The following is a 115,343-nucleotide window of genomic DNA, read 5'->3' on the forward strand; positions in this document are numbered from 1 at the left end:
AATAAATTTATCACCTACTTCTTTACGAATGGCTTTTACAATTTCTACAGCAAAGCGCATACGATTTTCTATTGCACCACCCCATTGGTCTTCGCGCTGGTTTACATGTCGACTAAGAAATTGATTCAGTAAATAGCCTTCTGAACCCATAATTTCCACACCATCGTAACCTGCTTTTTTAGCTAGACTTGCTGAATTTGCATAATCTTTGATTGTGCTAAGAATCGTTCTTTCACTCATTTTGCGTGGCTTAAATGGTGAAATTGGTGATTTTATTGCACTTGATGACACTACAAAGGGTTGATAGCCATAGCGTCCTGCATGCAGTATTTGTAATAATATTTTTGCACCATGCTTATGTACGGCACGTGTGACAAGTCTATGGGGTACAACATCACCCAAGGTATTCATAGTACCGCCCGCAGGAAGTAACCAACCTTGTCTATTGGGTGAAATTCCACCTGTAATAATTAAGCCTACACCGCCTTTTGCACGTTCACCAAAGTATGCTGCTAGTTTTGGATAGTTATAAAATCGATCTTCCAAGCCCGAGTGCATTGAACCCATGACAACTCGGTTTTTAATGGTGGTAAAACCTAAATCTAGTGGTTTTAAAATGTTTGCATAGCTAGTTGTCATGTGGCGTTCCTTTTTAATTTTTGGCTTTGCAACTTGTTGCATAATACTTTAGCTGATTTTTCTTTTTTGTTTATGACATTTTGATGCAAATCTGTGAATGTTCGGTCAATATCAGTATTATCTTAAATTAATATAAAAACTATAAATCAAGCATATGTGAACAGCTTTTTTTATAGTTTACAATGAAATATTGAGACATCATAAATACAATATGTATGAAAATAATAGACCTGTATCGCATTCTTTATCCAATGGTATCTTATTATCCAAATAGTGATTCTTTCATTAGCTTCGGGCTTTGCTCTGATCTGATTTTGATATTATCTAAAACCAATGCTAGTCAGCATTGGTGTTTATATTTAATAGAAAGAGGGATTGAACATGAGAACGTTTTATATTTTGAAGATGAGTATATTGCTTGCTTAGAGTTCTTAAAAGAGGCTAATAAAATTATTTCTAATATACCAAATGAAATGAAAGTATTAGATTATCGTGAAGGTTTATGGTTTTTATTAGAGCAACAGCAAGAATTCTACTTAGACGTGAATTGCACCTTAGGTCACGGTAGCTACTCTTGGGCAATTAAATTAGATTCAGAAAATTTGGATGACTATAGAGCTAAAGGGAAAAAGAGTCTCGATAACCTCGCTAATGCAATTGATTCATCTCGACCACTTTCTACTAATGAGTCTATTTTTCATTCCAGACAAATAAATGAAAATATTTTAACTGAAATAAATGTAGCAATTATTAGCTTCAATCAACACAGAGAAGAACACTATAAAACTTTTAAGGACGCGAAAATACCGCCTCAATCTTCCAAGCTTAATATTATCAAGAAATCTATATTTATTCTCAGCCTTATATTTGTACTAGCAATAATTCTTAAATTGAGTCCATAGTCTAAATAAAAAAAGCGTAGCTTTCGCTACGCCAGAGATAGGGCTTTACCATTTTATCGTTATTATAACTTTTACATTATTTCCAATTTTTCACTTTAGAAGTATGACCAATCCCCACATTAAAACTGTTTGTAGGGTCAAGTTTTTGGTAATGCATTTTTAAAGCAGGCTTCGCCACATATAAATGTCCTACATTATGCTCAGCAGGATATTCCGCACCACGATCATCCAACAACTTCCACATTTCATGTTCCATTACTAAAGGATCAACACCTTTTTTCACAATATAATCTTGATGGAATACATGGCATAAGAAATGACCGTAATACAGTTTATGAAGGATTTTCTCATCCATCTCTTTTGGCAAAGTTTCAACCCATTGGCGATCATTACGGCGTAACGCAATATCAAGCGCGACAATATCTTCAACTTCTCTCAAATGCGTATCACGGTAACGAATTGCCGCACCTGCCACCGCAAAACGGTGTAAAAATGCTTTACGACCTTCATCCGCATCACACAAAAAGAAGTTACCTGTTGTATTTATTTTGAAGTAATTTTCAAAGTACTTCTGTACAAGTTCAACATCCTGATTCTCAATACGAAGTACCAAATGATGCTCGTATAAATCACGGAATTCATTCATGCGTTTTGGCAAATGTGATGGTAAAAACTTCGTCACCAATTGCAAAATTTTATCGCTTAAACCACGTAAACCGAATTTCTGTAAATGACCATCTACCTTATCTTTCATTGCAAATGCAGCAGGCACTTTTGCCGTACCAAATTTCTCAATGAACATAAAGGTATCTTTGCCGTATTCAGCACCAATATCGTATGCAACACGATGAATATATTCGCCTGCAATAGGTACATGCGGTAAATCTTTCAATAAAAAACGACGGATTTCAGTCAAATCATCATGTGAATTTGTACCGACATAAAAGACTTGGCTCGGAATTTTCTCGAAAGTGTCTAAACGAACTGCGAATACACACACTTTCCCTGCCGAACCCGAAGCCTCAAATAAACGTGTTGGATCTGCATTAAAACGTGCAGGTGTGTCTTCATCTACCTGACGCACATCATGTGAATAATGCTGATCCGATGCACAGCGATGTTCTTCTTGTTTCACATCTGTTGATGTGTATTTTTGATGCTGTAGATTTTTTAAAATTTCTTCAGGCGTATCCCCTAAATGAATACCCAAATGGTTGATGAGTTCTAATTTTCCATCATCATTCACGCGTGCATATAAAGCGAGTTCTGTATAAGCAGGACCTCGACGCACCAAAGCACCACCTGAGTTGTTACACACACCGCCTAGCACCGATGCACCAATACATGATGAGCCAATTACTGAGTGTGGCTCACGGTTATAGGTTGCAAGTTCTTTTTCTAAAGCATCTAACGTCGCACCCGGTAAACAAACCACTTGCTTACCGTCTTGAATCACTTGAATTCCAGCTAAACGACGTGTACTTAAAAGCAATACAGGACGATCATATTCACCAAATGGCGTTGACCCCCCTGTTAAACCTGTATTTGCCGCCTGCATAATCACAATAAAATCGGCTTCAACAGCAATTTGAAGCACTTTCCATTGTTCTACCAATGAGCCCGGTGCAACAACAGCAAAGACCTCACCCGAACCGTAACGTCGCCCCTGACGATATAAACGTGTATCGCTATCATCCGTTAATACGTGTTGTTTACCTACAACATCAATTAATTTTTGTAGGGATTGTTGCTGGCTTTGAATTACAGACATATTCGGGTTCCTTGCAAGCGATTTGCAGTGCAATAGGCTTTTATGGGATATGTTTTAAATCATTCAATCATCTTTAAGATGCATACAATGAATGAAAAATGCAGCGCTGCTTTTACCGAAATAAAAGCAACGATTATCTAGTTCGTAGAAAGTAAGGTCTTAACCTGCTAACTCACGATCCAACTTCACTAAACAGTCAGATGTAATATCAGCAATCGTTTTTGCACCTGTGAGTGTCATTGCAACACGCATTTCTTTATCCATCAGTTCTAGTAAGTTACTTACGCCTTCACCGCCTGCTGCACCTAAAGCATAAACAAATGCACGACCTAACATACAAGTATCCGCACCCATCGCAAGCATACGCACAACGTCTAAACCGTTACGAATGCCTGAATCTGCAAGAATTTTAATATCGCCTTTTACAGCATCGGCAATTGGAGGTAATGCACGTGCAGAAGATAAAACACCATCCAGCTGACGACCACCATGGTTTGAAACCACAATACCATCGGCACCAAAACGTACAGCATCTTTGGCATCTTCAGGGTCTAAAATCCCTTTAATGACCATTGGACCATCCCAAAATTCACGAATCCATTCTAGGTCTTTCCATGAAATTGATGGGTCAAAGTTATTGCCCAACCAACCAATATAGTCTTCCAAACCTGTTGGTTTACCTAAGTATTTTGAAATATTACCTAGATCATGCGGACGCCCCATCATCCCTACATTCCATGCCCAATGTGGGTGAAAACAAGATTGCATATAACGACGCATTGCTGCATTTGGACCACTCATACCTGAATGTGCATCGCGGTAGCGTGCACCTGGTACTGGCATATCCACCGTAAATACCAATGTAGAACAACCTGCTGCTTTTGCACGTTCCAAGGCATTTTTCATAAACCCGCGATCACGCAGTACATAAAGTTGGAACCACATTGGACGGTTAATTGCAGGTGCAACTTCTTCAATTGGACACACAGATACAGTAGATAAAGTAAATGGAATACCTTTTTTATCTGCTGCTACCGCTGCTTGAACCTCACCACGACGCGCATACATTCCTGTTAAACCCACAGGCGATAATGCAACTGGCATTGATAAATTTTCATCAAACAATTGTGTTTCAAGACTTAGCTCTGACATGTCATTAAGTACACGCTGTCTAAGTGCAATTTTTGATAAATCTTCTACATTACGCTTTAGAGTATATTCCGCGTATGCACCGCCATCGATGTAATGGAATAAAAATGGTGGCAAACGACGTCTTGCGGCTTCACGATAATCGTTCGCAGAAGAAATAATCATAATCTTATGTCCTATTTAATCGACTGGCACGCTGACGACGAGCTTCTTCTTCATCAATCATACGTACCCGTTGAACTACAAATTCGATGTGTCCACAAACTGCTTTACGAGCAGCCTCTGGATCTTGGCGTTCAATTGCATCCATCACCTGAAAGTGTTGGTCATACAAAAGCTCAAAATGGCGTGGCGTGCTATAAACTTTACGTCGACCTAGCATCACGTTGTATTGCAATAAGTCAAAAATTCCACGCATCATTTGAATGAGCACTAAATTATGTGAAGCTTCTGCAATAGCTAAATGAAAGTTCGCATCAGCAATAGCAGATTGAGCATCATCACCCAAGGTTTGAAAATGATGAATTTGCTCAAAACAATGACGAATATTTGCAAGATCTTCTGGTGTCGCACGTTGTGCAGCATACCAAGCCGTCCCACCTTCAAGCACCATTCTGGCTTCCTGCACATCTGTTCGATATTCAGGATCTTGATTCATTAAAGTTGTGAGTGGCTCAACAATTAAATTGTGTGACCAATTCACAGGGAGCTGTTGTAAATAATTACCTGCCCCAACTTTACTGACCAATACGCCAGATGCCACCAATTGCTGAATTGCTTCGCGTAGCGAACTGCGAGAAACACCAAGCTTCTCGCATAACTTACGTTCAGCAGGTAAACGCTCTCCAACCTGCATGTTGTTTTCTTCTATTAACAAACGCAGACTTTGCATAACTTTGTTGGAGACTTTCATTTACGATCCTCAATTACCTATCATGGAATCATCCATGGGAACACATAAGCTTGTAGAGTGATAATAATACCGATCATCACAGTGAACGTTATACTGTGTTTCACTGTAAAACGGAATAAATCAGACTCTTTACCAACAAGACCTACAGCCGCACATGCAATTGCGATAGATTGAGGAGAAATCATTTTTCCTGTTACGCCACCACTCGTATTGGCAGCAACAAGTAATACTTCAGGTACACCAATTTGTTGAGCTGTCGTTGCTTGAAGTGCAGAGAACAAGGCATTTGCAGATGTATCTGAACCTGTTAAGAACACGCCAATCCAACCTAAGAATGGTGAGAAGAATGTAAATGCTTGACCTGTATGTGCAAGTGCCAATGCAAGCGTTGCAGACATTCCTGAATAGTTCGCAATAAATGCAAATGACAACACCATACCAATTGAATAAATAGGTGTTTTAAGTTCACCGACAGTTTCACCAAAAGTTTTTACAGCATCACTCGGCTTCATTTTTAAATAAATAATAGTGATGATTGCAGCAATCATAATTGCTGTACCTGTTGCAGATAACCAATCAAATTTATAAATAGCATCGTAATCAGTTACATCTGCAACAACAGGTGGCATTTTTTGAATCATTTGATGTAAAAATGGCACTTTAATAGAGATAACAAAATCATTTAAAGGACCACCTTTTACAAATAAATCCTTAAATGGTTTGATACTCCACACAGTAACCATTGCAGTAAGCACAGCAAATGGAGACCATGCTTTTACAATTTGACCTACTGAATATGTTTTACGTGCAGCTTCAGCAACCGCCACATCTATCTGAGAATCGTGATCTTCAAAACGGAAGATATGCTTAGGTTTCCAACACTTAAGAAGTATCGTTAAACTTACTAATGATGCAATTGCCGCTGTAATATCTGGAAGTTCTGGACCAACAAAGTTAGACGTTAAATATTGAGCAAGTGCAAACGACCCACCACCCACAAAAATTGCAGGCCATGTTTCTTTAACACCGCGCCATCCATCCATAATTGCCATGATCCAAATCAATACAATTGGCACCATGAATGGTAATTGACGACCCACCATTTGGCTGATTTCCATTGTATCTACACCAGAAACCTGACCCGCAACAATAATTGGAATACCCATTGCGCCAAATGCAACAGGAGCTGTATTCACAATCAAGCACAATCCTGCGGCATATAACGGTTTAAATCCTAAACCCACTAAAAGAGCGGCTGTAATTGCAACTGGCGCACCAAAGCCTGCTGCACCTTCTAAGAAAGTACCAAATGCAAAACCGACCAATAGCATCTGTAAACGCTGATCTTCCGTGATCGATAAAATAGAAGAACGAATAATATCGAACTGCCCTGTTTTCACCGAAATTTTATAAAGAAACAATGCACCGATAATAATCCATGCAATTGGCCATAAACCGTATAAAAAACCATAAACAAGTGAAGCGAAAGCCATTTGCGAAGGCATGCCATACGCAAATAAAGAAACAAGTAAAGCTAAAACCACTGTAATTGTTCCAGCAACGCTACCCTTCATACGAAAAACAGCAAGTGCCAAAAAGAAAAATACAATTGGAATTAATGCGACAATACTTGAAATCCAAATATTGCCCATCGGGTCATAAATCTGTTGCCAATTTTGAAGCATTGTCATCTCCTTGAAATGCTTTTGCGTGTTTGCAATCAAAATGGACGTCGTTCAATCGATGCCATTGGTCTGACCAATAATAGTTTACCTAAGAATTATTACTGGATATTTTTGCCACAATGGTAATTTCCGTTTCTTTTAAGATCAATATTAAATTTAAATTATATTATTGGTCATACCAATATTGGCACTATTTTTATTTTTATAGCAGCTTTCATCAAACAGCATAAAAAATCAAATTATTGTTTTTATTAATTTTATTTCAAATAGTAATTATTCTCACTACATGTCATAAACTTTAGTCTAACCCATATAAAAAGAACAAAAACTCAGTAAAATATTAGTACTAGTTTCAACCTTTTGTTGAGCAATGCTTACTAAAATACGCTCTTTAATAAAACCCTCTCATAATAAATATCCTCAATAAACAACATCATAAAAATAAAAGTCACCACTCATAAAAAATCTTTAGATTTTTTTAAAAATTCCTTTTTTTTGCGAATCCAAGCTGTTTTAAAGGTGCTACAATATGTAGATAAAGATTCTCCTTGGCCACCAAATATGGTGCCTGTTTTAGAAAGTTAGGATTAACAATGACTGACAATGCAACTATCTTGCAGAATGTACCAGTAGGCAAAAAAGTTGGTATCGCCTTTTCTGGTGGTCTAGATACTTCAGCAGCTCTTTTGTGGATGAAACAAAAAGGTGCAGAACCTTATGCTTATACAGCAAACTTAGGTCAACCAGATGAAGATGACTACGATGCCATCCCTAAGAAAGCAGAAGCTTATGGCGCTGTAAAAGCACGCTTAGTTGATTGCCGCTTACAACTTGCATTAGAAGGTATTGCTGCAATTCAATGTGGCGCGTTCCATATTTCTACAGGTGGCGTTCCATACTTCAACACAACACCTTTAGGTCGTGCAGTAACAGGTACTATGCTTGTTACAGCAATGAAAGAAGATGACGTAAACATCTGGGGCGATGGCTCAACTTATAAAGGTAACGACATTGAGCGTTTCTACCGTTATGGTCTTTTAACTAACCCTGCGCTTAAAATTTACAAGCCTTGGTTAGATCAAACCTTTATTGATGAGCTTGGCGGCCGTGCAGAAATGTCACAGTTCCTCATCGACAACGGTTTTGACTACAAAATGTCAAAAGAGAAAGCATACTCAACAGATTCAAACATGTTAGGTGCAACTCACGAAGCAAAAGATCTGGAATACCTAAATGCGGGTATCAAAATCGTAGATCCAATCATGGGCGTTGCGTTCTGGAACGACGAAGTTGAAATCAAACCTGAAGAAGTATCTATTACTTTTGAAGAAGGTTTCCCTGTTGCAATCAACGGTCAACGTATCGAAGATCCAGTAGAGTTTATTCTTGAAGCGAACCGTATCGGTGGTCGTCATGGTTTAGGTATGTCTGACCAAATCGAAAACCGTATTATCGAAGCTAAATCTCGTGGTATTTACGAAGCTCCGGGTATGGCACTTCTTCACATCGCTTACGAGCGTCTTGTGACAGGTATTCATAACGAAGATACAATCGAACAATACCGTATTAATGGTTTACGTTTAGGTCGTCTTCTTTACCAAGGTCGTTGGTTCGATTCTCAAGCGCTTATGCTTCGTGAAACTGCTCAACGCTGGGTAGCTAAAGCTGTAACAGGTACAGTTACTTTAGAACTTCGTCGTGGTAATGATTACACAATCATGAACACTGAATCTGAAAACCTCACATACGAAGCTGAACGCTTAACTATGGAAAAAGGCGATTCAATGTTCTCTCCGATGGATCGTATTGGTCAATTGACTATGCGCAACTTGGATATTACAGATACTCGCGCTAAATTAGGTATTTATACAAATACTGGTTTATTGGCTGTAGGTACAGGTTCTGCTGTTCCTCAACTAAAAGACAAAAACAAATAAGTTTGTTTAATGTCAAAAAAACCGCTCCTATGAGCGGTTTTTTTATGTGTGATTTACTATTAATCCACTAAAAATAAATCCAATATACACATCTCAAAACCATCAACTTCTCTTTTAAAATAAAAAAATTATCACAAACACAAAAGAAATTTTAATTGCTTAAATTACACTCAAAAAATTAGCAAATATTTACTTAAATCTATCTCTTTATTCATTTTTGCGGTTACCAATTTAACCCTATTTCGATTATCATTTATTTTATTTTTTAGTAAGAATTATTTTGAATACGATAACCTTGCTTCAGCCTGATGATTGGCATGCTCATTTACGTGATGGACTCGCTTTAGAACGTACAGTACCCGATCTTGCAAAACAATTTTCTCGTGCAATCTGCATGCCCAACTTAGTTCCACCCGTTAAAACAGTGGAGGAAGCTGAAGCATATCGTAGTCGTATTATGGCACATGTGCCTGAAGGGATTGAATTTGACCCTCGTATGGTGCTGTACTTTACAGATCAAACATCACCAAAAGAAATCTTAAAAATTAAGAAATCTGAACATGTAAATGCCATCAAACTCTATCCTGCTGGTGCAACCACCAATTCAGATAACGGTGTAAGCGACATTAGCAAAGTTTATTCGGTTATTGAACAACTTGAAAAACATCAAGTTCCATTGCTATTGCATGGCGAAGTAACACACAATCATGTTGATATTTTTGATCGTGAAAAACGCTTCTTAGATGAAGTACTTTCACCACTCATGAAACAATTTCCTGGTTTAAAACTTGTTTTAGAACACATTACAACAAGTGAGGCTGCAAACTTTGTTTTAGAGCACGACCGTAATGTTGCTGCCACTATTACACCTCAGCACTTATTGTTTAATCGTAATGACATGCTTGTTGGCGGTGTTAAACCACATTTTTATTGCTTGCCAATTTTAAAGCGCCAAACACATCAGCAAACACTATTAGAAGTGGCAACAAGTGGAAATCCTAAGTTTTTCTTAGGAACGGACAGTGCCCCTCACTCTAAAAATGCTAAAGAGAATGCATGTGGTTGTGCAGGATGTTATAGTGCGCCTACTGCTATTGAACTTTATGCTCAAGCCTTCGATCAAGTTGGTAAAATTGATCGATTAGAAGGTTTTGCTAGCCATTTCGGTGCAGACTTCTATGGTCTTCCACGCAATGCCAACACCATTACATTGGTAAAAGAAGACCAAATTATCCCTGAAAGTTTAGACTATTTGGATGGTGAAAAAATTGTCCCTCTTTATGCGGGCAAAACGATCCAATGGAGAAAATTGTGACAGACGAAACTCTACCAATCATTGGTCAGCGTTTCCGTGGCTTTCTACCTGTTGTTGTCGATGTAGAAACAGCAGGTTTCAATTCACAGACCGATGCATTATTAGAAATCGCAGCTATTCCCATTATTTACAATGCGGAAGGTCAATTTGTTCCGGGTGAAGCGTATCACGCACACATTAACCCATTTGAAGGTGCAAATTTAGACCGTAGATCTTTAGACTTTATTGGTATAGATCCATTCAACCCTATGCGCGTTGCAATGGCTGAAGATGAAAAGTCTGCATTAAAGCGTATTTTTAAAGCTGTAAATGAAGTACGTCGCCAACAGAACTGCACGCATGCTGTTTTAGTTGGACATAATGCACATTTCGATTTAGGTTTTGTACAAGCAGCTATTGCACGTACAGGAACAAAAAACCAAAACCCATTCCACAGTTTTTCTGTGTTTGATACAGTTACTTTAAGTGCTGTAATGTTTGGTCAAACCGTTCTTGCAAAATCTTGCATTCAAGCGGGTATTGAATTTGATGGTAAAGAAGCACACTCTGCTCTTTATGACACTCAAAAAACGGCTGAACTTTTCTGCTTTATTTTGAATAAACTTGCTCCACATTTAGCAGATACGCTTTTTACAGAGCAATAGTCCATCCAAATTTAAAAACCTCCCAACTATTAATATGTTTTTTATCTAAAAAATATTGATCGTTTGGGAGGTTTTTTATATGTACTAATTATATACGTCTAACAACAAAATCAAGCTCCACATAAAAAAACAATAAATAAAATCGGTTTTTCATATTGTAAATAATTCTCATTTGTATTGATTTTGTTTACTTATTTAATGATAATCACTCTCATTGTTATTTTAATTATTTCTCCCCTATGTCATTTTCTCGTAACCCGCTTAGCTTTGCTATATTTTCTATTCTTAGCACTTCAATTTACGCTGAATCTATAACAGACACATTAGATAAAAACACTCCCCAAACATCAGTTACCTTAAATACTATTTCATTAAAAGCAGAAAATGAAAATGAAGTGGGAAAAACCATATATACAAAAGAACAGTTACAAAATATGCCCAATGGCAAAAAAACAATTGCCGAGTTTTTAAAAACAAATACCAATGTACAATTTCAAAGAGATGCTTTAAGTAGTGCAGATCAAGCATCTCTTTCGCCCGAAAAAATATCTATTAATGGTGCAAAATTTTACGACAATAAATTTATTGTCAATGGTGTGAATACTAGCAACACTCTAGATCCCGTTGGTCGTGCAGACAATTATCTATATGGTGCACCTAGCCAAGCACAAACAGCCAATATCAATACTGATCTACTTTGTGAATTAGAAGTTATTGACAGCAATGCCAGTGCTGAACATGGTGATTTTATGGGAGGAGTTATTTCCGCAAAAACATGTGCCCCAAAATCAGAAATTGGTAAAGTTCATGGTACTTTGAGTTATGACTATACAACTGATGCTTGGTCACGTTTCAATTATGTAGATCAACAAGAGTATGATGATTCAGAAGAAATCCCGACAACAATATCAACTAATAAATACCATAAAGAATATGTAACACAAGGAATTAGCGCTAACTTATACACGCGGCTCAATGAGCAATTTGGCATAAATGCTATTTTTAGCCGCCGTACTTCCGACTTACCATTAACTAGTTTATTTAACCCTAAAAAAGAACTCGATACTCAACAAAAGAATGAGAATATTGGTTTTACACTTTATTACACCCCATCAAAAAACCATAACTTCCAATTTGGTATTGAAAATTATCAATATGATAAAAATGGATTTATGACTCGTAGTATAAATTCAGATTACAATCTTGTTACAAAAACCAATACCTTTAGAATTGGAGCTACACACAAACTAGATCGAGCAACAATAGAACAAAATTTAAACTACAGAAATTCCGAATATCAACGTCAACAAGCACAAGATTATTATGTTCTATGGACACGTTTAGATGGTTCAAAAGACTGGTTAGATAATTCAACATCACAATTTGATGGTAATGTTGGTGGCGACATTAAAACCATGCAGAGCAGTTTAAATTACGATATCAAAGCAAGTTTTTTACCATTACAATGGGGAGAAACACAACACACATTTAAAACAGGTATTAACTATCAACATAATAAAGCCTCTTTAGAACGTGAAAGCAGTTATGCGCAATTTACTGGTCGAAAGATGCAAAATGGCTTAGTTTGTGCTACCGGTGATATTTTATGTACATCAGTACTTAACAATAATAACATTGACGGACAATACATCACCTCTGGCCAGTATTATCAAGCTGGAAAGTATGATGTACGCCAAGACAAAGGTGCTATTTTTCTAGAAGACAAAATAAATTGGAAAAATTTTACAGGTATTCTTGGTGTTCGAGCTGATTATGAAAGCTTAACTTCTAATTTAAATATTGCTCCTCGCAGTTATTTTGAATACAAACCCTTTTCAAATGAATTACTAAAAATCGGTACAGGTTTTAATCGCTATTATGGTGTAACCTATTTAAATACAGAACTTGATTATACTGGTTATGAAGGTCGAGGGAATTTAACTCGCTCAGCAACCAATTATAATACTAATTGGGATTCTGAGAATAATTATGGCTGGGTTTACAAAGCTAATAGTAATGTTGGTGGTGTCGCACCAACTGACCTTAATACACCTTATAGTGATGAAAAATTATTTGCAGTTGGAACACAATTTAATAATATTGCCTTAGGTTTTAAATGGGTCAATCGCGAATTCAATGACCAAATTCGCACTAGTGCAACAACACCACGTATCTTTACCAATCAATATGGTGGTACAGCAGATACATATACTATCAGCTTGTCAAATATCACACCGTTTCGATTTGGAAATACTCGACATAAATTAAATCTAGGACTTAGCTTTGTAAAGCAAGATACATATACACCAAGTTATAGCTCAACCGATACAGATAATGATAAATATGTCTACCTAAATGGCAAGGTTTATGTTTTCGGAGAACTACCAACTAAAGATGCTCCATTTACAGCAAGGTTGAATTGGTTAATTGAAGGAACTAATCTTCCATGGAAACTAGACAACTTTTTCTACTATCGTTCACCAACAACATACAACATGAAAACAACTGAAAAAATTACAGTAGGTGAACATAAAGATATTGCCATTTATACAGCAGAAAAATTTTCGAGCAAATTTAACTGGGACGCACGATTAACTTACGATTGGGCTATAAAAAAAGACCAGCAACTAAGTTTTGGTATCACGGTAAATAATATTTTAAACAAGCATAACAAAGCGACCGACAGTGATGGTATATTATATTCAGAAGAAGGGCGTCGCTTCATTGCCGATATTACCTTTAAGTTTTAATCTGAATTAAAGAGCCTTATTAGGCTCTTTTCTTTTTTATCATTCATTCAAATCACCTATTCATTCATCATCAGAAAAACCTGATTTACGTGATTATTAACGTTTCTTATACTCAAATAACACCCTTCACCCCTCTCCTCAATTATGCAATCTCCCTCTCGATCGTCTCAGCACAAGCCTGCTGACGATAGCTACCCTATGCTTAAACGCGCTATGACCTCACGTCACCTAATCATGTTGTCATTAGGCGGTGCAATTGGTACTGGCTTATTTATGGGTTCAGGACAAGTTATTTCCCAGGCTGGACCTCTCGGTGCTGTGCTTGCCTATATTATTGGTGGCTTAATTGCCTATATGGTGATGCTCTGCCTAGGTGAACTTGCAGTTCATCTCCCTGTATCTGGATCTTTTGGTGCATTTGCAACTAACTATATTGGTCCTGGTACAGGTTATATGGTCTCTTGGATGTACTGGCTAGGTTGGTCGGCAACCCTCGGAACAGAATTCACAGCAGCAGCAATCCTCATGCAAGAATGGTTTCCTCAAACATCCGTCTGGTTATGGACACTCATTTTTGCAACTGGCGTACTCATTTCAAACTTAAGCTCAACACGTACATTTGCAGAATCTGAATTTTGGTTATCATTTATTAAAGTAGCAACCGTACTTTTATTTATTATTCTTGGTTTTGCTTGTATTTTTGGTGTTATTCCATTTCAAGGATATGAATCAGCACCACTTTTTAGCAACTTAACCGAACATAGTTGGCTACCTAATGGTCTAATTCCTCTTTTCACAACACTATTAATTGTAAACTTTGCATTTAATGGTACAGAGATGATTGGTATTGCCGCAGGTGAAACTGAAAATCCAGAAAAAAATGTTCCTAAAGCTATCCATGCTGCAGTTTGGCGTTTAATTATTTTCTTTGTAGGTACCATTATTGTTATTAGTTCACTACTGACCTACACCAATACAGGATTACAAGTCGGTGGTCATGGTGGTTTAAGCAGTAGTCCTTTCGTTTCTGTATTCACTCAAATGGGAATTCCATACGCTGAAGACTTTATTCGTTTTGTGATTATTACTGCATTATTATCGACTGCAAACTCAGGTTTATATGCCGCATCACGTATGATGTGGGCACTTTCCGCTCAAAAACAATTACCTCAAGTTTTCTCAAAATTATCTAAATCTGGCATTCCTGTTTTAGCTGTTTTAGTCACAATGATTGGTGGCTTACCTGGCTTATTATCTGAACAATTTGGTGCAGATGTCATCTTTAAAAACCTCATGGGAGTTGCCGCATTTACCATGGTTATTGTGTGGATGAGTATTTGCTGGAGTCAATTTAATTTCCGTCGCCAATGGTTAAAGCAAGGTCACAGTATTACTGAATTAAAATTCCGTACTCCTTTGTTTCCACTTGTACCGATTGTAGGTTTTGCATGTTGCACATTAACAGGCTTAAGTATGGCTGCAGATCCTGAAATGCTTTCAGGCTTTATTGGTTGCCTAATTTTTATGAGTCTATGCTATGTCGCATATTATGGGCTATATCATAAGAAAGTTTAAAATATTAAGCGCAATTTTCGAATTGCGCTTTTTTCAAAAAAAAACTAAAAAAACTGCTTATCTACTAGTCTAAATAAACATATAAATTAATTCACTTTTAAAATATTTACCAAAAATTATACAAACAGATTATTTTTAGCCAAATAACGAGGTTTGTCGTTTGACACTCTGTTTAAAACCCCATAATATAGCCATCACCTCAAAACGTCCCTATCGTCTAGAGGCCTAGGACATCGCCCTTTCACGGCGGTAACCGGGGTTCGAATCCCCGTAGGGACGCCATATATCGCATCATGCGATCACTCGTTATACAAAATTCTTATAATTTAATTGCAGATTTGTAGTTTTTCACTACAATGGATCGCTTCTTTTATCTACTTTCTAAAATCCTATGCACTCATCTCCGAATGATGCTTCGCATCAGGGCAATTCTGCGCCTTTAAAACGCGCTATGAGTACTCGACATCTTGTTATGATTTCACTTGGCGGTGCAATCGGAACAGGCCTATTTTTAGGGTCGGGTGAAGTCATTGCACAAACGGGGCCAGTAGGTGCCATTATTGCTTATTTCCTAGGTGGTATTATCGCATATATGGTAATGCTATGCTTAGGAGAGCTTGCCGTACACATGCCTGAATCAGGTTCTTTTGGCGCTTATGCAAAACGCTATATTGGACCAGGCACAGGCTATACCATCACATGGTTATATTGGCTAACATGGTCAGTAACCCTTGGAACTGAATTTACCGCTGCTGCACTTTTAATGCAGGAATGGTTCCCTGACAGTTCAATGTGGATGTGGACACTTATTTTTGGTGTTTTCGTGTTTACTCTCAACATGATTTCAACCAAATGGTTTGCTGAATCTGAATTTTGGCTAGCTCTAATTAAAGTTATTACCGTTGTTGCTTTTATTCTTTTAGGTTTACTCGCAATTTTTGGTCTACTTGATTATCGCGGTTTTGAATCAGCTCCTCTTTTCACAAACTTAACCGCTCAAGGCTTTTTCCCTGAAGGTCTATTCCCTATTTTCACAACAATGCTTATTGTTAACTTTGCCTTTTCAGGTACAGAGTTAATTGGTGTTGCTGCAGGTGAAACTAAAGACCCTGCGAAAAATGTGCCTAAAGCAATTAATACTGCTATTTTCCGCTTATTAATTTTCTTTGTAGGTACAATTATTGTTGTAACCTCACTACTACCTCATCAAGAAGCGGGTTTAAATGCGGAAGGTGTAAGTAGCAGTCCATTCGTAACAGTATTCCAGCACATTGGTATTCCTTATGCAGAAGATATTATTCGTTTCGTAATTATTACGGCACTATTATCTGCTGCAAACTCTGGTTTATTTGCAGCATCTCGTATGATGTGGTCACTTTCATATAAAAAACAGCTTCCTGCTGTATTTTCAAAAGTGAATAAACGAGGTATTCCATATGTGGCTGTTATTGTGACCATGATTGGTGGTTTACCAGGTTTACTTTCTGAACAATTTGCGCCTGAAACAATTTTCACAAATTTACTTGGTATTGCAGCATTTACAATGGTAGTCGTTTGGATGAGCATTTGCTTAAGCCAATTCAATTTCCGACGTGAATGGTATAAATCAGGACGCACAAAAGAAGAATTAGGCTTTGCTGCCCCATTTTTCCCAATAGTGCCAATTTTAGGTTTTATATTCTGCTTTATTACCTGTGTAAGCATGGTCTTTGATCCATCATTGCAAATCAGTTTCTTTGGCTGTTTAGCATTTATTGGTCTTTGTTACGTAAGTTACTATACGCTTTACCACAATAAGTCTGAATAACAGTGAAAAAGAGCAACGTCAGTTGCTCTTTTTTATAACACTCAAAATAATATTAAAAACTTTTTAAAGCTTAAATTTCTTTCTTTTTTTCAATTTTTAGCCTTTTTGGTATATTTAAACTCAATAATGCCGATAAATTATCCATTCGATTACATTACACATTTATTTTATAGAAAAGCGTTTGACACCCTACTCATTTCACCCTAATATACGCCCACCTCTGAAACGTCCCTATCGTCTAGAGGCCTAGGACATCGCCCTTTCACGGCGGTAACCGGGGTTCGAATCCCCGTAGGGACGCCAATTTTCAGAAGTACATTTTATTAAGTCCCTATCGTCTAGAGGCCTAGGACATCGCCCTTTCACGGCGGTAACCGGGGTTCGAATCCCCGTAGGGACGCCATTACTTAAAGTACAAAGTAACGGTTTTAAAATTTATCTTCTGTACTGTCCCTATCGTCTAGAGGCCTAGGACATCGCCCTTTCACGGCGGTAACCGGGGTTCGAATCCCCGTAGGGACGCCACATTCAAGATGGAAACATCTTATAAAAAAGCCCAAGCATTTAAGACTTGGGCTTTTTTTTGCCTATATTTTTATTTACATGGTATGCACTATTTTTGAATAATAAATAAAACAGAGATTTATCATTATGCACATTCAATTATTTCATTTACCCAACTCTAGATCTCAACGAATAATATGGTTATTAGAAGAACTTAAATTAGAATATGAAATTACCCTGTGTACTACACACGTAAATGATTTGGGATTCGAACAACTCAAAAAATTAGATATAACAGCAAAATTTCCAACTGTTCAAATTACAAATCAACAAGAAAAATTTATTTTGAAAGAATCCACAGCAATTATGGAATATTTAATTTTTTATTCACAAAACACGAATAACAACATGCAACTGCATAATCACAATCATCATTATTACTATTGGAAAAATTTCTCTGAAGCGACATTACTACCTGATTTAGTTTTAAAGCAAGTATTTCATCAAATTATGATTCAATCGCCTTTCTTATTCAGACTTGTTCCTAAAATAATAAAATATGCTTTTGATCAAGCTTATTTGAATCCCGTACTCAAACAACATATACAAGCGATTGATCTTCATTTAGCAAAACATCACTGGTTTGCAGGAGATCAATTCACCATCGCAGATATATTACTGTGGTTTCCTGTTCTTACTTATGTCACTACCTTAGAGTCTTGTAATAGTTTCCCTCATATTGAGGCTTATCTTGAAAACATTAATCAACGTCCTGCTTTTCAAAGAAGCCTAAAAAAAGGTCAATGGTCTCAAAAGGTGTTTAATGATTATTGGAAATCATCTTGGTGATTATTTAATACTGACTTGCAGCAATTAACTCACGTGTATATTCAGTTTTAGGCTGACTAAATAATTGTTCTGTTTCTTGAAACTCCATCACTTGAGCATGATGTAAAACAAGCACTTTCTGACATAATGCACGCACAACTTTTAAATCATGGCTAATAAAGATATAGCTCATACCTTCTTCACGCTGTAAGCGTCGTAGAAGCTCCACTACAGCTTTTTGAGTGGTTCTATCTAATGCAGATGTAGGCTCATCCAAAATAAGCAATTTAGGCCTTAAAACCAAAGCTCGCGCCAATGCAATACGCTGTCTTTGCCCACCAGATAGCTCATGTGGATAACGGGACTTAAAAGAAACAGGCAATTCAACTTTTTCTAAAGCCTGATCAACACGCTGTAAAATGTCTGTAGCGGACATTTTTTTTAGATATAACCCTTCAGATATAATTTGCTCTACATTTAAACGTGGATTTAAACTACTGAAAGGATCTTGAAAAACGATCTGAAAATATTCACGCAAAGGGCGTAATTGTTTTTCTTTAAGTACATTTAAATCATGTCCAAGTAAATGTATTTGCCCTTCACTTTCAATTAGGCGAGCCACTGCCAAGGCTAATGAACTTTTACCTGAACCACTTTCCCCAACTACTCCAATCGACTCACCTTGTAAAACCGTTAAATCCAAAGCCTCTACAGCAGTTACATAATCTTTCACACGATTAAGTAAGCCTTGTTTAATCGGAAACTTGACCTCCAAACGGTTTAACAGCAGTAACTCATTCTGTGCTTCAACTTTTAGAGCTTGACCAAAATTTTGTTCGAGTAGTGTCTGGGTATACCATGTTTGTGGAAAGTTAAATATTTGTTCTACCGAGTTTTGCTCTTCTACTTGACCTTGATTCATCACCACAACATCATCAGCATATCGATGTACTAGATTTAAATCATGACTAATTAAAATCATCGCCATATTGCGTGATTGTTGTAACGATTTTAGTAAATTTAAAATCTGGGCTTGTAAACTAACATCTAAAGCAGTCGTGGGCTCATCGGCAATTAAAATTTCAGGATCTTGAGCCAATGCCATCGCAATCATGACACGTTGCCTTTGACCACCTGAAAGCTCATGTGGGTAGCGTTTTAGCTTTTCTATAGGCTTAGGTATACCAACATCGTCTAATAGCTCTAAAACACGTGATTTAACCTGTTCTTTACCTAATCCATTCAGAAGCAGAGTTTCACCAATGATCTTTTCCACTGTGTGTAATGGATTCAAGGCAGTCATCGGTTCTTGAAAAATCATCGCAATTTTTTTGCCACGAATATTTCTAAATTGCGTATCCGATAACTCTAAAAGATTCTGCTTTTCAAAAATGACCTTTCCAGAAACATCTAAACTTGAAGATAACAATCCTAAAAGAGCTAAACTACTAATCGACTTGCCTGAACCGCTTTCCCCCACTATGGCTAAAGTTTTTCCTGCATGAAGCTTAAAGTTCAGATCTTCAACCAAAATATGCTCTTGACGTTGAATCTTTAAATGTTCAACTTGTAACAAGCATGGAGAATTATTGACGTCTTGGATCAAATGCATCGCGAGTCGCCTCTCCAATATAAATTAAAAGTGATAACACAATAGCCAGGGTAAAAAAGCCCGAAAGTGCAAGCCAAGGTGCTGTTAAATTATTTTTACCTTGTAGTAATAACTCGCCCAAAGATGCTGTTCCTGGTGGCAAACCATAACCTAGAAAATCCAATGCAGTTAAAGCCGTAATATTTGCAGTGAGCATAAGCGGTAATTGAGACAAACTTGAGCTCATAGCATTGGGTAAAATATGTCTAAACATAATCGTTCGATCATTTACCCCTAAGCTTCGTGCAGAACGTACATAATCAAAATTTCGGGCACGTAAAAACTCTGCCCGAACAAGTCCTACTAAAGCAGTCCATCCAAATAGCAACATAATGACAAAGAGCCAATAAATACTTGGGCTAAACATACTGACTAAAATCATCACCATGAATAGCATAGGTAAACCGCCCCACACTTCTAAAATGCGCTGACCGATTAAGTCGATCCATCCACCGTAATAGCCTTGAATTGCCCCCACAATAATACCCAAAATTGCAGAAGCAAAGGTCAAAGCAAAACCAAATAATAGCGATACTCTTAAACCATACAAAATACGGGCAAGTACATCACGACCTTGATCATCTGTGCCCAACCAATTTTGTGCCGTAGGTGGAGATGGTACAGGTACTGCCAAATCCAAATTAGGTGACTGATAAGAAAACTTAATAATGGGCCATATAGCCCAGCCGTTTTCAGCAATTAACTCTTTTACTACAGGATCTTTATATTCTGTCTCTGTCTCAAATATCCCACCAAATGTAGTTTCAGGATAATCTTTAAATACAGGGAAATAATAGGATTCATCATATTTCACAAGTAATGGCTTATCATTTGCGATGAACTCGGCACAAAGTGAAAAGAGGAAAATCACTAAGAACATTATAAGGCAGCTAAAACCCAACTTATTGGCTTTAAATTTAGCAATACGTTCACACATTAAAGGAGACATTAACGATCTCCTCTAGATTCAAAATTAATTCTCGGATCAATCACTTGATAAAGTACATCACTCAACAAGCGCAACAATAACCCTAATAAGGTAAATAAAAACAGCGTACCAAAAATAACAGGATAATCTCGCTGAACAATTGCCTCAAATCCCAACAACCCCAAACCGTCTAGATTGAAAATAATTTCAATAAATAGGTTACCCACAAAAAAGATACCAATGAGTGCTTCAGGTAAGCCTGCAATAACAATAAGCATAGCATTGCGAAATACATGCCCATACAACACACGGCGTTCAGTTAATCCTTTCGAACGAGCAGCGAGTACATATTGCTTACTTAACTCTTCCATAAAAGAATATTTCGTTAAGTAAGTTAAGCCTACAAAACCACCAATCACCATTGCCAATAAAGGCAAAGTCATATGCCAAAAATAATCGGTAATTTTTTCAAAGAAACCTAATTGTTGAAAGTTTTCAGACACTAAACCTTGCAAAGGAAACCATTGCAAATATGTTCCACCTGCAAAAAATACAATAAGCAATAAAGCAAAAGCAAAAGCAGGAATGGCATAACCAATTGCCAATAACATAGAGGTCGATTTATCGAATAGCATCCCGTGTTGTTTGGCTTTTTTAATACCTAGAGGAATGGAAATTAAATAAATGAGCAAAGTACTCCACAAGCCCAAAGACAACGATACTGGTAGCTTTTCCCACAACAGTTGAGTGACAGGTTTATCTTTAAAAAAACTCGTGCCAAAATCAAACTGCATATAACTTTTTAACATCATCCAAAAGCGCTCAGGTGCAGGCTTATCGAAACCATATTGTGCTTCGATTTTTTTCACCATTTCATCGCTTAGCCCTTTTGTTCCTTGATATGTACTCGACTGTGAAGCAGTTTCACCTGTAGATGTATTTCCCATACCTTGAAATGACTCTGCTTTTTGAATAGCTTGCTCAACAGGGCCACCAGGCGCGATTTGAATAACCACAAAATTAATCAATAAAATAAAAAAAAGCGTCGGAATAATCAGTAACAGTCGTTTTAAAATATAGCTACCCATATATGCTCCCCAATTCGACTTTTACTGCTTACGCAAATACTGTGTCACTTTCTTGGCTTTTTCAGGATTACTCCACCAATAATCGAAACCTATATTTAATTTTGGTTTTATTTTAGGTTGTTCGTACATATTCCAATATGCCAACCAGTTTTCACCTTTACCATAAGTCAAAATTTGATAATAACCAGAACGCAATAAACGGTCTAAAACTTTGGTGCGAATAATCAATTGCTCTCGATTTGGCGCATTAATCACAAGTTGAATCGCTTCATCAATCACAGGATTTCTAATACCAGCATAATTATAGTTTCCAGTCTCATTGGCGGCTTTACTCCCCCAAAATTGTGCTTGTTCATTGCCTGGATTTAATGACTGTGGCATAGCATTTGTAGTCATATCAAAGTCAAAACGACGCATACGCTCAATATATTGAGGCACATCAATTTGTCGAACATTCACAGTAATTCCCAAGCGTTTTAAGTTACGCACATAAGGCATCAATGTCCGTTGTAAACTGTCTTGGAATATTAAAAACTCAAATTGGATCGGCTGACCTGAATGGCCTAATAGCACCCCATTTTTATAGCGATAACCTGCTTTTAAAAGTAATTCACGTGCTTTTAATAAATTATTTCGATTAAAGCCACTTGCATCGGAAACGGGAGCTTTCCAAACATTCAAAACACCCTGCTTTTGAATTGGATCCAATTTTGCAAGCATTGGTTTTAAGATATTCATTTCCGCAGGTGATGGCACACCCTTCGCTTCAAGCTCACTATTAGAAAAATAGCTCGGTAAACGCTTATATTGCCCATAAAACAAAGCTTTGTTTTGCCATTCAAAATCATAGGCGTAACTTAATGCTTGGCGAAAACGTATATCATTAAATGGTTTTTTTCGCGTATTAAATACAAAACTCTGCGTGGTAATGGGATTTTGATGCTTAAATACTTTTTGTATCACCATACCTGCTTTTACCGCAGGAAATTGATAACCGGTTACCCATTTACGTGCCATGTATTCTTCATGGTATGTGTATTGCCCCGATTTAAATCCCTCAAACGCCACATCTAAATTGCGGTAATAGACATATTTAATATGGTCAAAATTATATCGACCTTTATTTACAGCAATATCTTTTGCCCAATAGTTCGGATTCCGCTTATAACGAATACTTCGCCCTGCATCAATATGATCAATAATATAAGGCCCTGAACCCAAAATAGGTTGCATCGTGAGCTTCGTAAAATCTCGTTTCTGCCAATCATTTTTAGAGTAAATAGGAAGCGATGCCAAAATTAGAGGCATTTCTGAATTACTTGCAGATTTAAAGGTCATCTTCACTTGATGTTTCGACAACACTTCTGTTTTTGCCAAATCTGCAATATACATTTGCAAACCCGGATTCGACTTTGTTTGATAAGTATCAAAAGTAAATTTCACATCTACAGCTGTAAGCGGACTACCATCACTAAATTTTGCTTTAGGGTTTAAATGATAAATCACATATTGAGTCTGCTTAGGATCAAAAGTCACTTTTTCCGCAAGTAATGGATACATCACTCCCGGCTCATCCATTGAACTTTTCATCAATGAATCGAAAACATAATCGATTCCCTCTACAGCGCTCCCCTTACCATTCATAGCATTTAAGTTATCGAAGGTTTCTTTCCCCGAGAGGCTAATATACCCCCCTTTAGGTGCATGAGGATTTGCATAAGGCATTGCCGATAAGCCTGCATATTTTGGCTGATTATGTATGGCAATATAAGAAGTGGTCTGCAATGCAGACCACCCATATTGAGTCAAAATCATCAGACTCGTAGCAAAACATAAATGTTTTAGCCAATGTTGTGCCATATAGATGGACTTCCTTTACATATTTGGAACTTTAATCACCTGTCCAATACGAAGTGCAGCACTTGGTTGCATATCATTCATTTCAGCCAGCGTTTTTGTATCCGTACTATAACGATTTGCAAGCCCAATTAAAGTATCACCACGTTTTACCGTATAAGACACTACTAATTTAGGAATATTAATTGACTGTCCTACACGCAACCCTGCTTTTGGACTTAAATCATTTAAAGCTGCAAGCTCAGAAACACTCATCCCCACACGATTTGCAATCGCATTTAAAGACTCACCTGACTTCACTGTATATTTTTCGGTGTTCTTAGATGATGCTGAGTTTTTCTTAGCTGACTCTGCACTTGACGTATCGACTTTCGATATTGCACGCTCACCGTCAAGCTTTAAGCGTTGACCAACACGTAAACCTGCATTTGCACTTAAGTCGTTAAAATCGGCTAATTCAGCAATTTGTAAATCAAACTTACGTGCAACACTACTTAAGGTATCACCTGATTGAACCACATAGGTTTCAGGCTTCTTCGAAGATGCAGTTTCAACTTTACTTGATGCTTTCGTTGTTGACTTCGGCTCATCACCTGTCAATTTCAACTTTTGACCAACACGTAAATTGGTATTACGGTTAATACCATTCACATTAGCAATATAATCAATTTCTAAATCATACTTATTTGAAATTGCAGATAAAGAATCCCCTGATTGCACGGTATAAGTATCAGGAACATTGCTACCCGCTGGAACTTTTAATGTTTGCCCTGCTTGTAAGCCTTTATTTAGCGCAATGTTATTTAAACCTGCCAACTCAGCAAGACTAATTTTGGACTGCGAAGCAATGCTATACAAAGTATCACCACGCTGAACGGTATAATTCTCAACTTTATAGCTTGGCGTAGATGTTACAGATTCACCCTTAACATTTGTTGATTTATCATCCGCTTTATCATTAGAAGCAACTTCATTGATTGGGACATTAATTTTTTGTCCTACCATTAAGTTACTGCTCGATGTTAAACCCGTCGTTAAATCTGCTAATTCCTGATTCGACAATGCATAACGATCTGCAATCAGTTTTAAATACTCACCACGTTTAACTGTATATGTTTTTGTCTTAATTTTTGCTGTTGCACGTTTAGCACCATCATCTTTTAAAGATAGTTTTTGACCAACACGCAAGTTACTTGTCGTCGTTAAATCATTAAAATCTGCAAGTTGTTTTACGCTTAAACCAAACTGGGCTGCAACCGAAGTTAAAGAATCATTGGCTTGAACCGTATAGACCTCTGGCTGTTTCGGTTTCGCTTCTTCAACAGGTTTAGCATCGTACAAATAAATTGTTGTACCCGCATATAAAGTTGCGTTTGGATCAATTTGGTTCCATTTTGCAACATCACGCCAATTCACACCATTTTTTAATGCAATTGTCGCTAATGTGTCACCCGAAATCACATTATATGTGCTGCGTTTACCTTTAGGTGCTACAACAACAACTTCAGAATCCGTTTTAATATAATTTTTACCAGCATTACGTTTTGCATCTTCTGAATCTGGTTTTGTATTATCCGCTACTGCTTTTGGATATGAGAAACCTTTCGTTAACTCTTTCCCTTCTTGCTCTGCAACAGATAAACTCGTCTGAATTGCTGTTAACTTAATTTTTCCATCATACGGATCTACAATTTCTGTTCCCGCAGGTGCAAGGCGTTTAAGTTCCGCGATCACTTGATCTTGCTCAGCTTGTGATGCAACAGGTTTAAGAACATCATCAATTTTTTGAGTCGATTCTTCAGCTTTTAATGCTGCTGTGATTTTTTCACGCTCAGCTGCTGAAATTGGTGGCTCAAGATTCACTTGCTTTACATTCACCGCAGGTGTAACAGCAACAGGAATACGTGGTGCACTTGGAATATCTGCATTATTAGCAAATGATGCCAAGGCATTTGATCCTCTTGGTGTAACGGCTAAAGGCGTTGAAACTTTGCTACTTGCTGTTAATACTGGTGCTGTTGCCACAGGCGTTGCAACTTTTGCCACCGAAGTTTTGGATGCAACTGAAGTTTGTAAAGCTGGTGGGGTTGGCTTAGTAGGAGAAACAGTAGTAGATGTATTCTTATTTGACGATGCTAACCACGTACTTGAAGATGAACTCGTGCCACTTAGTTTTTTTAATTTCGCATCGACTGATGGACTCACGTCCGCTGGAATTAAAATACGCATTGGGCTTTCACTATCAATACGCTCACCACGATGCCCTGGATTCAGTGCATATAGCTCTGCTCTACTTAATCCTGTTAATGCAGAGATATCATTTAAATTTGCAGTACCTACACTCACTTCTCTAAAGTGTGGACGGTTTGCAATTGGCGGTAAACTCACACCATATTTATGTGGATTTTTAACAATTTGTGCCACAGCCATAAAACGAGGCACGTAATACATTGTTTCTTGTGGTAGTTTCAATGACCAATAATCTGTAGGTAAGCCTGCAGCTTTATTACGATTAATAGCTTGCTGAACACGTCCAGGGCCTGCATTGTAAGCGGCTAAAGCAAGCTCCCATGAACCAAACTGATTATATAAACCACTTAAAAATTCGTATGCTGCACGTGTAGATTCAACAACATCACGTCGACCATCATACATACTTGTTTGTTTTAAACCATAAATACGACCCGTGCTTGGAATAAACTGCCACAAGCCTGCTGCAGCTGCACTACTTGTTGCTGCTGGATCATATGAACTTTCAATAATTGGAAGTAAAGCAAGCTCTGTAGGAATCCCACGACGTTCAGCTTCTTTAACTGTATGATATAAATAACGTGAAGCACGTGCGCTCAAGCGATCAATATACGGCTGACGCGACATAAACCAACTACGCTGTGCATCGATTCGTGGATTCCATTGGTCTGTATCCATTTTATAACCAACGCTCATGCGCTTCCAAACATCACCATGTTTTAAAATAAGTAAGCGGTCACCTTCTACTGCACGCATATCTGTTGCAGATAACAAATCTTCTAATGAATCTAAACTATTTGCATCTAAATAACCGCCACCTAATTGTTTTGATTTAGATGACCCACTTGCACTTTGAGAGGATGCACATCCTGTCATTAATCCTAAAGCAACAAGTGCAGATCCAACTGCTGTAATTTTAAATATTGATGGTACTGTCGGTTGCCACATGAGTGTGGTTGGTTTATACATAAGAAATCCAAACATCGTATAAATTATTTTTAATATAGACATTGTAGTGAAGCATCTCTGCGACACAAGGCTATAATTTAATGCTATTTATGCATAAATGTTACAAGAAATTAAAAAATTAAGATTTAAAAGACTTAATCGGTCAATTTGCGATATACAATAGCACTGTTTTTGTTTCACTCAAATTTTTTGGAAATGACTTATGTCTCAATCAATCACACTTTATGTAGATGGTGCATGTCGTGGCAATCCTGGCTTAGGTGGTTGGGGAGCATATATTATTGATGGTCAAGAAGAACGTAAAATTTGTGGTGGCGAAGACCATACAACAAACAACCGTATGGAATTAACTGCTGCCATCGAAGGTATTCTTGCATGCCCTTCTGATGCTAAATTAATTATTTGGACCGATTCTAATTATGTCAAACAAGGCATTACAGAGTGGATTCACGGTTGGAAAAAAAAGAACTGGAAAGACGTAAAAAACCCCGATCTTTGGAAAAAACTCGATGCAACCTGTCAGGGTCGTGAAATTGAGTGGAATTGGATTAAAGGTCACGCTGGTCATGCAGGAAATGAAATGGCAGATCAACTTGCAAACCAAGGTGCAGATGAAACTGCAAAAAAGTTAAACACCCCAGATTCAGATAAAAAAAAAGCTGAAAATGACTGGCTTCTAGATGACCCTTTTGGCTTTGATTTAGCCGAAGATGAAATTGATGAGTCTGAAGAACTTCTTGAAGAACCAAATCTTGTAGTTGAAGCAGAGGCTATAGATGAGTCAAATGAAGTCTTTATGGAAAATAAAGTCAACTCGAAAACTCATCCACAAATTGTCATTACACCTGCAACATTAGAAGCTCACGGTCCTCGTCAACTTATTCTAGATACAGAAACAACTGGTTTCTATTTCCAAGATACCGACCGTATTATTGAAGTAGGCGCAATTGAAATGATTAACCGTAAACTTACGGGAAGTTCAATTCACATCTACATCAACCCAGAAAAAGAAGTCGGTGAATCTGAGAATATTCACGGTATTTCTGATGATTTTTTAAAAGATAAACCTAAGTATGCCGAAATTGCGGATGTCTTATACGACTATCTAAAAGGTGCAGAAATTATTGCCCATAACGCAACATTCGATATGAACTTCTTAAATATGGAGTTCGAACGTGTTGGTTTAGGTAAGCTTTCTGATGTCTGTGAAGTCACAGATACTTTGGCAATGGCAAAGAATAAACATCCAGGTCAAAAAAACTCCCTCGATGCTTTAGTTCGTCGTTATGAAATTCCAGCACGTGATCGTACTTTCCACGGTGCCTTACTCGATGCTGAAATTCTGTCTGATGTCTATTTAGCAATGACTGGTGGGCAGGTATCTTTTGATATTGATGCTCTTTCTAGTACAGAGATTCTAGATGGTGAATCTGCTCGCCGTGAAGTCGAAATTCAACTTTCTGCCATATTACCATCTGAAGATGAACTAGCAGCACATGAGAATTGGGTCAAAGAATATGAGAAAAAACATGGCGAGCCTTGCCTTTTTGCAAAATAATATTTAAACGGATGTTTGTTTTTTTATTTAAAACTTGAATACTTAAGTTATAGTAAGTAATAAATATTTTGCTCATTTTGAGCATCCGAAATACAGCTATAACTTAGGATAGGTGCAGATAGATGTCTTACCAAACCTCAATACACTTTGACCCAACTGCATTACTTATAATTAAAAATGAAGTGGACAACTATATTTCACAAGTTGAAACTGCAGTAAGCACTTTAGTGGAAGATGAAACTTTACCTTTTGGTATTGATGATGCTTTATTACAGCTAGAACAATGTGCTCAAGTATTAAACCTCATTGGCATGAACAATCTTGCAAAAACAGCGAAATACTCTGCTGAATTAATGCGTAAGATTATGGCAAATCCAAGCGCAATTAACACTCAAGAAATTGTTGCCTTAAGTGAAGGCACAAACATGTTGAAGCGCTATATTGAATTTATCTGCCTACGTGAAGTTGAAATTCCACAATTTTTACTGAGCACATTAAACCGTTTAGAAATTGCTTTAGGCAAAACAGTCACTCAAGAAGGTTATCAAGTTGATAAATTCTTAGGTGACATTACACCTGATTTTGAGTTGCCTCAAGCACCTTCTCTAGAGAAATCTCAATACGTACATCGCCTATACAAATTTGCTTTAAATAGACTACTTAAACGAGAAGAAACTCTTTTAGATTTACAAGCAATTAAAATAGTGGGTGCTTATTTAGCAAATCTTTCTCACGAGCTTCCAAGTAAACAATATTGGAGTTTGGTTCATTACGTTTTTGAAAATATTGATCAACTCATTATTAACGAACCGCGTCTACGTACCTTCATTGAAATAGAAACTAACATTCGTCAATTCTTTGACACTCCTGAACGGTTTAAAGCAAATTTAAGTCATTTATCTAATATTTTAAGTTTAGCGATTAGCCAAGAAAATGCGACATCACAGCACATTCGTGATCAACTAAATATTGGCGACCAACTTTTAACAGACTTACAACTTCAAGTCTTTAGTCGTCATTTATATGGTCCAGACTACGATACTATTCATACGATTACTCAATTAGTATCTACTGAAATGGCGCAGTTACGTATTGATATTGAATATAACTATCAATCAATGAGCCCTGAAAAAACATTGGAGTTGCAAACTAAAATTCAAGACATTGCAAATATCTTCCATGTCTTAAATCTTGATGATGCGTACACATCTTTAAGCATTCAAGCAAAAGAATTAAAGAATACAGAGCTGTTAAAAGATGAAAGTTTTGCTCAAAAACTGATGAATGAGCTGCTTTCTGCAATGAATGCCATTGGTATTTTGGAGCGTCATCACACTTCTAGCCGTTTACAGCTTCGTGTAAACAACAAAAATATTGCGCTTGATCGTTTGGATGATGCACATGCAACATTACTCAATGAAGCAAAATTAACAATTGATTTAATCACCTTATGCTTAGAACAGCATCTTAAAGATCAAGAATTAGAACCTCTTGCTATTATTCCTTCAAAATTGGAAGAAGTTGCAGGTGCTCTTCTGTTCTTAAATGTTGTGACAGGTCAAACAGCTTTAAAAAATGCTGCTCATTTTGTTGCAGCACAAATTAATGCTCAAAAGCCACTTTCTCCAGAAGATACGCACTCAATTTTTGATACCTTAGCAAGTGCTGACATACTTATCGAAAATTTAAAAAACAAACAACCTGTTTTACAGTCAATGTTTGATGTAGCATTAGCAAGTAGCGAAAAACTTAAATCTGTAGCCTAATGACTCAATTATCACTTGCATATATTTTCCATCAACAACAACTTCTTGTAGATGAAAATTTTCAACTCCCTAAAGTTGAAAAGCTTGCAAGTGATTTAAGTTTTAGCACGGGTGATCAAGTGATTGCCCGTGACCTTCAAGACAATGAAGCTATTCCAAATGGCTTACAACTTGTTCCAATTCGTCAACTCCTTCAGTTTTGGAATACTCAACAATTCGAGCAAGCCAGTCGAGCAATTCAACTTTTAGAGTGGCGTCGAAATCATAAATTTTGTAGTCATTGTGGTGAAAAAACCGAAGTCCACTCGACTGAATTCGCAATGATTTGCCCTGCTTGTCGTTACCATCAATACCCGCGCGTTCAACCTTGTGTAATTACAGTCATTACACGTGGAGAAAATGAAATTTTGCTTGCCAAAAATGCAAAAAACAAAAGCAACATGTATGGTTTAATTGCAGGATTTGTTGAAGTGGGTGAAACTCTTGAAGATGCAGTTCGTCGTGAAACTGAAGAAGAAGTCGGCTTAAAGCTTAAAAATATCCAATATTTAGCAAGCCAACCTTGGCCATTTCCAAGCAATTTAATGATTGCCTTTAAAGCAGAATATGCAGATGGCAATCTGCTCTTACAAGAAGAAGAAATTAGCGATGCTCAATTTTTTAAATTTGATGCACTGCCTGAAATTCCATTTAAAGGTAGCATTGCACATGCCATGATTATGCATGTGACTCAAGGTTTAAAAGTTGCTGATGACACCAAAGACTGGCTTTAAGCCCCTCTTCACTCGAGCTTTAAGATTCAATTAAAGCTCGATCCAACACATTCATAATTTCAGATTTTGTTTTATAAAAACGACTAAAAATACTAGAAATAGATCCCATTAAAGTAACATGACCTGTTTTGGGAATAATCACCATTTCACTATGATTACCCAACTCTTTGAGTCTCTGATCAAAATCAGTTGCATTACTTAAATGTACAATTGTGTCATTTTCGGCAATAAATAAATAATGCTGAATATCATTCGACTCTACAAAATAATATGGCATGACATTTTGATAAGGCTCTTCCTGATCAAAGGCATCTGCACATAATGGATCACCCTTATAATCGAAATGATATGGCCCAGCCAACCCAACCAAAGCCTTGATATTCATTTTGCAACGAATATCATAAGTTTGTGGATGATAAACAGCCGACATAACATTAAATGCGCCTGCTGAATGCCCCATCAATACAACACTTTGTGTTGAAATATTTAACTTTTCTTGATGTAAATCCAAATAATTTAACGCAAGACTTAAATCATCAATATAAATAGGGAAAATATGTTGTGGTGCTAAATTGTAATTAATAATAACAACATCAAAGCCTTCTTTTGCAAAAGCCTCTCCTACAAAGCGATAATCTTTTTTATCCCCATGCGACCACGCACCACCATGAACAAATACAAGAAGTGGTCTATTTTTTCTAGGTGATGCTGTTTGATATAAATCTAAGCGATGACGAGCTGCTAAACCATAAGCAATATTTTCACGTATTGAATAACCTTTTTTAGGCGTAAGCCGATTTAAAGCATAGCTACCAACATCATAAATTCGAAACTCTTCATAGATATATTTCAAATTTGTTGTTTGTACTTTTAGCTTTTTTAGCAAAGGTTCAACATTATTGAGCATTTGGATCAATCGCAACAGGTGTTTGTACTGCAGGTTGAATTAACATATTAGCATTTGAGGAAGCTTTGTCTGTAGTATCAATGAGTGTCACAATTTTCGTTACATTCCCCACTTGTTGAAGCACTTGATTTAAATCCGTTGCTTCAGCCGTACTCAAACGCCCCATAACATAAAGAACACCATCTTCGGTATGAATACGTACTTTACTGTCAGATACCACCGGTGCTTTCATAATTAGCCCACGTGTGTTTGCAGTAACTGTTGTATCTTGCATAATTGTTGAATAACCAATTTGATTACCCACCGTAATATAGTTATGCACAGTTTTTACATCACTCATTGCTCGAACATTATCTTCAGCAAGTTGTTTTAAGTTCTGATCTGGCACCTGCCCCGTTAAAAGAACATTGCTATGAAAACTTTCAATATTCACACGAGATTGTTTAAAGCGAGAATCAAGTTTATATAAATTAATTTTTGCAGTACGCTCAATTGAATTATCAATAAAGACTTGTCCTAGTGATCTTGCACCACTTTCAGTGCCTACAGGTGCTGTACCTGTACCACCAGAAATAAAACTTGCACAGCCAGATAAGCTTGCAACACAGAGCATGGTTATTGCAATACGATTCAACACTCGGCAAGACTCCTTATTCAATATTCTATCTTTATTTAGCATTCAAACATTTAACAATGTCTTAACTTGTGTTCAAAGATTAATAAACTCTGAATCAAAAGTAAAAGCATTTTCTATCCAATTCAGATCATACGTGAAATGTGAAAAGTCATGCTGTACAGTTTTTGCAAATTGTTGTTTAAAATCAAAACAAATTACATCAAATCTACAATACAAGTCACTCATTTCAGGATATTTATCTAAGTATACAAGTGCTGTTTTTATAATTTTCATTTGTTTAGCGATAGACACAACTTCTAAAGACTGACCATATTGTGTTTTTGAACGAGCCTTCACTTCAACAAATATCAAGTCTTGAGCATTCCTAATGATTAAATCGATTTCTCCAAATCTAGAATGATAATTTTGATGAAGAATTTGAAACCCTTGATCTATTAAGAATAAAGCAGCCTGACGCTCCGCCCAATCACCTAATTTTGATTTATCTTTATTTATATTTTTCATTTTATTGATGTTGTTTTTAAATGTTTATGATTCAAGCAATAAGGAAGAAGATCTAGTTTGCTTCGCCATTGATACTCTAATTTCGGGTAGAATAGCGGATTCTTCGTTACGATGATACAAAATTATCGCGACATCAGCACACCCATTGGAGATTGAATATGAGTGCTCAGTTATACGTTGTAGCCACACCAATTGGGCATTTAGATGACATTACTTATCGTGCTATTGAAGTTCTAAAATCGGTAAAGCTCATTGCAGCCGAAGACACACGTACATCTGCTAAATTACTTAAACACTTTGGTATTAACACGCCATTAACCGCATGCCATGACCACAATGAAAGTGAAAAAGTAAATCACCTTGTTGATCGTTTATTAGCGGGTGAAAATATGGCGCTCATTAGTGATGCAGGTACACCTCTCATTAGTGACCCTGGTTTTAAATTTGTTCGTGCGGCTCAAGCCAAAGGCGTTCAAGTTATTCCTGTACCTGGCGCATGTGCTGCTATTGCTGCTTTAAGTGCCGTAGGCTTACCAAGCGATCGTTTCAGTTTTGAAGGTTTCTTACCCTCTAAACAATCTCAGCGTTTACTTCATCTAAATCGATTAAAAGATGAAACTCAAACCATGATCATTTATGAAGCGCCTCACCGTATTTTAGAATGTGTGAAAGATATGGCTGATGTTTTTGGTGCAGATCGCCCTGTTGGTTTTGCTCGTGAAATTACAAAAACATTTGAAACCATCAAAAAAATGACTTTAGGTGAATTGGTTGAGTTTATTTCAAGTGATTCAAACCAACAAAAAGGTGAAATTGTTTTAGTTATTGGTGGTGCAAGTGAAGAAAAAGATATGGAGCAAGAGAAGCTTGATCAACTTCTAACTCGCTTACTACAGGATTTATCTGTAAAAGCTGCTTCTCAACTTGCTGCAGATTTAACAGGCATTAAGAAGAAAGTTGCTTACCAACGTGCTTTAGAACTTACAAACAAAGTCGAATAATTTTTTGGCAAAGCTAAAAAAACCCATGAACTTTAATTTCATGGGTTTTTTTATTTAATCTTTTGCAGACTCATCTGGTGGAACTTCTGTAATTTTCCCACCACGCGCAAGAAATGCAGCAACTTCATCTTCCAAAGACTGACGCTGTTTTAACTTCGCTGTAATAGTCAATGTTTCCGCTTCAGTTACATCTGTATCTGTTGCTTTTTCATCACCATCTGTTGCTTTTTCATCACCATCTGTTGCACCTTTTTCGGCAGCATCAGCTTCATCATCATCGACAGTAGAGTCTTCTACATCATCATAATCATTCATATCAGTCATTTTCATATCCCCACATTTCGTGCATTCAACAACCAAATTTATTGGTGATGATTTACGAAGAAATTTAGCAATCTCTTCGCATTTCGCATAGAGTCAAATATCGGAAATGGTCTATTTTTTGATCAAATTGGTAATTTTTTATTAACGACCGATTAAAAAATAGCTAATTAATGTTAGACACTGTAACGCGTGTTCTTAAGTAACTGTAAACCATTGGCTTGTGCCATAAATGCATCTTTTAAGGCAACTTGATTCTCAACTTGTTTTAAGCCGAAATTACGAGCCCAAACAATTGGAGAAAATGTTGTTGTTTCCAACCACCCAATAGCAGACATGCTATGCATCATTGCATCATTTTGACCTTTACGTAGATGTTCGTAACGCTTCAGTGTTTGTTCATGCGCCCAAACACCACGTTGATGATCATGTAAAAGTACATCACATAGCACCGCTGCATCTAAACAACCAATGTTTACACCCTGACCTGCAAGTGGATGAATCACATGAGCAGCATCACCAATAATTGCTAAACCATCTTTTACATAACGCTTAGCGGCACGAGCTTTCAGTGGAAATTTGGCGCGTGGTGTTGCTTCTAAAACTTCACCCAACATGTGATGGCTTTCGCGCGTTAATAACGCTTTAAAATCATCATCATTTAATGCTGAATATTCATCTGCATAATCGTCTGGTAATGTCCAAACAATCGACTGCCAATAACCATCTTGTTCGACGTTTAAACTTGCCATTGGCAAAAATGCCAAAGGACCCGTTTCTAAGAAAATTTGTCGAGCAACATGTTGATGTGGCTTCGCTGTGCGAATAGCACATGTCACGCCTGCTTGTTTGTAATCTAAAATATCTAAATCAATAAATGCTTGATCACGTACAAATGAATTTGCACCATCGGCACCAATTAACAATTTGGTTTTTAGCGTTGTACCATCTGAAAGTTCAACATACCAAACACCCACACCCTGCTCAATACGTGCAACTTTTACTTGCGTTCTGTAATCAGTCACTTGTTCTAGCATTTTTTGCTGAATGGCTAAATTTAAAATACTTGGTTCAACCATTGAACCTAAAGCATGATCTATACTTGGCGTATTCTCAGATTGTTCGCCAAAATTAATTTCACCATAACCATTTTTATTCCACACTTGCATACCACTGTATGGCATTTGACGTGCAAGTTGATCCCATACACCTGCTGTTTTAAGCAAATGAATAGTCGCTTGGCTTAAAGCTAAAACACGTGGATTTGCGACAGCTAACGTTTTTTCAGCATCTAAAATGGGTGCTGCATCTAAAACAGTGGCTTGCACGCCACCTTTAGCAAGAAGTAATGCAGTTAAACCACCAACTAAACCACCACCAATAATAACAACATCTAAAACTTTGTCTGTTTGGCTCATGCTTTTAACCCCATTGCATAGTTTGCAACTAAGGGCTTAATGCCTGGAATAAGGTCAAATGCAAGTAATCCTGTATTACGAATAAGCTTTAAGAATGGGTTTTGATTACTAAAACCACGTACAACCGAATCACAGAATTTAATTACACGTTGCTGATCGGTTAAACGTGACTTTTCATAATCTAAGAGCATAGACGGCTCACCAAGATCTTCCGATTTAGCCAATTGCTCTGTTAAATAACGCACCAATACATAAGCATCACGCATGCAAAGATTAAAACCTTGTCCTGCAACAGGATGAATGGTGTGAGCAGCATTACCCATTAACACAACACGCCCTACCGCCTGTTTCTCTGCTAAAACTTGAGATAATGGGAAACAGAAACGCTTACCTGTTTTTTCAAATTTACCTGCACGGTCGCCATAAGTTTCTTGCAAGGCATCTAGGAAGTGTTGATCATTATCATCGCCCAACCATTCACCTTCTGTGCCTTTTTTCACTGGCCAAACCACTGAACGGCGATATTCTCCAGGTAAAGGTAGTAATGCTAAAGGTCCTAAATGACTAAAACGCTCGAAGCCTACATGATCATGAGGTTTTGATGTTTGAACAGTGGTTACAATCGCAACTTGGTCATAATCATGCACAGATGCTCCGACACCTAAAGCTTTACGGCAAAATGAATCTCGACCATCGGCAGCAATGACTAGTTTCGCTGTAAGTGATAATTTTTCGCCCGAACGCTCTGCCTCTATATGTGCTTCATCTTCATTTTGAGTTAATGATGTTACTTGTACACCATCAATAAGTTCAATCAGTGGCTCTTTTTGGACTTCTGTAAGTAACACACGACCAAGCCATGCATTTTCAATCACTTGCCCAAAACTTTCTACTTTTTCTTGTTCTGCTTTTAAACGCGCCTTACCAAAACTGCCTTGTTCTGTAATATGAACTTGTAAAATAGGTGTTGCATGTTCTTGTAAAGATTCCCATAAACCCAGTTCTTGATAAATTTGTACACTACGGCGTGAGAGAGCGCTGTTTCGTGCATCAAAACTTGAGTGATATGGGGCAAGATTTGCATCTTCATAATTTGGATATTTAATGGCTTCAAGCAGTTTTACTGCAATGTTTTGTTTCGCCAACATGAGGGATAAACTTAGCCCCACCATACCACCACCAACAATAATAATTTCTTGTTGCATGCTTGTACCCTTCTTATGTAGTTTTCGAGCTTTCAACCCGAAAGACCTAAAATCTTTAATGGATTTTATATTACCTGAAAGATGAGGTTTTTTATAATGATTCCTGCAAAGAAGATTCCTTTATTCTTTAAGAAACTGTACTTATTTCCTTATACAATCATTATGAGACATCAAAACGTCAAAAAAACAAAGCTCTGTTGCTTTTTTCTTCTTATTGCCGATAAAATAATATTTCAGTAAAATTAACAAATCTAGCCTAGCATTTTTTATTCTGTTCGTTTAAAAATATATCTTTTATAAAACCCATAAACTCATAAAATTAAAATATAATATTATTAATTAACTTAACTAACTATAAAGCATGCATTATTTCATTTTAGTATTCACAATAATTTTAATGACTGGTTTTATTACACATCTTCTAATCAATAAACTAACACCTTATGAGCTATCAATAAAAAGGGAACTTAATTTAGATGGATTACGATATATTTTAGCAAGCATGGTCGCATTCCATCATTACTTCTTCTCTACTAACTTTTTCAATACTGGCAATTGGTCATCAACATCTAATTTTATTAATTATATAGGACAATTCGGGGTAGCAATTTTTTTTATAATTTCTGGATATTTATTTGCAAAAACTCCATTTAATGAACAAAATTGGAAAAATTTCTTTATCAAACGCTTTTTTAGAATAGCTCCTACTCCTATAAGTTTTCTATCTTCCTTCATTTGTGTCCTAATATCCATTATTTTATTCGGGTTAAATGATATTTCTAAAATTTTATACTGGTTTGATTTTGGACTTTTAAATATTAGACCAAACTTTAACTCATATAATTTTTCTTACTTAATTAATGCTGGAGTTACTTGGACACTTGTCTGGGAGTGGATGTTTTACTTTACACTACCAATAATTTCTATATTATTCTTAAAAAAGAAAATACATCAAACACTACCATTTATAATTTCATTAACTTTAATTTTATATATAACACAGCCTCCAATATTTAAAATATTATTATATGGTTTTTATTTTTCAGTAGGATTATTTTATAAATTATGTCTCAACAATATAGAGCTTAATATTTCAAAAAACAGACTAAATATCCTCTCAATTTCTTCACTAATCGCTTGCATTATAATTGGTTCTCATACAACAAACATCAGCCCTCTTAGATATATCCACCCATTTTTGCATGCATTTTTATTTTTCACTATTATCAAAGGCGCTAATTGGTTTGGAATATTAACAATGAGGGGCTTTATAATTCTAGGGGATGCTAGCTATAGTATTTATTTGCTACATGGAATATTTTGGTTTTTATTGAACTATTTTTCTCATTATTATTTCATTGGCTTTAATACACCTATATATTATATACTATTTATTATCACATGGACTTTAATATGTATAATATCATTATTTACATATACCAACATAGAGTTAAAATTCATACAACTTAGTAAAAAATATACAAAAAACAAGTAATAATAGATACACTATTTATTAAAAAAATAAAAAAGCCGATCATTATTAGATCGGCTTTTATTTAATTAAAACAATACTATTACGACATCAAAGCTTCAATTTCTTCTACAGTCTTCACCACATTCTTAGTTAAAACGAGTGGACCATTTTTCGTAGCAACAACATCATCTTCAATACGTATGCCTATACCACGCCATTTTTCATCAACAGTTTCATCATCAGGTGCAATATACAAACCTGGCTCAACAGTAACCACCATACCTTCTTCATAAGTACGCCAATCACCATCTAACTTATATGCACCTACATCATGTACATCCATACCTAGCCAATGCCCTGTTCCATGCATATAAAACTGACGATAACCTTCACTTGCAATAATTTGATCTAAATCACCTTTCATAATGCCTAAATCAAGTAAACCCTGAACTAAAATTCTCACAGCAATAAAATGAGGCTCTTTATATGAATGACCAATACGTACAGCATCAATAGCTGCAATTTGCGACTCTAAAACAATATTATATAAAGCTTTCTGTTCAGGACTAAACTTACCATTCACAGGAAAAGTACGGGTAATGTCAGATGCATAAAGTTGATATTCACATGCTGCATCTATCAGCACTAAGTCACCATCTTTTAGTTCTTGATCATTTTCTACATAATGCAAAATGCAGGCATTTTCACCACCACCCACAATGCTGTTATACGATGGTACACAGCCATTTTGGCCAAACACATAATTGAGTTCAGCTTCTAACGCATATTCCATCATACCTGGTTTAACGGCTTGCATAGCACGTGTATGTGCTTCAGCACTAATATCAGATGCAATTTGCATAAGCTCAATTTCATCTGCCGATTTATGCAAACGCATTTCATCTACAATACGATCTAGTTGAATAATACGTGCAGGTGCATCTAAACCACCACGTTGTTGTTCTTCTGCTTTTTTCATCCATTGGGCTACACGCACATCGAAATCAGATTGATGCCCAATACGATAAAAAACTTTATCTTTATTAATTAACTTATCAATAATTTCTGAATCTAGCAGATCTATTGCAAAGGCTTCATCTGCTTCATATTCATCTATAGCACCATCAATACCTGCACGGTAACCGTTCCAAATTTCCATTTCACGATTACGTTCACGACAGAATAAGCTATATGTATAACCTTCCTCTTCTGTGTCGAAGGTTTCAATGACCGCAACCGCTTCATGTTCAGCAAAACCTGTTAAATAAAAGAAACTACTGTCTGCACGAAACTTATAATCGGCATCACGATTTCTCATAACAGCAGGACTCGTTGCAATAATGGCAATACTGCGTAATCCCATTTCACCCGCTAAGATATCACGACGATCTTGAAAGTGTGCTTGTGTCAATTTCTTCATTTACAATAACTTCTTTTTAATTTTTGATATATTTTGTTGCAATTAAATTCACATTTAAATTTGTGGTAAAAATATGAAAAATCATGCAACAAAATACCTTAAAACATGTTGAATTAACTTGGACGATTTGGCGTAAACATTTCCACTACGTTCGTAGCATCTAATGTTTTTGTCTGTCCATTTTTAGTTGGAAAATGTTGTAACAATGGTGTTTCTTCAATGGCTACTTTTTTACGACCCATTGCTAAACTAACAGGAATTAAACGCACAAACTCATATAACTCTTGATAGCTTTCTTCACCTTCATCGTCATCATCTGAATCTTCAAACTCAACAGCAGCAACATCTTGAAGGTTTTCAATAAGTTCTTGCTCATCTGCACGAATATGTCCAGATGCTAAGCCAAAACCTAATACAACGCCTGCACACCAATCTGCTAAGGCTTGTACACGCTCAGATAATGCGTGTTCATCATCCGGTAACATAGGTAAATAGTCGAGTTCATCTTCAGATAAAGCATGTGCTACATCTTCACCTTCCGTTTCAAGAACTTCTAAAGCCTCTGGACTAAGCTCTGGAACTTCTAAAGTTTCAAGAATTTTAGTCCACTCTTCACGTGTCGGTGCCTGTGTAATACACACAATTCCTGTCAATAAACCATGTAATTCACTTGGGCTAGAAATCTCTTCAATACCCTTAAAATTAAGGTCCCAATCTGACCAACCTGAAATATCGTCTTGCATTCGTTTATCCAATCTCTATACTTCTTATATATTACCTTTGTTTGCAATACTGTGCGACTACGATATGTTAGAAGAATTACAGCGTCTACAAACGCATGTTCGTGTTCTTAAAACACGACTCGCTGAATTTGAATCTGAGAATCAGGCTTTATCTAATGCTCAGCTACTTTCAAATCAACAGCATAATGCTCAAATTGAGCAAAAGAATGGGGCTTTAGAGAGTAAAGAAGAAGAGGTTAAAAACCTGACTCATCAACTAAACTCGTCTCAAACACAATTAAAACAACTCAATGATGATGCAACAACGCTTGCAGATCGTTATAGCCGTTTAGAAAAAAGCTGTACAGATTTAAAAAATCGTTTTCAAGAAATTCTTGCTGAGCGCAATGAATTACGTGTTGTGAAAGAGAAATTGCAAAATGAGCAACGTCATTCACACCAAGAAATTCAAGCTTTGAAAAATGAGCGTGATCGTTTATTACAAAAAAATGAGCATGCAAAAGCAAAAGTAGAAGCGATTATTCAACGTCTTTCTATTTTAGGTACAGCGCAAGATCAACACGCACAAGAGATTCAGCAACTTGCCCATCCATCCGATGCAAGTGAGGAAGCATAAATGAGCGAACAAATACCTATAGATCTTAAAGTTTTAGGTCATAGCTTTCGTTTAGCAACTACAGTTGATAAACAAGGAGAGTTAGAACGTGCAGCAGATTTACTGAATGAAAAATACAATGATTTTCGTCGTAAAGCTCCACGTATGGAACCAAGTAAACTCACCATCATGGTTGCCTTGGAACTCATGCAAGAAGTATTGGCAATGAATAAAACCATTCAAGAATATGAACATTGCGAACGCTTACTTTCTACTATTTTAGAAGATGTGAAAGAATTTTCTGAATAATATGAAATGTTGCATAAAGACTATGCAATTGAAACGTATGTTTACATCAATAAAGCCCGTTTAGTTTAACCAACGGGCTTTATTCGTTATAATGAACTTACTCTGAGATGTTCGCCAGTAAGTCTATATCCCTGCCGATACTTATATCTCCGGATGCGTTCTGCATATTTAGAGTGTATGCCTGTCTTCGTACAGGAAACCCAGCAAGTATGCGTCGTGTCCACCTTGAACTCATCGGGTTCAGGGTAACGACATGCAGCGGCATTTTCGGAGCCTTATTCAATAATTATTATTTCGCAATTTAAAAGAACCTCTTAAACTTTTAGCCCAATCTCTCTTTATCTATTTCAACTTTCTACTCAATCACATTGAAACATGCATTAAAGAATGCAATAAACTTGAAAAATTAATTGCTGTTTGACTGTGATAATCTTTGGTATGTGCTAAGCCAATACTTGTACTGGTACGATTATCTTTTAAATATCGATATTTAATTCCATTTATTTTAAGTTGTTGTGTAGATGATGGAACCAAAGAAACCCCTAAACCCGCGGCAATTAAAGATAAAATGGAAACAATTTGAGGTGCATTGTATTTCAAATTAGGGGTAAAACCACTCAAATGACACGCTCGTAAAATAGAATCATGTAAACCCGGACTAATTTGATCGGGTGATGTTATAAATATTTCATTTTTTAACGTACTTAACTCAATTGTATCCTCAGCACATGGATAATCTTCAGGTAAAACTGCCACCAAATTTTCATCAAGTAAATGCTGAATCACTAAATTAGCTGTAGGCTTTTCAGGAATACGTACAATTGCTAAATCAATTTCATTTTTAAGTAAACTTTCAAATAATAATAGGCTATTTGCTTCTTTTAAACTTAAAGATACATGCGGATATTGTTCTTGAAACAAATAAATGGCTTGTGGAATAAGAGAATTTAAAATACACGTTCCTGTATAGCCAAGTCGTAGCTCTCCAATATTTCCACTTCCTGTAAGTTTTGTCTGCTGTATAGCCTGTTGTAATAATTGCTCAATAGGTAAAATTTCTTTTAAAAATGTGTGCCCTGCTTCCGTTAATTCTGCACCATGAATACTTCTATAAAATAATTCTATCCCTATTTCTTGTTCTAAATTTTTAATTTGCATACTCAGCGGAGGCTGATTAATACCTAGCTTTTTCGCAGCCTTAGTAAAACTTTTTTCTTCAGCAACTGCTTTAAAATAACGTAGATGACGGATATCCATATCTTTAATATATGCTTAATGTGTATCTCATATATTATACATATACAAATATCATTGGTAACCTGTGCGAATAGACCATCGAGTTGTAGGTTATTTAAAAAGCTCCAATGTTACAAAGATTTATGCTTCAGCTACAGGAAAAAACAATCTTCCCAATTTCCTTATACTCTATTTTTTTTATTGGTCTTGCTCAAATTTTTATCTGGGGTGGCTCCTTTTTTCTTTTAGCTGTTTTTTCTCGGCCCATCATGCAAGAAATGGGATGGGGACGAGAAATCATTTATGGGGGTTTATCTACAGGATTATTAGTTTCCGCTCTCGTTTTAACTTACTTAGGTCATTTATTTAGATATTTTCAAGCCAAAAACATTTTAGCTTTTAGTGGCTTTGCCATAGCTATAGGCCTAGTAACTTTGGCATATAGCTCAACACTTTGGAGCTTTTATTCTGCATGGATAATCATTGGTGTAGGAATGGCGTTAGGCTTATATGACACCTTATTTGCTGTATTTGGTCACTATTTTGGACTTAATGCAAAAAAACTTATTGTCGCACTGACTTTAATTTCAGGTTTTTGTACCACCATTGTTTGGCCACTTCAGGTCTATTTGATCTCTTTAATTGGATGGCGAGATGCTCTACTTGTTTGGGCTGTTTTACTCTTTATTTTTATTGCTCCCATCTATTACTTCTGTTTACCAACCACACCAATATCTGCTCTACAAAATACTAAAAAACCAATAAAAAATAAGCTTAGTTTAAACCCTAAAGTCTATTATTTAATGTCCACAATTTTTATGTTTTCCTCAATTATTATGACCATTGTGTCCATTCAATTAATTGATATTTTACAAGAAATAGGAATGACTTTAGTTGCAGCTATTGCTGTCTGTGCACTACTTGGACCAAGTCAAATTGTCTCTAGAATTTTTGATATTATGATGAAAGTAAATCATCCTATTCATTCATTACTAGTATCGGTATGTTTAGTAAGCCTTGGACTTCTGCTTTTAACTATTGATTCAAAATATGCAGCGATTGGTATTATGATTTATGGCGCAGGTAATGGATTAAGATCAATTATTCGTGGAACCCTGCCCCTCGTTTTAGTACCTAAAGATCAATACCCTTTACTCATGGGGAAACTAGCAGCCCCATCTGTGTTAGCGCAAGCATTTACGCCTTTTATTGCAGGATATATTATGGATAAATATCACGTAACTTGGTTATTAACTATTACTGTGATGCTTGCTATGTTAAATATAATATTCTCAGCCTTATTAATGAGAAAAATAAAATATTCTTAAAATTTTTCCTATCGACTTTATATAATATTCCTCTTATAGATCACGGCTTAAAGCATATAAAAAAGCTCACAATTTGTGAGCTTTAGACTATCTAATACAATAAATACAACTTACAAAGAGTAATTTAAACCACTTCGACTTGACCTACATGATGATAAGCACGATCAAAATAAACTAAACTTTCATTCTGTTGACTCTTTTTAATAGCAACAACACGGCACATGAACACACTATGTGTGCCTACTTCTTGAATCTGATCAATCTCACAGTCAAAACTCACCAAGGCATCTTCTAAAATAGGTGAACCCGTTTCTAATGTTGTCCAAGCCCCTAATTTAAAGCGCTCCTCTGAATTCAATTTACTTGATGCAAATGCACTTGAAATTTTTTCATGCTGTGCACCCAATACATTGACGCTTAATCTTTTATTTTCAACAAAATGTGAATGTGAACGAGAAGCTTGATTCATACAAACTAATAATGTCGGTGGTGTGTCTGTCACACTGCATACAGCAGAAGCAGTAAATCCATGAAGACCTGATGCACCCTCTGTTGTGATTACATTTACTGCTGTTGTTAACAAAGACATTGCATTTCTATAGTCTGTTGCTTCAATCATCTCTTTAATCCTAAATCGAGCTTTCGATTTTCATTCATATAAAGGGAGACAACATCCCCCTTTATTCATACCTAAACCAATGGTTACTGTGCCGATAATTCTTTACGAATAATTTCTGCACCCGCACTTAAAGCATTCAACTTGCCACGTGCAACATCACGAGATAAAGGAGCCATACCACAGTTTGTAGATGGATAAAGCTTATCTGCATCTACAAATTGAAGTGCTTTACGTAAAGTATTTGCAACTTCTTCTGCTGTTTCAATTTGATTTGTAGCTACATCAATAGCACCAACCATCACTTTCTTACCACGAATTAATTCAATTAACTCCATGGGTACATGTGAATTCTGACATTCTAAAGAAACGATATCAATTTTCGATTTCTGAAGCTTAGGAAAGGCTTCTTCATATTGACGCCATTCTGAGCCTAAGGTCTTTTTCCAATCTGTATTGGCTTTAATACCATAACCATAACAAATATGAACTGCAGTTTCGCATTTTAAACCTTCAAGCGCACGTTCTAAAGTCGCAACACCCCAATCATTAACTTCATCAAAAAACACATTAAATGCAGGTTCATCGAACTGAATAATATCTACACCTGCTGCTTCTAACTCCAGTGCTTCTTGATTTAAAATTTTAGCAAATTCCCAAGCCAGTTTTTCACGGCTTTTGTAATGACCATCGTATAGCGTATCAATCATGGTCATTGGACCTGGGAGCGCCCATTTAATTGGCTGATTGGTTTGACTACGCAAAAATTTAGCATCATCAACAAATACAGGTTTTTTACGAGATACTGCCCCGATCACGCTCGGAACGCTTGCATCATAACGATTTCGAATTCGGACTGTTTCACGATTTTCAAAATCTACACCTTCTAGATGTTCAATGAATGTCGTTACAAAATGCTGACGAGTTTGTTCGCCATCACTCACAATGTTAATGCCTGCATGTACTTGTTCTTGCAAAGATAAACGTAGCGCATCTTGCTTTGCTTCAAGTAGTTGTTCTCCGTCTAGCTTCCAAGGAGACCAAAGTTTTTCAGGTTCAGCAAGCCATGAAGGCTTTGGCAAACTACCTGCTGTTGATGTTGGAAGTAAAATTTGGGGTTGTACAAGTGCCATGTCTAATCTTCTTTCTTTAAATCCGTGAATATTCGTGATGTATTAAGCAGCGTTGTCTACTGTAAAGTTTGCAGCCCATTCATTTAGAATGTCTTTATATGGGTTTATGAAGTTTTCTTCTGTCCATTTGCCCTGTTTTACAGCCAATTGACCACGTTCAACACGATCATAAACAACACGCGTTAAAGAATAATCTCCATAACTGAGGCTTGGCTGATACACCACACCTGCTGGTGAATTCGTATTGTAAATTTCAGGACGATAAATTCTTTGGAAGCTTTCCATCGTACTAATTGCACTAATTAATTCAAAATCTGTGTAATCTCTTAATAGATCACCTGCAAAATAAAAAGCTAAAGGTGCATTACCATTTTCAGGTTTGAAATAACGAACTTTTAAGCCCATTTTTGCAAAGTAGTCATCTGTGCGTGAATAGTCGTCATTGGTATATTCCACACCTAAAATAGGATGCACATTCGCAGTGCGATAATACGTTTTGGTTGTTGAAACACTCAGGCAAATTACAGGTTGTTTGCTAAACTCAGCTTTAAAGACTTCTGAATTCACAAGATGTTGATATAGCTTGCCGTGTAAATCACCAAAATCTTCAGGCTTTTCATTAAATTTACAACCCAATGATGGCAATACCACACTGAAATCATAATCACGAACATAAGAAGAGAAACTATTACCAATCATGCCTTCAATGCGTTCATTGGTTTGATGATCTGTAATCGTACTTTTTAACGTTTCAATAAATGGAAAAGTTTGACCATTACCTTCAATATCAATTTCCGCAGAAATAATATCAATTTCAAGTGAATAACGATCACCCTTTGGATTATCGACAGTTGCTAAACTATTGAAACGGTTATTAATCATTGCAAGTGTGCGGCGTAAATTTTCCTGACGACTTTCACCACGTGCCAAATTGGCAAAATTTGTGGTTAAACGTGTATTGTTTGCTGGCTCATAATTTTCATCAAAACGAATACGTTTAATTGAACACTCAAATTTATGACTCATGAAGATTCACCCTAAATTTTTATAAAAAGCTAAATTTCTGTATGCACTTATTTAAGCCTGAATCAAAAGATGAGTAAAACGATATAAATTCAATAAAAAGTGAATTTAATTCATGTTGTGATTTTTTAGACATTCTTCTAATGTTATGAATCAATCAGGATCATGCAAAAAAAGCTCCATTCATAAAAATAGAGCTTTATAAAAAATGGATTTTTTCAACACAATCAATTCGTAATCGTTTTAATCCAAGCACTAGGATGTTGATCAAAACCAATTTTGGCGTAATACGTTGTTGCCTGAGGTGCAGCTAAAAGAATAATTTTACAGTTTGGCTCTAACTGCTCCGATGTTAATTCAATCAATCTTTTACCAATTCCATATTTTTGAAATTCTTCAGAAACTGCCAAATCGGATAAATAGCAACAAAAATGAAAATCTGTAACAGATCTTGAAATACCAACCAATCTCTTTTCAGCCCATGCAGACACTATTAAATTAGAGTGTTTCAACATACCTTTTATACACTCAACATCATGAACGGGACGCCTTTCACCCAATGAGGTTTGATTTAATAAATCGATATATTCCTTTGCTGTAATTTCCGTATTTACTTTATAAATAATACTATTCTGAGTGGTATTCATAGATCTTTAAAACTTTAAGAACTTAATATCAATATAACCTAAAACACAAATATCTGATGATTTTAAACTGAATCATCATGACTTAAATATTGAACAGCTTCGCCTTATATTGCTTGCATCATGAATCTATTTCATCTCAAGATTAAAAGAAATTATCTTATTTCCTCATTTTTAACAATTTAAATATCTAAAATAGACCGTTCAGATTTAAATAGCCTCACATCAATTATGTCTAACAAACTTGAACGACAAAAATTAATGCTCCCGCAAGGTCATCAAAAGTTACTCCTTCACTCTTGCTGTGCCCCCTGCTCTGGTGAGGTCATGGAAACACTCATTGAATCTGGTATCGACTTTTCTATATTTTTTTATAATCCGAATATCCATCCTGTTAAAGAATATGAAATTCGAAAAGAAGAAAATATTCGATTTGCAGAAAAGCATAATATTCCATTTATAGATTGCGACTATGACACAGACAACTGGTTTGATCGTGCCAAAGGCATGGAAAATGAACCCGAAAAAGGGATTCGCTGCACTATGTGCTTCGATATGCGTTTTGAACGTACTGCGTTATATGCTGCTGAAAATGGTTTTAGCTTAATAAGTAGCTCTTTAGGTATTTCTCGTTGGAAGAATATGCAACAGATTAATGATTGTGGTCATCGCTCTGCTTCACATTATGATGGTATTACCTATTGGGATTACAACTGGCGTAAACATGGTGGTGCTGTGCGTATGCTTGAAATTAGTAAAAAAGAACAATTTTATCAGCAAGAATATTGTGGTTGTGTGTATTCACTTCGAGATACCAACCGCTGGCGCAAAAGCCAAGGGCGTGACCGTATAAAACTTGGCGTTAAATTTTATTCAAATGCTATGGATGATGAATAGAAAACATCCTAAGGTTTTCATCATAGTTTCTCTGTGCTAGAATTCGCGCCCTTTATATAGCTTATCTTTTAAGCTTATTGGAACTTTTTTGAATGAAATAATCTTTAAATGATTCTTTTCTCATTTTGTCTATTTCATATTTTCCAATTTTAATTCATCTCCCTCTGTTTTTTAACGAGAATACTTTTAGTTATCTCGTTAAAAGGCATATAAGTTACGTAGAAAATAATGTCTCAACCTCAAATATCCAAACTTACTTGGACTGCTTTGTTATTCCCTTTTGCTTTAGTTTTATTCGAATTTGCTGTTTATCTTGGCAATGACTTAGTACAGCCTGCAATGCTTGGCGTTACCCGCGATTTTGGTGTAAGTAGCAGTTGGGCTCCTTCATCCATGTCTTATTATTTATTGGGTGGCGGTTGTTTAGCTTGGCTCATGGGTCCTTTATCTGACCGCATTGGACGTAAAAAAGTATTACTTGCAGGTGCACTTTTCTTTAGTGTCATGTGCTTACTTATTTTATTAACTCAAAATATTCAGAGCTTTTTAGGTTTACGCTTTTTACAAGGTATTGGTTTAACCGTTATTAGTGCCGTTGGTTATGCTGCTATTCAAGAAAATTTTGAAGAACGTAGCGCCATTAAAGTTATGGCACTTATGGGAAATATGACGCTATTTGCACCATTACTTGGTCCTATTATTGGCGCATTCTTAATTGAACATGTGTCTTGGCATTGGGGCTTTGTGGGCATTTCAATTCTATCTTTATTGGGATGGCTTGGTCTTAAAATTGCGATGCCAAATGATCAAAAAAGCAATTTAACACAGCAACCCTTAAGCCATATTTGGAGTGACTTTAAGAAAGTTTATAAGAATAAACAATTCCTAATTATGACGCTTTCTTTACCTTTAGCCTCATTACCTATCATGATGTGGATTGCACTATCTCCCGTTATGCTTGTTGAAAAATTTGGCTTTAGTGGTTTTCAATATGGGCTTGCACAAATTCCTGTACTAGGTGCATTAATTCTAGGCAGTGTAATTTTAATGAAAGTGGTAGATCGCTATCGTTTAGGTCAAACAGTTCTTATCGGTTTACCTATTATGCTCATTGGTGCACTTATTATTTTAGTTGGCTTATTTATTCCGCAACTGACCATTTGGACTTTAATTATTGGTATGACATTAATGAGCTTTGGTGAAGGTATTTGTTTTTCTGTTTTATACCGCCTAGCAATGATGTCTTCTGATGTATCTAAAGGAACAGTTGCTTCTGCAATGTCTATGATGATGATGTTTACTTATTTCACAGTGCTTGAAGTCTCTCGACACTTATATGAAACGTACAATATCTTAGCATTCAGCTTATGTAGCCTTGCTTTAATCTTGATTTGGTTTACTTTCCCTCGTGCTATGTTGAAAAAAATTATGCAGACACGCGCAGAAAAAGGTGAATTTTAAATAATAGATAGATTCAAAATAAAGTGATCCTATCTATTTAATTTACCTAAAAACTAAACATACCAATTTTTCCAAGAACTGGTTCCACGTACATCAAGAGGTACCGTTGGAATCAGTTTTTCTTTTAGAATTTGAGTTTGGTCTACTGCTTTAGCAAGTCGTGCTTTCACCGAATGAATACATTCACGATCTCCAAACTCACATAAATCTAAACTTGTACCTCCACAAGGTCCATTGGCTAATCCTTTTGGACAAGTTTCAGGACAAATATATAAAGTTTCACCTAAACGACATTGTCCGCAACTTTCACACCCAACCACACTATGTTTTGTAAGATGTTCCGTTTTCATTAAAACTTTGGTGGCTGTTTTACTCCCCCAAAATGGCGCATTAAATACAAACTTACCAAGCCCTTTTCCAGCTTTAGATTCAAATAAGGCGGCATGCATTAAGTGTAATTGTTGATATTTAATTTTTTCAGCAGCACTTACTGATCGAGAAAAATATTTCACCTCAGGCTTAAACTCTTCGCCTGATTTTATCTGCCAAAATTCATTCCAAAGTAATTCAAGTTCCTCTAATGCTAAACAACGATATTGATCTATATAGCTTTCTAATAACTTTTGCTCTTCTGGTTTATGACATGCAGATAAATGTACACCAGCCAAACCTAATTGCTCACAGATCAAAATTTGTAAAGCACAACGTATATAAGCATTATTCGTCTGCCCTATTTGCTTTTCACGTTCTAAAACTTTGAGCATATGTGAACTAATCACAATGCCTGCAACCTTATTTCTAATCATAAACTTAGCACGTGCCAAAGTAAGCGGCATGACACAAGCCAGTAATTTTTGTGAATAGTGATGTTGCTTTAAAAATGCTTGTGCCTGTTGTAAAGCTGTTATGTCATAACCAAGTTGAGTAATGACATAATCTGCACCTGCTTTTAATTTTTTATGTAATTTTAAATATTGTGCATCACGCTCAGCTTCAGCATATTTAAATGGATTAAAAGCTACACCAATATTTAATCCACTTTGTTTTTTTGCAGCCATGACTGCATTTACAGACTCTAAGTACCGACTCCGAACAGTTCCATTTCCACCCGTTTTATGCTCTTTTAACTTATCACCTGAAAGCAATAATAGGTTTTTAATATTTTTCTCTTTAACCTGTTGTAAAAAGCATTCAAAGTCTTTTATATCACGATCTTTTCCCGAAAAATGAATGACCTTTTCAATCTCATTTGAATAGTTTTTGCTTGCTTCTAATGGCGAAACATCATGATCTGAATGCACTCGATCTGCCAATGTCATAACAATAGGATATCCTGAAAATATTGTTTTAGTTGGATACGTCTCTGTTAATGTGGTGAGATATTCTACAAGTACACAAAATTGGTTTTTCTGAAAATAGGAAGAAAGTTGTGACATAAAAAACGCAGTATCACTATCAAAATATATATACTGGGAATTATAAATCAATTTAATTTAAGCACCACTTAAAACATGCTAAATGAACAATTTGAAAAACAAAATCTTTACATTGAAGCAATCCATATTCCAAACCAACAGTATGAATAAAAATATTAAACCTCTTTCATAAACATAAAGAGTACGTTTCCTTTTCATATCAAAAAATTATGTTCATTCAAGCATAAAAAAAGCCCCCAAATACGGAGGCTTTTCTAGATCAATTTTAACCTGGGTAAATACCACGTTCTTTACGTGCACGTAAAATACGCTCACACGCCAAGATATAAGCTGCTGTACGCATAGTGCATTTGTTATCCGCTGCACAGTTCCAAACATCTGCAACCGCTTGAATCATGAGCTTATCAAGACGTTCATTAATTTCAGCCTCGCTCCAGAAGAAGCTCGCCATGTCTTGAACCCACTCGAAGTAACTTACCGTTACACCACCAGCATTACAAATTACATCAGGCACAACAACAATGTTACGGCTAACTAAAATATCATCAGCTTCTGGATAAGTTGGACCATTTGCACCTTCTAGAATCATTTTAGCTTTTAAACGCTGTGCACGTTCAACCGTAATTTGACCTTCTAATGCAGCAGGAATAATGATATCTGCATCAACATCCCAGAAATCTTCATTATCAATTTGCTTAGCACCTTCAAAGCCTAATACACCTTGAGTTGCAGCAACGTGAGCATGCAAGCTTGGTAAATCAATACCATCAGCATTAAAAATGGTACCCGTATGATCTTGAATACATACGATTTTAGATTTGTATTCGCTAAATAAGTTAGCAGCTTCACTACCTACGTTACCAAAACCTTGAACAGATACCTTGGCACCATCCAAGTTTAAGCCAATTTTTTTCGCAATTTCGTAACCTGTAATAAATACACCACGACCTGTCGCTTTAACACGCCCCAGTGAACCACCAAGGTGAACAGGTTTACCTGTAACAACACCCGTTACAGTATGACCTTGACCAGATGAATACGTATCCATGATCCAACCCATTACATTTGGGTTTGTGCCTACATCTGGAGCGGGAATATCTTTTTGAGGTCCAATAATATGGCTAATTTCACTTGTATAACGACGTGTTAAACGCTCTAATTCACGTGGAGATAATGTACGTGGATCGACACGGATACCACCTTTAGCACCACCAAATGGTAAGTTTACTACAGCAGTTTTAATGGTCATCCACGCTGAAAGTGCCATAACTTCATTAATTTCTACGTCTGGATGATAACGAATACCACCTTTACCAGGACCACGTGAAAGGTTATGTTGAACACGGTAACCTTCGAAATGACGGATAGAACCATCATCCATAATAATTGGTACATCAACAATTAAAGCACGCTTAGGACGCTTTAATGTATCAACATATTTTGCAAGATCTTCACTTAAATATGGCGCAACACGATCAACTTGTTCTAAAAATGTTTTCCAAGGACCATGTTCTGCATTTGCGTACGAGAGATTAGACATTTATATTCCTTTTATGAATTTATTGAGTTCCTTATTAGACACTCTTTAAATTTCTTAACATTAGTTTTAATCAAAAATTATTTTTGTATTCAATTATGCAACAGAGTATGCAATTTTTTGATTGTAACAAAACTCGATCATATACTGTGCAAAATTTGATAATTGTTTTTTCAAGTCAAAGCTTGAATGTTACAACTATTTAAAAATACTTAATAATTTTAACTTAAAACTACTGCGCTTACAGTTGCGCGAAGTATAACAAAAGCTTCTAAATATTGAGTAATTGAGTACAATTCAACAATTATCTTAACAATTTGTTACTTTCGTTTTTTAATTAGAATTGATAAATCACCCTCTATTTTCTTCGTTTTTTATTTAACAGTATGAACAATCAATCAATTAATTTTACTTTAGATTCATAGAAATGCTTGCTATCTTGCAACACAATTTAAATGATTGAGATTTACTATGCATATTAGTGAGCAAATTGTTCTGGTTACAGGTGGTGCCCGTGGACTAGGTTTAGCAATTACCGAAACATTAATTGCTGAAGGTGCCCGCGTTGTTGTTAACTATTATACAAGCAAAACCAAAGCAGAATTTTTAGCAGAAAAATACCCTCAACAAGTTTTCATATATCAAGCAGATATTACTCAAAAAGATCAAGTTCAAAATTTATTCACTGCTGCCAAAACACATTTTGGAACAGCAATTACGTCTATTATAAATAATGCCTTAGTTCACTTTGAATTTAATGGCGATCTCCGACCTCAAGTAGAAGATCTCACAGCAGATCTCATGACGCTACAATTTAATGGTGCTGTACTTGCAGCATTAAATACGACTCAAGCGGCATTGACCGATATGAAACAAGCTAATTTTGGACGTATTATTAATATTGGGACAAATCTCGTGCAAAACCCAGTTGTTCCCTATCATGATTATACTGTTGCAAAATCGGCTTTACTTGCATTCACAAGAACCGCTGCACAAGATTTAGGTCAATATGGTATTAACGTAAATATGCTTTCAGGTGGGTTATTACAAAAAACTGATGCAAGTCAATCTACACCAGACTTTGTATTTGACTTAATTGCTTCATCAACACCTTTAAAAAGAGTGATTACACCTCAAGAATTTGCTTCTGCAATTATGATGTTTTTATCACCCTATTCACGTGCAATTACAGGTCAGAACTTAATTGTAGATGGTGGATTAGTGAAAGGATAAAATTTGTATTTACATTCATTTTTTAAACAAACAGTAAATATCAAATAATTTAGGGTGAAAAAACAAATATAATAAACTCACCCTATCTTTCATTAATGATTCAAAAAATGCGACTTTTGAGCTTTGTCTGTATCACCTTTATTCTGACAGGCTGTATGGGAACATCAAAAGAGATTAAAAATGCGGAATCTCTTTTAATACAGTTTCGATGCACAAATATTGAAAGTGCTCAAATTCCACATAATTCAATAAATTCTTATTATGAACAGTCGCTTTATTCATCTAAACAAAAAGCTCAAACCTATATAGAGAGCTACAAACATGGTGATAAGCTATTTAATATTTCATTAAATGAAGTTGTAGAACAACAATATATTCTTTATAAAGAAGCCTGCCAAAGCCTAGGCGGTGTAACAAAAAAAATAATTGAGCAAGAATAATATTTCAAGCAAGTTAATACGAATATATAACCTGCTCAAAGTATTTTTCTATCCATTATTATTCAGAAATATAACGCTGATCGACACTAAAATCTTCTGGAAACTTAGCGTGAATATTTGAATAAAAATCCATAATCTCTCTCATATCTTTATCCATATCACCCGATGGATAGACAATTTTACCAACGCCTGTTTTCTTATTTTTATAATCCATATATGCCAAAGCAATTGGCACATTGGCATTTAAAGCAACATGATAAAAACCTGTTTTCCATTTTTCTTGTTTAGCACGAGTTGCTTCAGGCGTAACTAACATTACAAGTTTAGGATGCGTCTTAAAGAGGTCTGTCATAACCTGAACCATACTTAAGCGCTCTTGCCCTGCCTCTTTTGGACGACGATCAATTCCAATTCCACCCATTGCTCGAACAAAAGGACCAAATGGAAGTTTCATATAACTGTCTTTAATTGTTAAACGAACATTCACACCCAACGCTTTCAATGCTAATCGCGCATAAAGTGCATCCCAATTACTTGTATGTGGTGCTGCAATCATGACACATTGATCTAAATCTAAAGGCCAATGGTTATCAATTTTCCATCCCAAAGTATGAAGACTTCTTTCAGCTAACTTCTCAAACATAAATAAAATACAGATGTAAAAAATTTGGAAGATTGTATCAGTTTAATTAGAAAATAATATTTAATAAAAAGTAATTATTTATAACAATCTTCGCTACATCCTTATCAGTTTTTATAAACTAAATTTAATAAAGTGAATATAAAATATATATTGAATATCATCATAATTTAATCATAATGATATGGAATATAATGGAAAAATACACCAATATTAATTATTTTCAAACACAACACTAAATAGATTCTTCACCAAGTTAAAACATCACACTATATTCACGCAACTAAAGCATATTCGCTTTAATTTTTATCTTCACAACATTAGGTGGTTATATGAAAAAAACAGCCCTTGTTCTTTCAATCCTCAGCATGTCACTTATGGCTTGTAGCAAACCAAACACTGAAACGACTACTGAAACAACCGCAGTAAGTGAAACTACAGTCGTTCAATCTGTTGAAGCCTCAGCTCCTGCAAGTTCTGAACCCGTAAGCGAATCAGCTGAAATCTCACTCGACTGGGATGGTGACTATAAAGGCTCACTTCCATGTGCCGATTGCGATGGAATTAAAACCAAACTCGAATTAAACAAAGATAAAACCTTTGAAATTTCTCGTGAATATTTAGGTCTTAAAAACACCGAGCAAAAATCAAAAGCCAAAGGTTCTTTTACTTTTGATGCTAAAAATCCATCTATTATTGTATTAGGTGCGCCTGAAAACAAAAAAGTTTTCATTGCTGAAAACTATGTTCAATTCTTAGATGAAGATGGCAATAAAATTACAGGTCCTATGGCTGACCTGTATATTTTGAAAAAAGATTAATTTTTACCTAAAAAAACCCTGCATAAGCAGGGTTTTTTTTAGAATCATTTGGGTAGATTAACCACCAAATTGGTTCATTGTGTTTTTAGCATCATCATGTGCTTTAAGTGCGTTGTCACCAGAGAAGATTTCTTTGTGATCATCACCGATGTCTGAACCTGCCATTGCTTGGTGTTTAACACAAGCGATACCACCGCGGATTTCTTTACGCTGTACACCAGCAACATAAGCCAACATACCTTCAGTACCGAAGTAACCTTGAGCAAGCTCATGAGTAGAAAGTGCAGCTGTGTGGTAAGTTGGAAGTGTGATCAAGTGATGGAACACACCCGCTTCACGAGAAGCATCTGCTTGGAATGTACGTACTTTTTCATCAGCATCAGCAGCTAATTCAGTTGCATCGTACTCAGCGCTCATTAATTTAGCACGGTCGTAAGCAGAAACGTCTTTACCTTCAGCAACCCAACGGTCGTAAGCTTGTTGACGGAAGTTTAACGTCCAGTTGAATGATGGAGAGTTGTTATAAACAAGTTTCGCATTTGGAACTGTTTCTTTAACACGGTTTACCATGTGAGCAATTTCATCAACGTTTGGAGTCGCAGTTTCGATCCAAAGAAGGTCAGCACCGTTTTGTAAGCTAGACACACAGTCAAGTACAACGCGGTCAATTTGAGTGCCTTCACGGAATTGGTACAAGCCAGAAGCTAAACGCTTAGGACGATGTAATTTACCGTTACGTTTGATAAGAATTTCGTCTTCTTGAGCATCAGCAATGTCAATTTCAACTGTGTCTAAGTAGCTGATGTATTGAGAAGCAATGTCACCTGGCTCTTTAACTACTGGGATTTTTTGAGTTAAATCAGCGCCTTCAGAGTCAGTACGTGCAACGATAATACCGTCATCAAGACCCATTTCTAAGAATGCATAACGTAATGCATGGATTTTAGCGATGAAGTCTTCGTGTGGAACAGTTACTTTACCAGCTTGGTGACCACATTGTTTCGCGTCAGATACTTGGTTTTCGATTTGAAGTGCACAAGCACCCGCTTCGATCATTTTTTTAGCAAGTAAGTAAGTTGCTTCTTCGTTACCGAAACCAGCATCGATATCTGCAATAATTGGCACAACGTGAGTTTGGAAACCATCGATTTGTGCAGTGATTTCAGCAGCTTTAGCAGTATCACCAGCTTCTTGCGCTTTTTTAAGCGAACGGAAAAGATCGTTTAATTCTTTAGCGTCAGCTTGACGTAAGAATGTGTAGATTTCTTCGATTAGAGCAGGAACTGAAGTTTTTTCGTGCATAGATTGGTCTGGTAAAGGACCGAATTCAGAGCGAAGTGCAGCAACCATCCAGCCAGAAAGGTAGATATAACGGCGTTCAGTTGTACCGAAGTATTTTTTGTTCGCAATCATTTTTTGTTGTGCAATGAAACCATGCCAGCAACCTAATGATTGAGTGTATTTGCTAGAGTCAGCATCATAAGCAGCCATATCACGACGCATAATTGCAGCTGTGTATTTCGCGATATCTAAACCAGTTTTAAAACGGTTTTGTAATTGCATACGCGCAGCATCTTCAGGAGAGATGTCTGCCCAAGTGTTACCGAATTTTGCTTTTAATTCGCGGATTGCATCAATCGCTGTTTGATATGTAGTCATGATATTTTACCCTGTATATAATTTTAGGATTTTTCAACTGAAATCTAAACTCGCTTTTAAGCTGTTTATTTTTCAATCGCTTTATTGCTATGAATACAGATTAGATTGACTGAAAAAATTAATCCAATATTATCCGAGAATCTTCGCTATTTATTTAAAAAATACATAGATTAAAGTCTAAATATAATCACACCAAAAACACATAAATATATGTATTTATTAAACATTTATTATTCCACAATTGCCTTTATTTTAAACAAATTGCCTATTTTTTAATTATTCGACTTAAGTCTGCCCTCTATATTAAATGTGAAAAATTGACTTTTTTGACAACACAATTTGCATTAAATGCCATTTTTAGATGCTGATTATTATTTCTTGTTTTAAGACATTCATTTTCAAAATAAATACTTCTTCAATTTTTATATTTAATCGTTCTCTATTATTTGATTCTGCCTTTTTACAATAAAATGTATCTAAAAAATATGGCTTCAATATTCTATAAAACAAATACAAATCTCTATTTATAGATCATTAATCCGTTGTTTTTTCCATCATATTTTCTACACAAGCCTTGCTCCTTATGGCATAATCATAATAATTTCTTGATTTTATCTTCGGTATTTCTTGTATGAATCTAGAGCGGGTAGATCTTAATCTTCTTATTTATCTTGATGTACTATTACGCGAAAAAAATGTAACTCGTGCTGCAGAACAATTGGGTGTTACTCAACCTGCTATGAGTAATATTTTACGTAGATTACGCAATTTATTTAACGATCCTCTACTCATTCGCTCATCTGAAGGAATGACGCCAACCGAACGTGCGTTAGAACTTCAGCCACGTATTCGTGATGCCTTGTCTGACTTATCGATGATTTTGGAACCTCGTACGGAGTTCCGTCCTTATACATCGAATCGTGTTTTTCGCATCATGACTTCAGATTATGCCGAAGCAACACTAGTTCCCCGCCTAGTAAAAGCTTTACGTTCTGAAGCTCCCAATGTCGTGCTCGACTTTTTAACACCAAGTGATGTGTCTTATCGTGACATGGAACAAGGCAAAGTCGATTTAGCCATTAATAGATTTAATGAAATTCCTCAAAGTTTCCATCAAGTTTTAGTTTGGCGTGATAGCTTCTCTTGCTTATTAAATCAAAAGCACCCTGCTGCAACCAATCTAAACTTAAAAAGCTATTTAGATGCACAACATATTTGGGTGTCTAAAACAGGTATGGGCGTTGGCTTTGGTGTGAATCCTGAAAAACAAGCTGGCTTAGGCTGGATTGATCAAGCCTTAGAGCGTATTGGTCAAAAGCGTAAAATTTCAGTATTTACACGTCATTATCAAATGCCTGCTCTTTTAGCTTCAAATGTAGACTTAATTGCAACTTTGCCTACTCGTATTGCAAGCTTACAATCGAATAGTCAAAACTTATTAATTAAAGATCCTCCTTTTTATATTCCCGAATTTGAATTAAAAATGGCATGGTGTCCTTTACTTCATCATCATCCTGCACATCGTTGGTTACGCCAGCTGATATTATATGTTGCTCGCCAAATGATCGAAGAAGAGAATCGTGAGTTTTTATTAAATAACACTCAAAATTCTACATATTAATTTTTTATTTATAAGTTCTTATTTATTAAGATTATCCTTTATGAACCTGAGTTAATATTTTTATATGAGCTCAGGTTAAATTATGTTAAAAATATTCATAATAATGATGATCCACAGGTGGATTCGTGAACCTTTTTCAGAATATCGTAATCATCGTCATACTTATTACAGGTGCTGGCTTTCTTGCCTTGACTGAAATCGCACTTGCTGGTGCGCGAAAAGTTAAACTAAAAATTCTAGCTGAAGCTGGAGATTCTCGTGCTCAACGAGTACTTGATCTACAAGCAAACTCAGCCGATTTTTTTGCAGCCTCTCAAATTGGTTTAAATGCTGTCGCAATTCTTGGTGGTATTCTAGGTGAAGGGGCATTTCGTCCTTATATTTTAGAATTTGTTACTCGCTTCTATTCTGGCCCTTGGGCTGAAAGTATCAGCTTTACGCTTTCTTTCACTTTAGTGACATCATTATTTATTTTATTTGCAGATTTAATGCCAAAACGCTTAGCAATGATTGCACCTGAAAAAATTGCTGTTGCGGTTATTGATCCAATTCAAATCTTTATTAAAGTTTGCAAACCCCTTGCTTGGTTAATCAATATGATTGCCAATATGCTATTCCGCTTATTTAAAGTGAATACCACACGTGATGACAACATTACTTTTGATGATATTTCAGCAGTAATGGACGCAGGTGCTCAAGCAGGCGTATTACAAAAACAAGAACATCACTTCATTGAAAACGTATTTGAACTTGAAGAGCGTAACGTCCCTTCAAGTATGACTACACGTGAAAACGTCGTTTTCTTTACATTAAAAGAATCTGAAGAAAGTATTCGTCAAAAACTTGCTGAATTTCCCTATTCTAAATTTTTAGTATGTAGTGAAAACATTGATGATGTGATTGGTTATGTAGATGCAAAAGATATTCTTGTTCGTATCCTCAATAATCAATCTTTATTACAACTGAACGAAAATACCATTCGTAATGTTCTCACTATTCCAGACACTTTAACGCTATCAGAATTACTTGACCGTTTCCGCTCAAGTAAAGAAAAGTTTGCTGTAGTGATTAATGAATATGCGCTTGTTGTAGGTGTTATTACACTTTCCGACATTATGATTACCGTAATGGGCGATTGGGTTACACCTATTGAAGCCGAACAGCAAATTATTAAACGTGATGAAAATTCATGGTTAATTGATGGGAGCACACCCATTGAAGACATTAAACATGCACTTGAAATCGATGAAATGCCAGATGATGAAAACTATGAAACGCTTGCTGGCTTTATGATGTATAGCTTACGAAAAATTCCTCGCCCTGCCGATTTTGTATCTTATGCAGGTTTCAAATTTGAAGTTGTAGATGTAGATCACTTTAAAATTGACCAACTATTGGTAACGCGTTTAAACGAAAATCCAGAGCCAACTTTAGAAGAATCAGATTAATCTGATTCTTCTTTTTTCAGAATTAAACAATTTAAACTTTATCTTTGCAAATACATTCTGAAAATTAAATTCAGCAATAAATACTGTATATCACTTTTTAAATTACATTCTATTACTTTTATTTACACCTACTCACACTTTATATTCTAATTTACTCCATCTTTTCTTTTTAATGACCCTCAACTCTTTGCCCTATAAGCAACACACCAAAAAATACCAAAAAAATCACATTACAAAAAGTAAATATAAAACCAATCACCATTTTACTTATGCTTTATGACGAACAAATAACAAAATTTTTACCAACAATATAATTCAAAGGATTGAAAATAATGCTAACCATACTTGGGTTAAGTATGATTATGTGCTTCATGTACTTAATCATGTCTAGACGCCTAACTCCACTTGTTGCCCTTACATTAATTCCCGTTTTATTTGCACTAATTGCATACGGTCTAAGCTTTTTTGTTGATGGACTAGATAATATCCAAATCAATGAAATTGGTGAAATGATGCTAGAAGGCGTCAAAAAACTTGCACCAACAGGTGTCATGTTACTTTTCGCGATTCTATATTTTGCAATCATGATTGACACAGGTTTATTTGACCCTTCTGTAAAATGGATTTTACGCCTTGTAAAAGGTGATCCATTAAAAGTGGTCATGGGTACCATTACATTAACCTTAATAGTGTCTTTAGATGGTGATGGTTCTACCACCTACATGATCTGTGTCGCTGCCATGCTACCTTTATATAAGCGCTTAGGTATGAGTCCACTTATCATGGCATGTTTAATGATGCTTGCCAGCGGTATTATGAATTTAACACCTTGGGGTGGCCCTACTGCTCGTGCAGCAAGTGCACTACATGTAGACCCAAGTGATGTCTTTGTTCCAATGATTCTGCCAATGATTTGTTCAATTTTCTGGCTATATTTCGTTGGCTTCATGTATGGTCGTATGGAGCGTAAACGCTTAGGTATTGTGGAATTAGATGTTAGTCATGGTGACTCTATTCGTATTTCAACTAACCCTGAAGCAAACCGTGCACATTTACGTTGGTTCAATACTCTATTAACTGTTGCACTAATGGCATCATTAATTTATGGCATTTTACCAATGTCTATTCTGTTCATGATTGCACTCAGTATTGCACTTGTTGTGAACTATAAAGACATCGACATGCAAAAAGCTCTCATTGCTAACCATGCAGGTAGTGCATTAAATGTTGTAGGTATTATTTTTGCTGCAGGTATTTTTACTGGTATTTTGGCAGGCACAGGTATGGTCGATGCCATGTCTAAAGAGTTGGTCTCAATTATTCCAGATAGCATGGGACCATTCCTAGCTCCAATTACTGCCATTATTAGTATGCCATTAACCTTCTTTATGTCGAATGATGCGTTTTACTATGGCGTACTCCCTGTTCTTTCAGAAGCAGCTATTCATTATGGTATTAGTCCTGTAGAAATGGCTCGTGCTTCTATTGTAGGGCAACCCGTACACCTATTATCGCCTCTTGTTCCATCTACTTACTTACTTGTTGGCTTAGCAGGAATTGAGTTTGGTGCACATCAAAAGTTCACCATTAAATGGGCAATTATTACTTGTTTAGTTATGCTTGCTGCTGCACTTATATTTGGTGTATTCCCACTATATTCAACACTTGGTTAATACATTGAACATAAAAAAAGCACCCTCAGGTGCTTTTTTTATTGCTATTCAACGCAGCAAAATTATTTACTTAACAAAGCATCTAAAACTGCTTGATAGTGAATTGTAATATCATCTTCTAAAATTGTATAAGCATTGTCAAACTGAACCATTGGCCAGCCTTCTTTCCAAAATGGGAAAATATTGTGCAAATCGTGAGTCACAATTGCATCTTCACGCACAATAGCTTGAGCAACTTGCGACAACACTTGTGCTGTTTCCGCACCATCAATTGCTAAATAGTCAATTCCACGTACTTTCAAAATACGAATACGGTCTTTTTTATAACGAATTTTTTTCGCCTGACCTTCGTTTAAACCTAAAGCCAAAGTTACCGCTTCAACAAAACGTTCTTCAAATGCTGTATGTAATGCTACAAGCGCTTGTTTATGTGCTTCTTGACGACCTACTTTACCGCCATTACGAATAATCTCTTTTGCTTCTGTATTGAGCTCATCGTTTTTCATGGATTGTAAAATATCTACAATTTCGATATCGCTTAAAGATTCAGGAGATTGGTCAGTCATGAAATGCCTTTGGACTAATAAATAGATAAAGTCGTATTTTCGCATAAATCATCATGGAAATATATCTTCAAACCTATACCGCATCTTTTCATTTAATTTTACCAATAAAAAACCACCGCAAATACGGTGGTTTTTTTGATTGAAGATTAAAATAATTTGAAATCTAAAATTTATAGAACTTCGACAACCACTTTACCAATATGCTCACCAGTATCCATACATGCATGTGCATCTTGAATTTGATCGAACTTAAATGTTTTATAAATCATAGGTAAACATTCACCTTTTGCCCAAAGTGGTGCAACATGTTGCTTTAAACCTTGAGCAATTTCAGCTTTTTCTTCGGTATTACGTGCACGCATTGTTGAACCTGTAATGGTCAAGCGCTTCATCATAATTTGCCCAAGCTTCACATCTTTAGCTTTTGCACCGCCTAAAAATGCAATATAAACCAAACGACCATCACGGCGTAAAAGGTTTAAATTTTGTGCTAAATATGGTGCACCTACAATATCTAAAATAACATCAACACCATGCTCATTATTTGCTTCATTAATCACTTGCTCAAAATCTTGAGTTTTGTAGTTAATGGCTGTAGTGATTTCTGAAAGTGCTTTTACTTTTTCGTCTGAACCCACAGTTGCAAATGTTTTCATACCTAAGGCATTACATAGCATAAGTGCCGTTGTACCAATACCACTTGTACCGCCATGAATAAGCACAGTCTCACCTGCTTTGGCTTTACCCATTTGGAATACATTTGCCCAAACTGTAAAAAAGGTTTCAGGAATGGCAGTTGCTTGAACATAACTTATATTGTCGGGAATGTTTAAAGTTTGGCTTTCAGGTACAACACAATATTCTGCATAACCACCACCATTTGTCAGACCACAAACTTTATCACCCACTTTAAATAAAGTGACATCAGCACCAACGGCAACAATTTCACCAGCCACTTCTAACCCAGGTACAGGTGTAACGCCTTTCGGCATTGGATATAAACCTTGGCGTTGTAAAATATCAGGACGATTAATACCAAAAGCATGAACTTTAACAAGTACTTCATCTGCTTTAGCTGTTGGAATTGCTACAGTTTCATAGGCAAGTTTATCTACACCGCCTGGTTCTGTAATAATGACTTGTTGCATGCTTGCTTGAGACATATTCTTTCCCTAATTCACTTATTTCATTCGTTCATCTAACGCTATTTGAACATAGATATATATTCAAATGAAGTCTATTCTCACTATGGTCTAGCACTTATTATTTTGACCAATTTAAACATTGCACAGCACTTTAAAATTAATGAGATATCTTTTGTGAATTTTCACAAGAAGCTTTCATTTTTTCATGTTCATTTGGCGGCATGGGTGCTGTCATCATCGACCTATATTGCATACATTCTAGTGTTTCTACATTTTGTTCTTTCTGTACTACGGTGGCGCATGAAGCTAAGCCTATACAACTTCCAACAATTAAATATTTCATTCGTATATCACGTTCAGAATAGTTTTAACCCCATTATGAACCACCATGAATAGATCATTTGTTGCTTAAATTTTACAACTTACTTTTATCAATAAAATTAAATAAAAACTTTCGAACCAAAGGTAAAACCACCAAAATGAGTGGAAATGCCAATAACCATGACATGACCCAAGCATGCATCCATATTGATAAAAAATTATCTGGCAAGCCAATGTTTCGAATCATGTTGTAGCATGAAATTGCGCCACTCATAATACATGAAAGTATTAATGGCATAAGCCATGTCATGTGTTTGGGGTGAAATTTTGGGAGATTATTTGTCATATTTAACCTATTCAGTGGGTTTATTCAGCAGTCTTAATGGTTTGCTTCATACTTTGCATAAATTCAATAAATTGCGGTAAAAATGCTTTAAACAGTGGATGTTGTTTATTTTCCAATAGCGTTTCACCAAATAGCTTTAGCCCTAGCGCAAATGCTTTGGCTTTTTCATCTTCTAGCAAATTACCTTTTTGAATATGTTCTAAAACTTTAAACAAATCGTCATGGTTATAGGCTGTAAATTGCAATGCTTCTGTATAGGTAGATGGATTACCTTGTGCATCTTCAATGTGTTTTACGGTAATTTCATATTTGTGCTGTTTCATCGTTCCTCCTATAAATCTGCAATATCTTTTGCTGATTTTTCAATAATTTTTGCTATTTTTGCTATTTGATTAGCATTCAAATCTGTGTGCAAAATTTTGGTTTTTAATGATGCTTTTATTTGATCCATTGCATTTTTAATAGCAATGAATTGCTCATTATTTTGAATTTGGTTTCGGGTATTTAAACGCAACAGTATTTTTTCTATTTTTGGTTTTTGCGCTTGTAGGTGTTCTATACCTTTTGAGTTGATGTGATATTGCTTTCGATCATCTTCACTTAAATGAACTTCTGTATAGCCTTGTTCTTCTAAGTAGTTAATGGTTGGGCAAATTGTGCCTGTGCTTGGTTTGTAGTTTCCACCGACTAAGTTTGCAACGTCTTTGATGATGTCGTAGCTGAATTTGGGTTGCTGTGAAATAAAATAAAGTACCAATAGTTTCATTTCACCTGTTTCAAACAAGCGCTTTCTTGGCTTTGAAGTGCTATCAATATCTGCAATAATTTCTGATTTAGACATAGTAAAGATATATCTTAAAATTAATCAAGATATATCTTATCACACCAAAGAATGCATGTATTATAAATTTTAGAATTTAGTAATTACTTCTTTGGGTTAAAAGTTAAATTCACCCAAAAATGTCTTATTAAATAAGAATTTCCATTAGTTTCATGCTCATGATTGGTATCAAAATATAGACACCTTTCCGGTATTTCCATACAATTAATAACTATTCTTTCTATACCAGATAACAAATAATCTCGCCATGCTTTTAAGGCAGTTTTAGCATTTTTACCTTTATTCTGATGATAAACAATCACTCCACCATGGTAGCCATACTTATTACAACGGCTATATCTTGTAGTTAATTGTTGAAATCCACCATAAGTATTTACATTACCTTTTTGGAGTTTAGCTTCACCAAACCATGTAAAAGGTAAATCACTGACATTAATATCTACATGTCCATTTGCATTTCCATCATGAGTAACTGTATACCCTCTATTTTGTAGTCCATTTACAATAAAAGTCGTAATTAAATCTTCTCCTTGTTCATGTAATATAGCTGCTTGATACTCCAAAGAATGTAATTGTTCTTCTAAATCCTCATAAAATTGAGCTATATATAATTCATAATTTCTATCCATTCGCGCTCTTTTTCGCATTAAAATACTTTTTTCCAATGGATTTGATGGATCAAATTTTTCAACAAGATCTAGCATATAAATCCCCTACCAACTCATCGGATAAGCAAAAAAAAGTAGTTATCATAGCCCAATATTCTTTGCTCGAAATTTCGTATCCAGTAAAAGGATTTATAAATTTTTCATTAATTATACAATTAGTAACTTCCTCAAAGTCGATTAAAATAGAATCTTCACTTTCAAAATCATGAGCTTCAAACTTCTCTAACAGTACATTGACTCTTTCATCAATCATTAATCCCAGAAACAATTTGAATTTTTCATCAGACATATCTTCACAAGAAATTTTCTTTAAACGTGAATAAGTTAGGTAAATAAGGTTTTCTGGCTTTTTTTTATTTAAAATAAAATTAATAAGATTATTATAATAAGCACAGAAAACTCGATTAGATTCTTTATCCGAAGTTTCTAATCGAGAATCCAACCTCTGTATGTATTTATCTCTAATTTCTTGATTACCCATTATTTTATCTTCTTAAATAACTAATTTAATTATTTTTATTAGTATCTCATTAAAAGATTTCAAAGTGTTTTCATGAATTGTAAGGTTAGTTAATATTGGCGTAGGCAATGATAGAATATACCAACTTCCTTTTAAAATAACTTCTTTATAATCCTCTTCAGTTTTCGTTCCATAAGATTTCTTTATATCATATGGTTCAATATCTGTAGATGCACTACCAGCTGTATGATATTCTCCTTCTCTTACATCTTTACCAGCCTTCGCTATCTCTCGATGTGAAACCCCTTCATCAGTCTTAAAGGCAAGCTCTTTAACAAATCCATGTTTTTCATCATAAAGTTTATGAATACAAGGAAATAAATTTATCCCCGTATCTTCTATTGTATGGCCTAATTTTGTTTCAGTTCTAATTAAATTAACCAAACCTGCTATTTTTTGACATAATTGATCAATTTGAAAATGATTCGCTAAATCAGCAGATAAAATTATATTACGATTTTTTTATCGATAATTATTGAATTAAAACTTGAAATTTCTATCTCTTTAAATGCAAATACTTTTTGATATCCACCATCCTTTAATTCATCTTTTAATGCACTTAAACCTAGATCAATTTTTGATGTTAATGTACTTATATCTTTAGAAATATAAAAATGTAAATCATCGAACTGAATCTTTTTAAATCCAAATTTAATTTCATTATTTATAATTGAATGATAATTATCATCAAATTTTTTATACTTCTTTTCGAGAGCCTCAAAAATACGATCAAAATTCTTTGGGTCAATATGAATTGACAAACACTTTTCTCTAAAAAGAATTGTTTTGATTAAATCTTTTTCAAATTCTGCAATAACATCATCAACTATTTTAGAGCCTACTTCTGAAGCACTAATAAAATTTATTTCTTTTTGTGTTTCCTCCCACATAGTTTTTGTTGAAAACATCCCTCCACTTCTCAATAAAGTATTTATACTTCCTTTTAAAGTATAGCCTCTATCCCTATAAAATATAATGCAACTTCTTATAAATTCCTTTTTTCATCAAAATTCATGTGTTTTTTCCAGTAATATCCCTAAAAATATATTATATGAACTTACATTAAAAAAAACCCACCTCACGGTGGGTTTTTTTTAAATCAATTCAGTCTTATAGACGAACCAACTCAACAATCTTTTCAGCAAGTTCTTCAACTGCATCAACAGCAAATGCCACATCTGTACCTTCAGCTACAGTTGTAATTACCGCAATACCCGTTTCACGTAAAAGCGCAACTTGAGTCGCGTCTAAACCTGCTTTCGCAATCGCAACTACACCTTGTTGAAGCAACAAATTCTCAAGCACTTGAGCATTTGCTAATGCAGCTTCAGAAACAGTAATAGACGCAGGCTTTTGACCTAAACGAGCAGCACGCGCTTCCGCAGTTACAGGGTTTGTATGAGCAGTCCATTCAACAGACTCTTCCACCATACCTGCACCAATCGTCACATTATTTAAACGATCAATGAAAATAAACGAACCTGTGTAACGACTATCTTGATAACGGTCAAATACAACAGGTGTATCAAACTCAACAGTAACATTCGCAATAGAGTTAAGCTCTAAGCTTTCTACTTTCGCCTTTTCAAGCGTGTTTACATTTGTACGGAAATTAATTGCAGTCACTTTCGCAGGAACAGTTTGCGTACCCACTTTCAAGTTATACAATTTACCAATTACAAGCGGTTGATCTGCCATCCAAACGACAGTTGCATTCACAGAACGTGAAATAAATGGCTCAGCCTGATCTGCACGAACTAAAACATTACCACGTGAAATATCAATTTCATCATTTAATGTAAGCGTAACAGCCCGACCTGCAACAGCACGCTCAAGGTTGCCATCGAAAGTTACAATTTCTTTTACAGTTGAAGATTTACCCGATGGTAAAGCAACAATCTTATCGCCAACAGACACATCACCTAGCGCAACAGTACCGCAGAAACCACGGAAGTCTAAGTTAGGACGGTTTACATATTGAACTGGAAAACGGAAATCTTGCTTCGCAGATGTACGGTTAATTTCAACAGATTCTAAAGAACCCATTAAAGTTTCACCTGTATACCAAGGCGTATTTGCAGATTTGTTTACCACGTTATCGCCATTCAACGCAGAAATAGGCGTAAAGATGATATTTGCAGGTTTACGATCACCTAACTGTGCAACAAAGGCTGCATATTCAGCTTGAATTTCATTGAAACGAGTTTCAGAAAATTCAACCAAATCCATTTTGTTAATCGCAACAATAATGTTCTTAATGCCTAACAAGCTTGCAATAAATGTATGACGACGTGTTTGTGTTTGAACACCGTAACGCGCATCAATTAAGATAATCGCAAGGTCACAAGTAGATGCACCTGTTGCCATGTTACGTGTGTATTGTTCGTGCCCTGGAGTATCGGCAATAATAAACTTACGCTTTTCTGTAGAGAAATAACGGTAAGCAACATCAATAGTAATACCTTGTTCACGCTCAGCTTGTAAACCATCTACAAGTAAAGCCAAATCAGGTGCATCACCTGTTGTGCCTACTTTTTTAGAGTCACGCGTAACTGCTTGCAATTGATCTTCATAAATCAATTTTGAATCGTAAAGTAAACGTCCAATTAAAGTCGATTTACCATCATCTACGTTACCGCAAGTTAAAAAACGCAATAAGTCTTTATTTTCGTGTTGTTTTAAATAACCCAAGATATCTTGGCTAATTAATTCTGATTGATGAGACATTGCTCAAACTCCACATATTCTTTTGAAATCGGTTTTTAATCCCCCTGTATCCCCCTTTAATAAAGGGGGAAATCTCCTCTCTTTTTTAAAGAGAGGTTGGGAGAGATTCTAGAAGTAACCCTCTTGTTTCTTCTTCTCCATCGAGCCTGCTTCATCATGGTCAATCATACGACCTTGACGTTCAGAACTTGTTGCCAAAAGCATTTCCTGAATAATTTCAGGCAATGTGTCAGCTTCAGACTCAACAGCACCAGTAAGTGGGTAACAACCCAACGTACGGAAACGTACCGATTTCATTTGTGGAACTTCACCTTCTTTTAAAGGCATACGTTCATCATCAACCATAATCAGTGTGCCACTACGTTCAACCACAGGACGTTCTGCAGCTAAATAAAGCGGTACTAATGGAATACTTTCCAAATAAATGTATTGCCAAATATCAAGCTCAGTCCAGTTTGACAATGGGAACACACGAATACTTTCGCCTTTGTTCACTTTACCGTTATAAAGATTCCAAAGTTCAGGACGTTGGTTTTTAGGATCCCAACGATGTTTAGAATCACGGAATGAATAAACACGTTCTTTTGCACGTGATTTTTCTTCATCACGACGTGCGCCACCAAAGGCAGCATCAAAACCGTATTTATCAAGCGCTTGTTTTAAGCCTTGAGTTTTCATGATGTCTGTATATTTAGAGCTACCGTGGTCGAATGGATTGATGCCTGCATCTTTCCCTTCTTTGTTTTGATGCACGATCAAATCAAAACCATGTTTTTTTGCCATGTTGTCACGGAAAGTAATCATGTCTTTGAACTTCCAACCTGTGTCTACATGCAGTAGCGGGAATGGAAGTTTTGCAGGATAGAATGCTTTCAGGGCTAAATGCAGCATGACTGCTGAATCTTTACCAATTGAGTAAAGCATAACTGGGTTTTCAAACTCAGCAGCTACTTCACGGATAATATGAATACTCTCAGCTTCAAGCTGTTTTAGATGAGTAAGTCTTTCCTCATTTAACGACATGGACAACACCAGCTTAGAAAAACGTGTACTTATGACACATATGAAATTTTATATTCATTATAGTGATTTAGTTATCCAAGCTATTGCTTGTTTTATGATATTAATATTCGAATTCATCATATAAAGCTTTATTGATATTGCTTATAAAATATAATTAATCAGATAGCTAAACTTAATTTATTTAAACTCAAATGCCTGATTTTTTGATCATATATTTAGAGCCAATTCAGACCCTTTTATTCTTAAAAACTCTTATTAATTGCTTCAATTTTTAGCTAAACATGCTTAAATTAAGTAAGTTTCATACAAGACTTATATTTATGCCGTATAGCCACTTTGACCTTGAATCATTAAAAAATCAACTAGAACAAGCAATGCTTGCAGGCTATATATATCAGCATCAACAACACATGTTGGTTTTACAAGAAGCATTAACGGAAGATGGTTCTGCATTGAATAACTTTGTTCAGCATGAACATACAACAGACCAAATTGGCATGCAATTTGGCTTACGACTTTCGGATAATCAGTGGCAATTTGTGATTGGTATTACGCATAGTAATCAGAATAAAAATTACGAAATTGGCGCAGGCAATTTAAAGGGAGATGAACGTGCCTTTAACTTACTTTATGCTTTTTATAATTTCCCTAAAGCTTTTTATACGGTAAGCATGCCTTTAGCATGCAATAGCCAACAGCTTTCAGAAGCAATTGAACAGCAACTTTTTCAGCAAGAAACCTTATCATTTCTTAATAGTGCAATCAAAATTAATCCAATGGGACAACACGTTGCTTGGATGAAAAACTTTATTATGCAACAAGCATTAGATATGAAAGTACGTATTCAAACTACTCTTTTATAATGACTTCACTGTATAAACTAAAATATAGATAAAATTTATTTCAAAAAAAACCCGCACTAGGCGGGTTTTTTACTCTTCACAACTTATGCATTTTTATGACGCATATGTGGGAACAAAATTACATCGCGGATACTTGGTGCATTAGCAAATAACATCACTAAACGATCAATACCAATACCTTGACCTGCTGTAGGAGGTAAACCGTACTCTAAAGCTTCAACAAAGTCTGCATCGTAATGCATTGCTTCATCATCACCTGCATCTTTTTCAGCAACTTGCGCTTGGAAACGCTCTGCTTGGTCAATTGGGTCATTTAACTCAGAGAAACCATTTGCAAGTTCACGACCACCAATGAAGAATTCAAAGCGGTCTGTAATATGCGGGTTGTCATCGTTACGACGAGCCAATGGAGAAGTTTCCGCTGGATATTCTGTAATGAATGTCGGTTGACGAAGCTGAGTTTCAACAGTTTCTTCAAATACGATTGTTTGAAGTTTACCTAAACCAAAACCAGGCTTCACTTGTTCTTTCAATTCATTCTTAACGAAATCAGCAAGGAAATCACGATCTGCCACATTTTCAGGTGTGAATTGTGGGTTGTGCTCAAGAATTGCATCAAACATTGAAATTTTCTTGAATGGACCTTTGAAGCTATACACTTCTTCGCCATAAGGAACATCTGTAGAACCTAAAATGTCGATTGCTAATTTTTCTAGCATTTTTTCAGTCAATTCCATCAAGTCTTTATAATCTGCATAAGCTTGATAGAATTCGATCATTGTAAATTCTGGGTTATGACGTGTCGATACACCTTCATTACGGAAGTTACGGTTAATTTCGAACACACGTTCAAAACCACCAACAACCAAGCGTTTTAAGTAAAGCTCAGGTGCAATACGTAAGAACAATGGCATATCTAAAGCATTATGATGTGTTTCAAATGGACGCGCAGATGCACCACCTGGAATAACATGCATCATTGGAGTTTCAACTTCCATGAAGCGTTCATTGGTTAAATATGCACGAATACCTGAAACTACTTTTGCACGAATTTCAAATGTTTTGCGTGTTTCTTCGTTTACGATTAAGTCCAAATAACGCTTACGATATTTAACTTCTGTATCTGTTAAACCGTGGAACTTATCTGGAAGTGGGCGCAATGATTTAGTTAATAATTCGAAATGTTCGATATGTACGTATAAATCGCCTTTACCAGAACGACCTACATAACCTTGAACTGCAATAATATCACCAAGGTCTAAACCTTTGATTGTTTCCAATACTTCAGGTGCAAGCTCTTTACGTGCAACATATAACTGGATACGACCTGTCATATCTTGAATAACCATGAATGAACCACGGTTTAACATCACACGACCTGCTACAGACACATAAACTTTTTCACCCGCTTCAATATCTTCTTTCGATACTTCTGCAAATTGGTCTTGTAAATCTTGTGCGTAATGTTCACGTTTAAACGTATTTGGCCAAGGGCTAACACCCGTTTCTTTTGCTTGTTCTTGGATTTGCTTTAACTTGGCATGACGCTGTGCAATTAAATCGTTTTCGGAAATAGTTTGTTCAGAAGTCGATTGAGCGTTATTTTGCGTCATCTCTGCCTCGTAGATTAGATAAGAAATAGAAGTGGCATAGCATAGCAGATTTACGAGATAATGAGCAGAGGGAAATACTGCAGATTTATAAAAATCTAGTAGATACAACAAAAAATTAGCTAGAAGTAATTTTTATCATTCAGTTGTACACAAAAAAATATCCGTTTTACGACATTAAATTAGCTGACAACTTAGACTAAAGGCTGAAAAATGAATACAACATAGACCAATATCTAACAGTTTTAAATACCCATATTGATTAACATTATTCTTAATCCTTTGTTGAAAAATCAAATTTTAATATTTTTGTTTTGTGAATAAAAAATAATGACGACCTATCTTTCTAAAATTTTGTTTTTCCATGGCTTGGACTCTTCAAGAGATTCAACAAAATTTCATGCAATTGATGCAGAGCAAAAATATTGTATTAATGTCGATTATCGAAATTTAAATTTTGAAACTGTTGCTCAGTTTTATCACGACATTATTGAAAAAATTAAACCCAATATTATTGTGGGTCATAGTTTAGGTGGTTATTGGGCTTTATTAATGTCATTTAAATACCAAATTCCATGTGTCATTGCTAACCCAAGTCTAAAACCAAATTTTCGTGATGATTACCCCCCTATTTCTGACAATATTTTGAATCATGACATTCAACAAATGGCGTATATTGAATTGGGTGATGAAGTTCTTGATATGCATGCAACGAAAGAGTTTTTAGAAAACTATATGCAAATCCAAAGTATTGAAGGCGGACACCATCGCCTCGCACAACCTGAACAAATAAATGATTTAATTTTAGAAATAGAAAAAACATTTAAATAAAAAAAGCCACAATGTATGTGGCTTTTTTAGTCAGAATAAATTAAAAAATTTATGCTGCTTCAGTTTCAGGCTTAGATTTATCATCTAAAACAGTCCAAATATCTAAACCTAAATCACCATGTAAATCTGGTAAATCTAAGAAAATACTTGCACCTAAAACATTATGATTACATTTTTCAGCAAGTTGTTTTACTGCTTTTAAAGTACCGCCAGTTGCAAGTACATCATCTACAATAATCACTTTTTGGCTTTCAATTTCAGCTGACATTTCTAAACGGTCTAAACCATACTCTAAGCTGTAACCCACACCAACTACAGGAGGTGGCAATTTACCTGCCTTACGAACCAAAATTAACCCTTTACCTGTACGCTGTGCAAGTAAGCTTGCAAGCACAAAGCCACGAGCTTCTACGGCAATAAAACTTTCAACTTCTTCAAGTTGTTTTGCTGGAATACTCGCAATAAGTGCATCAGTCAAAAGACTAATGTTATTCATAAATAATGGCGTAAGATCAAAGAAACAAATACCTGGTTTTGGAAAATCTTGGACCGTACGAATGTGTGACCACAAAGTTGTAGACTGATTACTCATGGGAGATATTTAAAAAAAATGAAGGGATAGTTGAATTTTACAGCTTATTTTAACTAAGGGCTAGCAAATTAGAGCTGTATTAATAATATACAAACACACAATAAATAACTAAATATTTGTTTTTATTGCTTTATTTTTTATATAAATATTAAATATAGATTAATCTAATTATAAAATACTTATTTTTCTCACAAAAATCTGTTCAACTTAAGTCTTAATTTGCGAATAATGCTCTATGTAAAACAATATGTTTCACTCACATACAAAATATATTATTCAATTCAGCTTCGTACTTAAGTACTCGATAATTTATGACAAGTTTTGCTCATTAACCACATTCATTTTAACAAATGCTCAATTAAAGAAAGATATTTACTTTACTTTATACATATAACTGCGTAAAAATTTACGTATATATGCACGCAGACCGTCATATAAATAGTATCTTGCCTTTTATAAGGATTTTCACTGATCCTCGTTAGATCGGTTTTGGAGAGTCAAATGAAGAAATATCAATGCATCGTATGTGGATGGATTTATGACGAAGCAGAAGGTTGCCCTCAAGACGGTATCGTTGCTGGTACTAAATGGGAAGATATTCCAGATGATTGGACGTGCCCTGACTGTGGCGTGTCTAAAGCAGATTTTGAAATGATTGAAATCTAAGTATCTGCATAAAAGACCAGAATCTGGTCTTTTTTATGCACTATTCCTTTTAACGTGGAGATTGTTATGCATCCTATCGTCATCATTGGTTCAGGCATGGCGGGTTATACCGTAGCTCGTGAGTTCCGTAAACTAAATACAGAACAAGAACTTGTTATGATTTGTGCCGATGACGCAGTAAATTATGCAAAACCAACGCTTTCAAACGCACTAGTAGGTAAAAAAGCACCTGAGCAAATTGCTTTAGGCGATGCAGAAAAAATGAGTGCTCAACTCAATATGCGCATTGAAAAAAATACGTGGGTAAAAAGCATAGATGCAGAGAATCACATTTTAAGCTTAGAAAAAGATGGCGTTGAATCTACATTAACTTATGCAAAACTTGTTTTAGCCGTTGGTGCAAATCCTATTCGCTTAGCCATTGCAGGTGATGCAAGTGATGACATTCATGTCGTAAATAATTTAAGTGATTACACCGAGTTCCGTAAGCAAATTGATCAAAATCACGATAAACGTGTTGTCATTTTAGGTGCGGGTTTAATTGGTTGTGAATTTGCCAATGATTTACAAAATACTGGACACAAAGTAACGGTTGTAGATTTAGCAACTCAACCACTCTGCCGCTTATTACCTGCACATGTCGCATCTGCTTTTAAACAAGGTTTAGAAGATACTGGCGTACATTTTGTATTAGGCACAACAGTTGAAAAAATTTCCAAAGCAGAAAACAACAGTTATGTTGTGACTTTAGCAAATGGACAATCTTTTGTTGCCGACGCTGTTCTTTCTGCAATTGGTTTACAACCCAATACAGCACTTGCTAAAGCTGCAGATATTACAACTGCGCGTGGCGTAGTAACAAATAGCTCACTTGAAACAAATCAAGTAGATATTTATGCCGTAGGTGACTGTGCAGAAGTAAACGGTACTTTACTGCCTTATGTTATGCCAATTATGCAACAAGCACGTGCTCTTGCTAAAACACTCAATGGTACACATACGGCTGTTCACTACCCTGCAATGCCTGTTGCAGTCAAAACACCTGCCGCACCACTTACTGTTTTAGCAGTTCCAAATGAGCTAGAAGTGACTTGGCAAACAGAAGAGTTAGATGATGGTATGATTGCAAAAGCCTTCGATTCATCGGAAACTTTACGTGGTTTTGTATTATTAGGTGCTACAGCTGGTAAACAACGTTTAACATTAACTAAACTTGTTCCAGACTTGATTCCTGCATCTGTTTAAGGTTTAAATGGCAAAGATGCCTACAAGCATCTTTGTTAGGAAAATAAAAATGAATAGTGCCCTAAAATTTCAGGACTCCCCTTACACCTCTTTTATGTCTGAAACTAAAGTAAATTTAGCCAATGGCATAGAACTTCATGTTGAAGTGGGTGGGAAAAAAGAAGATCCTGCTATTTTGCTTATTATGGGCTTAGGTGCACAATTACTATTTTGGCCTGATTTTTTTTGTAAATCACTTATTGATCAAGGCTTTCGTGTAATACGTTATGATAACCGAGATATAGGATTATCAAGTAAAATACGAAACAACGGACCAAAACTAAATACCATAAAAATGATGGGTCGCTTTTCTGTTGGCTTACAGAATCAAGGTGCACCGTACAGCTTATATGATATGGCTGAAGATGCAGCTTTATTAATTGATCAACTTGGTCTAGAAAAAGCACATATAATTGGCGCTTCTATGGGAGGAATGATTGCACAGATTCTTGCATCAAATTACCCTGAAAAAGTCCAAAGTCTAGGCTTACTCTTTACCAGTAACAATAAACCATTTTTACCTTTGCCTTATCCAAAACAACTATTTAGTTTAATTGGAAAACCAGAGTCTACAGATGAAAATGGTATTATTGATCATAGTATGCAATTACTCAAAACTATTGGATCACCAGGTTTTGTAAATCAACTTGAAGCAATGCAAACAGCTAAAAAACTATATCATCGGAGTTATTATCCTACGGGTGTACTTCAACAGTTTTTAGCAATATTATGTACAGGATCATTGTTACATTTAGATAAGCAGATTCAAAAACCGACCTTAGTCGTGCATGGTTCTTGTGATCGCTTATTACCTCCTGGACATGGTAAGGCTGTTGCAAAAGCAATACCTGGGGCTAAGTTTGAATTAATTGAAGGAATGGGGCATGATGTCCCTCCGCACTTTATTCCATATCTTAGCGGATTATTTGTACATCACTTTAAATCGAAAAATTAGGACACTATGGCTGCATTACCATCCCTAAGACAGCTATCATATCTAGTTACGCTGTCTGAAACGTTGCACTTCACAGAAGCCGCGCGCCGTTCATTTGTGACCCAGTCGACTTTGTCGGGCGGTATCATGGAATTAGAACGATTATTGGGTGGCGTACTCGTTGAACGTGATCGCCAAAACGTACGTTTAACCCCTTTGGGTGAACAAGTCGTTGCTCGAGCCCGTGTTCTATTGGCTGATGCACAAGACCTAATGCGTTTAAGTCGTGAAATGAGTGAACCACTGACAGGTGATTTACACCTTGGCGTGATTCCAACAATTGCTCCATTTATTTTGGCGCAACTGTTAGATGAAGTGCATAAGCAACTTCCTAAAATTCAACTTCATTTTCACGAAGCACAAAGCGAAAAAATTGTTGAGAGATTAGAGTATGGCAGCCTAGATATGGTTGTTCTTGCTCTACCTTTTGATACGCGTAGCTTAAAAGTTGCAGAAATTACTCGTGAAAACTTATGTTTGGTTTACCATAAGTCAGACCAAAATGCGGCAAATGCAAAAACTTTAGATCAGCTTGATTTATCTCGCTTGATGTTGCTTGAAGAAGGTCATTGCTTACGTGATCATGCCTTAAGTGCCTGCCCAATTGGCGAACGTAAAAATGATCATCGTTTAAAAGCAAGTTCTCTTCCAACACTTGTAGAGATGATTTCTGCAAATCTTGGCTTTACCCTACTTCCTGAAATTGCAATTCACACCAATATGGTGAAAGCAAATCCAGATTTAGTTGTTAAACCTATCGATGCTGCACCTAGCCGTACTTTAGCGTTAGTCACACGTAAGAGCACACCACTACAAAGTGAGTTCGATGTTCTACTTCAAATTTTGCAAAAAATTACGCAAAACCAGCAGTAATTTAGCAAATAAAAAAGGAGTCATTTATGACTCCTTTTTTTATTTTGAGCTTGTGATTATTTAATAGTGGCTAACAATAAACGCTGTGCATTGTGTAATGCACCACCGTCCTCAACGCTAGCACGTAGCCAAGTACCATCACTTTGTAATAGCCACGCTTGTTGATTATCTTTTAAGTATGTTAATAAACCTTGCTGATAAATACGTTTCTTCAATACTGAATCGACAATAGGAAAACATGCTTCAACACGATTGAATAAGTTACGATCCATCCAGTCCGCACTTGAACAGTAAATACGAGCATCACCATTATTACTAAAGTAATAAACACGAGTATGTTCTAAGAAGCGCCCAACAATTGAACGAACACGAATATTTTCAGACAAGCCTGGCAAACCAGGACGCAAACAACAAATTGAACGAATAATTAAATCAATTTGCACGCCCGCTTGTGATGCTTCATACAATTTATTAATCAGCTGTACTTCTGTTAAGGCATTTACTTTCACAATAATTTGTGCGGGTTTTCCTGCTTTTGCATTCGCAATTTCATCATCAATAAAATTAAGCAACTGAGCATGAAGCGTAAATGGTGCATGCAATAACTTTTTCAGCTTTGCCATTTTGCCCATTCCAGTGAGTTCTTGGAATACACGATGCACATCTTCGCAAAGCTCTTTATCTGTAGTGAGTAAGCCGTAGTCTGTATAAATACGTGCATTACCTGCGTGATAATTACCCGTTCCTAAGTGAACATAACGTACGAGCTTATTATTTTCACGGCGCACAACTAAAATCATTTTGGCATGTGTTTTATAGCCCACAATACCGTAAACAACCACTGCACCTGCTTCTTGCAATACATTTGCAACTTCAATATTCGACTCTTCATCAAAACGTGCTCGAAGCTCAATAACGGCTGTAACTTCTTTACCATTTCGAGCAGCTTCTGCAAGTACTTGTACAATTTCAGAATCTGGACCACTACGATATAAAGTTTGCTTAATTGCTAAAACTTGAGGATCACGTGCAGCTTCTCGAAGCAAGTTAATGACTGGTGCAAAAGATTCAAATGGATGATGTAGCAAAATATCTTGCTTTTGCATTGCACTAAAAATATTCTCAGATTTTTTGAGTACTTTTGGAATAATTGGCGTATGTGAATCGTAACGTAAATGTGGACGCTTAAAGTTCGTTAATAAACGTGCAAGATTCACAGGTCCATGAACTTTATAAAGTTGGGACTCATGTAAATCAAACTCATCTAATAAATATTCATAAATATTCTTTGGACAGTTTTGTGTAACTTCTAAACGTACTGCTCGACCAAAACGGCGCGAGTTTAACTCACCCTTTAATGCTTTAGCTAAATCTTCAACATCTTCATTCAGTGCTAAATCTGCATTACGTGTTACACGGAACTGATAGCAACCCGTTGCTGTCATACCAGGGAATAAATCTGAAACATGCTCATGAATAATCGCAGACAGCATGACATGATGTTCTTTACCATCTGTGAGTTCATCAGGTAAACGCACAACACGTGGCAATGAACGTGGGGCTGGAACAACGGCTAAATCAATCTGACGACCAAAAGCATCTTTCCCTTCTAAAGTCACAATAAAATTCAGTGACTTATTCACTAATCGTGGAAATGGATGTGCAGGATCTAAGCTAATCGGTGTTAATACAGGAGCGACTTGTTCTTGGAAGTATTTTTTCACCCATGCAGATTGTGCAGGTGTTAATTCTCCACGGCGTAAGAAACAGATATCTTCTTCACGTAATTTAGGTAAAATTTCTTCATTTAAAATGCGATATTGGCGCTCAATGGCTTCATGTGCAGTTTTAGAAATTTGTTCTAGAACCTGTTTAGGCGTCAAACCATCTGGACTGTGGCTTTCATTACCTAAGTCTAGTTGCTCCATCATTCCTGCAACACGAATTTCAAAAAATTCATCTAAGTTACGAGAAAAAATCAGCAAGAAATTCATGCGTTCAAGTAAGGGATGAAGCGGATCTACAGCTTGTTCCAACACACGCAAATGAAAATCTAGAATAGACAATTCACGATTGATATAGCGATCATTGTATGCATATTCAATTTGTGGAGCTTGCACAGGAATTTCACTTATAGCCGTATTCATAAATCACCATCATTATTTTAAAGTCTATCCATATCTATAAGTATGCTTCAAAATTGTGACAATTTCATAAAAAAAGCCCAATTTTATTGGACTTTTTGTTTACCGATTACAACATATACACATTACGGAACTTGGCTATAACGCATATACTTTTGAATCATTCGCTTACGATACTTTAATTTACTATCATGACGTCTGTCTTGAAAATACTTTGGATTTGGCAATATGGCTGCCAAAAATATCGCTTGTTCACGCGTTAAGCTTTTTGATGATTTACCAAAATAATGCTGAGTTGCTGCTTCAATACCATAAATATTTTCACCAAATTCAACAGAGTTTAAATATACCTCTAAAATACGTTCTTTTGACCACATACGCTCCATCATCCATGTAATGACAGCTTCTTGCCCTTTTCGAACAAATGATCTTTTATTATATAAAAATAAATTTTTAGCCAATTGCTGTGAAATTGTTGAGCCTCCCGCAACTAATTTCCCTTTATCTTTATTACGTTCTAAAGCAACTTTCATTCCATCCCAGTCAAAACCGTTATGGCTCATAAATTTTCCATCTTCAGCAGCAACAACAGCATGTTTTAAATAATCACTGATTTGGTCATAGTCACGCCATTCATGCTGAATAGGCTTAGACATATCTGACAAATAGTCAATTCGCATAAACATTGTTGTATTTACAGGATGCGTACGCCACCAAGCTAGACTTGCAAAAATCCACAATTGAACAATGAGTACTAAACTTACAAGTATCATTAATATACGCAGAATAAAGGCTTTCACGTTAGAACCATACCCCTGTCTAATTTTTTCGTGCTATCTTAAGATGTCATAAGCTTATTTAAAACAGCTTAATTATCATTTTTATCATAATGAATCATATCCCAAAAATCACATGACAAACCAAAATCCACCAATTATTCACGCAAAACTTGATATTCACCTTTGGTGGGCTACGGCACTGATTATTGCCATAAATGTCGCGTTATTTGCTTGGCAAGTAATAGCGGGTATGGATATTTCAAACCCAAGCTCTGCCGATGCCATTCGTTGGGGTGCAGATTATGCTCCTTTAACCTTTTTAGCTGAACCATTCCGTCTATTTAGTAGCATGTTTTTCCACTTTGGGCTTATTCATCTCATGCTCAATATGTGGGCTTTATATATTTTTGGCAGTATTGTGGAACAGCTTTATGGGCGTTGGTATTTTTTAGGACTGTACTTATTAGCAGGGCTTTCGGGTAGTTTATAAGTGGTTATATCTCTATTCAAGAGAGTTACACGCTTCTAAACTCAAATACAATGATTCCTGAGTTATTACCACGTGTTGGTGCAGGTGCTTCAGGTGCGGTGATGGGTTTAGGTGGATCATTAACTTTACTGGCTATACTGCCCCCGCTACCTCGTCAAAAATTCATTTTAGATAAGAAAACACTGATCATTGTCATGGCAATTAACTTAAGCATGGGCTTTATGATTTCAGGTATCAATAATGCTGCCCATATTGGCGGTATGCTTATGGGAGCATTTTTGACACTTATTTGGTATGTTGCTCAAAAATTCCAAAACAAGCTATTTATATGGTTCGGCATCATCACAGGTAGTATTATTTGCTACCTTGTTTATGAGTATTGTTTAACTCAAATTGAATATGTTTTACCGCTTTGGCAAGCATTATTAGCACATTTAACCAACTAAACCATCAACATAAAAAATAAATAGAAGATAAATCTTTACTGATTCATCTCTCTTAAACTTTGTAATGGTGGTATTTCAGACAAATAACTTAATCTATAACGCCCAATCAATGCACAAATCAAAGTCATACTGACAGGTAAAATAAACCAAATTTCCCAATGCATTTGCATCATTAAATCCATTTTATAGCTTGCTATTGCACTAATCACTTCTGCGAATAAACATGCAACAATACCTGCAACAAAGCCCATGAATCCAATTTCAAAAGTCATCATTTGCTTAAGTTTTTGCTTAGCCCCACCAAAAGAACGCAACAATGCTACTTCACGCTTTCGCTCTTCCATCAACAAATTCAAACATGCAACAAGCACTAAAATACCTGAAATACTCACCAATATAGCAAGTAAACTTATAATTTGAACAAGCACGCTCACAATACGTTTTACTTCATCTAAAATCAGGCTGATATCAATAAATACAGTATTGGAAAATTGCTGAATAAGTGCAATCAGCTTCGGTTTATCTTGTTCTGGTACATAAAAACTTCCCAAATAGCTTCCTGCATTTTCATCCATCGTTTTAGGTGAAAATATAAAGAAAAAGTTTGGACTAAAGCTTTCCCATTCCACAGATCTTAAATTCACGACTTTAGCCTCTAAAACCCCTTCAGGTAAGCTAAATGTTAATTTATCACCAAGATGAATACCCAGTTCATTTGCTGTTTTAGCTTCTACAGAGACTTCATTTTTAGCAGTAAAATTTGCACTTCCTGCCACAATATTATTGTCTTTTGGATACTGCTCAGATTGCGTTAAATTCAGTTCACGACGCAACGAATTATTTTGTTTTACTAATTCTTGTGCAAAAGGTTGATCATTTTTCGCAATCAATCTTCCACGAATATTGGGATATAAAGGTGTACTTTTCCATTGATTCGTATCCAACTGATTTTTCAGTTCAGGCATATCAAAAGGAGGTAAACCATATACAAATTGGTTTGGTGTACCCTCTGGCAGTTGCTGTTGCCAACAATCCAGCAAATCTGTTCTTAATACAGCAAGTACCGTAATTAAACTCAGCCCTAAAGCCAAAGCTGTAATTTGAAATGCAGATTGATATGGCACACGTACATAAGCAGAAACCTTCCACTTCAAAGTTTGAATGAACTTCAAGACACCCCAAATACATGCATATAAAACAGCACAAAGTACAATAATTGCGCCAATGACCCACAAGGTTAATATAAGATTTTCAGTTAATACCACACTAAAAACAATTAAACCTAAAGTACCTGTGAGCAACATCCAAAGCATAGATTTCACAGATTTTTCTTGTTGACGTATCACACGAATAGGTGGTGTATTGAGTAATTGCATCAGGCTTGGAACAACAAAACCCAATAACACAACAGCACTTGTTAGCATTGCAATAGGTAAAGGACCTAGCAACATATCGAGTGCTGAAAATTGCAATTCAATATGCGGAATAAGCTGCAACATTAGTTGCAATAAACCATAGCCAAGTGCCAAACCAACAACACTTCCAATAACAATTGAAATAACAATAACAACGGCAAGTAAACTTAAATATGCCGTTAAAATTTGCTTTTTGGTAGAACCAATACAACGTAACAAAGCAATATGATCTTGGTTTTGTTGCACATAGCGCTGACTTGTTAGCGCAATTGCGATACCACATAACAAAATGGTGAGAATATTTGCCAACTGTAAAAAGGTATCTAAATTTGCAATTGGTTTCATTAAGCGAGTATTCCCTTCACTCGCATTACGAAGTTTTAAACTATTTTGCTCATCTACATCTGCTCTAGATGACGTTGTTCCAGAGGTGTTTTTAGGATCTTTTACAATTGCTTTAAAGTTCTGCTCAAATGCTTTTGTGTCTTTTGCATTGCCTGAAAGCAATAAACGATATTCAATGCGACTACCCGTTTGTATTGCATTGGTCTTTGCTACATCTGCTTGAGAAATAATAACCGTAGGTGAAAATGCTGAAAAACCAAGTTCTTGATTCGAATCATGTTCAATTTCTGCACCAACTTTAAATGTCCCATCTGCAATATTCAGCGTATCCCCTACTTTTACTTTCAGCAAATCCATTGCTCGGGAGCTCAACCATACCTCTCCCGACTGAATTTGCTTAGCTGCATTCTCTTTGACTTTTAGTTCGCCACGTAATGGAAAGACATCATCAATTGCTTTCACATTCACCATAACAAATTGATCATTGGTAAAAGCCATAGAACCAAAAACAGTCGCATTAGATTGCTGTAAATTCAATTTTTCAGCTTCATCACGCCATTGATTTTCTATAGGATAGTTATCAGTAATCACCAAATCTGCTGCAAGCATTTCAGCTGCTTGCAAGGCAACTGCATCTTGAATTTGCTCATTACTAAACTTTAAGGCTGTGGTTGCACTTATTGCTAAAATTAAAGCAATAATAAGGAGATAGATACCTGAGCTTTTAAAACTTTGAATAAATAAAGGTCGAAAAAGAGCATTCATGATTATGCTCCTTGAGTTCGATCTATAAGTTGACCATTCAATAATTCATAATGTTTTTGGCATTGTTCTGCAAGCTGAACATCGTGTGTAACAAGCACTAAAGTTGTTCCCATTTCCCGATTCAACTCAAATAACAGCTGCTCAATTTCTTTTGCCGTTTCACCATCTAAGTTACCTGTAGGCTCATCTGCAAAAATTAATTTTGGTTCACTAATTAATGCCCGAGCAATTGCAACACGCTGTTGTTCACCGCCAGATAAAACTTTAGGTGTTTGTGATGATTGACGCTCTAACCCTACTCTTTTTAATAATGTTAATGCTTTATGCTCAGCTTCTGCATAATTAAAATGTGCATGCAAACGTAAAGGTAACATCACATTTTCTAACGCTGTTAAATGTGGTAACAACTGAAAAGATTGAAAGACAAAGCCAATATTTTTTAAACGAACTAAAGCGCGTTGCTCTTCATTCAAACGCTGAATGTCTTCCCCACATACAATAAGTTTCCCCGAACTTGCCTGATCTAAAGTCGCTAGGATTCCTAATAATGTCGATTTACCTGACCCAGAACGACCTGTTATTGCAACTTGCTCACCTTGTTTTATTTCAAAATTAAGATCTGTAAAAATCTTTAATTCTTTTTGTGCTAATTGTATCTTTTGACTCAATTGCTGTGCAGAGATAATTGCTTGTGGCATGATGGAATTATTATTGGTTAAGTCGGTCATATTGTCCCTATATGCAAAATCGCAATTCTATAAATCGTATATTGGCGTCTATCTTCGTTGTATGTTTTAGCATATTGCCTGTATGCATTTCAGCAAAAACAATTATGATCGTTGGAGATAGCTTAAGTGCTGGCTATGGTATTCAGACTGAACAAGGCTGGGTAAATTTACTCAAAAACCGCTTAGAGCAACAATATCCCAAAAAACATAAAGTGGTCAATGCAAGTGTCAGCGGTGAAACAACCAGCGGTGCTTTAGCAAGATTACCAAAACTACTGACTACTTATAAACCAGATATTGTGGTAATAGAACTTGGTGGCAACGATGGTTTACGTGGACAGCCCCCTCAAAATATTCAAAAAAATTTAGCTCAATTGGTTGCACAAAGCCAAAAATCAAAAGCCAAAGTCATTCTATTGGGCATGAAAATACCACCTAATTATGGTACAGCATATCAACACGCTTTTGAAAACAGTTATAAAGTTGTGAGCAATCAATATAAAGTAAAATTGATGCCTTTTTTCTTGAAAGATGTTGCTGGTCATAAAGACTTAATGCAAAAAGATCAAATTCATCCCAATGCAAAAGCCCAACCTATTTTATTAAATAATACTTACCCATATATAAAAGGCGCTTTATAAAGCGCCTTTTATTTTTCACCATGAATAATACACAGTAATCATTTTCTTAAAAATCGTAGAAAGATACTTCACCTGTTTCTAGTGAATACTCAGCACCAACCACTTTTAACTTACCTTGACCAATTAAATTTTCAAGTACAGCCGAACCATGACGCAACTGATTTACTGATGCAAAAACATTAGAACGAACAGCATGTTGTGAAAGTTTATCTAAATCATCTTTTAATTCTGTTTGCATTAAAATTTCAACAGATGGACGAACACGATTTACAATCGACATTAAGTTCGCAGAAGATGATTGCTCAGGATTCATAAGTGCTTCAATCGTTGAATGAATTGCACCACAATGCGTATGACCTAAAACAACAACAATTGGACAACCAAAACTCTCTGCAGCAAACTCAACACTACCTACTTGAGATGGCGCTACAATATTGCCAGCAACACGAATAACAAATAGATCTCCCAATCCCTGATCAAAAACCATTTCAGCAGGTACACGAGAATCTGAACAACCTAAAATAATTGCAAACGGCTCTTGGCTACCCGCCATTTCTGCACGTTGTTGATGTGTCAAAAGCTTAGGATGACTCGTTTCACCTTGGACGAAACGTAAATTTCCTTTTTTTAAACGATCTAAAGCTTCTGCTGCTGTTAGCATTATTTCTATCACCGATCTTTTAAGTTGTTATAGTTTAATCTCATGTTTTTTGATTGTCACTTGCAAAAAATAATAGCTGTATACTTTTTAATAATTTAGAACATTTAAATTAACATACCATTTTCATGCTTTTTCTCACACTTTTCTAAGAAGTTATAACAAATATCACAAAAACAAAGGATGACAGTTGAATTTAAATATTTATAATAGAATCAAAGAGATTCCTTTAATTTAATAAAGTTTTATCAGCAAAACACAACTCTAATACTTAAATAATTTTGCTAAGATCTAAAATTATGGGGTGCAAAAATGAAACAGATTAATACTCGATTATTCAAATTAAGATATGCACTTTGTATTGGTTTGACTATATTTCATTCACACCAAACATCTGCATATACACCCAAAGATACAAAAAACAACCAATCTAGCGTTCTACAAAAATATTTAAAACAAGAACGCACAAAAGCAGGGCTTAAAACAAAAACCCTAAAAGTGGGTGACATTACTTGGACGTACAATGAAGGCGGTGATATATCTAAACCTTCGGTTTTACTCATTCATGGTTTAGCAGGCACACGAGATCATTGGAATCGTGTCGCACACTATTTAACACCCTACTACCATGTCATTGCTCCCGATTTACCTACAAATGGTGATAGAACCTTCCCCAAAAGTTTTGATACATCTATCCCCAATATTACGTCTGAACTTAGACAGTTTGCACAAGCAATTGATGTTGATAAAGATTTGAATATTGCAGGACATTCACTTGGTGGCTCAATTGCAACCGTTTATGCATCACAATATCCGTTTGATACACAAAGTCTTTTTTTACTCAGTAGCGCGGGCATCTACAAACAAGCCAATACAAGTTATGCAAAAGACCCTCAAACACTTAAAAATTTACTTGTGTATAAACAAGGTGACTTTGAGAATGTCATTCATAAACTTATGACGACTCCACCACAATTTCCTTCTGAGTTCAAAACAGCACAAGAACAAATTTTGATTTCAAAATCATCTAAAACCAACCAAGCCATTGATCAAATTGTAAAGCTGAATCGTATATATACACCCGATACTTTTGCGCGTTTAACACGAAATGTAGAAGCCCCAACCTTAATTATGTGGGGTAAGCAAGATCAGATTATCAATTATGAAGTGGCAACAGAATTACAGAGCCTTTTAAAGCGTGCAGAAAAACCAATTATTTTAAATAATGTTGGTCATATGCCTAATATTGAAGCTGACAAATTGGTTGCTCAATATTATTTACCATTCCTTTCAAAGACACAGAACCTAAAGAATCCACTTGCTGATAAACTAATATCTTTCAACTAGGCTGTTTAGAATTTTTATGCAAAAAAACCCAATGATTGAGCAACTCATAGAAGCTCATCTCGAATTTTTAGAACATGAATTTTCTCAAGCTAAAACAATTGAAGATGAGTTCTTACATTTTCACCAATGGTTTAGAAAACAAAAACTACAAGATATTTGGACTTTTGAACAAATTAATCAGCTGATTCAAAAACAAGTTTTAGCTACACCTGCAAGTGCATTTTTAATTGAACAAATTGCTGAACACATTCACTTTGCGTTGGTACACCCTATCAATGAAACAACAAAAATTGCAGATGTTATTCCTGTGTTAACCGTAGATAAAATTGCACAATATGTTGCAAGTAAAAGTGGTCATAGAGAACGCCTAATTAAAACTATTGTTAACAACCAAGCATTTTCTGCAATGGTGACACAACTTATTCAACACTCTATTCAAGATTATTTAGATAATTCTGCAATGGTCAAGAATGTTCCTGGTGTTTCAAGTTTCATGAAAATCGGAAAGTCTGTATTAGAAACAGTGACAGACTCCAATCTAGAAAACACCATAAATCACTATTTGCAAAAAAATATTCAAAAGCTTAGTCAAATAAGTGAACATGTTTTAAATCATCATTTCGATGACAATAAGCTTTATCATTTCCAAGCCAATTTATGGCATAAAATTAAAGATAAACCATTATCTGTTTTAAAAAATTATATTGAGACGCAAGATTTACCAAAAACAGTCGAAATGGGACATGAAATTTGGGATGCCATTCGCCAAACAGACTATTTAAAGCAACAAGTTCATGACGGTATTTATGCTTGGTACGTACGCAACCAAGAACGCTCTTTCGACTTATTATTACGTGATTTGAATATTGACGAAGCCTTAGTTCAAAATGAACTACAAAAACTACTCACTCCCGTTATTCAACACATGATTTCCACAGAACATTTGAAAATACGAGCACGTTTTTACTTAGAGAAATTCTATTATTCTGAACAAGCTCAAAAAATTTTAGCAAAATAAAAAAAGCCTCCTAACTGGAGGCTTTTACATTGTAAAATTAGAACTTATAAGTTAAACCAATGTTGTAACGACGACCATCGAGTACATAGTCATAAGTTTCCACATCAATACGCTTATCCAATAAGTTATATACCCCAGCATTCACTTGAATTTGATCTGTTGGTTTATAGTTTAAACCCACATCCATCATGCCATACGCAGGTTTACCTTTTGCCATAGTCGTACGGCTTAAATATTCCGATGTTTTACTACGATAATTTACACGTCCCCAAACACCAATAGTATCTGTTGCTTGCCAATCTACTGTCGTATTAAACATGTGCTTTGGCATTTCATTCAGTGGCTTACCTTTATTCACACCACTTTTTTGCTCGGTATCCGTTAATGTATAGTTTGCATTTAACTTAATGTCGTCATTAATTTTCCAACCAAAAGTTGCTTCTATACCACGCATATTGGCTTTGTCTACATTTTCACGCAGACTCACAAAATCAAAATTCTCACCTAACCAAGGACATGCTGCACTTCCTGAACCACCATCACATACTCGAACTTCAGTAATCTTATCTTTAAATTCACTATTAAAAATGGTGAAGCCTGCGTTTAAATTTGCATTGTTATCCCAATTTGCTGAAACTTCGTAGTTAATACTTTTTTCAGGTTTTAAATTTGGGTTGCCGACAATTACACCATTACTTTGTCCACCACCTGTCACTTGCCCCCACTCAGCGACTGTGGCACGAAGTGCTGGTGTCTTATAACCTGTCGATACTCCACCTTTAACAACCCATTCATCATTTAACGTCCATACACCATAAACTTTAGGACTTAAATGATCCCCAAATTTTTCATCTTTATCCAAACGAAGTGATGTTGTTAATACAAATGGTTCTACAATTGTCCAGTTATCTTCTGCAAATACAGCCCAACTATAGCGATCTAATTTTGAAAGCTTTGAACCATTCACTGCAAGTTGATTACCTAAATCTTCCAAATTTTCTTTTAAATACATCCCACCAAAACTTAAATCATGTGAACCTAATTGAATTTGGTTATTTGTATTAAATGTTGTATTTATAGCTTTCATTTGACGTGAAGGATTTTCATTTTCTTCGCGTTGAATATATGAATTTGTTTTTACTTTTCCAACTTCACCTCTATGAGTAATACTATATTCTGTACGGTAATAGTCTGTGATTGAGTCTGTTGGAAGCTGTCCTTTTTTATTCGGTACATTGGCAATGGTTTTCCCTACCGTACCATTTCGGTCTTGAATTGAACGCTGATATTCAAAATCAATCGCATGTTGATCATTTGGCGTTAAGGTTAATGTTGCACCACCTGCACGCATTTTTTGTTCTTTATAACCTCCAATAATGTCATCTTCTTGACGCTTCGAATATGTACCATTGGCTTTCAAAGAAAGTAAATTTTTAATTAATGGCCCCGAAATATAAGCATTTGTTTGATATGTATTTCCAGCATCTGAATGTTCTTGAATGGTCGAATCAACTTTTACAGCACCCGACCATTCAGTTGCCGATTTTTTAGTGATGATGTTAATGACGCCCCCCATTGCATCCGAACCATAAAGTCCAGACATTGGTCCTCGAATAACTTCGATTCGCTCAATAGATTCAATACCCGGTAACCAACCTTGTTCAATACCCGAGTTATCACTATTGGGACGTACTGATCGCGTATTTACTTTTTTGCCATCAACCATAATTACAGTATAGGCACTTCCCATACCACGTATGCTGATATCACTTGAACTACCACCACCTGTTACTACAACACCAGGCACATCTTTTAAAGCATCGGTCACATCACGATATGCTTTTTTATTGATGTCTTCTTGAGATAAAATAGAAATAGAAGCTGCAGCTTTTTTTATATCTTGTTCAAAGCCACTTGCCGAAACCACAATGGTTTTCAGTTTTGCTGTGTTGTCAGTCGATTGAAATGTTGACGATTCCGCACTTACAACTCCACTAATACTCAATAATATAACTGTCGTTAATGTAGTTTTATTAAACTTTAAATGCATATACTTTACCCAATCATGACTAGCTAGTAAAAATCTGGGTGAATATTAAAGTTACACTTAACAATGATGCAAATAATTATCATTACTATTTACAAATTATTAACAAGGGTTCCTTATAAACTTACAATCCTTACATCTTAGTTATACTTTTTTAAAGTTAAAAAAACCGCCAAGGCGGTTTTTTTCAATCTTAGACTTTCAAATGACTTAATTAAAATTGATACTTCAAGCTTGCATAATATGCACGACCAGGCTCGTTATAAGTCTGATTAATTGAGTTATCTCTCTCTTTTTTCTCATCAAATAAATTACTAATGCCAATACGAGTAGAAACATTCTGATTAAACTTATAACCAAAGTTAATCCCTGCCAAGCCATAGCTTTTCACTGCTGCTGTAGAACTTAAAGCATTTCTAGTATCAGAAACTTGACGAGGCTCTTGACGGCCATATTGCGTATATACAAAGTTAGTATCTAAAGCATCTGTAATTTGATAATGGAAAATCGAGTTAATTGTATATTTTGGAACAATGGATAGTGGATTGCCCGTACGTTTATCTTCTGAAGCATGCATATACGTCACATTATTCGTCCACGTTATATTTCCCCAATCTAATGCAATACTACCTTCAACCCCTTCAATTAATGCCTCAGGCGTATTTTCCCATTTTAAAAGATTACCGTATGTATTAGCACCAGTTGTTGAATTTACTCCATTTACCCAACGCTCAGATGTTGTCCAACCACTGACAATTTTATTTTTATAATCATTACGGAACCAAGCTAAGCTCGCTTTAACGATATCTTTTTGATATTCAAATCCAATTTCTTTATTAATTGATGTTTCTGGTTTCAAGTCACCATTACCCACCAAAATACAGTTACCAGAAATATCAGGTGGGCAACCATTACCATTTGTATTAAGTAAATAACCTTCTGCACTTTGGTACATGTTAGGTGCTTTATAAGCACGCGCAATGCCACCTTTTACAGACCAGTTATCATTAAGCTGATGCGTGATATTTAAACTAGGACTCCAATTTGACCCCGATTTGTTTTGGTCATCAAAACGAAGACCCACAACAACATCTGTTGAATCTGTTAATTCTAAATTATTTTCAATAAATACCGATGCAATAGTATTTTTTAATTTACTTCGGTTCTGAGGTAAAGCAACATATGCAGCATTCGCAGTTGATGGGAGAGCTTGTGTATTTGCCGTATCGGTAAAGTCATCACGAACATACTCTGCACCAACGGTCACAACTTGCGGTATACCCCACGTAAATGGAATATTAGCCTCTGCTAAAACATGATAAGAGTCTAGAATAGATACAGGACGGTTTGTTTTTGAATTAATTGAGCCCTCACCACTTCCGCCTGTACCTTCAGTTAAACGTTTATTTTTAGTTTTATCATATTGTGCAATAACTTTTGTTGTTCCCCAATCCCAATTACCTTCATGCGTTAATGCATAGCCATCTCGGTACATCGTATTGGTCTCAGTGTCGTACAGTTCACTCATAAGACCATAATTACTACTTGCAATTGCACCAGGTGTATTTCCAGTCGCATCAGTGTTACTGTTTTGAGTATCTCCCGCAAAACGGTTACCTTGACGACCATAAGATAAATCTAACAATAAGCTTTGTTGCTCATTAATTTGCCAAGCTAAACGTGCAGCAATATCTTTATTCTCTACTCCTTCTCTACCACCTGCTCTAGAATACGTTGGATATGTTTGCCCATTAGACGTCGTACTTCCAATAGTTAATGGATTAATATCAGCAGCATCTGGATTTGTCTTATTATAATTACCATATACACGATAAGATAAAACATCTTTAACAATTGGACCACTTAAGTTAAAGCTTTCTCTGTGGCTTGATCCTTCTTTTGAGTTTTCAGGTTGGTTTGTAAATACTTCAACTGATCCATGAACTTCATTCGTCACTTTTTTAGTTTTAATATTAACTACACCACCCATTGCACCCGAACCATATCGAGCTGCAGCAGGACCTCGAATCACTTCGATAGATTCGATAGCATCAGCAGGAACCCAGTTCGAATCGCCTCGGCTATCACGTTCACCGCGCCAACCATAACGTACAGAGTTACGTGAGCTGACTGGTTTACCATCAATTAGAATTAGAGTGTTCTCTGGTCCCATACCACGGATATCAATTTGACGATTGTTCCCGCGCTGACCTGTTGAACTATTTCCAGTTAAGTTAACACCAGGCATACGACGTATATATTCGGACACATCATTCACTACAGGTAATTCTTCTAATTCTTTTTCCGTAATAATAGAAACACCTAGTGACTGTTTAGCTTGTTCTTCAGCTGTTAAAACAATTTTATCTAGTTTTACATTTTCTTGACTTACTGCTAAATCCTGCTCATTTTTTATTGAATCATTCGCAAAAGCCACTGAATAGGTCACTGTAGATATTGCAAATGCTAATGCTGATTTTATGAATAAACGCGTCATTTAAAGTTAACTCACATAGAATTGAGGAGAAAATATGTAACTTTTCGTAGCGTATTGTATCTGCAAGATAAATAAATGCAAACAATTTTAATAATCATTATCATTTGCATATCTAATATCACATATAAAAAAACCTCCATAACTGGAGGTTTTTACAACTTTAAAACTTATTTAAAGTAAGCACCATCGGCTTGACTGTGGTCTGTTTGATCGACAACACGTGCCAATTCAGGAATATGTTGTTTTAACGTAGTTTCTACACCTTGCTTTAAAGTTACATCAATTGCAGAACAACCTTGGCAACCACCACCAAACTTAAGAACAGCTGTTAAACCATGTTCTTCATCATCTAGAACTTCAACCAATGCACAGTTACCACCATGCCCTTCTAAACCAGGATTAATTTCAGACTGTAAAATATAAGTAATACGTTCTTCCATTGAAGCATCTGGTCCCACACGTGGAACTTTAGAGTTTGGTGCACGGAACGTCAGTTGACCACCAAAACGGTCTTTGTTGTAATCAATGACTGCATCTAATAAATAAGGAATAGATGGAGCATCAACATATGCAGGAAAATCTGGGTATTCTTGTTTGTAATCTGTAGGAAGTACTTCTTCAGGAGCACTATAAGCCATACAACATTCAGCACGTGGTGTACCAGGATTTTCCACAAACACACGCACACCAATACCTGGTGTATTTTGCTTTGCTAATAAATCCGCTAAATACTCTTGAGCAGTTGGAGTAATTAATAAGTTTGGAATTTCTTCTGCAACTGCAGTGCTGGTGTTATCAGTCGACATATCAATATTTCCTCAAGCTGAAGTTGCTATTCTAACTGAAGATGCGGGGTATTTTTTAAAATTCAACTAAATTTGTCGGATTAATTATAAAAGTTCAAAATTTTGATGCATTTAATGGCATTATGAACAATCAAAGAATAAATTCTGATTCTATTTAACTATGCTCGACTTACCTTTTAACCATACTGTAACGATCATCATTATTACTGTGATCATTTCATTCTTAGCATTTTCAAATCAAAACTTAATGAATCGTTTGATTTTTTGGCCACCTGCATTGCAAAAAGGTCAATATGATCGATTCATTACCCATGGTTTTGTACATGCAGATGGAATGCACTTACTTTTCAACATGTTCACCTTATTTTTCTTTGGGAGCATTATTGAAACATTTTATAGACAGTATCTATTCGATTTAGGATTTGTGCTTTTTTATTTAGGTGGATTAATCGCGGCAATTATTCCAAGCTACTTACAGCACAAAAATGATCATCGCTGGGCAAGTCTTGGGGCTTCAGGCGCAGTTTCTGCTGTTTTATTTGCCTATATATTATTTGAACCGTGGAAACTTATTTTTGTATTTTTCATTCCTGTTCCTGCCATTATTTTTGCTGTTCTATACGTAGGATATAGCATTTGGTCAGGGAAAAAAGGCAACAGCAATATTAACCATAGCGCCCATTTATGGGGAGCAGCTTATGGCGTCATCATGACAATAATAATAGAACCTCGTATTATTCAACACTTCATTAATAAACTTTCACATCTTCCATTTTAGAATAGAAGTGAAATACTAATGATTAAAGATCTAAGCAAAGAGATGAAAACTCACCTCTTTGCTTATTTAAGCATTATCTCGCATATTTTGATGGCATAATTTTTCACCATGTTCAAAATGCCAATTTTGCTGATATGCAGATACAAACTTTTCCATGAATGTTGGCGAACGGTCAATTACAGATTTTTCTTTGAAAAACTTACGCTCAATTGCCCAATCATAACAACTTTGATCTACCGGATATTCCGTTAAAATACCGCTTAAATAATTTTTTTGAATCCATTCCGAAGCCAAATCAAAAGATGTAAATACCCCTGATGGCAATCCCATCGATTTGGAAGTAAATAAGTAAATAGATGACATGTGTTACAACTCTAAAAACAAAAAAATAGATTAATTAATGAGCATTATAACAAATGAAATGTGACATAATTCACTTTTTACATAAATACATATTTTTTGTACGTGATTACAACCAAATGTAACCTTGAATGATAATTATTTGAAACTAGATAAATTTTATTTATTTTTTCAAATACGTTCTGAATTATCTATGAAAAATCCTTTTTATCTTTACAGCTTAACTATTACGATAAGGACATCTCATATTACACCTGCAACACCCTTTCTTCTAATACTTGCTTCTTTTCACTTTTATATTTCACAAACTAAAACATAAGATTGAATTTTGGCAGTAAATGCCAACGGTTTATCAAAGCTCCAAGGATATTGTATACATCTGTATATTTAACCTTATTAATATCGAGATATTTTGCAATGTCATCCTCAACTTTAGATGGTCTTCAATTCCCTATTCAAGCCCCTAACACCAAACCCAGTACCTCAAAAACTGGGAGAGAGATTATTGCTGAAGCCCTTTCGACAGTGAATCCAAAACTTTCACATCAAGCAACTCAAGAAAAAAATTGGCATAAAACTTATCCTGAATATTTTAAAGCACTGGTCGAGTCTGGTATTAAAAATACAGATAATCCTATAAAAATTGCTGAATTGGGACTAAGTAAAGCTCACCAATCTTTTGATTTTTATCGACATGGTGAAAAGCATAACTTTAACGATGTGATGCAACTGACAAATCAAAAACTCAACACTTTTATATTTAAAGGTGAAAGTACAGACAATCCTGAATGGTATGTGCCCTATAAAGGTCAGAATCTCCAAGGAAATGCTTTACTTGCTCAAATTCAAACGTGGGAAGAAACAGGTATTGTAGAATCAAGTCATGCAAATGCTTTACGCGATGTGATTGCACATCCTGAATGGTTCGACTTATCTGATCGAACCATGGTTCTGTTTGGTGCTGCATCTGAAGCTGGGCCATTAACATGGTTGTCCAAATGGAAAGCCAATATTGTTGCTATAGACTTACCCAACGAGCGTGTTTGGGGCAAAATTTTAAATACGATAAAAAGTGGTAATGCAACACTTTATGCACCATCTGAAAAATGCTTAGCTACAGATACAAATATCGAAGAGCTAAAAACAAAGCTTGGAGCAAACCTATTAACGCAAACACCTGAAATTGCACAATGGCTCGTTGAAAACCCTAATCATTTAGACTTAGCTGCAATTGCATATTTAGATGGTGAAAAGCACGTTCGGGTTTCTATGGCAATGGATGCAATCATGCAATTTGTGAGTAAGCATAAAGCCAATACAAGTTTAATGTTTATGTGTACACCAACGGATGTTTACGCGATTCCTAAAGAAATTGTAGAAGCAGCTTCAGCTAAGTTTCACAATCGTTCTCAACTTCAAAAAATGCTTTCTAAAGCAGTGTCATCTATTAGTTTAAAACACTTTTTTAAAGAAATTTCTACAGAGCTTTATAGTACCGACAATGGTAAGCAATATGGTATTGCAGATTGTTTAGTGATTGAACAAGGTCCTAACTACGCTCTAGCAAAACGTATTCAACAATGGCGAGCAACCTTAGCAAGACATCAAGGTCAACGTGTCAGTATTAATATTGCCCCATCAACAACAACACATTCAGTCACAAAGAATCCATTATTAAAAGCTGCTTTTAATGGTGCAAGTTTGTTTGATGTTGAAGCATTTGAACCTGCAACAACCAATGCAATTATGGCTGCTTTATGGATTCATGATTTACGTAATACTAAATCTGTAGCTAACCCAGAAGTTAACTTAGATCATCCTTTGGAGTTAATGATGGAGGGAGCTAACCATGGTGGACTTTGGCGAGTTGCCTATTTAGCAAGAACAGCACTTCCTTTTGCTGCACTATATGGTTTTGCAAATGACAAGCTTCCTATTGGAACACTTTTCAACAAAATCAAAAAATAAGGCAAAAAAAATGCTGCGATTAATCGCAGCATTTTTCCGTTCAAACTTTATTTTAAAATCAATTAAAATACTTTTAATAATAACCAGTATAAAACACCCGATAAACAAATCGTTGCAGGTAAAGTAAAGATCCAAGCAGATAAAATTGTTTTTACCATTTTGAAATTCAAACCTGACTTGTTGGCAACCATTGTACCTGCTACAGCAGAGTTCAATACATGTGTTGTTGATACAGGCATACCAAAACCATCTGCAGCTGCAATTGTTGTCATTGCAACAAGTTCAGCAGACATACCTTGGCCATAAGTCATGTGCTGTTTACCAATACGCTCACCAACCGTCACAACAATACGTTTCCAGCCAACCATCGTTCCAAGACCTAAAGCTAAAGCTACAGCTACTTTTACCCAGTTTGGAATATATTGTAAGAATGAATCTAAGTTACTACGATATTCTTTTACAACTTTAGTTTGCTCTTCAGAGAAAGTAGGTAATAGCTCCGCTTTATCTAATCTTTTAAACGCTGTTGTACTTAAATACATATCATTACGTAAGCTAGATACTTCTTTTTCAGGAATATCTTTTAAATCACCATAATGTCCTACACGCTCACCCAAGTGATCTGTAAGACTAGCTAAAGCAGGAACAACTTGGTTATTCACTTCTTTAGTCTGAATATATGTTGTGATAATAGCACGTGCTTTTTCATCAGGAATATCTGAATGATTTGCATAAATAGCGGATGCTGTTTGAGCTGAAAGTTGCTCAAAAGACTGAAGATGTTGTTGATCTAAATTTTTATTCAATGAGTAAGCTAATGGGACACAACCAATCAAAATAAGCATGATTAAACCCATACCTTTTTGACCATCATTTGAACCATGTGCAAAGCTTACACCCGTACATGTGAAAATAAGAATTGCACGAATAAGTGGTGGTGGTGGCTTATTGCCCTCAGGTGGCTGGAATAATTCCATTTGTTTCTTGAAGATTTTTTTTACCAACAAGAATAACAAAGCCGCAAAAGCGAAACCAATCAAAGGAGAGAATAAAAGTGCTTTACCCACTTTCATCACCTGTTCCATGTCTACACCTGATGCACCGCTACCTGAATGCAAAATGTAGTTCATGATACCCACACCCAAAATCGAACCGATTAAAGTATGCGAACTTGATGCTGGAATACCTAAAAACCATGTACCTAAATTCCACAAAATTGCAGAAATAAGCATGGCAAAAACCATTGCAAAACCAGCTCCAGAACCTACATTCATAATAAGTTCTACTGGAAGTAAAGCAATAATACCGTATGCAACAGCACCACTTGCAACCATTACACCAAGGAAGTTACAAAAACCTGCCCACATTACAGCAACTGGTGCAGACAATGCATTGGTGTAAATTACCGTGGCTACAGCATTTGCTGTGTCATGAAAACCATTAACAAACTCAAATCCAAGTGCAATAAATAACGCTGTAGATAAAAGAATAATTGTATATAGACTCAAAGCCGGGACATGAGCCAAATCCACAGATAACTGAACACCAATGTATACAAGTGTTGCAATAATGACAGTTAAAAAGACTGGGACAAAATATTTAGGAGTTGGCACATGAACATTGGTCGACTTAGAAGGAACCGATGGTTGTGCTGAATCAACAGGATTTTGATTTGAATTCATGCAAGCAAATAAAGAGGATGATCAATCCCCTTATTCTTCAATTTAATTATGACAATTATATGACAAAATACTGTCTTATAAAGTCAGTTTTAATGCTTTATTGTTGCAATTTACCCTAAAAAACCAAGATAAATTTAATATTTAATACTCTAAATACAATATTTTAAGTAATTTTATATATTTCATAATCCATTAACCTAAAAATTATACTAAATTGTAACATTCAGCATAAATGATCAAAAAACTAACAACCCGAACTTTTCCAATTATAGTGAACTAGTTTTATGACAAATAAATGAATAATTTATGACACTGCTAAATTCCTTATTTATTTCTTATAAATTACATTTTAATATCCATATTTGAAAAATATAAGAAGACATATCTATTTTTGAATTAATCTTGTATTAAAACAAGTGTTACCCCTTTATAACTTTTTCAAATCATCTATATATGTGTTTCTGAAAGAAAGTTGGCAGAAAACAAAACTTGAATCTGTTAATATTAATCCCGATTTTTATTCGCATTGAGAATGTTTGAATGTCCACACTTGCTACTCTAAAAGAGCTTCTAAGTAAAAGAATTCTTGTGATCGATGGTGCCATGGGTACCATGATTCAACGTCATAAATTAGAAGAAGCAGACTATCGTGGCGAACGTTTTGCAGATTGGGCTTCTGACCTAAAAGGCAACAACGACCTTTTAGTTCTTACTCAACCCCATATTATTCAAGGCATTCACGAAGCTTACCTAGAAGCGGGTGCGGACATTATTGAAACCAATACCTTTAACGGTACTCGTGTTTCAATGTCTGATTACCACATGGAAGATTTGGTACCTGAAATTAATATTGCTGCAGCACGTCTTGCAAAAGAAGCCTGTGCAAAATATTCAACCCCTGAAAAACCACGTTTTGTGGCAGGTGTCATTGGTCCAACTTCACGTACTACATCTATTTCTCCAAATGTGAATGATCCTGCATTCCGTAACATTACTTTTGATGCATTAAAAGTTGATTATATTGAATCGACTAAAGCACTGATTGAAGGTGGTGCAGACATCATCCTCATCGAAACAGTATTCGATACCTTAAATGCAAAAGCGGCGATCTTTGCAGTAAAAGAAGTGTTTAACGAAATTGGCTATGAATTGCCAATTATGATTTCAGGCACCATTACAGATGCTTCAGGTCGTACATTGACAGGTCAAACCGCAGAAGCATTTTGGAACTCAATGCGTCATGCTGAACCCATCTCAATTGGTTTTAACTGTGCGCTTGGTGCAGATGCAATGCGTCCACACGTAAAAACCGTGTCTGACGTTGCCGATACTTTTGTTTCAGCGCATCCAAATGCAGGTTTGCCAAATGCATTCGGTGGTTATGATGAAACCCCTGAAGAAACTGCGGCATTTATTAAAGAATTTGCTGAAAGTGGTCTAATCAACATCACTGGTGGTTGCTGTGGTACCACGCCTGACCATATTCGTGCGATTGCACAAGCGGTTGAAGGCATTACACCACGTCAAATTCCTGACATTGAACCTGCATGTCGTTTAAGTGGTTTAGAACCATTTAACATCACTAAGGATTCTTTATTCGTAAACGTCGGTGAACGTACCAACGTGACAGGTTCTAAAAAATTCCTACGTTTAATTAAAGAAGAAAACTTTACAGAAGCGCTAGACGTTGCTCGTCAGCAAGTTGAAGCAGGCGCACAGATCATCGACATTAACATGGATGAAGGCATGCTCGATTCGCAAACTGCGATGGTACATTTCCTTAATCTGATCGCCTCTGAACCTGATATTTCACGTGTGCCAATCATGCTCGATTCTTCTAAATGGGAGATTATTGAAGCAGGTTTGAAATGCGTACAAGGTAAAGCGGTTGTAAACTCGATTTCTCTGAAAGAAGGTTATGACGAGTTTGTAGAACGTGCGCGTCTGTGCCGTCAGTACGGTGCAGCAGTTATTGTCATGGCATTTGATGAAAATGGTCAGGCAGATACGGCTGAACGTAAAAAAGAAATCTGTAAGCGTTCTTATGATGTTTTAGTCAATGAAGTGGGCTTCCCTTCTGAAGATATTATCTTTGACCCGAACGTGTTTGCGGTGGCAACAGGGATTGAAGAACACAACAACTATGGCGTGGACTTCATTGAAGCAACAGGTTGGATTAAACAAAACCTTCCAAATGCGATGATTTCAGGCGGGATCTCAAATGTATCGTTCTCATTCCGTGGTAATGAGCCTGTACGTGAAGCAATCCATGCGGTGTTTTTATATCACGGCATTCAACAAGGTTTAACCATGGGCATCGTAAATGCAGGTCAGCTTGCGATTTATGATGACATTGATGCCGACCTTAAAGAAGCCGTTGAAGATGTAGTGATGAACCGCAACCAAGGTGAAAGCGGTCAAGAAGCGACTGAAAAATTACTTGCAGTTGCAGAAAAATACCGTGGTCAAGCAGGTGCACAAAAAGCCGAAGAAAACCTTGAATGGCGTAATGAGAGCGTTGCAAAACGTCTTGAATATGCATTGGTGAAAGGTATTACCACGTATATTGATGAAGATACCGAAGAAGCACGCTTACAATCAACTCGCCCATTGGATGTCATTGAAGGTCCATTGATGGCAGGTATGAACGTAGTCGGTGACTTGTTTGGTGCAGGTAAAATGTTCCTACCGCAAGTAGTGAAATCTGCTCGTGTAATGAAACAAGCGGTTGCATGGTTAAATCCATTCATTGAAGCTGAAAAAACCGTTGGTCAATCAAAAGGTAAAATTTTGATGGCAACTGTAAAAGGCGACGTTCACGATATTGGTAAAAACATTGTAGGCGTGGTACTTGGCTGTAACGGTTATGACATCATTGACCTTGGCGTAATGGTACCGTGTGAGAAAATCTTACAAACTGCGATTGATGAAAAAGTCGATATTATTGGTTTGTCAGGTTTAATCACGCCTAGCTTAGATGAAATGGTTTTTGTTGCGAAAGAAATGCAACGTAAAGGCTTTAACATTCCACTGATGATTGGTGGTGCAACAACATCTAAAGCACACACTGCGGTAAAAATTTCTCCGCAATATCATAATGATGGTGTGTTCTACACAGCGGATGCTTCTCGTGCGGTAGGTGTGGTGACACAATTACTTTCTGCTGACATGAAACCAAAATTAGCAGCTGATTATGCTTTTGATTATGAAAAAATCCGTGAGCGTTTAGCCAACAAACAACCAAAAGCTGCAAAACTTTCTTATGCAGAATCGGTTGAAAATGGCTTTAAGATTGATTTTGCAAAAAATGCACCTGTGAAGCCTAACTTTATTGGTTCAGAAACATTTACGAACTATCCGTTAGAAACATTGGTTGAATACTTTGACTGGACACCGTTCTTTATTTCTTGGAGTTTGGCGGGTAAATTCCCGAAAATTCTTGAAGATGAAGTGGTTGGCGAAGCAGCGCGTGACTTGTTTGAACAAGCACAAGTCATGTTGAAAGATATTATTGCCAATAAACGCTTCGATGCGCGTGCGACTTTTAGTATTTACCCTGCAAACCGTGTTGCGGCAGATACTGTTGCGGTTACGGATGAGAATGGGGTCGTTACGCATAGCTTCGAGCATATTCGTCAGCAGTCTGACAAAGTAACAGGTAAAGCAAACTACTCATTGGCTGATTTTGTTGCGCCTAAAGATGTCGCTCAAGATTACTTGGGTGGCTTTACGGTTTCAATCTTTGGTGCGGAAGAACTTTCGCAAGAATACAAAGCCAAAGGCGATGACTATTCTGCAATTATGGCTCAAGCTTTGGGTGACCGTTTTGCAGAAGCCTTTGCCGAGCATTTACATGAGCGTATTCGTAAAGAGTTCTGGGGCTATCAAGCAGATGAACAATTGTCGAATGAAGATTTGATTAAAGAGAAATATGTGGGTATTCGCCCTGCACCAGGCTACCCTGCTTGTCCTGAACATTCGGAAAAAGCATCATTGTTTGATTGGTTAGGTTCGACTGAGAAGATGGGTACGTATTTAACTTCTAGCTTTGCAATGTGGCCACCTTCTTCTGTCAGCGGTTTCTATTATGCAAACCCCGAAACAGATTACTTTAACGTAGGTAAAATCTCTGGTGATCAGTTGGAAGATTATGCGAAGCGTAAAGGTTGGACGTTGGATGAAGCGAAGCGTTGGTTAGCACCGAATTTGGATGATTCAATTGTTTAATTGATTTTAGAATCCTCCCTAACCCTCCTTTGATAAAGGAGGGAAGAATCCATTCGTATCGAACATAAAAAATCCCCTCAAATGAGGGGATTTTTGAATCTGTGAATCCCCCTAAATCCCCCTTTTTCAAAGGGGGACTTTCGCGTATCAAATTGATTACGTGAGAGCTCCTCCCTTTTTTAAAGGGAGGTTGGGAGGGATTAAATATAGAAAATTATTCTTCTTTTTAATATATTAGATCAAAAATAACTTTACAATTTTTATGAAAAATTACATCGGATATTTATCTTACGAAAGCATTCAAAATATTCCTAACCAACATGTACCTACACATGAGTTTATCTTCTTCCTACATGATCAATGTGCAAGTTTGTTAGTGCAATATGAACAAAGCCAAATTGATGAAATTGGTATAGATAAAATAGTAGAGGCATACTCAGAGAAGTTTCCTGAACATAATGCAGATATAATTGAAATATTACAATTTTGTAGAGATGGTGGATTTGATGCGCCTTATTATCATTTTTTAATTTCAAAAATTTTAATGGGATTAACAAGTGACTTACTTCATTTTACATATGAAGCATTAAGAGCTTTTGAAAACAGAAAGTTTGCTGTGGCTTATAGTTTGCTTCGAAAACCATTTAAAGAAAATTTGATCTTTATATGTTTATTATTGAACGACTATGAAAAATTTATAGAACTATTTGAACAAGAAACAGATAAATCCTTAAATAATTTTTATAAACATAGCTCTATTAGAAAAACATTATTCGCAGAAGTAATTCCAAAATTAACATTGCCCGATTTATTTGATGCTGAACTGATCGATAAAATGATTTTCTCCAAACAGCATCCTTTAAGTTTAGAAATACCATGCCAACAAGCAACACATCTAATCACTTCTCAAGGTGACTTTCTCAAAACAGGGAGAATGTTTATCAACTCAATCTTTGATGACCCAAATGAATTAGATCAATATAAGCCTGTCTATACCTCACTTCCATATATAATGACTTTCACAAGTCACGTCATTTTGGAAAGTTTCCAAAAGTTAGTAAATTTAAATAAAAACACTTATCAACACATTACCCTAAGCACTTTAGGCTGTTATGAAAATCTATTCACAGATGGAAGAAAAAGGCTATTAACTAAAAGTTATGCAAAAGCTTTTGGAGAGTTTTTACAGTGTATTCATTGCGGAAAAAATATATTTCTTAGTAAAGAAAACTCTTTACGGATGTACATGATGGGTATACTTATTTGTAATCACTGCCATCAAAATTCTGAGTTTCCCTTTTATTGGCTTCTATCAAAGTCTACTGCTACATTTAAAAAAGATGAATCGGAAGATAATAATGCATGGAAAGATACGATTCTTTCCCGAATGTTTAAATCTGAAAAAGATGAAAATATATAATCTTCCTAACCTCCCTTTAAAAAAGGGAGGAACTATGCGCCCTCATAACCGCAATTAAATTCGCGTGAAGTCCCTCTTTGCAAAAAGGGGGGGTTAGGGGGATTCATCAGCTAACCGATCCAAACAACATTGATAAACCTCTTCCACCACACCATCAATCTGCCCCATCACTTGCCCATTATCAAATCTCAGTACCTTTAATCCAAGTTGAGACAAAGCTTCATCCCGAATTCGGTCTGCTTCCAATCCTTCTTCTGTAAAGTGCTGACTACCATCACACTCAATCACCAAATTGACAGCAGGACAGTAAAAATCTACGATGTAATTCAAAATTGGCTTTTGCCGATAAAACTGCAAACCTAGAATTTGCTTATTACGAAGTCGTGACCATAACAACTTTTCAGCATCAGTCATGTTCTTGCGTAAGTCACGCGAAGCATGTTTTAAGTTTTTATTATAGGGTTTCATTTTTACTCTCTTTTATAAATATCACCTAGCCCTGAACCATATATGGCACAAGAGAAAAGAGAAATTTCCACGTATCAAATTAATTACGTGACCACTCCTCTCTTTTTAAAGGGTGAGAAGCACTGCTTCGCAAGGAGGGATTAAGAATCAAATTTTAATAGACTTCAACCAAACACTACTTTTAACTAAATAAATCACCAATACTATCCGCCAACTTTTTTACCACTTAGTGAATAAATCCGTTTTATAATAACAATTAACTATTAATCTCCCCCAATAAAAGACTACTGGTGTTTCTATGAAAAAACTCATGAACGGTGCAGAAAACATCGTTATTGAAATGTACAAAGGTTTCGTACTTGCACATCCAGAACTCGCATTCAACGAATCATACAAAATTGTTTCAAGAAAACAGAAACACCAAAATGTCGCACTCATCAGTGGCGGTGGTAGCGGTCATGAACCTGCACATGCAGGCTTTGTTGGAACAGGTATGTTAGATGCAGCCGTTTGTGGTGATGTATTTGCATCACCATCGCAAATTCAGGTCTATAAAGCCCTACAACACGTTGCAACTGACAAAGGCGTGTTGATGATCATCAAAAACTATTCTGGCGATATGATGAATTTTCAGAACGGTGCAGCACTTGCAACAGATGATGGTATTCAAGTCGATTATGTAAAAGTTGCCGATGATATTGCGGTAAAAGATAGCCTTTATACGGTCGGTCGCCGTGGTGTTGCAGGCACAGTATTCGTTCACAAAATTGCAGGTGCAGCAGCGTCAAAAGGCTTAGAACTTCAAGATGTAAAAACTGTCGCACAAAAAGTTGCGGATAACGTGATTAGCTTAGGTTTCGCTTATAGCTCATGTACCGTCCCTGCCAAAGGCACGCCAACATTTACTTTGGCAGATGACGAAATGGAATACGGCGTGGGTATCCACGGTGAACCTGGTATTCGTCGTGAAAAAATCTTACCGTCTAAAGAACTTGCTCAACGTATTGTCGATGATTTATTCCTAGACCGCCCGAACCTTTCGGAAGTTGCTGTATTGGTGAATGGTTTTGGAACTACGCCATTACAAGAACTTTATGTATTTAACAACGATGTTTGTGAGCATCTTGCAAGCAAAGGCATCAAAATTTATCGTACATTTGTTGGCAACTACATGACCAGCATCGACATGAACGGCGCTTCTGTTTCACTTCTTGCATTAGATGATGAACTCAAAACATATTTAGATGCAGAAGCAAATACGCCTGCATTTAAAATGGATGGATCACCTGCTCTACCTTTCGAATTTTCTAAGAAAGATGAAAGCGTTGCACATACTGTAAATACAGATGTAGAAACACATCCTGAACATGCGATGATTAGCAATGAACAATTCACCATTGAAAACATGCGCTATGTTGTAGATGTTATGGCAGCATGTATCATTAAAAATGAAGTGCCATTCTGTGAACTCGATGCCCATGCGGGTGATGGCGATTTTGGTATGAGCGTGGCAAAAGGTTTTAAACAACTTAAACGCCAATGGCACGAATTATTACAAGCCGAAAAAATGGATGATTTTTTATTAAATTGTTCAATGATTATTATGGAACATTGTGGCGGTGCTTCAGGCCCAATTTGGGGTTCAGCTTTCCGTGCTGCAAGTAAAGCAATCAAAGGGAAAAATACTTTAACTGTTGCCGATTTTGCCCATCTTTTACAAAATGCGGTTAAAGGCATTCAAGTTACAGGTGAACGCTCATTTGGTCGTGGTGCTGTGGTTGGAGATAAAACCTTAATTGATGCGCTTGTACCATGTGCAGATTCTTGGTCTGCAAATACAGATAAATCGTTTAAAGAAAACTTTGTATTGGGTGCACACGCGGCTGTTCAAGGTGCTGAATCGACCAAGGAAATAGTAGCACGTATGGGACGTGCAGGAACTGTAGGCGATCGTAGCTTAGGCTATCCTGATGCGGGTGCACATGGTTTAGGCGTAATCTTTACCGATATTGCCAATCATATTAAGTAAGCTATAAATTGAAAAAGCCTCGATAATGTCGAGGCTTTTTTATTTAATTTTAAATGATCATTCACTTACATCACTTAATCGCTCAACAAACAAAACCCCATCTAAATGATCTATTTCATGTTGCACAATACGCGCAGGAAAACCTGAAAAGTCTTGTTCTATACTCTCGCCCGTTAACGTTTGATAGCTCACACGAATCACTTTTGCACGTGCGACTTGCCCTCTTTCATTTGGCACACTCAAACAGCCTTCTTCACCGAATACTTGTGCATCTGAACGCTGAATAATTTCAGGGTTAATCATCACAATTGCATCCATTTCAGGTGCATCTGGATAACGAATATTGGGTCTAGAAGCCACAATAATCACACGGCGTGAAATATAAACTTGCGGCGCTGCGATACCAACACCATTTCGTGCAAGCATAGTAACGTGCATGGCATCTGCAAGTGTAGTCAACCACTTTGAACCAAATTCTTGCATACTTACTTCAGTCGCGCATAAAGCTAAAATAGCTTCGCCTTTTTGGGCAACTTTTAAAATTTCAGTCATAAACAATTGCTCAATAAATCGCAAAATTCAATGAAGATAATAGATTATAAAATTATCACTTTTTCAAATTAAAACCATTAAAAAATACCATTCCTTTTACTGCAGAGTAAAAACATAAATAATATAACCATTGATATAATGCTTAAAATTTCACATGTAATTTCCCCATGATATTTAATGGATTAAATTATTTCAGCCTTTTGATTCCCCTCTTTTTTTTGACGGTATCGTTACTTGTTTTTGTACTACGTTCAAAGAAATTGGTATCCATTGAAATAGTCTGGTTTTCTGCTGCAATTTTTGTGTCAGCTTGTGCTCAAATATTACAAACAGCATTACTTCCTGAAGACATTTATATGATTGCCCCACTTGTGGCACTCTTATTTTTAATCAGTATTGTATTGTGTACTCATGCTGTTTATTTACGGTTAAATATTCCTACAAAATGGAATGTGATTATTGGCTCAATTATTTTATCTATTAGTATAATTAGCTACTATTCATATATCGAACAAAATATTGCTGTACGTTTTAGTATCGTTGCGCTCACAACCATGGCCATTTTATTCAACAATGGTCTTAAGTTTATACAAACGAAGCATCCGCATATTTTAGATCGCTTACTTAAATTATGTTTATGTGGGTCAATTTTTGCTGTTTTAATACGTGCACTTATTCTTGTTTCTATTATTCGGCTTGAAAAAAGTGTAGATCAATTACAAATCATTTGGGCTAGCTCACAATTTTTGATTTTATTTTTTACTTCTCTGCTTTTTGCTTTACTCGCATCATGTTCTATTCTCGACTCAATACGAAAGCTTGAACATGAACGTAATATTGATCCTCTTACAGGCTTACTCAACCGTCGCGCATTAAGAGAAAAAATTGAACATTTCAATGTAAATTACAGCATATCTAATGCCATATTAGTTATAGACCTTGATCACTTTAAACGTGTGAATGATCAATATGGACATTTAATTGGTGACTTAGCTTTGCAACATGTTAGCCATATTATGCGAAAAAATGTACGTTGCTATGATGAAGTTGCACGTATTGGTGGTGAAGAATTTGTCATTATTTTAAAAGATATCACAAATCAAACCGCATTGAATATTGCAGAAAAAATTCGTAAAACCATTGAAAATACTCCGCTTATTGTTCAAACTCAAGAGATCCATATTAATGTAAGTATTGGTTTTAGCTTTTTTAGTCATCCAAAAGAATTTGAAAATGCGTTTAATGAAGCAGACTCACAACTGTATAGAGCTAAAAATTTAGGACGTAATCAAACGATCTCTACATCCGTACATTTGATTTAAGTTTTTATATCTACAGTCACTGTTTCGGTTTTAGATATACTCACGGAACATTGCTTAAATTCAATTTTGGCATAAAACTGCTCTGCACCATCATCTAAGCCTGTTGCAGTCCAAACTGTGCCCTTAGGAAATTCAGTTAAAAAGTCTGCCTGATAAAAGTCAGCAACCGAATCAAAATTTAAATACAGCTCAGGATGTGTCTGAAGCTTTAAAGCTACAGCATAAAACTGATCTTTTTTATACTGATCAAAATCTAGAATCATGCCGTATCCTTATTTATTCAACCACCAAACCGTTTTGCTTCTGCTGTACTTGCGACCATTGATACCATCCCCAAGCAGCTAATCCTACAAAAGAAGCATATAAAACCGCAGTTAAATATAAGTCTTTATATATAAACATACCTGTATAAATAATATCGACAAACACCCAAAGCACCCAAGTTGCGATATGTTTTCGACTTGTCCAATATGTGCCAAGTAAACTAAAAGCAGCCAATTGAGAGTCTAATAATGGCAATGCCGCATCGGTAAAATAATGCAAACTTAAACCAAATACCAACCCACCTACTGCTGTTATTACGACATGTAATAATATTTTATTCCGAGAAATAGGTTCTATTCGAATTTCATCATCTTGTTTTTTAGTTTTTGACCAATGATAAAAACCGTACATTCCTAAAAATACAAAGACTATTTGTAAAATGGTTTCACCATATAACTTATATTCAAAAAATAAGTAGCCATACACAATATAAGCAATAAGGTTTACACCCCAGCACCATATATGGCGACGAATAGTCAGCACCACACCAATGACACTAACAACAACCGCAAATATTTCTAAGGGAGACATAAATTAATCGATTCCATTCTTTTGGCACATTATGAAATTATTTGCTCGAATCTCAAGTATTCTCATGTAATTTTTATCTTATTCATTTGTGAACTTGCCAGTTTTGACTTCATTTTTAAGATTGATTACAACATCATGATGCCCAACCAACTTAAGTAAGGATACTTTATGTCTACGCAAGCTGTTCTTTCTATTACAGATTCAATTAAGAATATTCAGTTTCCTGCTTTCGATGGCTATATGCTTGCTGGCACACTTTACTCCCCTTTAAATGCTAAAGCACAAGTTGTAATAGCAAGTGCAACAGGTGTACCACAGCCGTTTTATCGACGTTTTGCTGAATATGCTATGTGCTTAGGCTACCAAGTTCTTTGTTTCGATTATCGTGGTGTTGCTCAATCTGCTCCCAAAACATTAAAAGACTTTCAAATGTCATATTTAGATTGGGGGAAATCTGACTTAGCTGGCGCAATCGATTACTTAAATCAGTTTAACTTACCTATTTTTATGGTTGGGCATTCTTATGGTGGTCAAGCTTTAGGTTTAGCATCCAATCATCATCTTATAAAAGCAATGTACTGCTTTGGTACTGGTGCTGGCTGGCATGGCTATATGCCTTTAAGTGAGCGTATTAAAGTTCAAGTCATTTGGAATATTGTTTTCCCTCCTATGGTCGCGGTTTCAGGCTATTTACCATGGAGTAAATTCAAAATGGGTGCAGACCTACCCAAGCATGTGTATCAACAATGGCGAAAATGGTGTAACAATCCAACCTATTGCTTCGGAGATCCTGAACATCAATATTTACACGATGTTTATGCTCAAATTAAAACACCTATTTATGCCGTTTCAGCACTAGATGATGCATGGGCACTACCTAAATCTCGCCATGCTTTTATGCAGCATTATACGCAAGCCCCTATGCATTATATTGATCTCACACCACAACAATATGATTTAAAAGAAATTGGACACATGGGCTATTTTAGAAAAGGCTCAGAAAAAATCTGGCAAGAAATTTTCGATACTTTTGATACACTAATTTGAATTATTGAATCTTATGTATTTATAAAAACTCTACACGCTATCATTTTTCACTCATGAGACTCAGGAAGACGATAGCTATATTGATGCTCTTTACCATCTCTATCTACATGAGTAATAAACACTCCATAGCGCCCCACATAATATTCTAAGGACTGATGATAAAATCCCCAATAAATAGACCACTCTTCTAAATCTAAATTGCGTACATTTGTTTGTGTTTGAATGGGCATCTTACTCAAAACATTTTTTTGAATATCTCCCGCATAATCTTTATTCATTTCATGAGTTTTAGATTCTAGAAATATGCTTGCAACATCATCAAAAAGTTGTTGTTCATATTCATCTACAACTTCCACAATTTCTTTAGGCGTGTTTGTGGTTGCTTTTGTTATCGAAACTTTGACAGAGTTTAATTTTGCAAAGTATTTAGATTTAAAAGCTTGATTGATTTTTATTTTGCAAAACACTTTCCAAAAAGCAAAAATAGCTATAATCAAAACAAGAAAAATTAGAAATTTAACCATAAGCGCACCCACGATTTGTATTCACGGCTTACACCCTTACTGTACATTATTTATATCAAAAAATAAAAAAACATCATTTATAAATTAGAAATACTGGTTTTATTTTATAAAATATTTAAACCTTAGTTTTCATTCTTTTTTATATTGAAGAAGGCAACTTATATTGCCTTCTTCAAAGACATCAACACCAATTAGTCACGTGTTTTAACATCAAATAATTCAATTTCAAAAATCAAGTTTGAATTGGCAGGAATCACATTACCCATCTTACGTGAACCATATGCTAAATGTGATGGAACGATTAACTTACGTTTCCCACCCACTTTCATGCCCATAATTCCTTGATCCCAACCTTTAATAACACGACCAGTACCAATGACCGTTTCAAAGTAATTACCACGATCTATTGAAGAATCGAACTTTGTACCATCTTCCAACCAACCCGTGTAATGCGTTGTAATCAATGCACCTTTAACTGCCTCTTTACCTGTGCCTTCTACAAGTTCAATAATTTCTAATTCTGTCGTCACGATATTCACCTATCAGCCAAATTTCAATATTTCAAATTATAAAGGAATTCTACAAGAGATATTCTCTAGTAGCAGATCAAATGCTTATTGCAACTGCGTCCACTCAATCACGGCTTGAGCATTATCACCAATTAAAGTCCACTCACCATCCATCACATTTAACTGCAACTGCATTGTGCGTTCACAAAGGGCTTGTATCGCTTCTGTTGTAGCAGGTGATAACTGCCAAACTTGAACATTTTTTAATGTTTTAAGTTTGCTATTACGTTTGTACCATTCATCTACAGATGAACCATAGGTTACAACTGCAACTTCTTTACAACGTGCACTTGCCTTTTTTACTTTATCTTCGTCTGGGCTACCCACTTCAATCCATTTTGTCAGCTGACCTGTTAAGTCTTTTTCCCAAAGCGCAGGTTCATCTGTTTCAAATAAATCTTTCGTGAATTCTAAAGCTTCATCGGCAAAACGAGCATACGCCAAAATACGTACCATTAAACGCTCAATGGTTTCAGATGGATGTAAAGCCATTGTCAATTGATAGTCACCATATTGATGAACATCCATATTGGCAATGTTTAAATCTGCTTTATAAATTGTTGCTTTAAGCGCCATGAAATTTTCCTCAAATTTGGCGCCTAGCATATAAGATTTCAACTATTTTTGCAGAAGAAGTTTTATCCTGTCTGCTCAATACGGCACTGAAAAAGTGCTTCTTCAAAACTTAACCAATCTTGTTCATTTTGATAAATAATTTCTATACGGCTATCTATGCCTTCTTGTGTAGTCTGATAATTAAATTGATTGGGATTAAAATTAAATGCTTTCCAACCCTGATCTGTATTAAATACCGCTTTAATTCGAAGCCAATCTTTTTGTTCACACAATAAATCAAGCACATCATAAAAATTGAATGTCCAACTTTTTGGCATTTTCCAACCTGCAACGCTATAGCCTTGTGCACTTTCTACATAATGATATGGCAATTGCTTAATCACAGGCTTTTCATCAGAAGCTAATGTTTTTTGTATTTTCAACAAAGGCTGAACCAGACGTTTACTGCCCGTATATAACTGATCTACATCCAGTAATTTTAATTCACCTTGAGAAATTAAGAGCCATTTTTGCTGATAGGCTTCATATTCTTTCTTCAAAGTTTCTAAAGCTAAGAAATCGGCTTCTAACATTAAATCTTGATGTGAAATTGCCACCACTTGTGCAACTTTCAACTGATCTTGATACAAGTTTTGCGTTGTCCATTCTGTATCGTGCAAACGTGAACCATCCACAACGGTAATCAAACTTCGCATACTTAAATGTTGTAACCAATGTGGCTCTGTTAACTGTTCTAATAATTGTGCAGGATGCCCTAAGCCAGTCGGTTCAATAAACAATCGATCAACTTTATTTTCAGAAATGAGTCGTGACAATGAAATTTGCATAGGCAGTTGACTACTGCAACACAAACATCCACCCAAAAGTTCTTGAACAGCATACCCCTCCGTTTGTGGCATGAGCTGTTGATCTATTCCTATTTGACCAAACTCATTCATGAGCACCGCCCACATTTCGCCTACAGGTTTTTGACGCAGTAAATTTTGTAATATTGTCGTTTTACCCGCACCGAGAAAACCCGAAATAATATGAGTAGGAATAGCTTGAGCTGGGGCAATTAATTTCAAAACATACTCACTTTAAATCGCAATTTTTCCATGCTACCAAGAAAAAGTTAGAGTTCAATCACAATTTTAAATTTCAACATACACAAACACTGAAGTAGTAATAAAAAATTACATAGCACTAAACATATTTCTTAAATATAGAATGTAAGTTTGTATTATTTACATTAAAACAAAGATTATTTTTCAACCAAAAATACATATTTCCAAACAAGTGATGAATATTTTTTACCCACAATATAACAAGAAAAAGACAAATTTAGACCTTATGTATTTACTAGGTTAATAGGAGTGTTTCGCTTTGTTGCTTTTATTGCTCAAAATACAATCGCAAACTAGCATAAGCGAACTCAATATCTATGTGATGGTAGATGTTGCTTATATATTTATATTAAATAAGGTTGCCAAAATGAAACTTACTCAAATTTTACTTGCTACAACTATCGCTGCTGCTGCCGCTACTACTTTCGCAGCTGAAGTACAAACACCGTCTCAACAATCTGAACAAGTTGTAGTTCAAGACCAAGCGTCTTCTGAGGTTGCTGCATCTGAAGTTGCAACTTCTGAAGCTGCTGCTCAATAATTATTTTTGAGTGCTCCTTTCTTCATTAAGTTCAATTTAGTTTTAGACTTAAATAAGAAATTTTAAATAGCTGAATTGATATCAATTCAGCTATTTTTTTATGTCTAATCACTTTAATGATAGAAAGAAATGATCATTTGATTATATTATTCAATTTCAAAATTTATTTATTACAATAATTATCAATGAGTTAAAAAACATCAAAGATTTTTCATTTACCGAATACACCCAAGTTTTACACTATCGCCTAGCTTGTTCATTCCAAGCGAATACTCGTTAATAGCACCAATGATTTGATTCATGATGGAACGGAAATTCGCTATGGCACATAAAACAAATTACAACACTGACGTTGCAATTTTAGGGGCTGGCCCAGTTGGTCTGACTATTGCCAATTATTTGAGCAAACAAGGTGTTCAAGTCACTGTTATTGAACAACTAGATCAATTAATTGACTACCCACGTGCAATTGGTATTGATGATGAGTCGTTAAGAACTATTCAATCTTTAGGTTTGGTTGATCAAGTACTTCCTCATACAACACCAAACCATGCCATGCGTTTCCTTACACCAAAGGGTCATTGCTTTGCAGATATTCAACCATTAACACGTGAGTTTGGTTTCTCACGTCGTAATGCGTTTATTCAGCCTCAAGTAGATAACGTATTACTCAATGGCTTAAAA

Annotated in this window: 100 protein-coding genes, 4 tRNA genes, 1 other RNA gene and 1 pseudogene (2 of these 106 running past the window's edge); 48 read left to right on the top strand and 58 right to left on the bottom strand. The window is 35.9% G+C overall.

What is annotated here, in order from left to right:
• Positions 1-639: the 5' end (the start) of an FAD-dependent oxidoreductase gene (locus AC5YC8_RS04415; protein WP_496163699.1), read on the bottom strand. The gene continues 1,395 nt to the left of window position 1, outside the view; only the first 639 of its 2,034 coding nucleotides appear in the window; the start codon lies at positions 637-639; the stop codon falls past the left edge of the window.
• A 215-nt stretch (positions 640-854) separates the two neighbouring features.
• Between AC5YC8_RS04415 and AC5YC8_RS04420 the strand changes: the two genes are divergently transcribed.
• Positions 855-1,541, top strand: coding sequence for a hypothetical protein (locus tag AC5YC8_RS04420; protein ID WP_496163700.1), 687 nt, complete (start codon positions 855-857; stop codon positions 1,539-1,541).
• Between the two features lie 76 nt (positions 1,542-1,617).
• Here the strand turns inward: AC5YC8_RS04420 and dld are convergent, their stop codons facing one another.
• The 4 genes from dld to lldP form a co-directional block, all read right to left on the bottom strand.
• Entirely contained in the window at positions 1,618-3,312 is a 1,695-nt protein-coding gene (dld, locus tag AC5YC8_RS04425) for a D-lactate dehydrogenase (protein ID WP_496163701.1), read from the bottom strand.
• A 159-nt stretch (positions 3,313-3,471) separates the two neighbouring features.
• Positions 3,472-4,626, bottom strand: a complete 1,155-nt coding sequence (lldD, locus tag AC5YC8_RS04430; protein WP_496163702.1) for an FMN-dependent L-lactate dehydrogenase LldD — start codon at positions 4,624-4,626, stop codon at positions 3,472-3,474.
• A 4-nt stretch (positions 4,627-4,630) separates the two neighbouring features.
• Entirely contained in the window at positions 4,631-5,374 is a 744-nt protein-coding gene (lldR, locus tag AC5YC8_RS04435; protein WP_496117075.1) for a transcriptional regulator LldR, read from the bottom strand.
• Positions 5,375-5,394: 20 nt separating this feature from the next.
• Positions 5,395-7,065, bottom strand: a complete 1,671-nt coding sequence (gene lldP / locus AC5YC8_RS04440) for an L-lactate permease (RefSeq protein WP_496163703.1) — start codon at positions 7,063-7,065, stop codon at positions 5,395-5,397.
• A gap of 587 nt (positions 7,066-7,652) precedes the next feature.
• Between lldP and argG the strand changes: the two genes are divergently transcribed.
• The 11 genes from argG (at position 7,653) to AC5YC8_RS04495 (ending at position 18,440) form a co-directional block, all read left to right on the top strand.
• A complete protein-coding gene (gene argG / locus AC5YC8_RS04445) occupies positions 7,653-8,996 on the top strand; it encodes an argininosuccinate synthase (protein WP_496163704.1) in 1,344 nt (447 codons plus the stop codon).
• A 280-nt stretch (positions 8,997-9,276) separates the two neighbouring features.
• Positions 9,277-10,311, top strand: coding sequence for a dihydroorotase (gene pyrC, locus AC5YC8_RS04450; RefSeq protein WP_496163705.1), 1,035 nt, complete (start codon positions 9,277-9,279; stop codon positions 10,309-10,311).
• Complete coding sequence (rnt, locus tag AC5YC8_RS04455; protein ID WP_496117083.1) at positions 10,296-10,955, top strand: ribonuclease T; 660 nt, start codon at positions 10,296-10,298, stop codon at positions 10,953-10,955. Before pyrC ends, rnt begins: the two co-directional genes overlap by 16 nt.
• A gap of 239 nt (positions 10,956-11,194) precedes the next feature.
• Positions 11,195-13,705, top strand: coding sequence for a TonB-dependent receptor plug domain-containing protein (locus tag AC5YC8_RS04460; protein ID WP_496163706.1), 2,511 nt, complete (start codon positions 11,195-11,197; stop codon positions 13,703-13,705).
• Positions 13,706-13,849: 144 nt separating this feature from the next.
• A complete protein-coding gene (locus AC5YC8_RS04465; protein ID WP_496163707.1) occupies positions 13,850-15,280 on the top strand; it encodes an amino acid permease in 1,431 nt (476 codons plus the stop codon).
• A gap of 206 nt (positions 15,281-15,486) precedes the next feature.
• Positions 15,487-15,562, top strand: a tRNA-Glu gene (locus tag AC5YC8_RS04470).
• A 109-nt stretch (positions 15,563-15,671) separates the two neighbouring features.
• The gene (locus AC5YC8_RS04475; protein WP_496117089.1) at positions 15,672-17,087 is read left to right on the top strand and encodes an amino acid permease; all 1,416 of its coding nucleotides are present in this window, start codon (positions 15,672-15,674) and stop codon (positions 17,085-17,087) included.
• A 227-nt stretch (positions 17,088-17,314) separates the two neighbouring features.
• Positions 17,315-17,390, top strand: a tRNA-Glu gene (locus AC5YC8_RS04480).
• Between the two features lie 24 nt (positions 17,391-17,414).
• Positions 17,415-17,490, top strand: a tRNA-Glu gene (locus AC5YC8_RS04485).
• Positions 17,491-17,536: 46 nt separating this feature from the next.
• Positions 17,537-17,612, top strand: a tRNA-Glu gene (locus AC5YC8_RS04490).
• A gap of 126 nt (positions 17,613-17,738) precedes the next feature.
• The gene (locus AC5YC8_RS04495) at positions 17,739-18,440 is read left to right on the top strand and encodes a glutathione binding-like protein (RefSeq protein WP_496117091.1); all 702 of its coding nucleotides are present in this window, start codon (positions 17,739-17,741) and stop codon (positions 18,438-18,440) included.
• Positions 18,441-18,444: 4 nt separating this feature from the next.
• On the opposite strand, the gene AC5YC8_RS04500 is transcribed toward AC5YC8_RS04495, so the two are convergent.
• From AC5YC8_RS04500 to AC5YC8_RS04520, 5 genes are read right to left on the bottom strand one after another with little or no spacing between them, the layout of a single operon-like run.
• Entirely contained in the window at positions 18,445-20,031 is a 1,587-nt protein-coding gene (locus AC5YC8_RS04500; protein ID WP_496163708.1) for an ABC transporter ATP-binding protein, read from the bottom strand.
• A complete protein-coding gene (locus AC5YC8_RS04505; RefSeq protein ID WP_496163709.1) occupies positions 20,006-21,019 on the bottom strand; it encodes an ABC transporter permease in 1,014 nt (337 codons plus the stop codon). Before AC5YC8_RS04505 ends, AC5YC8_RS04500 begins: the two co-directional genes overlap by 26 nt.
• The gene (locus tag AC5YC8_RS04510; RefSeq protein ID WP_496163710.1) at positions 21,019-22,086 is read right to left on the bottom strand and encodes a microcin C ABC transporter permease YejB; all 1,068 of its coding nucleotides are present in this window, start codon (positions 22,084-22,086) and stop codon (positions 21,019-21,021) included. The genes AC5YC8_RS04505 and AC5YC8_RS04510 overlap by 1 nt, the downstream gene beginning before the upstream one ends.
• Positions 22,087-22,107: 21 nt before the next feature.
• The gene (locus AC5YC8_RS04515; protein WP_496163909.1) at positions 22,108-23,901 is read right to left on the bottom strand and encodes an extracellular solute-binding protein; all 1,794 of its coding nucleotides are present in this window, start codon (positions 23,899-23,901) and stop codon (positions 22,108-22,110) included.
• A 60-nt stretch (positions 23,902-23,961) separates the two neighbouring features.
• Positions 23,962-27,162 (bottom strand): LysM peptidoglycan-binding domain-containing protein, encoded by a 3,201-nt coding sequence (locus AC5YC8_RS04520; protein ID WP_496163711.1) that lies wholly within the window; start codon positions 27,160-27,162, stop codon positions 23,962-23,964.
• Between the two features lie 202 nt (positions 27,163-27,364).
• On the opposite strand from AC5YC8_RS04520, the gene dnaQ reads away from it, so the two are divergent.
• The 3 genes from dnaQ to nudC all read left to right on the top strand — a co-directional run bounded on the left by dnaQ (position 27,365) and on the right by nudC (position 31,259).
• On the top strand, positions 27,365-28,720 hold the full coding sequence (gene dnaQ / locus AC5YC8_RS04525; RefSeq protein WP_496163712.1) for a DNA polymerase III subunit epsilon: 1,356 nt from the start codon (positions 27,365-27,367) through the stop codon (positions 28,718-28,720).
• 122 nt (positions 28,721-28,842) lie between these two features.
• Entirely contained in the window at positions 28,843-30,486 is a 1,644-nt protein-coding gene (locus tag AC5YC8_RS04530) for a chemotaxis protein (RefSeq protein ID WP_496163713.1), read from the top strand.
• Complete coding sequence (gene nudC, locus AC5YC8_RS04535) at positions 30,486-31,259, top strand: NAD(+) diphosphatase (RefSeq protein ID WP_496117105.1); 774 nt, start codon at positions 30,486-30,488, stop codon at positions 31,257-31,259. Before AC5YC8_RS04530 ends, nudC begins: the two co-directional genes overlap by 1 nt.
• A 19-nt stretch (positions 31,260-31,278) precedes the next feature.
• On the opposite strand, the gene AC5YC8_RS04540 is transcribed toward nudC, so the two are convergent.
• From AC5YC8_RS04540 to AC5YC8_RS04550, 3 genes are all read right to left on the bottom strand, one after another.
• Positions 31,279-32,166: an alpha/beta hydrolase gene (locus tag AC5YC8_RS04540; RefSeq protein WP_496163714.1), complete on the bottom strand. Its 888-nt coding sequence runs from the start codon at positions 32,164-32,166 to the stop codon at positions 31,279-31,281.
• Complete coding sequence (locus AC5YC8_RS04545; protein WP_496117109.1) at positions 32,156-32,803, bottom strand: BON domain-containing protein; 648 nt, start codon at positions 32,801-32,803, stop codon at positions 32,156-32,158. The genes AC5YC8_RS04540 and AC5YC8_RS04545 overlap by 11 nt, the downstream gene beginning before the upstream one ends.
• Before the next feature lie 72 nt (positions 32,804-32,875).
• Positions 32,876-33,307 (bottom strand): YraN family protein, encoded by a 432-nt coding sequence (locus AC5YC8_RS04550; RefSeq protein ID WP_496163715.1) that lies wholly within the window; start codon positions 33,305-33,307, stop codon positions 32,876-32,878.
• Between the two features lie 158 nt (positions 33,308-33,465).
• Here AC5YC8_RS04550 and rsmI point away from each other — a divergent pair, with 158 nt between their 5' ends.
• Positions 33,466-34,308: a 16S rRNA (cytidine(1402)-2'-O)-methyltransferase gene (gene rsmI, locus AC5YC8_RS04555; RefSeq protein ID WP_496163716.1), complete on the top strand. Its 843-nt coding sequence runs from the start codon at positions 33,466-33,468 to the stop codon at positions 34,306-34,308.
• Positions 34,309-34,362: 54 nt separating this feature from the next.
• On the opposite strand, the gene AC5YC8_RS04560 is transcribed toward rsmI, so the two are convergent.
• The 3 genes from AC5YC8_RS04560 to ubiH all read right to left on the bottom strand — a co-directional run bounded on the left by AC5YC8_RS04560 (position 34,363) and on the right by ubiH (position 37,252).
• A complete protein-coding gene (locus AC5YC8_RS04560) occupies positions 34,363-34,632 on the bottom strand; it encodes a hypothetical protein (protein ID WP_496163717.1) in 270 nt (89 codons plus the stop codon).
• A 173-nt stretch (positions 34,633-34,805) separates the two neighbouring features.
• Positions 34,806-36,047 carry an FAD-dependent monooxygenase gene (locus AC5YC8_RS04565; protein WP_496163718.1) on the bottom strand — a complete coding sequence of 414 codons (1,242 nt, stop codon included), beginning with the start codon at positions 36,045-36,047 and terminating at the stop codon, positions 34,806-34,808.
• Positions 36,044-37,252, bottom strand: coding sequence for a 2-octaprenyl-6-methoxyphenyl hydroxylase (gene ubiH, locus AC5YC8_RS04570; RefSeq protein ID WP_496163719.1), 1,209 nt, complete (start codon positions 37,250-37,252; stop codon positions 36,044-36,046). Before ubiH ends, AC5YC8_RS04565 begins: the two co-directional genes overlap by 4 nt.
• 397 nt (positions 37,253-37,649) lie before the next feature.
• Here ubiH and AC5YC8_RS04575 point away from each other — a divergent pair, with 397 nt between their 5' ends.
• Positions 37,650-38,747 carry an acyltransferase family protein gene (locus AC5YC8_RS04575; RefSeq protein ID WP_496163720.1) on the top strand — a complete coding sequence of 366 codons (1,098 nt, stop codon included), beginning with the start codon at positions 37,650-37,652 and terminating at the stop codon, positions 38,745-38,747.
• A 79-nt stretch (positions 38,748-38,826) separates the two neighbouring features.
• On the opposite strand, the gene pepP is transcribed toward AC5YC8_RS04575, so the two are convergent.
• Positions 38,827-40,146: a Xaa-Pro aminopeptidase gene (pepP, locus tag AC5YC8_RS04580; RefSeq protein ID WP_496163721.1), complete on the bottom strand. Its 1,320-nt coding sequence runs from the start codon at positions 40,144-40,146 to the stop codon at positions 38,827-38,829.
• 113 nt (positions 40,147-40,259) lie between these two features.
• Entirely contained in the window at positions 40,260-40,889 is a 630-nt protein-coding gene (locus AC5YC8_RS04585; RefSeq protein WP_496117126.1) for a UPF0149 family protein, read from the bottom strand.
• A gap of 64 nt (positions 40,890-40,953) precedes the next feature.
• Between AC5YC8_RS04585 and AC5YC8_RS04590 the strand changes: the two genes are divergently transcribed.
• The 3 genes from AC5YC8_RS04590 (at position 40,954) to ssrS (ending at position 42,071) form a co-directional block, all read left to right on the top strand.
• Positions 40,954-41,505 (top strand): hypothetical protein, encoded by a 552-nt coding sequence (locus tag AC5YC8_RS04590; RefSeq protein WP_496117128.1) that lies wholly within the window; start codon positions 40,954-40,956, stop codon positions 41,503-41,505.
• Positions 41,506-41,793, top strand: a complete 288-nt coding sequence (locus AC5YC8_RS04595) for a cell division protein ZapA (RefSeq protein WP_496117130.1) — start codon at positions 41,506-41,508, stop codon at positions 41,791-41,793. It begins immediately after the preceding gene.
• A gap of 96 nt (positions 41,794-41,889) precedes the next feature.
• A non-coding RNA gene (gene ssrS / locus AC5YC8_RS04600) (6S RNA) lies at positions 41,890-42,071 on the top strand.
• A gap of 85 nt (positions 42,072-42,156) precedes the next feature.
• Here the strand turns inward: ssrS and AC5YC8_RS04605 are convergent.
• A complete protein-coding gene (locus AC5YC8_RS04605) occupies positions 42,157-43,050 on the bottom strand; it encodes a LysR family transcriptional regulator (RefSeq protein WP_496163722.1) in 894 nt (297 codons plus the stop codon).
• A 122-nt stretch (positions 43,051-43,172) separates the two neighbouring features.
• Here AC5YC8_RS04605 and AC5YC8_RS04610 point away from each other — a divergent pair, with 122 nt between their 5' ends.
• Positions 43,173-44,357, top strand: coding sequence for an MFS transporter (locus tag AC5YC8_RS04610; RefSeq protein WP_496163723.1), 1,185 nt, complete (start codon positions 43,173-43,175; stop codon positions 44,355-44,357).
• 124 nt (positions 44,358-44,481) lie between these two features.
• On the opposite strand, the gene AC5YC8_RS04615 is transcribed toward AC5YC8_RS04610, so the two are convergent.
• The 4 genes from AC5YC8_RS04615 to AC5YC8_RS04630 all read right to left on the bottom strand — a co-directional run bounded on the left by AC5YC8_RS04615 (position 44,482) and on the right by AC5YC8_RS04630 (position 47,776).
• Complete coding sequence (locus tag AC5YC8_RS04615) at positions 44,482-44,976, bottom strand: flavin reductase (protein WP_496163724.1); 495 nt, start codon at positions 44,974-44,976, stop codon at positions 44,482-44,484.
• A gap of 83 nt (positions 44,977-45,059) precedes the next feature.
• Entirely contained in the window at positions 45,060-46,106 is a 1,047-nt protein-coding gene (locus AC5YC8_RS04620) for a methionine synthase (RefSeq protein ID WP_496163725.1), read from the bottom strand.
• A gap of 42 nt (positions 46,107-46,148) precedes the next feature.
• Complete coding sequence (locus AC5YC8_RS04625; RefSeq protein ID WP_496117139.1) at positions 46,149-47,132, bottom strand: putative oxygenase MesX; 984 nt, start codon at positions 47,130-47,132, stop codon at positions 46,149-46,151.
• A 224-nt stretch (positions 47,133-47,356) separates the two neighbouring features.
• On the bottom strand, positions 47,357-47,776 hold the full coding sequence (locus AC5YC8_RS04630) for a GNAT family N-acetyltransferase (protein WP_496163726.1): 420 nt from the start codon (positions 47,774-47,776) through the stop codon (positions 47,357-47,359).
• A gap of 228 nt (positions 47,777-48,004) precedes the next feature.
• On the opposite strand from AC5YC8_RS04630, the gene AC5YC8_RS04635 reads away from it, so the two are divergent.
• Positions 48,005-48,670: an epoxyqueuosine reductase QueH gene (locus AC5YC8_RS04635; protein ID WP_496163727.1), complete on the top strand. Its 666-nt coding sequence runs from the start codon at positions 48,005-48,007 to the stop codon at positions 48,668-48,670.
• A gap of 228 nt (positions 48,671-48,898) precedes the next feature.
• Positions 48,899-50,131 (top strand): MFS transporter, encoded by a 1,233-nt coding sequence (locus AC5YC8_RS04640; RefSeq protein ID WP_496117145.1) that lies wholly within the window; start codon positions 48,899-48,901, stop codon positions 50,129-50,131.
• Positions 50,132-50,184: 53 nt separating this feature from the next.
• Here the strand turns inward: AC5YC8_RS04640 and AC5YC8_RS04645 are convergent, their stop codons facing one another.
• Together AC5YC8_RS04645 and AC5YC8_RS04650 are read right to left on the bottom strand one after the other, a co-directional pair.
• The gene (locus tag AC5YC8_RS04645) at positions 50,185-51,567 is read right to left on the bottom strand and encodes a methylenetetrahydrofolate reductase C-terminal domain-containing protein (protein WP_496163728.1); all 1,383 of its coding nucleotides are present in this window, start codon (positions 51,565-51,567) and stop codon (positions 50,185-50,187) included.
• A 265-nt stretch (positions 51,568-51,832) separates the two neighbouring features.
• Positions 51,833-53,107 carry a Glu/Leu/Phe/Val family dehydrogenase gene (locus AC5YC8_RS04650; RefSeq protein ID WP_496117149.1) on the bottom strand — a complete coding sequence of 425 codons (1,275 nt, stop codon included), beginning with the start codon at positions 53,105-53,107 and terminating at the stop codon, positions 51,833-51,835.
• 468 nt (positions 53,108-53,575) lie between these two features.
• Between AC5YC8_RS04650 and AC5YC8_RS04655 the strand changes: the two genes are divergently transcribed.
• Positions 53,576-54,337 carry a 3-oxoacyl-ACP reductase gene (locus AC5YC8_RS04655; protein WP_496163729.1) on the top strand — a complete coding sequence of 254 codons (762 nt, stop codon included), beginning with the start codon at positions 53,576-53,578 and terminating at the stop codon, positions 54,335-54,337.
• Between the two features lie 107 nt (positions 54,338-54,444).
• Positions 54,445-54,777: a hypothetical protein gene (locus AC5YC8_RS04660; RefSeq protein WP_496163910.1), complete on the top strand. Its 333-nt coding sequence runs from the start codon at positions 54,445-54,447 to the stop codon at positions 54,775-54,777.
• Between the two features lie 58 nt (positions 54,778-54,835).
• On the opposite strand, the gene AC5YC8_RS04665 is transcribed toward AC5YC8_RS04660, so the two are convergent.
• Positions 54,836-55,420 (bottom strand): 1-acyl-sn-glycerol-3-phosphate acyltransferase, encoded by a 585-nt coding sequence (locus tag AC5YC8_RS04665; RefSeq protein WP_496117155.1) that lies wholly within the window; start codon positions 55,418-55,420, stop codon positions 54,836-54,838.
• Positions 55,421-55,749: 329 nt separating this feature from the next.
• On the opposite strand from AC5YC8_RS04665, the gene AC5YC8_RS04670 reads away from it, so the two are divergent.
• Positions 55,750-56,238 carry a copper resistance protein NlpE gene (locus AC5YC8_RS04670; RefSeq protein WP_496163730.1) on the top strand — a complete coding sequence of 163 codons (489 nt, stop codon included), beginning with the start codon at positions 55,750-55,752 and terminating at the stop codon, positions 56,236-56,238.
• A 57-nt stretch (positions 56,239-56,295) separates the two neighbouring features.
• Here the strand turns inward: AC5YC8_RS04670 and AC5YC8_RS04675 are convergent, their stop codons facing one another.
• Positions 56,296-57,897 carry an isocitrate lyase gene (locus tag AC5YC8_RS04675; protein WP_496117158.1) on the bottom strand — a complete coding sequence of 534 codons (1,602 nt, stop codon included), beginning with the start codon at positions 57,895-57,897 and terminating at the stop codon, positions 56,296-56,298.
• A gap of 631 nt (positions 57,898-58,528) precedes the next feature.
• Between AC5YC8_RS04675 and AC5YC8_RS04680 the strand changes: the two genes are divergently transcribed.
• The 3 genes from AC5YC8_RS04680 to AC5YC8_RS04690 all read left to right on the top strand — a co-directional run bounded on the left by AC5YC8_RS04680 (position 58,529) and on the right by AC5YC8_RS04690 (position 62,639).
• Positions 58,529-59,518, top strand: coding sequence for a LysR family transcriptional regulator (locus AC5YC8_RS04680; RefSeq protein WP_496117160.1), 990 nt, complete (start codon positions 58,529-58,531; stop codon positions 59,516-59,518).
• Between the two features lie 125 nt (positions 59,519-59,643).
• Positions 59,644-60,966, top strand: a complete 1,323-nt coding sequence (paeA, locus tag AC5YC8_RS04685; RefSeq protein ID WP_496117161.1) for a polyamine export protein PaeA — start codon at positions 59,644-59,646, stop codon at positions 60,964-60,966.
• A 332-nt stretch (positions 60,967-61,298) separates the two neighbouring features.
• Entirely contained in the window at positions 61,299-62,639 is a 1,341-nt protein-coding gene (locus AC5YC8_RS04690) for a CitMHS family transporter (protein WP_496163731.1), read from the top strand.
• A gap of 62 nt (positions 62,640-62,701) precedes the next feature.
• On the opposite strand, the gene AC5YC8_RS04695 is transcribed toward AC5YC8_RS04690, so the two are convergent.
• The 11 genes from AC5YC8_RS04695 to cysD all read right to left on the bottom strand — a co-directional run bounded on the left by AC5YC8_RS04695 (position 62,702) and on the right by cysD (position 70,796).
• Complete coding sequence (locus tag AC5YC8_RS04695; RefSeq protein ID WP_496163732.1) at positions 62,702-63,205, bottom strand: hypothetical protein; 504 nt, start codon at positions 63,203-63,205, stop codon at positions 62,702-62,704.
• A gap of 170 nt (positions 63,206-63,375) precedes the next feature.
• Positions 63,376-64,368: an NAD(P)H-quinone oxidoreductase gene (locus tag AC5YC8_RS04700; RefSeq protein WP_496163733.1), complete on the bottom strand. Its 993-nt coding sequence runs from the start codon at positions 64,366-64,368 to the stop codon at positions 63,376-63,378.
• A gap of 397 nt (positions 64,369-64,765) precedes the next feature.
• Complete coding sequence (locus AC5YC8_RS04705) at positions 64,766-65,017, bottom strand: DUF2798 domain-containing protein (RefSeq protein WP_496163734.1); 252 nt, start codon at positions 65,015-65,017, stop codon at positions 64,766-64,768.
• A gap of 20 nt (positions 65,018-65,037) precedes the next feature.
• Positions 65,038-65,340 (bottom strand): DUF3861 domain-containing protein, encoded by a 303-nt coding sequence (locus AC5YC8_RS04710; RefSeq protein ID WP_496163735.1) that lies wholly within the window; start codon positions 65,338-65,340, stop codon positions 65,038-65,040.
• Between the two features lie 8 nt (positions 65,341-65,348).
• Complete coding sequence (locus AC5YC8_RS04715) at positions 65,349-65,858, bottom strand: PadR family transcriptional regulator (protein WP_496163736.1); 510 nt, start codon at positions 65,856-65,858, stop codon at positions 65,349-65,351.
• 83 nt (positions 65,859-65,941) lie between these two features.
• Positions 65,942-66,562 (bottom strand): hypothetical protein, encoded by a 621-nt coding sequence (locus AC5YC8_RS04720; protein ID WP_496163737.1) that lies wholly within the window; start codon positions 66,560-66,562, stop codon positions 65,942-65,944.
• On the bottom strand, positions 66,546-67,007 hold the full coding sequence (locus AC5YC8_RS04725; protein WP_496163738.1) for a hypothetical protein: 462 nt from the start codon (positions 67,005-67,007) through the stop codon (positions 66,546-66,548). Before AC5YC8_RS04725 ends, AC5YC8_RS04720 begins: the two co-directional genes overlap by 17 nt.
• 12 nt (positions 67,008-67,019) lie before the next feature.
• Positions 67,020-67,430: a hypothetical protein gene (locus AC5YC8_RS04730; protein ID WP_496163739.1), complete on the bottom strand. Its 411-nt coding sequence runs from the start codon at positions 67,428-67,430 to the stop codon at positions 67,020-67,022.
• 62 nt (positions 67,431-67,492) lie between these two features.
• Positions 67,493-67,954 carry a hypothetical protein gene (locus tag AC5YC8_RS04735; RefSeq protein ID WP_496163740.1) on the bottom strand — a complete coding sequence of 154 codons (462 nt, stop codon included), beginning with the start codon at positions 67,952-67,954 and terminating at the stop codon, positions 67,493-67,495.
• A 202-nt stretch (positions 67,955-68,156) separates the two neighbouring features.
• Positions 68,157-69,773 (bottom strand): sulfate adenylyltransferase subunit CysN, encoded by a 1,617-nt coding sequence (cysN, locus tag AC5YC8_RS04740; RefSeq protein ID WP_496163741.1) that lies wholly within the window; start codon positions 69,771-69,773, stop codon positions 68,157-68,159.
• A gap of 108 nt (positions 69,774-69,881) precedes the next feature.
• On the bottom strand, positions 69,882-70,796 hold the full coding sequence (gene cysD, locus AC5YC8_RS04745; protein WP_496116407.1) for a sulfate adenylyltransferase subunit CysD: 915 nt from the start codon (positions 70,794-70,796) through the stop codon (positions 69,882-69,884).
• Positions 70,797-71,116: 320 nt separating this feature from the next.
• Between cysD and AC5YC8_RS04750 the strand changes: the two genes are divergently transcribed.
• Positions 71,117-71,659 (top strand): hypothetical protein, encoded by a 543-nt coding sequence (locus AC5YC8_RS04750; RefSeq protein ID WP_496116408.1) that lies wholly within the window; start codon positions 71,117-71,119, stop codon positions 71,657-71,659.
• Between the two features lie 83 nt (positions 71,660-71,742).
• On the opposite strand, the gene lysS is transcribed toward AC5YC8_RS04750, so the two are convergent.
• The gene (gene lysS, locus AC5YC8_RS04755) at positions 71,743-73,272 is read right to left on the bottom strand and encodes a lysine--tRNA ligase (RefSeq protein ID WP_496116409.1); all 1,530 of its coding nucleotides are present in this window, start codon (positions 73,270-73,272) and stop codon (positions 71,743-71,745) included.
• Positions 73,273-73,599: 327 nt separating this feature from the next.
• Here lysS and AC5YC8_RS04760 point away from each other — a divergent pair, with 327 nt between their 5' ends.
• Positions 73,600-74,100 carry a YqiA/YcfP family alpha/beta fold hydrolase gene (locus AC5YC8_RS04760; RefSeq protein WP_496116410.1) on the top strand — a complete coding sequence of 167 codons (501 nt, stop codon included), beginning with the start codon at positions 73,600-73,602 and terminating at the stop codon, positions 74,098-74,100.
• 49 nt (positions 74,101-74,149) lie between these two features.
• Here AC5YC8_RS04760 and AC5YC8_RS04765 read toward each other — a convergent pair whose 3' ends face one another.
• Positions 74,150-74,692, bottom strand: coding sequence for an adenine phosphoribosyltransferase (locus tag AC5YC8_RS04765; protein WP_496116412.1), 543 nt, complete (start codon positions 74,690-74,692; stop codon positions 74,150-74,152).
• A gap of 501 nt (positions 74,693-75,193) precedes the next feature.
• On the opposite strand from AC5YC8_RS04765, the gene rubA reads away from it, so the two are divergent.
• From rubA to oxyR, 4 genes are all read left to right on the top strand, one after another.
• The gene (gene rubA / locus AC5YC8_RS04770) at positions 75,194-75,358 is read left to right on the top strand and encodes a rubredoxin RubA (protein WP_496116413.1); all 165 of its coding nucleotides are present in this window, start codon (positions 75,194-75,196) and stop codon (positions 75,356-75,358) included.
• A 66-nt stretch (positions 75,359-75,424) separates the two neighbouring features.
• Positions 75,425-76,603 (top strand): NAD(P)/FAD-dependent oxidoreductase, encoded by a 1,179-nt coding sequence (locus AC5YC8_RS04775; protein ID WP_496163742.1) that lies wholly within the window; start codon positions 75,425-75,427, stop codon positions 76,601-76,603.
• Between the two features lie 49 nt (positions 76,604-76,652).
• A complete protein-coding gene (locus AC5YC8_RS04780) occupies positions 76,653-77,597 on the top strand; it encodes an alpha/beta fold hydrolase (protein ID WP_496116415.1) in 945 nt (314 codons plus the stop codon).
• A gap of 6 nt (positions 77,598-77,603) precedes the next feature.
• Positions 77,604-78,509: a LysR family transcriptional regulator OxyR gene (gene oxyR / locus AC5YC8_RS04785; protein WP_496116416.1), complete on the top strand. Its 906-nt coding sequence runs from the start codon at positions 77,604-77,606 to the stop codon at positions 78,507-78,509.
• Positions 78,510-78,565: 56 nt separating this feature from the next.
• Here oxyR and ppk1 read toward each other — a convergent pair whose 3' ends face one another.
• Together ppk1 and mtgA are read right to left on the bottom strand one after the other, a co-directional pair.
• Positions 78,566-80,656: a polyphosphate kinase 1 gene (gene ppk1 / locus AC5YC8_RS04790; protein WP_496116417.1), complete on the bottom strand. Its 2,091-nt coding sequence runs from the start codon at positions 80,654-80,656 to the stop codon at positions 78,566-78,568.
• Positions 80,657-80,778: 122 nt separating this feature from the next.
• Positions 80,779-81,453, bottom strand: a complete 675-nt coding sequence (mtgA, locus tag AC5YC8_RS04795) for a monofunctional biosynthetic peptidoglycan transglycosylase (protein ID WP_496163743.1) — start codon at positions 81,451-81,453, stop codon at positions 80,779-80,781.
• Positions 81,454-81,565: 112 nt separating this feature from the next.
• Between mtgA and AC5YC8_RS04800 the strand changes: the two are divergent.
• Positions 81,566-82,368, top strand: a pseudogene (locus tag AC5YC8_RS04800) (rhomboid family intramembrane serine protease).
• Positions 82,369-82,403: 35 nt separating this feature from the next.
• Here AC5YC8_RS04800 and AC5YC8_RS04805 read toward each other — a convergent pair.
• Together AC5YC8_RS04805 and AC5YC8_RS04810 are read right to left on the bottom strand one after the other, a co-directional pair.
• Entirely contained in the window at positions 82,404-84,893 is a 2,490-nt protein-coding gene (locus AC5YC8_RS04805) for an ABC transporter permease (protein WP_496163744.1), read from the bottom strand.
• A gap of 2 nt (positions 84,894-84,895) precedes the next feature.
• Entirely contained in the window at positions 84,896-85,621 is a 726-nt protein-coding gene (locus AC5YC8_RS04810; RefSeq protein ID WP_496163745.1) for an ABC transporter ATP-binding protein, read from the bottom strand.
• 11 nt (positions 85,622-85,632) lie between these two features.
• Between AC5YC8_RS04810 and AC5YC8_RS04815 the strand changes: the two genes are divergently transcribed.
• Positions 85,633-86,262, top strand: a complete 630-nt coding sequence (locus tag AC5YC8_RS04815; RefSeq protein ID WP_496163746.1) for an arylesterase — start codon at positions 85,633-85,635, stop codon at positions 86,260-86,262.
• Between the two features lie 46 nt (positions 86,263-86,308).
• On the opposite strand, the gene AC5YC8_RS04820 is transcribed toward AC5YC8_RS04815, so the two are convergent.
• Entirely contained in the window at positions 86,309-86,923 is a 615-nt protein-coding gene (locus AC5YC8_RS04820; protein ID WP_496163747.1) for a carbonic anhydrase, read from the bottom strand.
• Positions 86,924-87,232: 309 nt separating this feature from the next.
• Between AC5YC8_RS04820 and AC5YC8_RS04825 the strand changes: the two genes are divergently transcribed.
• Positions 87,233-88,267, top strand: coding sequence for an alpha/beta fold hydrolase (locus AC5YC8_RS04825; protein WP_496163748.1), 1,035 nt, complete (start codon positions 87,233-87,235; stop codon positions 88,265-88,267).
• A 16-nt stretch (positions 88,268-88,283) separates the two neighbouring features.
• Positions 88,284-89,285 carry a hypothetical protein gene (locus tag AC5YC8_RS04830; protein ID WP_496163749.1) on the top strand — a complete coding sequence of 334 codons (1,002 nt, stop codon included), beginning with the start codon at positions 88,284-88,286 and terminating at the stop codon, positions 89,283-89,285.
• 37 nt (positions 89,286-89,322) lie between these two features.
• Here the strand turns inward: AC5YC8_RS04830 and AC5YC8_RS04835 are convergent, their stop codons facing one another.
• The 3 genes from AC5YC8_RS04835 to nfuA form a co-directional block, all read right to left on the bottom strand.
• Positions 89,323-91,335, bottom strand: coding sequence for a ligand-gated channel protein (locus tag AC5YC8_RS04835; RefSeq protein ID WP_496163750.1), 2,013 nt, complete (start codon positions 91,333-91,335; stop codon positions 89,323-89,325).
• A 211-nt stretch (positions 91,336-91,546) separates the two neighbouring features.
• Entirely contained in the window at positions 91,547-93,829 is a 2,283-nt protein-coding gene (locus tag AC5YC8_RS04840; RefSeq protein ID WP_496163751.1) for a FepA family TonB-dependent siderophore receptor, read from the bottom strand.
• A 167-nt stretch (positions 93,830-93,996) separates the two neighbouring features.
• The gene (gene nfuA, locus AC5YC8_RS04845) at positions 93,997-94,635 is read right to left on the bottom strand and encodes a Fe-S biogenesis protein NfuA (protein ID WP_496116430.1); all 639 of its coding nucleotides are present in this window, start codon (positions 94,633-94,635) and stop codon (positions 93,997-93,999) included.
• A gap of 160 nt (positions 94,636-94,795) precedes the next feature.
• Here nfuA and AC5YC8_RS04850 point away from each other — a divergent pair, with 160 nt between their 5' ends.
• A complete protein-coding gene (locus AC5YC8_RS04850) occupies positions 94,796-95,413 on the top strand; it encodes a rhomboid family intramembrane serine protease (protein ID WP_496116431.1) in 618 nt (205 codons plus the stop codon).
• Between the two features lie 66 nt (positions 95,414-95,479).
• Here the strand turns inward: AC5YC8_RS04850 and AC5YC8_RS04855 are convergent, their stop codons facing one another.
• Complete coding sequence (locus AC5YC8_RS04855; RefSeq protein ID WP_496116432.1) at positions 95,480-95,776, bottom strand: DUF7710 domain-containing protein; 297 nt, start codon at positions 95,774-95,776, stop codon at positions 95,480-95,482.
• 414 nt (positions 95,777-96,190) lie between these two features.
• On the opposite strand from AC5YC8_RS04855, the gene AC5YC8_RS04860 reads away from it, so the two are divergent.
• Positions 96,191-97,741, top strand: a complete 1,551-nt coding sequence (locus tag AC5YC8_RS04860) for a hypothetical protein (RefSeq protein ID WP_496163752.1) — start codon at positions 96,191-96,193, stop codon at positions 97,739-97,741.
• 62 nt (positions 97,742-97,803) lie between these two features.
• Here AC5YC8_RS04860 and AC5YC8_RS04865 read toward each other — a convergent pair whose 3' ends face one another.
• On the bottom strand, positions 97,804-99,423 hold the full coding sequence (locus tag AC5YC8_RS04865) for an inorganic phosphate transporter (protein ID WP_496116434.1): 1,620 nt from the start codon (positions 99,421-99,423) through the stop codon (positions 97,804-97,806).
• 540 nt (positions 99,424-99,963) lie between these two features.
• On the opposite strand from AC5YC8_RS04865, the gene metH reads away from it, so the two are divergent.
• Together metH and AC5YC8_RS04875 are read left to right on the top strand one after the other, a co-directional pair.
• On the top strand, positions 99,964-103,650 hold the full coding sequence (metH, locus tag AC5YC8_RS04870; RefSeq protein ID WP_496163753.1) for a methionine synthase: 3,687 nt from the start codon (positions 99,964-99,966) through the stop codon (positions 103,648-103,650).
• Positions 103,651-103,912: 262 nt separating this feature from the next.
• The gene (locus tag AC5YC8_RS04875; protein ID WP_496163754.1) at positions 103,913-105,070 is read left to right on the top strand and encodes a hypothetical protein; all 1,158 of its coding nucleotides are present in this window, start codon (positions 103,913-103,915) and stop codon (positions 105,068-105,070) included.
• 93 nt (positions 105,071-105,163) lie between these two features.
• Here AC5YC8_RS04875 and AC5YC8_RS04880 read toward each other — a convergent pair whose 3' ends face one another.
• Positions 105,164-105,538, bottom strand: a complete 375-nt coding sequence (locus tag AC5YC8_RS04880; RefSeq protein WP_496163755.1) for an endonuclease domain-containing protein — start codon at positions 105,536-105,538, stop codon at positions 105,164-105,166.
• 298 nt (positions 105,539-105,836) lie between these two features.
• Here AC5YC8_RS04880 and dhaK point away from each other — a divergent pair, with 298 nt between their 5' ends.
• Entirely contained in the window at positions 105,837-107,567 is a 1,731-nt protein-coding gene (gene dhaK, locus AC5YC8_RS04885) for a dihydroxyacetone kinase subunit DhaK (protein WP_496163756.1), read from the top strand.
• Between the two features lie 57 nt (positions 107,568-107,624).
• Here dhaK and def read toward each other — a convergent pair whose 3' ends face one another.
• Positions 107,625-108,119: a peptide deformylase gene (gene def / locus AC5YC8_RS04890; protein ID WP_496163757.1), complete on the bottom strand. Its 495-nt coding sequence runs from the start codon at positions 108,117-108,119 to the stop codon at positions 107,625-107,627.
• 302 nt (positions 108,120-108,421) lie between these two features.
• Here def and AC5YC8_RS04895 point away from each other — a divergent pair, with 302 nt between their 5' ends.
• Positions 108,422-109,441 carry a GGDEF domain-containing protein gene (locus AC5YC8_RS04895; RefSeq protein WP_496163758.1) on the top strand — a complete coding sequence of 340 codons (1,020 nt, stop codon included), beginning with the start codon at positions 108,422-108,424 and terminating at the stop codon, positions 109,439-109,441.
• Here AC5YC8_RS04895 and AC5YC8_RS04900 read toward each other — a convergent pair.
• Both AC5YC8_RS04900 and pnuC read right to left on the bottom strand, forming a co-directional pair.
• Positions 109,438-109,704, bottom strand: a complete 267-nt coding sequence (locus AC5YC8_RS04900; protein ID WP_496163759.1) for a hypothetical protein — start codon at positions 109,702-109,704, stop codon at positions 109,438-109,440. The genes AC5YC8_RS04895 and AC5YC8_RS04900 overlap by 4 nt on opposite strands.
• A gap of 13 nt (positions 109,705-109,717) precedes the next feature.
• Positions 109,718-110,296 (bottom strand): nicotinamide riboside transporter PnuC, encoded by a 579-nt coding sequence (gene pnuC, locus AC5YC8_RS04905; RefSeq protein ID WP_496163760.1) that lies wholly within the window; start codon positions 110,294-110,296, stop codon positions 109,718-109,720.
• Positions 110,297-110,464: 168 nt separating this feature from the next.
• Between pnuC and AC5YC8_RS04910 the strand changes: the two genes are divergently transcribed.
• Complete coding sequence (locus AC5YC8_RS04910) at positions 110,465-111,343, top strand: alpha/beta hydrolase family protein (protein ID WP_496163761.1); 879 nt, start codon at positions 110,465-110,467, stop codon at positions 111,341-111,343.
• 47 nt (positions 111,344-111,390) lie between these two features.
• On the opposite strand, the gene AC5YC8_RS04915 is transcribed toward AC5YC8_RS04910, so the two are convergent.
• From AC5YC8_RS04915 to AC5YC8_RS04930, 4 genes are all read right to left on the bottom strand, one after another.
• Positions 111,391-111,867, bottom strand: coding sequence for a hypothetical protein (locus tag AC5YC8_RS04915; protein WP_496116447.1), 477 nt, complete (start codon positions 111,865-111,867; stop codon positions 111,391-111,393).
• A 191-nt stretch (positions 111,868-112,058) separates the two neighbouring features.
• Complete coding sequence (locus tag AC5YC8_RS04920) at positions 112,059-112,397, bottom strand: FKBP-type peptidyl-prolyl cis-trans isomerase (RefSeq protein WP_496116448.1); 339 nt, start codon at positions 112,395-112,397, stop codon at positions 112,059-112,061.
• A gap of 84 nt (positions 112,398-112,481) precedes the next feature.
• On the bottom strand, positions 112,482-113,012 hold the full coding sequence (locus AC5YC8_RS04925) for a YaeQ family protein (protein WP_496163762.1): 531 nt from the start codon (positions 113,010-113,012) through the stop codon (positions 112,482-112,484).
• 62 nt (positions 113,013-113,074) lie between these two features.
• On the bottom strand, positions 113,075-114,079 hold the full coding sequence (locus AC5YC8_RS04930) for a CobW family GTP-binding protein (RefSeq protein ID WP_496163763.1): 1,005 nt from the start codon (positions 114,077-114,079) through the stop codon (positions 113,075-113,077).
• 406 nt (positions 114,080-114,485) lie between these two features.
• Here AC5YC8_RS04930 and AC5YC8_RS04935 point away from each other — a divergent pair, with 406 nt between their 5' ends.
• The gene (locus AC5YC8_RS04935) at positions 114,486-114,659 is read left to right on the top strand and encodes a hypothetical protein (RefSeq protein ID WP_496163764.1); all 174 of its coding nucleotides are present in this window, start codon (positions 114,486-114,488) and stop codon (positions 114,657-114,659) included.
• A gap of 303 nt (positions 114,660-114,962) precedes the next feature.
• Positions 114,963-115,343: the start of a bifunctional 3-(3-hydroxy-phenyl)propionate/3-hydroxycinnamic acid hydroxylase gene (locus tag AC5YC8_RS04940; protein ID WP_496163911.1), read on the top strand. The gene runs 1,245 nt beyond the window's last position; only the first 381 of its 1,626 coding nucleotides appear in the window; its start codon is at positions 114,963-114,965; its stop codon lies beyond the right edge, outside the window.

It is taken from the genome of Acinetobacter sp. FY731, assembly GCF_059515905.1.

What these genes read in the sequence shown, in the direction of transcription:
- lldD (WP_496163702.1), bottom strand. Translation starts at nt 4,626, where the DNA reads ATGATTATTTCTTCTGCGAACGATTATCGTGAAGCCGCAAGACGTCGT.
- rubA (WP_496116413.1), top strand. Translation starts at nt 75,194, where the DNA reads ATGAAGAAATATCAATGCATCGTATGTGGATGGATTTATGACGAAGCA.
- AC5YC8_RS04750 (WP_496116408.1), top strand. Translation starts at nt 71,117, where the DNA reads ATGCCGTATAGCCACTTTGACCTTGAATCATTAAAAAATCAACTAGAA.
- dld (WP_496163701.1), bottom strand. Translation starts at nt 3,312, where the DNA reads ATGTCTGTAATTCAAAGCCAGCAACAATCCCTACAAAAATTAATTGAT.
- AC5YC8_RS04775 (WP_496163742.1), top strand. Translation starts at nt 75,425, where the DNA reads ATGCATCCTATCGTCATCATTGGTTCAGGCATGGCGGGTTATACCGTA.
- AC5YC8_RS04860 (WP_496163752.1), top strand. Translation starts at nt 96,191, where the DNA reads ATGTCATCCTCAACTTTAGATGGTCTTCAATTCCCTATTCAAGCCCCT.
- AC5YC8_RS04495 (WP_496117091.1), top strand. Translation starts at nt 17,739, where the DNA reads ATGCACATTCAATTATTTCATTTACCCAACTCTAGATCTCAACGAATA.
- AC5YC8_RS04465 (WP_496163707.1), top strand. Translation starts at nt 13,850, where the DNA reads ATGCAATCTCCCTCTCGATCGTCTCAGCACAAGCCTGCTGACGATAGC.
- rsmI (WP_496163716.1), top strand. Translation starts at nt 33,466, where the DNA reads ATGAGTGCTCAGTTATACGTTGTAGCCACACCAATTGGGCATTTAGAT.
- AC5YC8_RS04820 (WP_496163747.1), bottom strand. Translation starts at nt 86,923, where the DNA reads ATGCTAACAGCAGCAGAAGCTTTAGATCGTTTAAAAAAAGGAAATTTA.
- AC5YC8_RS04935 (WP_496163764.1), top strand. Translation starts at nt 114,486, where the DNA reads ATGAAACTTACTCAAATTTTACTTGCTACAACTATCGCTGCTGCTGCC.
- AC5YC8_RS04475 (WP_496117089.1), top strand. Translation starts at nt 15,672, where the DNA reads ATGCACTCATCTCCGAATGATGCTTCGCATCAGGGCAATTCTGCGCCT.
- AC5YC8_RS04690 (WP_496163731.1), top strand. Translation starts at nt 61,299, where the DNA reads ATGCTAACCATACTTGGGTTAAGTATGATTATGTGCTTCATGTACTTA.
- ppk1 (WP_496116417.1), bottom strand. Translation starts at nt 80,656, where the DNA reads ATGAATACGGCTATAAGTGAAATTCCTGTGCAAGCTCCACAAATTGAA.
- argG (WP_496163704.1), top strand. Translation starts at nt 7,653, where the DNA reads ATGACTGACAATGCAACTATCTTGCAGAATGTACCAGTAGGCAAAAAA.
- AC5YC8_RS04725 (WP_496163738.1), bottom strand. Translation starts at nt 67,007, where the DNA reads ATGGGTAATCAAGAAATTAGAGATAAATACATACAGAGGTTGGATTCT.
- AC5YC8_RS04665 (WP_496117155.1), bottom strand. Translation starts at nt 55,420, where the DNA reads ATGTTTGAGAAGTTAGCTGAAAGAAGTCTTCATACTTTGGGATGGAAA.
- nfuA (WP_496116430.1), bottom strand. Translation starts at nt 94,635, where the DNA reads ATGTCGACTGATAACACCAGCACTGCAGTTGCAGAAGAAATTCCAAAC.
- AC5YC8_RS04675 (WP_496117158.1), bottom strand. Translation starts at nt 57,897, where the DNA reads ATGACTACATATCAAACAGCGATTGATGCAATCCGCGAATTAAAAGCA.
- AC5YC8_RS04705 (WP_496163734.1), bottom strand. Translation starts at nt 65,017, where the DNA reads ATGACAAATAATCTCCCAAAATTTCACCCCAAACACATGACATGGCTT.
- AC5YC8_RS04550 (WP_496163715.1), bottom strand. Translation starts at nt 33,307, where the DNA reads ATGAAAAATATAAATAAAGATAAATCAAAATTAGGTGATTGGGCGGAG.
- AC5YC8_RS04700 (WP_496163733.1), bottom strand. Translation starts at nt 64,368, where the DNA reads ATGTCTCAAGCAAGCATGCAACAAGTCATTATTACAGAACCAGGCGGT.
- lysS (WP_496116409.1), bottom strand. Translation starts at nt 73,272, where the DNA reads ATGACGCAAAATAACGCTCAATCGACTTCTGAACAAACTATTTCCGAA.
- AC5YC8_RS04655 (WP_496163729.1), top strand. Translation starts at nt 53,576, where the DNA reads ATGCATATTAGTGAGCAAATTGTTCTGGTTACAGGTGGTGCCCGTGGA.
- pepP (WP_496163721.1), bottom strand. Translation starts at nt 40,146, where the DNA reads ATGAAGAAATTGACACAAGCACACTTTCAAGATCGTCGTGATATCTTA.
- oxyR (WP_496116416.1), top strand. Translation starts at nt 77,604, where the DNA reads ATGGCTGCATTACCATCCCTAAGACAGCTATCATATCTAGTTACGCTG.
- AC5YC8_RS04855 (WP_496116432.1), bottom strand. Translation starts at nt 95,776, where the DNA reads ATGTCATCTATTTACTTATTTACTTCCAAATCGATGGGATTGCCATCA.
- pnuC (WP_496163760.1), bottom strand. Translation starts at nt 110,296, where the DNA reads ATGTCTCCCTTAGAAATATTTGCGGTTGTTGTTAGTGTCATTGGTGTG.
- AC5YC8_RS04575 (WP_496163720.1), top strand. Translation starts at nt 37,650, where the DNA reads ATGACTGGTTTTATTACACATCTTCTAATCAATAAACTAACACCTTAT.
- dhaK (WP_496163756.1), top strand. Translation starts at nt 105,837, where the DNA reads ATGAAAAAACTCATGAACGGTGCAGAAAACATCGTTATTGAAATGTAC.
- AC5YC8_RS04540 (WP_496163714.1), bottom strand. Translation starts at nt 32,166, where the DNA reads ATGCTCAATAATGTTGAACCTTTGCTAAAAAAGCTAAAAGTACAAACA.
- AC5YC8_RS04715 (WP_496163736.1), bottom strand. Translation starts at nt 65,858, where the DNA reads ATGTCTAAATCAGAAATTATTGCAGATATTGATAGCACTTCAAAGCCA.
- AC5YC8_RS04830 (WP_496163749.1), top strand. Translation starts at nt 88,284, where the DNA reads ATGCAAAAAAACCCAATGATTGAGCAACTCATAGAAGCTCATCTCGAA.
- AC5YC8_RS04880 (WP_496163755.1), bottom strand. Translation starts at nt 105,538, where the DNA reads ATGAAACCCTATAATAAAAACTTAAAACATGCTTCGCGTGACTTACGC.
- AC5YC8_RS04910 (WP_496163761.1), top strand. Translation starts at nt 110,465, where the DNA reads ATGTCTACGCAAGCTGTTCTTTCTATTACAGATTCAATTAAGAATATT.
- AC5YC8_RS04560 (WP_496163717.1), bottom strand. Translation starts at nt 34,632, where the DNA reads ATGACTGATATGAATGATTATGATGATGTAGAAGACTCTACTGTCGAT.
- metH (WP_496163753.1), top strand. Translation starts at nt 99,964, where the DNA reads ATGTCCACACTTGCTACTCTAAAAGAGCTTCTAAGTAAAAGAATTCTT.
- AC5YC8_RS04565 (WP_496163718.1), bottom strand. Translation starts at nt 36,047, where the DNA reads ATGAGCCAAACAGACAAAGTTTTAGATGTTGTTATTATTGGTGGTGGT.
- AC5YC8_RS04710 (WP_496163735.1), bottom strand. Translation starts at nt 65,340, where the DNA reads ATGAAACAGCACAAATATGAAATTACCGTAAAACACATTGAAGATGCA.
- AC5YC8_RS04645 (WP_496163728.1), bottom strand. Translation starts at nt 51,567, where the DNA reads ATGTCACAACTTTCTTCCTATTTTCAGAAAAACCAATTTTGTGTACTT.
- AC5YC8_RS04695 (WP_496163732.1), bottom strand. Translation starts at nt 63,205, where the DNA reads ATGACTGACCAATCTCCTGAATCTTTAAGCGATATCGAAATTGTAGAT.
- AC5YC8_RS04815 (WP_496163746.1), top strand. Translation starts at nt 85,633, where the DNA reads ATGCAAAATCGCAATTCTATAAATCGTATATTGGCGTCTATCTTCGTT.
- AC5YC8_RS04735 (WP_496163740.1), bottom strand. Translation starts at nt 67,954, where the DNA reads ATGTTTTCAACAAAAACTATGTGGGAGGAAACACAAAAAGAAATAAAT.
- AC5YC8_RS04765 (WP_496116412.1), bottom strand. Translation starts at nt 74,692, where the DNA reads ATGAGTAATCAGTCTACAACTTTGTGGTCACACATTCGTACGGTCCAA.
- AC5YC8_RS04660 (WP_496163910.1), top strand. Translation starts at nt 54,445, where the DNA reads ATGCGACTTTTGAGCTTTGTCTGTATCACCTTTATTCTGACAGGCTGT.
- AC5YC8_RS04510 (WP_496163710.1), bottom strand. Translation starts at nt 22,086, where the DNA reads ATGGGTAGCTATATTTTAAAACGACTGTTACTGATTATTCCGACGCTT.
- cysD (WP_496116407.1), bottom strand. Translation starts at nt 70,796, where the DNA reads ATGTCGTTAAATGAGGAAAGACTTACTCATCTAAAACAGCTTGAAGCT.
- AC5YC8_RS04760 (WP_496116410.1), top strand. Translation starts at nt 73,600, where the DNA reads ATGACGACCTATCTTTCTAAAATTTTGTTTTTCCATGGCTTGGACTCT.
- AC5YC8_RS04780 (WP_496116415.1), top strand. Translation starts at nt 76,653, where the DNA reads ATGAATAGTGCCCTAAAATTTCAGGACTCCCCTTACACCTCTTTTATG.
- AC5YC8_RS04900 (WP_496163759.1), bottom strand. Translation starts at nt 109,704, where the DNA reads ATGATTCTAGATTTTGATCAGTATAAAAAAGATCAGTTTTATGCTGTA.
- AC5YC8_RS04515 (WP_496163909.1), bottom strand. Translation starts at nt 23,901, where the DNA reads ATGATTTTGACTCAATATGGGTGGTCTGCATTGCAGACCACTTCTTAT.
- lldR (WP_496117075.1), bottom strand. Translation starts at nt 5,374, where the DNA reads ATGAAAGTCTCCAACAAAGTTATGCAAAGTCTGCGTTTGTTAATAGAA.
- AC5YC8_RS04640 (WP_496117145.1), top strand. Translation starts at nt 48,899, where the DNA reads ATGTCTCAACCTCAAATATCCAAACTTACTTGGACTGCTTTGTTATTC.
- AC5YC8_RS04530 (WP_496163713.1), top strand. Translation starts at nt 28,843, where the DNA reads ATGTCTTACCAAACCTCAATACACTTTGACCCAACTGCATTACTTATA.
- ubiH (WP_496163719.1), bottom strand. Translation starts at nt 37,252, where the DNA reads ATGCAACAAGAAATTATTATTGTTGGTGGTGGTATGGTGGGGCTAAGT.
- cysN (WP_496163741.1), bottom strand. Translation starts at nt 69,773, where the DNA reads ATGTCTCATCAATCAGAATTAATTAGCCAAGATATCTTGGGTTATTTA.
- AC5YC8_RS04605 (WP_496163722.1), bottom strand. Translation starts at nt 43,050, where the DNA reads ATGGATATCCGTCATCTACGTTATTTTAAAGCAGTTGCTGAAGAAAAA.
- AC5YC8_RS04915 (WP_496116447.1), bottom strand. Translation starts at nt 111,867, where the DNA reads ATGGTTAAATTTCTAATTTTTCTTGTTTTGATTATAGCTATTTTTGCT.
- AC5YC8_RS04630 (WP_496163726.1), bottom strand. Translation starts at nt 47,776, where the DNA reads ATGAATACCACTCAGAATAGTATTATTTATAAAGTAAATACGGAAATT.
- AC5YC8_RS04865 (WP_496116434.1), bottom strand. Translation starts at nt 99,423, where the DNA reads ATGAATTCAAATCAAAATCCTGTTGATTCAGCACAACCATCGGTTCCT.
- AC5YC8_RS04835 (WP_496163750.1), bottom strand. Translation starts at nt 91,335, where the DNA reads ATGCATTTAAAGTTTAATAAAACTACATTAACGACAGTTATATTATTG.
- AC5YC8_RS04850 (WP_496116431.1), top strand. Translation starts at nt 94,796, where the DNA reads ATGCTCGACTTACCTTTTAACCATACTGTAACGATCATCATTATTACT.
- AC5YC8_RS04420 (WP_496163700.1), top strand. Translation starts at nt 855, where the DNA reads ATGAAAATAATAGACCTGTATCGCATTCTTTATCCAATGGTATCTTAT.
- AC5YC8_RS04520 (WP_496163711.1), bottom strand. Translation starts at nt 27,162, where the DNA reads ATGTATAAACCAACCACACTCATGTGGCAACCGACAGTACCATCAATA.
- AC5YC8_RS04680 (WP_496117160.1), top strand. Translation starts at nt 58,529, where the DNA reads ATGAATCTAGAGCGGGTAGATCTTAATCTTCTTATTTATCTTGATGTA.
- AC5YC8_RS04610 (WP_496163723.1), top strand. Translation starts at nt 43,173, where the DNA reads ATGCTTCAGCTACAGGAAAAAACAATCTTCCCAATTTCCTTATACTCT.
- AC5YC8_RS04650 (WP_496117149.1), bottom strand. Translation starts at nt 53,107, where the DNA reads ATGTCTAATCTCTCGTACGCAAATGCAGAACATGGTCCTTGGAAAACA.
- AC5YC8_RS04505 (WP_496163709.1), bottom strand. Translation starts at nt 21,019, where the DNA reads ATGTCTCCTTTAATGTGTGAACGTATTGCTAAATTTAAAGCCAATAAG.
- AC5YC8_RS04615 (WP_496163724.1), bottom strand. Translation starts at nt 44,976, where the DNA reads ATGATTGAAGCAACAGACTATAGAAATGCAATGTCTTTGTTAACAACA.
- AC5YC8_RS04840 (WP_496163751.1), bottom strand. Translation starts at nt 93,829, where the DNA reads ATGACGCGTTTATTCATAAAATCAGCATTAGCATTTGCAATATCTACA.
- AC5YC8_RS04925 (WP_496163762.1), bottom strand. Translation starts at nt 113,012, where the DNA reads ATGGCGCTTAAAGCAACAATTTATAAAGCAGATTTAAACATTGCCAAT.
- dnaQ (WP_496163712.1), top strand. Translation starts at nt 27,365, where the DNA reads ATGTCTCAATCAATCACACTTTATGTAGATGGTGCATGTCGTGGCAAT.
- AC5YC8_RS04635 (WP_496163727.1), top strand. Translation starts at nt 48,005, where the DNA reads ATGTCTAACAAACTTGAACGACAAAAATTAATGCTCCCGCAAGGTCAT.
- nudC (WP_496117105.1), top strand. Translation starts at nt 30,486, where the DNA reads ATGACTCAATTATCACTTGCATATATTTTCCATCAACAACAACTTCTT.
- AC5YC8_RS04590 (WP_496117128.1), top strand. Translation starts at nt 40,954, where the DNA reads ATGTTAGAAGAATTACAGCGTCTACAAACGCATGTTCGTGTTCTTAAA.
- AC5YC8_RS04625 (WP_496117139.1), bottom strand. Translation starts at nt 47,132, where the DNA reads ATGAGTCATAAATTTGAGTGTTCAATTAAACGTATTCGTTTTGATGAA.
- AC5YC8_RS04720 (WP_496163737.1), bottom strand. Translation starts at nt 66,562, where the DNA reads ATGCTAGATCTTGTTGAAAAATTTGATCCATCAAATCCATTGGAAAAA.
- AC5YC8_RS04670 (WP_496163730.1), top strand. Translation starts at nt 55,750, where the DNA reads ATGAAAAAAACAGCCCTTGTTCTTTCAATCCTCAGCATGTCACTTATG.
- AC5YC8_RS04595 (WP_496117130.1), top strand. Translation starts at nt 41,506, where the DNA reads ATGAGCGAACAAATACCTATAGATCTTAAAGTTTTAGGTCATAGCTTT.
- AC5YC8_RS04620 (WP_496163725.1), bottom strand. Translation starts at nt 46,106, where the DNA reads ATGGCACTTGTACAACCCCAAATTTTACTTCCAACATCAACAGCAGGT.
- lldP (WP_496163703.1), bottom strand. Translation starts at nt 7,065, where the DNA reads ATGACAATGCTTCAAAATTGGCAACAGATTTATGACCCGATGGGCAAT.
- AC5YC8_RS04825 (WP_496163748.1), top strand. Translation starts at nt 87,233, where the DNA reads ATGAAACAGATTAATACTCGATTATTCAAATTAAGATATGCACTTTGT.
- rnt (WP_496117083.1), top strand. Translation starts at nt 10,296, where the DNA reads ATGGAGAAAATTGTGACAGACGAAACTCTACCAATCATTGGTCAGCGT.
- AC5YC8_RS04805 (WP_496163744.1), bottom strand. Translation starts at nt 84,893, where the DNA reads ATGAATGCTCTTTTTCGACCTTTATTTATTCAAAGTTTTAAAAGCTCA.
- AC5YC8_RS04810 (WP_496163745.1), bottom strand. Translation starts at nt 85,621, where the DNA reads ATGACCGACTTAACCAATAATAATTCCATCATGCCACAAGCAATTATC.
- AC5YC8_RS04500 (WP_496163708.1), bottom strand. Translation starts at nt 20,031, where the DNA reads ATGCATTTGATCCAAGACGTCAATAATTCTCCATGCTTGTTACAAGTT.
- def (WP_496163757.1), bottom strand. Translation starts at nt 108,119, where the DNA reads ATGACTGAAATTTTAAAAGTTGCCCAAAAAGGCGAAGCTATTTTAGCT.
- AC5YC8_RS04460 (WP_496163706.1), top strand. Translation starts at nt 11,195, where the DNA reads ATGTCATTTTCTCGTAACCCGCTTAGCTTTGCTATATTTTCTATTCTT.
- AC5YC8_RS04875 (WP_496163754.1), top strand. Translation starts at nt 103,913, where the DNA reads ATGAAAAATTACATCGGATATTTATCTTACGAAAGCATTCAAAATATT.
- AC5YC8_RS04585 (WP_496117126.1), bottom strand. Translation starts at nt 40,889, where the DNA reads ATGCAAGACGATATTTCAGGTTGGTCAGATTGGGACCTTAATTTTAAG.